Source organism: Phaeospirillum tilakii (assembly GCF_042683125.1).
GTDB lineage: Bacteria > Pseudomonadota > Alphaproteobacteria > Rhodospirillales > Magnetospirillaceae > Phaeospirillum > Phaeospirillum tilakii.
This window is the reverse complement of the sequence record NZ_JBHUIY010000008.1, coordinates 1-115,343: the sequence shown is the minus strand read 5'-3', so window position 1 is coordinate 115,343 and position 115,343 is coordinate 1. Positions and strand designations below refer to the sequence as shown.

Below are 115,343 nucleotides of genomic sequence, written 5' to 3'. Positions count from 1 at the left end.
GCCGCGCCGCGCGAACTGACCCGGCTCGAACATTGGGGCTGTCCGTGGAGCCGCGAGCCCGACGGCTCGGTCGCGGTGCGCGCCTTCGGCGGGATGAAGACCAAGCGGACCTGGTACGCCGCCGACAAAAGCGGCTTCCACCTGCTGCACACCCTGTTCCAGACCTCGCTGAAATACCCGCAGATCCAGCGTTACGACGAATATTACAGCACCGAGCTTTTGGTGGTGGACGGACGCTGTCGCGGCGTGGTGGCGATCGAGCTGCGCAGCGGCCGGATCGTCGCCTTCGAGGCCAAGGCGGTGATCCTCGCCACCGGCGGCGCCGGGCGGGTCTATCCCTTCACCACCAACGGCGCGATCAAGACCGGCGACGGCATGGCGATGGCCTACCGCGCCGGGGTGCCGCTGAAGGACATGGAATTCGTCCAGTACCACCCGACCGGCCTGCCCGGCACCGGGATCCTGATCACCGAGGGTTCGCGCGGCGAGGGCGGGCTGCTGCGCAACCGCGACGGCTATCGCTATCTCCAGGATTACGGCCTCGGCCCGCCCGATCCCTGGCCGCGCAACAAGGCGATGGAACTGGGGCCGCGCGACCGGCTCAGCCAGGCGTTCTGGCACGAGCAGAAGAAGGGCCGCACGGTCGAAACCCCGTTCGGCGACGCGGTGCTGCTCGACCTCACCCATCTCGGCGAGAAGAAGATCGACGAGCGCCTGCCGATGGTGCGCGAACTGGCGCTGACCTATGCCGGGGTCGATCCGGTCAACGCGCCGATCCCGGTGCGGCCGGTGGTGCATTACACCATGGGCGGGATCGACAGCGGGATCGACGCCGCCACCCCCCTGCCCGGCCTGTTCGCCGCCGGCGAATGCGCCTGCGTCTCGATCAACGGCGCCAACCGGCTCGGCTCGAACTCGCTGGCCGAGATCCTGGTGTTCGGCGCCCGCGCCGGCCAGGGCGCGATCGCCGCCGCGGCAAGCGCGCCCACCACCGACGGCCGCGCCGTCCGGACCCGGGCCGAGGCGGCCCAGGCCCGCATCCGCGACCTGTTCCTGTCCCAGGGCGAGGAATCCGCCCCGGTGCTGCGGCGCGAGCTGGGCGAGGTGATGGAAGGCTCGGTCGGCATCTACCGCGAGGCCGCCGGGCTCGACCATGCCTGCGAGCGGCTGGCCGAGCTGCGCCGGCGCTACAGCCGGATCCGGCTCGACGACCGCAGCAACGTGTTCAACACCGATCTGGTCCAGGTGCTGGAACTGGGGGCGATGCTCGACGTCGCCCAGGCGATGGCCGAGGCGGCCCGGCTGCGCACCGAATCGCGCGGCTCGCACCAACGGCTCGACCATCCCGGCCGCGACGACGCCAACTTCCTCGCCCACAGCCTCGCTTATTACCCCGGGCCGGGCGGCACCCGGCCGAAGATCGGCACCAAGCCGGTGACCATCACCCGCTCGCCGCCGGGCGAGCGCGTCTATGGCGGAGGCGGATCATGAGCGAAACCCTCACCCTGCGGGTGCTGCGCTACGATCCCGATCGCGACACCGAACCGCGCACCCAGGATTACACCGTGCCGCTGCGCGACGAGTGGGTGGTGCTCGACGCCCTGGCCTACGTCAAGGACGAGCTTGACCCCACCCTGGCCTATCGCGGCTCCTGCCACATGGCGCTGTGCGGCTCGTGCGGGATGATGATCGACCGCCAGCCCAAGCTGGCCTGCCACACCTTCCTGCGCGATTATCGCGGCAAGGTGCTGCTGATCGAGCCGCTCGACCATTTCCCGATCGAGCGCGACCTGATCGTCGATCAGGACGGCTTCCTCGAAAAGCTGGCCAGCCTCTATCCCTACCTGATCGCCGAGCATGAGCGCACGGTCGAGCAGGGCGAATACCGCCAGCTGCCGACCGAACTGGCGAAGTTCCGCCCGTTCGCCCAGTGCATCAACTGCCTGCTGTGCTACGCCGCCTGTCCGCAGATGGCGATCAATCCCGACTTCGCCGGCCCGGCCGCGCTGGCGCTGGCCCACCGCTACAATCAGGACTCGCGCGACGCCGGCGAACTGGCCCGCGCCGAGGTCACCGACAGCCCGCACGGGGTGTGGGACTGCACCTTCGTCGGCGCCTGCTCGACCGTCTGCCCCAAGCAGGTCGATCCGGCGGCGGCGATCCAGCAGACCAAGATCTCCGCCTCGTACCGCTGGCTGAAGGCCCGCCTGCTGCCGGGAGGCAAGCCATGACCCGCCGCCCCTATCACCGCCCGCTGCCGGCCGATTGGTGGCGGCGCGAACCCCGCCTGTTCCGCTACATCGTCCGCGAGGGCACCAGCGTGTTCGTCGGGCTCTACGCCGCGATCCTGATGGACGGAATGATCCGCCTCGCCCAGGGCCGCGCCGCCTGGGAAAGCTACCTCGCCGCGCTGTCGAGTTCGTGGGGCGTCACCGTCCAGCTGGTCTGCCTCGGCTTCGCCCTGTTCCATACCGTCACCTGGTTCGGAGTCACGCCGAAGGCGATGCCGCCGATCCTGGTCAAGGGCGAGCGGATCCCCGACCGCCTGATCGTGCGCGGCCATTTCGCGCTGTGGGCGGCGGTGTCGCTGCTGGTCCTGCTGATCCTGGGAGGCTGATGCCATGCCCCGCCGCTCCGACGAACCCTTCGCCTGGATGCCCTTCGCCGCCGGCGGCATGGTCGCCGCCCTGGTCACCCCGGTGCTGATCCTCGCCACCGGGGTGCTGCTGCCGCTCGGGATCCTCGATCTGTCCTACGACCACATCCACGCTTTGGCCTCGGGCTGGATCGGCAAGCTGGCGATCACCGCGATCATCTTCCTGACCGCATGGCACGCCGCCCACCGCATCCAGGCCACCGCCCACGATCTTGGTTGGGGCGGCGGGATGGGGCTGAAGCGGATCTGTTACGGGACGGCCACCTTCGTCGGCGCCGTCGCCCTGATCGCATTGGCGACGATCTGAGGCTGGCGCGCGAACACAGATAAAGTTAAATGTGGGCTCCGCCCACACCCGCCAAGGGCCGCAAGGCCCTTGGAACCCATGGATGGTCGGGCGCTGAGCGGCCTGTCAGCTTGAGCGCGGGCGATCCGTCGCGCAAGGCGCCGGCCAGGTCCAGCGGCGGCGGCGGCACGAGTACGCCGCGCTGCAACGGCAACTCCGGCAGAAAGATCGGGATCGCGTCGGGGCGTTCCAGATAGGATCGGCCATAATTGAAGACATGAAGGTCCCCGTCGCGAGCAAGACGGCCCGCGACGACAGGCTCCATGCTGCCGGGCAGCCAAATCCAGACATAGGCCTCGCGTGGCGGCACTCTTGTGCCCTGCCGGTCGCCTGCCTTGCGCTCAGAAGTCATCCTTGACCTCCGTGCGCGGGCGTCGGATCGATTGCGGCAGCAGCGCCAGCTTGTCCTCGACCCGGGCAATCTGGGCGGCCAGGGCTGATGGCTCACTGGCGAACAGGGGAACGCCAACCAGATGAGCGGCCTCGAACACCAGGCCGATTTCCGCCTTGGCGCTTCCCTTCTCGATCATCTGCAAGGTGCTGCGGGCAATACCGATGCGCTCGGCAAGTTCGGCTTCCGACATCTTGCGCTGCTTGCGGGCAAGCTTGATCTGCCCCCCCATGAGGACCAGCGCCTCCCGCGTGGCGCGCGAATAGGTTCGAAGAGGGGCCGCCATCGACAATGCCTTTTATACCGATCACGAATGATCTTCATGCCTGATATAAAAGTCATATGGCACAGAAAGCCGGATTCTTCAATGCAGGGGATCCAAGGGCCTTGCGGCCCTTGGCGGGTGTGGGCGGAGCCCACGAAAGGCGGTCAGATCGATTCGATGACGAACACGGTGAGGATGGAGATCAGGATCGCCCCGAAGCCGATCCGCCGCAGCACCCGGCCGACATTGAACGCCATATGCTCCATCGCATCCTCCTGCCACGGCCAAGGTCGATCGAACCGCCCGGCGGCATCGTCGGGACAGGGTCGCAGACCAACCTTTCAGCAAGCTGTCGCGGTCAGATCCAGCGCGGATCGGCGGTGAAATCGACCGTCAGCCAGTGGCCGGGACCGATTTCGCCGAGATCGTCGGCGATTTCCTGGCGGATCGCGTCGAGTTCGGCGAAGCTGCGGGTCATCGCCCCCGAGGGGGCGACCAGTCCGATCTCGATGAAATTGATCCGCCCCACCTTCAGGACGTGGCTTTCGAAGGTGGCGAAGCCGTGGCGTTCGGCCACCCGGCCGGCGACCTCGCGTACCGCCCGGTCGAGTTCGGGCGGGGCGATCTGGAGGATTTCGCGCACCGAGCGCCACACCGTCTGCAACGGCAGCGGCAGCAGGACCAGGGCGAACACGGTCAGGATCAGCGGATCGACGTAAGGGGCGAGATGATTGCGCTCGGCGGCGACCATCACCGCGCAGACCAGGAAGCTGAGGCTGACGCCGAGGCTGATGGTGCCGCCCAGCAGCCAGGCGCGGGCGTCGGTGCGCAGCAGGTCGGACTGGATCTTGCGCGACCGCCGATGGATGTAGCCGGCCATCACCAGACAGATCGCCCCATTGACGGCGGTGAACGCGGCGCCCGGGCCGAAATCGACGATCCGGCCGCCGGCCAGCAAGCCGTTGATCCCGTCGAGCGCGGCATAGACGCAGGCCAGCGCCAGCACCATGCCGTTGACCAGGGTCAGCATCGGTTCGAGATGCCAGTAGCCATACTGGAACAGCCGGTCGTCGCCGCGCCCGATCAGGCGGGACACCCCGAGCGCGGCGAGGGTCATCACCGAATCGGTCAGGGTGTAGATCGCATCGAAGATGATGGTGCGGGACTGGATCATCAGACCGAACACCACCCCGGCCAGGGCGGTGAGGACGGTGACGGCGATCGAGATGGCGAGAAGACGTTGTTCCTGCTGGGCGGTGGTCATGATTCGATCGATTGGGACAGGCAGCCGGGCGATTGCACCCGGACGGGTCCAAACCATCTCATTTCGGCGGCCAGTTGAAAATCAGGAAAAACCGCCCCGCCTCGGTCAATCCATCTGACACTGGATGAACATCGTCGCGCGTTTGACCTTTTCGCCGACATCGGCGACCGACAGGGACGGACCCTCGGCCGGGGAGGGATGGGCGGTGACGCCGGTGGCCTTGAGGAAGCGGTGGACCACTTCGTCCTTGATCGCGAAATTGATGTTCTGCGGCAGGTCGCCGGTCTGGTCGGCGACCTTGATCGCGTTGAGCTTGGCCGACACCACCCCGACCACCGCGCCATTGCGGTCGGCCAGCGGCCCGCCCGAATTGCCTTTCTGCACCGGAGCGGTGATCTGGTAGAAGCGTTGGTCGCCGCGCAGGCCGTTGAGGGCGCTGACCACCCCGGCGGTGACGTTGGCCTCGCGCGACAGCAGCGACGACAGCGGGAAGCCGATCACCACCACCTCGTCACCCGAACGCAGCGGCCGGCCGGCGCGGAAATGGACCGGCTCGCCCCGCCATGCCGTCTTCAGCAAAGCGAGGTCGTCCTTGTCGGTGCGGGCGGCCAGGGTGGCGGGCAGCGGCTGGCCGTCGGGCGGGGTGACGGTGATCGAGCGGCAGTTCTGCACGACATGGGCGTTGGTCAGCACCGCGCCCTCTTCCGACACGGCAAAGCCGGTACCGGTGGCCATCCGGCCGCGCACCGGGGCAGCGGGGGTGGCCACCGCCGGCGGCGGCAGCGGCGCGGCGGCGGGAATCGGGCCGGTGGCCGGCTGCCACGCGGCGAGGCGGGCGCGGACCCGGGCCAGATCCTCGGCCGGCAGGCGGGCGGCGACGGCGTCGCGCTCGCGGGTGTAGTTCGGCTTGAGCGGCGGCGGGGCGCGGTCGGCCCCCACCGCCAGCCAGAAATAGCCCTCGGCCAGATTGGGAATCAGGCCGTTGCCGGTGGTCAGCATCGCCCCCAGATTGTGGGCCGACTGGGCATGGCCGCGCTCGGCGGCGCGACGGAACCATTGCGCCGCCTCGGCCGGGTTCTTGGCGGCGCCGTCGCCGGTCAGCAGGGCGACGCCGAGGATGAACTGGGCGACGGTCCGGCCGGCCTCGGCGGCGCGGCGGGCATCGGCGACGGCGCGGGGACGATCGACCGCGACGCCGCGCCCGTTCCAGCGCAGCTCGGCCATCTTCTCCAGGCTGGCGGGATGGCCGAGTTCGGCGGCGCGGCGGAAATAATCGGCCGCCTTGGTCTCGTTGCGGGGCACCCCGCCGCCGTTGAAATAAAGCTCGCCCAGGGCATGCAGCGCCTCGGGGACGTCATGCTCGGCGGCGCGGCCGAGCCAGACCTGGGCGGTGCCGACATCCTTCGCCACCCCCCGGCCGAGCAGCCAGGCGACGCCGTACCAATATTGCCCGGTCGGCTCGCCCGCCTCGGCCGAGGCCTTGAACAGCCGCACCGCCTCGGCCTCGTCGGGCAGCACCCCGCCGAGCCCCTGGAACAGGATCTGCCCCAGCCGGGCCATCGCCAGCGGCTGACCCTCGGCCGCCAGCGGGCGGTATTCGCGCGCAGCGGCGGCGAAGTCACGGCGCTGCCACGCCGCCCCGGCCTCGTCGAGCCCGGCCAGCGCCGGGCCGGCGGCCAGCCCAAGGGTCAGGGCGACCGCCGCGCCCGCAAGGAAACGTCGGCTCATCTAGCTCTGCTGCTGGGACTCGGCCCGCATGTTGTTGGCAAGACGGCTCAGTTCCTCGACCGCCGTCCCCATCTCCGCCTCAAGGCTGCGGGTGATGCCGTCGATGCTTTCCGAGACGTGCTTGACCTCGCCCGCCACCACGGCGAAGCCCTTGCCGGCCTCGCCGGCCCGCGCCGCCTCGATCAGGGCGTTGAGGGCGAGAATCCGGGTGGTGCCGGTCACTTTCTTGATCTCCTCCAGCTTGCGCGAGACCACCTCGGCAAGGGTGGCGGTCAGTTCGATGATGCGATCCTGGTCGGACATGGCGATCTCCGCTCGCTTTATCCTTTTAGTCTATGTCCGCAACGCCCGGCGGGCAATTCCGGATTTCATCCCCGGACGAAACGGCGGCGGGGATCAGTTCGACCCAGGCCGGGGTGTGGTCGCTGGCGCGCTCGGCGCCGCGCGGGCCGCGATCGATGCCGGCGGCGGCGAGGCGGTCGGCCGCCTCGGGCGACAGCAGCAGGTGATCGATCCGCAGCCCGCGATCGCGCGGCCACGCCCCGCCCTGATAATCCCACCAGCTGTAGAGCCCGGGCCGGGGATCGAGCGCCCGCACCGCGTCGAGATAACCGAGATGGAGCAGGCGGCGGAAGGCGCGCCGGCTGTCGGGTAGGCACAGCGCGTCGTCGCGCCATGCCGCCGGCTCGCAGACGTCGATCTCCTCGGGGCAGACATTGTAATCGCCCCCCAGCACCACCGCCCCGCCCTCGGCCCGCAGCGCGGCGGCATGGCGGGCCAGCCGCGCCATCCAGGCCAGCTTGTACTCGTATTTGGGGCCGGGGGCGGGATTGCCGTTGGGCAGGTAGAGCGAGGCGACCCGCACCCCGTCGATCTCGGCCTCAAGGTAGCGCGCCTGGTCGTCGCCGTCGTCGCCGGGCAGCCCGACCCGCACCTGTCGCGCCGGCCGGCGCGACAGGATGGCGACGCCGTTGAAGGTCTTCTGACCGTGGGCCAGGGCGTGATAGCCGGCGGCGGCGATCTCGGCGTGGGGAAAGTCGCGGTCCTGACACTTGGTTTCCTGCAACAGCAGCACGTCGGGGGCGGCGGCGGCGAGCCAGTCGAGCAGCCCCGGCAGGCGGACACGGATCGAATTGACGTTCCAGCTCGCGATCTTCATCCCTGCTCCCTCGCGGCGGATGGCGTTCCGCCGATAAATTCGTTGTGTTCGCCGTTCGGCCGGACGATAGTCGGCACAAATCGTTTCACTGTGCGACAAAATCGTCGCGCCCGCATCAGGCGGGTTCGCCCTGAAAGGAAACCGGCGTGCGTCTCGGCCTGGTCGCTTGCGTCGTTGCGATCTGCATGGCCGTCTGCTCCGCCTTTCCCGCCCGGGCGGCGGACGCGGCTTCGGCGCCGACCCGGGTCACCCTTCACCTCAAATGGCATCACCAGTTCCAGTTCGCCGGCTATTACGCCGCGATCGCCAAGGGATTCTATGCCGCCGAGGGGATCGATCTGGTGCTGCGCGAGGGCCAGCCCGGCGAGGACTCCGCCACCCTGCTGTCCAACGGCGAAACCGATTTCGCGATCGGCTCGGCCAGCCTGCTGATCGCCCATGCCCGCGGCCTGCCGGTGGTGGCGGCGGCGGCGGTGTTCCAGCATTCGCCGCTGGTGCTGCTGGTGCGGCGCGACGGCTCCATCGACCACCCCCAGGCGCTGGGCGGCCGGCGGGTGATGCTGGGCGGGGAAGACGGCAGCGGCGATCCCGAGGTGCTGGCGATGCTGGCCAGCGAGGGGGTCACCAAGCATCCGGTGATCCTGCTGCGCCACAGCGGCAATCCGGCCGACCTGCTGGAGGGGCGGGTCGATGCGATGTCGGGCTATCTCACCAACGAGGCGATCCGGCTGCGCGGCGCGCCGGTGACGTTGATCCGGCCGCACCAGTACGGCATCGATTTCTATGCCGACGTGCTGGCGACCAACCGCCGGCTCGCCACCGACCGCCCCGAGCTGGTGCGGGCGATGCTGCGGGCGACCCGGCGCGGCTGGGACTACGCGATGGCCCATCCCGAGGAGATCGCCGACCTGATCCGGGCGCGCTACGCCCCCGACATGCCGCGCGCCTTCCTGCTTGATCAGGCGGCGGCGATGCGCGAGCTGATCCTGCCCGATCTGGTCGAGATCGGCCACATGAGCCGGGGCCGCTGGCGCCACATCGCCGAGACCTTCGCCTCGATCGGGCTGATCCCGCCCGACACCAGCCTCGACGGCTTCCTGTTCAGCGAGATCGAGGAAACAGCACGGGCCCGCACCGGGCGCTGGATCGAACTGACCGGGCTGATCGGGCTGGGCGGGCTGGTGGTGGCGGTGCTGCTCGGCGCCTTCGTCGCCCGGCTGCGCGCGCTGGTGCGCCAGCGCACCGCCGAACTGGCCGCCAGCGAGGAACGGTTCCGCAGCATCTTCGACAGCGTCAACGACGCCATCGTCCTGCTCGACCCCGAAAACGGGGCGATCCTCGCCGTCAACCGCCGCACCTGCGAGCTGTTCGGCTATCCGCGCGAGGAGATCACCCGGCTGGCCATCGCCGATCTCGGCCTGACCGGCGCCGGCGAGCCGCAGCATTACGACCCGGTCTGGTGGCGGGCCAAGGCCGGCAGCGGCCGGCCCCATCTGCTGGAATGGCGGGCGCGGGCCAAGGACGGCCACATCTTCTGGGTCGAGGCCAGCCTGCGTCAGGCCAGCATCGGCGGGGTGCCGCATTTCCTGGTGGTGGCGCGCGACATTTCCGCCCGGCGCGAGGTCGAGGAGCGGCTGCGCCGGACCATCGAGGATCTGGTCGCCTCCAACAGCGACCTCGAACGCTTCGCCTACATCTCGTCGCACGACCTCCAGACCCCGCTGCGCAACGTGGTCAGCTATGCCCAGCTGCTGGCGCGGCGCTATCGCGGCCGGCTTGACGCCGACGCCGACGAATTCATCGGCTTCATCGTCGACAACACCCGCCACATGTCCGAGCTGATCAACGACCTGCTCGACTACACCCGGGTCGGCCGCCCCTCGCTGCCGCTGGTGCCGGTCGAGGCCGGCCGGCCGCTGGCCCAGGCGCTGGCGGCGCTGCAACCCGAGATCGAGGCCTGCGGCGCCACCGTCACCGCCGGCCCGCTGCCCCGGGTGATGGCCGACGAGGCGCAGATGGTCAGCCTGTTCCAGAACCTGATCGGCAACGCCCTCAAATACCGCGCCCCCGGCCGTCCGCCCGAACTGGCGATCGCGGCCGAGCCGCATGACGGCACCCGCTGGTGCCTCAGCGTGCGCGACAACGGCATCGGCATCGAAAAGCAGTATTTCACCAAGATCTTCGAGATCTTCCAGCGCCTCCACCCCGATCACCGCTCGACCGGCACCGGCATCGGCCTCGCGCTGTGCCAGCGCATCGTCCACCGCTTCGGCGGCGAGATCTGGGTCGAATCCACCCCGGGGGCCGGCTCGACCTTCTTCTTCACCGTCGAAAGCGCCCCGGTCGCCGAGTGACGGCGTGATGTGGGCTCCGCCCACGCCCGCCAAGGGCCACAGGCCCTTGGAACCCACGCCTTGTCCGCCGTGCCCCGACCATCGAAGGGATCCAAGGGCCCCCGGCCCTTGGCGGGTGCGGGCAGAGCCCGCGTCCTTGGTTTGACCGGCCGGAGGGAATCGGCTAAACCCGCCGGCATGATCCTCTCCCCCCTCCGCGCCGCCGAATTCGACGGCGTCGCCGCCGCCTTCGCCGCCGGGCTGGCCGACGATCCGCTCGCCGCCGCCGTGTTCGCCGCGATCCTGCGGGTGCCGCCGCCGGGCGACCTCGCCACCCTCTCGACCGATCCGCGCCACCATGCCGAGGCGGTCGAGCTGTGCCGCTCGTTCGGTTTCGGCCTGCTCGACCTCGCCCCCCAGGACCATTTCACCTGGGACGGCGCGGCGGTGGCGATCCGGATCGAGCCGAGCGTGCTGATCCACGAAATCGGCCATTACCAGTTGGCCGCCCCGGCGCGGCGGGGGCTGTACGATTTCGGCCTGGGCGCCGGGCCGGAAACCGGGCGCAAGGCCGAGGCCGACGCGGTGCAGGCGCTGTTCCTGCCCGAACGCGACGTCGAGGAGGGGCTGTGCTCGCTGCTCGGCATCCTGTGGGAGGCGGACCTGGGGCAGCCGGCGGTGCTGGCGCTGCTCGAACAGAACTGGCTGGAAGGCGGCGCCAGCCCACGCAACCTAGCCCATTTCCGCAAGATCGTGCGCTGGCTGGCGGCGATGGGACTGATCGACCCCGCCACGGCGCGGCCGACCCGGGCGCTGCGCCAGGAAGATGACCGCGATTTCTTCGCCCGCTGGTACCGCGAGGGCTGAGGAGAGCGCCGGCTCAGTAGAGCAGGTTCATCACCTTGCCGGTCGAGACATTGGTGCCGGCGGTGACCTGGATCACCTTCTCGTAGAAATTGATCGCCCGCAGCACCTGATCGAGCAGGATGGTGCCGGTGGTGTTGCTGTCGTCGTTGGCGGCGGCCAGCAGCTGGACCTTGCCGTACTCGCTGCGCCAGGACGGGCCGTTGGCGCTGGGGCGCTTGCGCCGCTTGTCGTTGACGACCGGGGTGGCGTCGTCGCGATAGCGCAGGACGGTTTCGTCGCCCATCCCGGTCTGGTGGGCGAAATCGACCCGTTCGACGTCGTCGCGCGAGACCGAGGCGACGTTGCGACCGCCGCCGCCGACATAGGTCGCCGCCGCCGCCGCATTGGCGCCCGCCACCTCGCCGACCTGTTTGGACCCTAGCGCCATCGCCTCCCCTCGTCAGGCCGAAGATGGCCTGACCGGAGTCATAGTAAGGCACCCACCTGGGCAAAAGAAAGCGTCGGAACGGGCGGACGGTCGATTACCCCGCCCCGGTCACAAGTGATGGGCGTCGAGCCAGGTCAGGATGCGCTCCAGCGTCGGCTCGACCCAGGCCGGGTCGAGCATCAGGCCGTGCGGCGCCCCCTCCAGCACCGACAGTTCGGCGCGGTAATAGGCCGCGGTCTGGTGCAGCGCGCTGACCGGGATCAGCGGGTCGGCGCTGCCGCCCACCACCAGCACCGGAAAGCGCAGGCCGGGCCGGGGCGGCGGCGGCGGCGCGGCCAGATCGAAGGCGATCCGCAGCGATTCGCTCTGGAAGCGCGGCAGCAGCCGGGCCGCCTCGGCCGCCGGGGTGGTGTCGGCGAAGATCGCCCGGCGGATCAGCGCGTCGGACACCGCCGACGGCCCCAGACTCTGCAACAGGCCGAACTGCACCCACAGATCCGGGGTCGCCAGCATCAGATGCAGCGCCGCCCCGGCCAGCCCCGACGGCGGCACGCTCGACAGCAGCGCCAGCCCGGCCAGCCGGTGGCCCGGCCGCAGGCAATGCTGGGCGATCAGCCCGCCCATCGAATGGCCGACCAGCACGCAACGCCCGCCCAGCCGCGCGATCGCCGCCTCGACGTCGGCGATGTAATCGGCCAGCGAGGCGAAGGTGGCGTCGCCGCCGCTGCCGCCATGGCCGCGCAGCGACACCGCATAGGCGGGATAGCCGGCGCGGGCGATGGCGGGCAGGAACCGTTCCTCCCACACCCAGGCGCCGCAATAGGAGCCATGGACGAACAGCAGCGGCGGACGGTCCGTCGCCGCCGCCGGCAGGGCATGCAGCAATTCGAGTTGGTTCACCGCGCTGTCGGGCACGATCCGGGACTCCCTCGCCGTCCTCCGTCACCGCGCCGCCGCCGCCCGAGCGGGGCGACGCGGCGCGACACCATTCTGGATAGCACGAAGGCAGGGCCGGAACCGATTCCTTTCGTCGCGCGCAGGCGGCGAGCGGAGGGATTTCCTCCCGCAAGGGGAGCAGGCGCCGCGCTCAGAACAGCACGTCGTCTTCGAGATGGCTGGAGCGGATCTCCATCACGTCGGCGTTGCCGAGGCCGTAGCGGGCGAACACCCGCACGTCCGGCTCCTCGTCGGCGATCAGGGTCGCCAGTTCGATCAGATAGATCGCCTCGCCGGCCAGCAGCGGATTGAGCCGATGTGGGCTGGGCGCCACGGTGATGATCGCACTCATTTCTGGTTGGCCCCCTACCGTCCACACGTCTTAGCCTGTCGAGCAGCCTACCATCGAATTGTGAGGAAGGTTTGCTGTGGGCGTGAACGGGCGGTAAACGGGCGCCGACTTTCGCGGTTGACGTGCCGAACGCCCGAACCGCCGGCCCGCTCTGGCCGGCGGTCCGGGCGAGCGCGCTCAGGGACGGATCGGCTGGACCCGGCCGGCAACCTGCTTGGCGCGGGTGATCGCCTCGTCAACCGAGGCGCCGGTGGCCAGCGCCACCCCCATCCGCCGCTTGGGAAAGCTTTCCGGCTTGCCGAACAGACGCAGGTCGCTGCCCGGCACCTGCAACGCCTCGGCCAGCCCCTCGAAGGCGATGCCGGTGGCGTCGAGCCCGCCATAGATCACCGCCGAGGCGCCGGGGCTGGTCTGGGTCACCTCGACCGGCAGGCCGAGGATGGCGCGGGCATGCAGCTCGAACTCGGACAGGCGCTGCGAACACAGCGTCACCATCCCGGTGTCGTGCGGACGCGGGCTGACCTCGGAGAACCACACCTGATCGCCCCGGACGAACAGCTCGACCCCGAAGATGCCGCGCCCGCCCAGCGCGGCGGTGATCCGCCCGGCGATGTCGCGCGCCGCCTCGCGCGCCGCCGGGGTCATCGCCTGGGGCTGCCACGACAGCACGTAATCGCCCTCGACCTGGATGTGGCCGATCGGCTCGCAGAAATGGGTGACGACCTGGCCATCCGCCCCCAGCGCCCGCACGGTCAGCTGGGTGATCTCGTAATCGAAGCGGATGAAGCCCTCGACGATCACCCGCGGCAGGGCGACCCGGCCGGCCTTCATCGCATGGGCCCAGGCGGCGTCGATCCCGTCGGGACCGGTCACCACGCTCTGGCCCTTGCCCGAGGACGACATCACCGGCTTGATCACGCAGGGATAGCCGATGCCGCCGGTGATCGCCGCCTCGACCTGTTCGCGCGATTCGGCGAAGGCGTAGGGCGAGGTCGGCAGGCCGAGCGTCTCGGCGGCGAGGCGGCGGATGCCCTCGCGGTCCATCGTCAGCCGGGCGGCGCGGGCGGTGGGGATCACCTCGGCGATCTGTTCGCGCTCGATCTCAAGCAGGGTGTCGGTGGCGATCGCCTCGATCTCGGGCACCACCAGATGGGGGCGTTCCTGCTCGATCACCCGGCGCAGGGCGGCGCCGTCGGTCATCGGCAGGACGTGGCTGCGGTGGGCGACCTGCATCGCCGGGGCGTTGGCATAGCGATCGACCGCGATCACCTCGACACCGAGGCGCTGCAACGCGATCACCAGTTCCTTGCCCAGTTCGCCCGCGCCCAGCAGCATCACCCGGGTGGCGGACGTGCTGAGGGGGGTTCCGATACTCATGGCCGGGTCTCTCCGTGGGGGGATTCAATCAATCCTTCAGTCTAGAGCGGATCGAGGCCGGACGGAAAGATGAAATTCCCTTGAAATCAAGGGATTCCCGCGCGGCCTGTCCTCCGGCGCCCCCCCAGGCGACGGGCGGACAAACCGCAACGCGCTTCCCATATTCCAGACATCAAGCCAGCTCGCCGCGAGGAGCCGATGACCATCCAGAGCCGCGCTGCCATCCCCGTTGCCCCCCGCCCCGCCGCCGCGCCGCCGCCGGCCGTGCTGCTGATCCATGGCCTGGGCGGCACCCCGGCCGAGATGCATGCGATCGCCCGCGCCGCCGCCGCCGCCGGCCATCCGGTGGTGCCGGTGCGGCTGGCCGGCCATTGCGGCAGCGAGGCCGACCTGGCCGCCAGCACCTGGCGGCACTGGCTGGCCAGCGTCGAGGCCGCCCACGACGCCGCGATCGCCGCCCATGGCCGGGTGGTGGTGGCCGGACTCTGTCTCGGCGCCCTGCTGGCGCTGGCGCTGGCCGACCGCCATCCGGCGACGGTGCGCGGCCTTGCCCTTTATTCGCTGCCGCTGCGCTATGACGGCTGGGGGGTGCCGCCGCTGACCCCGCTGCTGCTGCCGCTGCTGCTGGCCACCCGCTGGGGGCGCGACCACCGCTTCGTCGCCCGCGACCCGTTCGGGGTCAAGGATCCCCGCCGCCGCGCCGTGCTGGCCGCCGGCAAGCGCCGGGGCGACAGCCTCGCCGCCGGCGCCGCCGCGATCACCGGCCGCTCGCTGGCCGAACTCGACGCCCTGCGCCGCCACCTGCTGCCGCGCCTGCCCGCCATCACCACCCCGGCGCTGATCGTCCACGCCGTCGAGGACGACATCGCCGGGCCGCGCAGCCCGCGCGCGCTGGCCGCCGCCCTGGGCGGGCCCAACCGGATCCTGTGGCTGCACGATTGCTACCACATGATCACCCTCGACCGGCAGCGCGACCGCGTCGCCCGCGAGACCGTCGCCTTCTTCGCCTCGCTGGCGGCATGAGACCCGGCGGGCGAGGCGCGCTACTCGACCAGCGGGCGGCAGCGGGCGCGGGTGACCCCGGTCAGCTTGCATTCGGTGACGTCGTCCCACACCCGCAGGATCAGCCAGGTGCCGTCCTTGCGGTAATCGAGCCGGATGTTCTCGAACGCCCCGCCCTGATAGACCGGCCGGCCCTTGAGGTCGCGGAACACCATCAGCGGGCAGGCCCGCACCCGGTCGCAGATCGCCACCGATTCGAAGCTGATCATCACCGTCGCCTCGGAGCGGGCGACCCGCAGGGTGACCGGGCGGCCGGCGGCGTCGGCGCGGGCGAACAGCTCCTTGCCGTAGCGGCGGGCGGCCTTCAACTCGTCGGCCGAGGGGGCGCGCCAGGTCTCGACATAGACCCGGGTGCCGACCGGCGTTTCCGCCGCCGCCGGCCCCGCCCCGGTCAGGCCGGCGGCCAGGGCCAGCAGCAGGGCGGCGACACGACCCCTCATCTTCGATTCACGCATGGCTTGGTCATCGCGGCGAAACAATTCGGCAACCGGGTTGGGATATCCTACCCCAGGGCGGTTTGCTATGGTGGCCCCGATTAGACAGGAAAGAGGTTGAAAAAACGTCGATGCGACGGAACCGCAATGCCAAGATCATCGCCACCCTCGGCCCGGCCAGTTCCTCGGCCGAACAGATCGAAAGCCTGTTCGTCGCCGGCGCGGACGTGTTCCGGCTGAATTTCAGCCATGGCAGCCACGCCGACCACGCCGCCCGGATCGAGGCGATCCGCGCCCTGGAGGCCAAGTTGCAGCGGCCGATCGCCATCCTGGCCGACCTCCAGGGGCCGAAGCTGCGGGTGGGCGATTTCGTCGGCGGCCGGGTGCGGATCGAACGCGGCGCCGAATTCCGCCTCGACATGGCCCCGGAGGACGGCACCGAGCGCCGCGCCCATCTGCCCCACCCCGAAGTGTTCCAGGCGCTGCATCCGGACAGCGAATTGCTGCTCGACGACGGCCGCATCCGGCTGCGGGTGGTCCAGTGCGGCGGCGATTTCGCCGAGACCCGGGTCGAGGTCGGCGGCGAACTGTCCAACCACAAGGGGGTCAACGTCCCCAACGTGATGCTGCCGCTGTCGCCGCTGACCGCCAAGGACCGCGCCGACCTCGAATTCGCGGTGGCCCACGGCGCCGACTGGATCGCACTCAGCTTCGTCCAGCGCCCGGGCGACGTGATCGAGGCGCGCCGGCTGATCTCGGCCCATGTCGGCTCGCGGGTGCGGATCCTGTCCAAGCTCGAAAAGCCCTCGGCGATCGATCATCTCGAGGAGATCATCGAGCTGTCCGACGCGGTGATGGTGGCGCGCGGCGATCTCGGGGTCGAATGCCCGCCCGAGACGGTGCCGATCCTGCAGAAGCGCATCCTCCACGCCTGCCGCCGCACCGGCCGCCCGGTGGTGGTGGCGACCCAGATGCTCGATTCGATGATCCACGCCCCGGCGCCGACCCGGGCCGAGGCCTCCGACGTCGCCACCGCGATCTATGACGGCGCCGACGCGGTGATGCTGTCGGCCGAAACCGCCGCCGGCGATTTCCCGACCGAAGCGGTGACGATGATGAACCGGATCATCACCCGGGTCGAACAGGATCCCCATTACGCGGTGATCGCCGCCGCCTCCCGCCTCGACCCCGATCCGACCACCCGCGACGCGATCAGCGCCGCCGCCCGTCAGGTCGCCCACACCATCAATGCCGCCGCGATCGTCGCCTTCACCTCGTCGGGCTCGACCACCCTGCGGGTGGCGCGCGAACGGCCCGACCAGCCGATCCTGTCGGTCACCGCCGATATCGAGGTGGCGCGTCAGCTCGCCTTGGTGTGGGGGGCGCACTCGATCATGGCCAAGGACGTGCGCAGCTTCAGCGAGATGGTGCAGAAGGCGGTCGCCGTCGCCCAGAGCGAGGGCTTCGCCAGTCCGGGCGACCGGGTGGTGATCGCCGCCGGCGTGCCGTTCGGCCTGTCCGGCACTACCAACATGCTGCGGGTGGCGGAAATCGATCCGCCGGCGCCGCTGACCTGAGAAAAAGGGGAAAAAGGAAGCGGGCGCTGCCCGCACCCGCCAAGGGCCGCAAGGCCCTTGGATCCCACTCCCTGTTCGGGCGTCAGCCGATCGTCCAGACCGGAACCATCACCCACACCGGCATCCAGGCCGGCACCGGCCGGGTCTGAACGGTGGCGGCGGGCGCCGGGGCGCGGCGGCGGCGGACCTCGTCCAGGTCGATGATGGTGGCGGTGGCAGGCATGGCGACGATCCTTCTGCTGAAGCCGGGCGACGCGGTGACGCCAAGGCTAGAACCGTCCCCGCTTGGCTGTCAATCTATAAAAATAGTAGACTTGTCTTGATTTTGGCGCGGACGAGCCGGCGCCACAACGGAGGGAAGTGCGGCCCAACCACGCCGGCCGGTTGTCCCCCACCGCCCCCGGGCGCAGGATTCTTCCCGTCGGGACTTCCGGGTGGATGCCCCCCGTCGAGGAGAGCCGAAATGATGACCGCGATGCCGATGCCGACGATGACCGGAACCATGCCGATGATGAACGGCATGACCATGATGCCGGGCATGGGCGGCACGATGCCGATGATGAACGGCATGACCATGATGCCGGGCATGGGCGGCACCATGCCGATGATGAACGGCATGACCATGATGCCGATGATGATGCCCACCCCGTGCTGCGCGATGACCTGCGAGATGACCGCCGACGGGATGACCTGCAAGATCACCCCCGCCCCCGGCATGACGATGGAGGCGATGAAGGCCATCTGCGACCGCATGACCGCGATGATGGCGATGGGCATGCCGATGATGATCACCTGCAATGGCATGCCGATGATGATGGCGATGACCGCCTGATGTCGTCGCCCCGGCGGACCGGGCGGCGCCGTGCCGCCCCGGCCCCGTCCGGTTGCCGTTTCCCTCCGTGTTCCCCGGCCGGTCAGGCGGCGAAACGCTTGACGTAGCGGCCGGCGATATCGGCGGCGTTGACCACCACCAGCACGTCGGTGGTGTTGAACTGGTGATCGATCACCGCCCCGGCGCCGATGGTGCCGCCCAGACGCAGATACCCCTTCAGCAGCGGCGGCAGCGAGGCCAGCACCCGCCGGGCGTCCCACGGCGCGGCGAGGCCGGCGAAATCGACGCTGTCGCGGCCGGCCAGGGCGCGGGCGCGCAGCTCGGGCGGGGCGAGGTGGTTGTCGCGCAGATAGGTCAGTTGCGGCGCCAGCGCCGCCGGATCGGTGCCGTGCAGGCTGCCGCAGCCGAACAGCAGGCGGATGTCGTGCTCGACCATGTAGGCGGCCAGCCCCTGCCACAGCATTTGCAGGGTGCCGCGATGGCGCCAGCGGGCATCGACGCAGGACCGGCCCAGTTCCAGCACCTCGCCCGGAATCGCCAGCAGCGGGCCGAGATCGAACTCGTCCTCGGAATAGAACCGGCCGACCCGGGCGGCGGCGGCGCGGCGGATCAGGCGGTAGGTGCCGACCACCTCGCCCTCGGCCAGCACCAGCAGATGATCGCACACCGCGTCATAGGCGTCGAAGTCGCGTTCGAGCGCCCGCATTTCCGCGGTGGGCTTGGCCCCCATTTCCTCGTAAAACACCCGGTAGCGAATCCGCTGCGCGGCGGCGACCTCGTCGGGATCGCGCGCCAGCCGCACCTCGATGGCACCGGCGGCGGCGGGCAGGAGGGCTTGGACGACCATGTCCTGGTGAGTCAAGGCACACCTCGGCAAATGAAGGATTGATGACGATCGGGACAAACGGAGCGCAACGAAGACAAGGCCGTGAAATCCCCCGATAAAATAACCGGGAGAGTCCCGGTCCGACCCTGGATCGACCAGATGCTTCCGTTCGATGTCCGACTGGTGACATATATCTTGAAGACTTGTTCAATCGTGATGAATTAATTATTACACGGAAAACGCCCAGGACGGCATCGCGCCGCCCCGGGTCGTCGTGCGGCAGGAGGGGAAACAGCGACAATGGCGGAGACGCGGATAGCCTTCGTCGAAGGATTCCAGTTCTCGTTCCATCCCGAGCCGGCGGCGACGCCGACCCGCCGGGTCGGCACCCGCTGGGAGGTGCGCAACTGGGATTGTCAGGTCGAATATGACGGCGAGTGGTGCCGCTTCACCCTGCACGAGTTCAATGACGGGGTGTTCGAGCCCTCGGCCCTGCTCGGGGTGTTCAGCGATTTCGCCGGCGCCGCCGCCACCGAGGTGACGCTGCGCTGGCTCCAGCGCCGGCTCGCCGAAAAGGATCAGCGCGCCCGCCGCCAGCGCGATCTGCTGCTCGGGGTGGTGGCGGTGGTGGCGGCGCTGGGGCTGGCGGCGGTGTCGCTGCGCTGACCCGATGTGTTTTGCCGGGGCTCGGGTCGTTGCACCGGCTCGGGCCCCCACCCCATATGCAGGGAGTTCCCGTCGCCCGGCCGCAAGGAGACCCCCGCCATGCCCAATCCGTTCGATCCCCGTCTCGCGGTCACCGCCGACACCGCCCTGCCCGGCCGGGCCGAGGCGATGGTGGTGCCCGAGCGCCACGCCGTGCTCGGCACCCCGCTGCTGCCGCCCTTCCCCGCCGGCATCGAGACCGCCCTGTTCGCCCTCGGCTGCTTCTGGGGCGCCGAGCGGCTGTTCTGGACCGAGCCCGGCATCCATTCGACCTCGGTCGGCTATTGCGGCGGCTTCACCGCCAATCCGACCTATGACGAGGTCTGCTCCGGCCGCACCGGCCACGCCGAAACCGTGCTGGTGGCGTTCGACCCGGCCCGGATCGGCTATGAGCGGCTGCTGCGGCGGTTCTGGGAAGGCCACGACCCGACCCAGGGGATGCGCCAGGGCGCCGATGTCGGCAGCCAGTACCGCTCGATGATCCTGACCGACGGCCCGGCCCAGCAGCAAGCGGCGCGGGCCTCGCTCCAGCGTTATCAGGCCGCGCTCGACCGCGCCGGGCGGGGGCGGATCACCACCGAGATCGTCCCGGCCGGCCCGTTCTACTGGGCCGAGGCCGACCATCAGCAATATCTCGCCCACAATCCCGGCGGTTATTGCGGCCTGGGCGGCACCGGGGTCCGGCTGGACTGAACCGGGCGCGGGCGCCTTCGACGGTTGCGTGACGGCCGCTTCCATGCTTTCGTTTGGGGGTGAAGGCCGGCCTCGGGCAGCTCCCGGCGGCTTCCGGCAGACCAGGCTCGCTCTCGTTCGGGGGGATCAGGGAAATGCGCTGGCCATGCTCCGCCGTCGGCCGCCCGGGGAAGACCCGGCGATGACCAAGCCCTATGTCGTGGCGGTCTTCAACCAGAAGGGCGGCATTTCCAAGACCACCACCAGCACCAATCTCGCGGTGTGCCTGGCCGCCTACGGCAAGTCGGTGGTGGTGATCGACCTCGATTCCCAGGCGGATTCGACCAAGAGCCTGGGGGTGGATTCCAAGCTCCGCCAGGGCGTGTTCGACCTGTTCATCAACCGCATCCCGGTCGGCGAGGTGATCCAGCCCACCCCGTTCGAGGGGGTGCGGGTGATCCCCTCGACCTACAATCTGGCCGGAATCGAGCTGAAGCTGTCGGAATTGCAGAATTCCCAGCGTACCCTCAGCGCGATCCTGGCCACCGCCGAACTCGATTGCGACTATGTGGTGATCGACTGCCCGCCGGCGCTGGGGATCCTGCCGCTCAACGCCCTGGCCGCCGCCAACGCGGTGATCATCCCGGTCACCGCCACCCCCTACGCCAATGACGGGCTGCTGCGCACCCTGCCCTCGATCAAGTACGTCCAGGAGGGGCTCAACAAGGGGCTGCTGCTGCAAGGGGTGCTGTTCACCATCCACGACCGCGACAAGACGGCGCGGCGGATCGCCGACCTGATCCGCGCCCGGCTCGGCGGCACGGTCTATCGCAGCCAGATCCCGCGCGACACCATGGTGATCGAGGCCGCCACCGCCGCGCTGCCGGTGTGCATCTACGCCCCGCGCTCGGCCGCCGGGCTGGCCCATCTCGATTTCACCGCCGAATTCCTCCACCGCCACGCCACCACCGCCGCCAAGAGCGCCGAGATGCTGTCGCTGCCGGCCAGCCGCGAGGCGGCGCTCGACCGCCTGCTGGCGTGGCGCGACAAGGTCGCCGCCGCCGCCGCCCCCGCCGCGGGGGTGCGCGACCGCAAGGACCGGCTCGACCGCCTGCTCTATGGCGACCGCTCGCGCCTCGAACGCTGGCACCTCGCCTTGATCCATTTTTTCATCGACAACCGGCTCGGCCTGGCCCTGCTGGTGCTGGCGATGCTGGCCAGCGCGGCGATCCTGGTCGGAGCCGGATTGCAGGGGCTGCGCCATCTGTGGGACGGCGCCTCGATCGGCGCGTTCTGACCGCCCGGCCGACGAAAGAGAGGCCGCGCGGCAACCCGCGCGGCCCGAGGTCAGGGAGGAAACGTCCAGGAAAGACAGCAGCACACCGGCGAAACCGGCAACGCTTGCTGCACTGCAAAACCATAAGCCCGTCCGCTGTGCGGCGCAACATAAAAGCTCGGAACCGGGGCGATCAGTCCGGCTCGGCCGGCCAGGGGCCGCTGGCGCCGACGAACAGATGGACCCGGCGCAGGGCGAGCGCCACCGCCGCGCCGCGTCCGAGGCCGAGCGGCTCGAACCCGTCGCGCTCCGCCTCGGCGTCGAGCAGGGTGCCATCGGGCAGGCGCAGCTCGCAGCGGACCAGCGGCCCGACCCGGGCGATCTGCCCCAGCACCGCCCCGGCAGGCCGCCCCGGCCCGGGCGGGGCGATCCGCACGTCGCGCGGCCGGACGAAGGCGGTGGCGTCCCCGTCCGGCGCCTCGACCCGCAGCGCCACCCCGGCCACCACCACCCGGCCGGCGGCGACGCGACAGGGCAGCGCGGTGACATGGCCGAGGAAGCCATAGACGAACGGGCTGGCCGGGGTATCGTAGATCGCCGTCGGGCTGCCGGCCTGTTCGATCCGGCCCTGGTTCATCACCACCACCTCGTCGGCGACTTCCAGCGCCTCTTCCTGGTCGTGGGTGACGAACACCCCGGTCAGGCCCAGTTCGTCATGCAGCCGCCGCAGCCAGCGCCGCAATTCCTTGCGCACCTGGGCGTCGAGCGCGCCGAACGGCTCGTCGAGCAGCAGGAAGCGCGGCTCGACCGCCAGCGCGCGGGCCAGCGCCACCCGCTGGCGCTGACCGCCCGACAATTGGCTGGGATAGCGCCCGGCCAGCCCCGACAATTGGACCAGCTCGAGCAGGTCGGCGACCCGGCGGGCGATCTCGGCCTTGGCCGGCCGGTCGCGGCCGCGCCGCACCGTCAGGCCGAAGGCGACGTTGTCGGCGACGCTCATGTGGCGGAACAGGGCGTAATGCTGGAACACGAAGCCGATCCCCCGCTGCCGCGTCGGCAGATGGGTGGCCTCGGCCCCGTCGAGCCAGACGCTGCCCGCGTCGGGCGCCTCGAGCCCGGCCAGGATCCGCAGCAGGGTGGTCTTGCCCGAACCGGACGGGCCGAGCAGCGCCACCAGCCGACCCGGCTCGACCCGCAGCGACACCGCATCGAGGGCGCGGAAGGCGCCGAACCATTTGCTGACCGCACGAAGCTCGATCACCGGCTGATGTCCCGATCACAAGGGCGGAAGCCCCCAGGCTGCCCCGTTTCGACCGCGAGGGAAAGCCCCGATGTGGGCGCCGCCCACCCCCGCCAAGGGCCGGGGGCCCTTGGATCCCCTCGATGCTCCTTCGCGCCCCAACCAAAGGGTTCCAAGGGCCCTCGGCCCTTGGCGGGTGCGGGCAGCGCCCGCGCCTGCGATCACTCCACCAACCCAGCGCATCGATGGGGTGACAGCCGGCGGCATCGGGGCTAGGCTGGGTCTTTCCCCGTCAGACGGAGCCAGAAATCATGTCCGGACGCATCGACGCCCGCCTTGCCGAGCTGGGGCTGGTCCTGCCCACCCCGGCGGTCGCGGTGGCCAATTACCTGCCGTTCGTGGTCAGCGGCCCGCTGCTGTTCGTCTCCGGCCAGTTGCCGTTCGCCGACGGCAAGGTGGCGGTGACGGGACGGCTGGGCGAGAGCGTGTCGATCGAGGACGGCCAGCGCGCGGCGCGGCTGTGCGCGATCAACCTGCTGGCCCAGGCCCGGATCGCCGCCGGCGGCGATCTCGACCGCGTCACCCGGCTGGTGCGGCTGGGCGGCTTCGTCGCCTCGACCCCCGATTTCACCGGCCAGCCGCAGGTGCTGAACGGCGCTTCCGACCTGTTCGTCGCGGTGCTGGGCGAGGCCGGGCGCCATGCCCGCGCCGCGGTCGGCGTCGCCGCCCTACCGCTCGGCGCGGCGGTCGAGATCGAGGCGGTGTTCGAACTGGATTGACCGCGATCCCGCCCCCGCCCCCCTCCCCGGAGGGGTTGGCGGCGGAGCAACCGGGCGATCGGGCGGAAATCCGGGCCAAATTACCTCAAGTACACTTGCAACGCCCCTTTTCGATCCTCTAGGATCCCGGCCTGTCATCGATCCGCCACCCGCCAGGGCGGGGGGGACCGGACAGCGTTGCATGATCGGGAAACGCTCGCGCGCGTGCAGGGGCATGCGCCGCCCGTTGCGGGCAGGACCCAGGCTCGAACCGCCGGGAGACGGGGGGTATGCCGCTCCCGGCAGGTCGGAGGGAGGAAGGGATGGATTACGAGCAGTATTTTGGCAAGCGGATCGCGGACCTGAAGGCGGACGGTCGCTATCGCGTCTTCGCCGACCTCGAGCGCATCTGCGGCCGGTTCCCGGTGGCGCTCAACCACCGCGACGGCAAGACCCGCGAAGTGGTGGTGTGGTGTTCCAACGATTATCTCGGCATGGGCCAGCGCGCCGAGGTGCTCGCCGCCGCCCATGAGGCGATCGACCGCTGCGGCGCCGGCGCTGGCGGCACCCGCAACATCTCGGGCACCAACCACTACCATGTGCTGCTCGAGCAGGAACTGGCCGCGTTCAACGCCAAGGAAGCGGCGCTGCTGTTCACCTCGGGCTACGTCGCCAACCAGACCACCCTGTCGACCCTGGGCGCCACCCTGCCCGGCTGCATCATCTTCTCCGACGCCCTCAACCACAATTCGATGATCGAGGGCATCCGGCACGGCCGGTCGCACAAGCACATCTTCAAGCACAACGACCCGGCCGACCTCGACCGCCTGCTGGCGGCGGCGCCGAAGGATGCCCCCAAGGTGGTGGCGTTCGAGTCGGTCTATTCGATGGACGGCGACATCGCCCCGATCGCCGAGCTGTGCGACGTGGCCGAGAAGCACAACGCGATGACCTATCTCGACGAAGTCCATGCCGTCGGCATGTACGGCGCCGAGGGCTCGGGCGTGGCCGAGCGCGACGGGGTGCGCGACCGCATCACCATCATCCAGGGCACCCTGGCCAAGGCGATCGGCGTGGTCGGCGGCTACATCGCCGCCAGCCAGGCCTGCGTCGATTACATCCGCAGCTTCGGCCCCGGCTTCATCTTCTCCTCGTCGATGCCGCCGGCCACCGCCGCCGCCTGCCTCGCCTCGATCCGCTACCTGCGCCACCACCCCGAACTGCGGGTCAAGCACCAGGAGCGGGCCGCGACCTGCAAGCGTCGCCTGTCCGAGCGCGGCATTCCGGTGCTGCCGTCGGTCAGCCACATCGTCCCGGTGATGGTCGGCAATGCCAGCCTGTGCAAGCAGGCCAGCGACATGCTGCTCGACGAGTACGACATCTACGTCCAGCCGATCAATTACCCGACCGTCCCGGTCGGCACCGAGCGGCTGCGCATCACCCCGACCCCGCTGCATGACGACGCCCAGATGGATCATCTGGTCGAGTCGTTCTGCGCGGTGTGGGACCGGCTCGGCATTCCGAAGGCCGGCGAGCAGGCCAAGGCCGCCGAATAAACCCGGCGGACCGCGACGGAACGACGGCGGGGGAGCGATCCCCCGCCGTTTTTTTTCAGGGTCATCACGGCGGCGGGGGAAAGAGCCCTCTCACCCTTGCCGTCATGCGCGGACTTGATCCACGCATCCATGGGAGCCGCATGATCGGACGATGCCGGGCGGTTGGGTCTACATCATGACGAACAGGCCGAATGGGACGCTGTACATCGGCGTCACCAGCGATCTGGCGCGCCGTGTGTGGGAACACCGGGAGGGCGTGACCGATGGCTTCACCAAACGCTACGGCTTGAAGCGGCTGGTCTACTTCGAGAGGCACGAGGACATCCGCCTCGCCCTGCAACGAGAGAAGACCCTCAAGCACTGGTCCAGGGCGTGGAAGGTTGCGCTGATCCTGGCAGACAACCCGACCTGGGATGATTTCTACCCGCTTCTGGCATAGCCGTGGATGGCCGGGTCAAGTCCGGCCATGACGGGGGGGAATGGACTTTTCGCCAGCCGTCGAGGCGCTTTCAACGAGGAGTCATGGCCGGGCTTGACCCGGCCATCCACGCTGTCGGTGCACCCCCGCCCGGCTACACCTTGTGGTACTGCGTGAACCACTCGATGAATTTCGGCACGCCGACGCTGATCGGGGTGGTGGGGGCAAAGCCGACGGCGCCCGGCTGGCATAGCCGTGGATGGCCGGGTCAAGCCCGGCCATGACGGGAGGGGGAATGGACTTTTCGCCAGCAGTCGAGGCGCCTTCAAGGAGGAGTCATGGCCGGGCTTGACCCGGCCATCCACGCTGTCGGCGCGCCCCCCGCCCGGCTACACCTTGTGGTACTGCTTGAACCACTCGATGAATTTCGGCACGCCGACGCTGATCGGGGTGGTGGGGGCGAAGCCGACGTCGCGGCTGATCGCGTCGATGTCGGCGAAGGTTTCCTTGACGTCGCCCGGCTGCATCGGCTCGAACAGGATGGTGGCCTTGCGCCCGAGCGATTGCTCGACCAGCCCGATGAAATCCATCAGCTTTTCCGAGCGGTGATTGCCGATGTTGTAGACCCGGCAAGGCGGCGACACCCCGTCATCGGCCGGCGGATGGTCGAGCACGCCGACCACGCCCGAGACGATGTCGTCGATGAAGGTGAAGTCGCGCCGCATCTCGCCGTTGTTGAACACCCGGATCGGCTGGCCGGCCAGGATCGCGGTGGCGAACAGGTAGGCGGCCATGTCCGGCCGGCCCCACGGGCCGTAGACGGTGAAGAAGCGCAGCCCGGTCGAGGGGATGCGGTAGAGATGGGAATAGGAATGGCTGATCAGCTCGCCGGCGCGCTTGGTGGCGGCATAGAGCGAGATCGGCTGATCGACCCGGTCATCGACCGAGAAGGGCAGCTTGGTATTGGCGCCATAGACCGAGGACGAGCTGGCATAGACGAAATGGCGGCAGGCCGGCAGGCGGCGCGCCAGTTCGAGCATCACCAGATGCCCCTCGATGTTGGCGTGGGTGTAATCGTGCGGCGCGGTCAGCGAGTGACGCACCCCGGCCTGGGCGGCGAGGTTGATGATGGCATCGATGCCGGGATGGGCCCGCTCGACCTCGGCGATCGCGGCGCGGTCGGCGATGTCGGCGCGGACGAACCGGAAATTGGCATGGGCGGTCAGCTGGGCCAGCCGCGCCTCCTTCAGCGCCACGTCGTAATAGGCGTTGAGATTGTCGAGCCCGAGCACTTCGTCGCCCCGCGCGAGCAGGCGCAAACAGGTGTGATAGCCGATGAAGCCGGCGGCTCCGGTGACGAGCACGGTCATGCGTCAATTCCTTTCGTCGAAGGCGACCTGATATAGCCCGAGTGGCGGCGGAAATCATCCCTCTTCGGGCGCGCGGCAGCCCCCGGCCGAAATGCGCCAACGACCATGCCCGGGTGTCAGGCCCGTGGCGAGGGGGACCGGGACCGCCGGCGAGAAAACCTCCGCCCGCCCCGGCTTTCCGCTTGATTCGCTCCCGGCGGCGCGGTTTGCTGATCGGAGCACCGGCGGCGGACGGCGGGCGACATGACGGACGAGACCGGCCCCGAAACGGGCACAGACACGGACGTGACGCTGGCCGAGGCGATCGGCACCGAGGCCGAGCGGGCCGAGTTGGCCTGCCGCGAGGGCGACGAGGCCGGCGCGCTCGACGCCCTGGCCCGACTGGCGCGGCTGGCCCCCGACCGGATCGGCGCGGCGCTGGCGGCGGCGCGGCTGCATCGCCGCGCCGGACGGCTGCGGCTGGCGCTGTCTTTGTGCCTCGACCTGCTCGCCCGCCATCCCGACGACATCGAAATCCGCCAGGAAGTGGCGGAATGCCTCGATCTGGCCGGCTGCGACGAGGCCGCCCGCGACCTGCACCGCCGCCTGCTGCGCGAACAGCCGGAAAAGGCGGCAAGCTGGTGCGGCCTCGGCCGGCTGCTGCTGCGCGAAGGCCATCTCGCCGCCGCCGAGGCCTGTCTGCGCCGGGCGCTGGCGCTTGATCCGGCCGATCTGCCGGCGCTGGAGGGGGTGGGCCGGCTGCTCGGCCGGCTGGGCGAAGCCCGGATGGCGGGCGACCTGCTGCGCGACGCGCTGTGCGTCGCCGCCCGCCCGGCGCCAATCCAGACCGCCCTGGCCGGGGTGCTGCTGGCCGAGGGGCGCGCCGCCGAGGCGCTGGCCTGGCTCGACCGCGCCCTGGCTCACGATCCGGCCGAGGCCGAGGCCCGTGCCCTGCGCGCCGAGCTGCACCAGCGGGCCGGACGGCGCGACGCCGCCTGGGAAGACGCCGCCTGGGCCCGCCGCCTCGCGCCCCCGCCCCCACCGCCGTTCGACGCGGTGGAACCATGGCAGGGCGAGCCGGTCGAGGGGCTGACCCTGTGGCTGTACCCCGAGGGGTCGCCGGCTCGGACCCTGCGGCTGCTGCGGGTGCTGCCGGTGCTGGCCGAACAGGGCATCGCGGCGGTGCTGCCGCTGCCGCCGCCCCTGCGGCCGCTGCTGGGCGAACCGCCGGCCGGGGTGCGGTTCGAGGCGGATCCGGCCGCGACCGCCCTGCCCCCGGGGGCACGGGTCGCCGCCCTGCCCGATCTACCCCGGCTGCTCGGCCTTGACCCGTTGCCGCCGCCATTGCCCCTGACCCCGCCGCCGCGTCCCCAGCCGCCGCTGGCGCGGCCGTTCGGCACCCGTCTGGCGGTCGGACTGGCCTGGGGCGGCGACGACCCCGCCGCCGCGCCGCCGCCCGAGGCCTGGCTCGACCTCGCCCTGGTGGCGGGGGTGGCCCTGTTCGGGCTGGAGCCGGCGGTGGCCGGCATCACCGACCCGACCCTGATCGGCGACCTCGCCCAGGATTGCGCCGACGCCGCCGACCTCGCCGCGCGGCTGGCCCAGCTCGATCTGGTGATCGGCCCGCCGTCGCTGGCGAGCGAACTGGCCGCCACTCTCGGCCGCCCGGTGTGGCAGATCGTGCCGGCCGGGGCCGACCCCTGCTGGGGCGAGACGGGCGAGACCACCCCGCTTTATCCATCGATGCGGCTGTTCCGCGCCGAACCGGGCCTGCCCCCGCCGCTGGAACGGATCGCCGCCGCCCTGGCCGAGGCCGCCGCCGGACCGGCGGCGGAGACGGTGGGGCCCTCCGACCCGTTCGACCCCGACGCCACCCTCGCCACCGGCCGGCTGCTGGCCCAGGCCGGACGGCGGGCGGCGGCGGCGATCTGCTTCCGCCGCGCCCTGACCCGGCGCGCCGACCCGGCGATCGCGGCCGAACTGGCCGACACCCTGCGCGCCCTGGGCCGGCCCGAGGCGGCGGCCACGGTGCTGGAACCCGCGCTGGCGGCCGCGCCCGAATCGGCCCCCTGCCGCCAAGCCCTGGCCCTGGTCCGGCGCGACCAGGGCCGGCTTGACGACGCGCTCGCCCTGCTGGACGGGCTGGCCACCGACACCCCCGGCCGCAACCAGACGCTGGCGGAAACATTGCTGGCCGCCGGCCGGGTCGAGGAAGGCCTCGCCCGGTTCGGCCGCGACCGCCCGCTTCCGCCCGAGCCGCGCTGGGACGGCGGCCCGCCCGAAGGGCGCGGGCTGGTGGTGGTGGCCGACGGCGACGCGATCGAGACGGTGCTGCTGGCCCGCTATTTGCCGCTGGCGGCGGCGCGCGGCGGGCTGGTCACCCTGGTGGCCCCGGCCGAACTGGCCGGGCTGCTCGACGGGCTGGCCGGGCTCGAAGCGGTGCGCCCGCCCGGCCCGGCCGGCGCGGACGAGGCCGGGGCGCTGCACGCCCGCCTCAGCGACCTGCCCCGGCTGCTGGGCGGCCCGGACGGGGTGCTGGCGCCGCCGACCCTGCCCTACCTGCCGCCACCGCCGGCGGCACGGCGGCGGGACGGACGGTTGCGGGTCGGGCTGGCCTGGGGCGGCGTGCCGCGCCGGGCCGCCTGCCCGCTCGAACCGCTGCTGTGTCTGGCCGCCGAGCCGGCGGTGACCCTGGTGGCGCTGGCCGGCAACGGCCCCGCCGCCGCCGAACTGGCCGCCGCCGGGGCGACCCTGCTGGTCGAGACCGCCGGCCCGGCCGGCACCGCCGGCCTCGCCGCCCGGCTGGCCGAGGTCGATCTGGTGATCGGCGGCGACCGGCTGGAAACCCACCTCGCCGCGGCGATGGGGTTGCCGGTGTGGCTGATCCCGCCGGCGACGCCGAACTGGCGCTGGCCGTGGCGGCACGAGGACAGCCCGTGGTACCCCTCGGCCCGGCTGTTCCCGCGCCGGCCGGACGAGGGCTGGCGCGAGACGGTCGCGCGGATCGGCGCCGCGCTGCGGGTGGTGGCGTCGTCCTCGGCGCAAACGACGCGGTTTCGTTTGACATCGTCGCGCGGCCCCTTATAGTTCCCGGCCTCTCTCCCGAGAAAGCGGGCGGGCGCCCTGTCTGGCGTGCCCACCCTCCCCCGGCCGGGCCGGATCATGGGCTATCGGGACAATGCGATCCGAGTGAATCGGAGCAAAGGAAGAGTATGAGCAAGCGTATCGAAGCGAAATTCAAGATCAACCGCCGCCTGGGCGCCAACCTGTGGGGCCGGGGCAAGAGCCCGCTGGCGCGCGGCAAGGAAAACCCGCCCGGCCAGCACGGTCAGCGCCGCAAGAAGCCGTCCGACTTCGGCACCCAGCTGATGGCGAAGCAGAAGCTGAAGGGCTACTACGGCAACATCGGCGAGAAGCAGTTCCGTCGTCTTTATGACGAGGCGGTGCGCCGTCGTGGCGACACCTCGGAGAACCTGATCGGTCTGCTCGAGAGCCGGCTGGACGCGGCGGTCTATCGCCTGAAGTTCGCCCCCTCGCCGTTCGCCGCCCGTCAGCTGGTCAACCATGGCCACATCCGGGTCAACGGCAAGCGCGTCAACATCCCGAGCTATCAGCTGCGCGAAGGCGACGAGATCTCGGTCAAGACCAAGTCGAAGGACATGGCGCTGATCGTCGAGGCCGCCCAGTCGCCGGAACGCGACGTGCCGGATTACATGGAAGTCGATCACAAGGACATGAAGGGCAAGTTCGTCCGCGTGCCGAAGCTGGCCGACGTGCCCTATCCGGTTCAGATGGAACCGAATCTGGTGGTCGAATTCTACTCGCGTTAATCTGAGTGCCGACACCGTTGCCCCGCCGGGGCGACGGTGCTTGCGCGGGAGCCGGTCTCCCGCCCGGTTGGGGCGTCGCCAAGTGGTAAGGCAGCGGTTTTTGGTACCGCCATGCGGAGGTTCGAATCCTCCCGCCCCAGCCAACCTTATGATGAAATAAGATCAGGCACTCCCAGGATCCAGACGCTCACAGCGTCGTTATGGGCGTACCAGAATTCCCACGGCGTTCTGAAGATTAAGCCCCTCTGGCAACCAGCTGGAGTTTTAAGACGGCGGCGCCGATCCCGCTTCACCTTGATGACGATGCCCCTCACCCGGCGCTCTCGCGGCCAGATCATGGACCGGGCGGTATGACATGGGGGGCGATCCTGTGGCTACTGCGTTAGAAAAAAACGCATCCGTGCCGGATGGGTCGTGCCGTGCTATCATTGACAGCACTGCCGTCACGGAGAAACGCCATGCCCCGCAGTCTCAGCGTCCGTAACCTTGACGAGGATCTGATCTTCCGTCTGAAGCGCCGGGCCGCCCGGCATGGGCGCTCGACCGAGGCCGAGCACAGAGAAATCCTGAGACTGGCGCTCGAAAGTGAGGCTGAACCCACGTTCGACGACCTGGCCGCCCAGTTCAGGGCGATGACCGCCGGGCGCAAAGCCACGCCCGCCGAGGTGCTCCTGCGGGAAGGCCGGGACGAACGGTGAGTGGCCTCGTCATCGACGCCAGCATCGCCGTCAAGTGGGTCGTGGACGAGGACGGCACCCAGGAGGCGCTGTCGGTACGCAAACATGCGCTCGTGGCTCCCGACCTTTTGATCCCTGAATGCGCCAACATTCTATGGAAGAAGGTGCGGTTGGGGGAATTGACGGTCGATGAGGCCGCGTTCGCCGCCCGCCTGTTGGCCCGTGCCGACGTTGATTTGGCTCCGATGCGCTCCTTGATGGAAGAAGCCACCCGCATCGCCGTGAGCCTCGACCATCCCGCTTACGACTGCCTCTATCTCGCCTTGGCCGAATCCCGTGGAATGCCGTTCGCCACCGCCGACGAACGGCTGTTACGCAAGGTTCGGCTTGATCAAACCGGGCGCTTCTCCGCCCGCGTTATCGGGTTGGCAGAAGCAGCCGCATTGCGGTGACGGCTTCCGGTACGCTCGCCGCTGCGGCGGGGCTGCCGCCCCGCACCCTGCCTGGAGGCTGGCGCCTCCAGACCTCTCCCTTTTTTTTCAAAAACAAAGGGGGTTTGGGGCATCGCCCCAAGCGGGTTCGGGCGGCAGCCCGACGACAGGCTATTCCGGCCGTTGCGACCGCAGCCGCTTGGTGGCGGCGTGTTTGCTCTTGCTGTCAAGGCGGCGGGTCTGACTTCCCTTGGTCGGCTTGGTCGGGCGCCGCACCGGGGGCGGCGGGGCGGCGGCCTCGCGCAGCAGCGCCACCAGCCGGTCGAGCGCCTCGGCGCGGTTGCGCTCCTGGGTGCGATGGGCCTGGGCCACCAGCACCAGCACGCCGTCGCGGGTCAGCCGGCCGCCGGCCACCGCCGCCATCCGCTCCTTGACCCGGTCGGGCAGCGAGGGAGAATGGCGAACGTCGAAGCGCAATTGCACCGCCGTCGAGACCTTGTTGACGTTCTGCCCGCCCGGCCCCGAGGCGCGGACGAAGGTCTCCTCGACTTCCTTCTCGTCGATGGCGATGCGGTGGGTGATCTGGATCATGCCGCGTTATAGCGGGGAACGCCCGCGCCGATCAAAACCTAAACCGCCGCCGCCGCCGGCAGGGTGAAGGTGAAGGTCGAGCCCATCCCGACGGTCGAGGCGACCCGGAGGGTGCCGCCCATCCGTTCGACGCTCTTCTTGCAGATCGCCAGCCCGATGCCGGTGCCGCCGCCGTACTCCTGGCGGCCGTGCAGGCGCTGGAACATCCGGAAGATCCGGTCGAACTGGCTGTCGGGGATGCCGATGCCGTTGTCGGCGACCGACACCGCGATCATCTCACCCTCCGAGCGACAGGAAATCGAGATTCCCGGCTGGCGGTCGGGCGGACAATATTTGATCGCGTTGGCGATCAGGTTCTGCAACACCCGCAGGCAATCCTCGCCATCGGCCTCGGCGATCAGGTCGCCGCCGGCGACGAACAGTTCGGCGCCGGATTCCTCGATCGCCACCTTGAGGTTGCCGGAAGCGCGGGCGATCACCTCGGCCAGGGCGAAGCGGCGGGTATGGGGCGCGCCGCGGCCGACCCGGGAATATTCCAGCAGGTCGAGGATCAGCGCGTCCATCCGCCGCGCCCCATCGACGGCGTAGCCGAGATATTCCTTGAGATCGGGGGTGACGGCCGGCCCCAGCTTGCGCTCGATCATGCCGAGATAGGACGCCACCATCCGGAGCGGCTCGCGCAGATCATGGCTGGCGACATAGGCGAACTGTTCCAGTTCGGCGTTGCTCTCCAGCAGGCGCTGCTCGGCCGCCTTGCGGCCCGACAGGTCGCTGAACACGCCGACGAGATGGCTCATCCGCCCGTCCTCGCCGCGCACCAGACTGATCGTCATCCACACCGGAAACGACTTGCCGCCCTTGCGCCGGCACCACACCTCGCCGCGCCACAGGCCGGTGTCGCGGGTGGACTCGATCAGGTCGCGATAGAACCCGCCGTCATGGCGCCCGGACAGCAGCACGCGCGGGCTGCGGCCGATCACCTCGGCGGCGGCAAAGCCGGTGAGTTCGCTGAAGGCACGGTTGACCGAGACGATCCGCTCGGCCTCGTCGGCGATGACGATGCTCTCGCCACTGTTCTCGAACACGCTGGCGGCGAGGCGCAGATCCTCCTCGCCGCGTTTGCGGTCGGTGATGTTGATGTGGCTGATCACCGCCCCGCCGATTCCGCCCTCGACCGGGGCGACATTCATCAGGAACCAGCGGAACTCGGTCGGGGAATGGCAGGGATATTCGCAGGTGAAAGATTCGCGTTCGCCGCGCAGCACCGCGCGCAGCCCGTCGGCGGCGGCGGCGGCCGACGCCCCGGCGGCGACGCAGGAATCGAGGTAATCGACCCCGGTGCCGGTGCGGTCGGGCCGGCCGCCATTGTCGGCGGCAAAGCGTTTCCAGGCGGCGTTGGTCAGGCGGATGATGCCGGCGTGATCGACCACCGCGACCTGATGCGGCAGCGAATTGATGTAGACCTGAAGCCGGCGTTCGGCGGCGGTCAGCCGGGTGACGTCGACGAAGGTGACCACCGCCCCGGCCAGGGCGCGGTCGGCGCGGCGATAGGGATGGATCCGCACCATCATCACCCGCCCGTCGGCGGCGATCGAGGCTTCCTGCTCGACCGGCAGGCCGCCGGCCAGCACCGCGTAGAGATCGTCGTCGAAGGTAGGATAATCGAGGCAGAGCTTGAGGTCGAACACCCGGCGGCCGATATCGGCCTCGGTCAGGGCGATCGAGCGGGCCACCGCCGGGGTGAAGCGACGGATCCGCCCGGACAAATCAAGAAACAGGGTGCCGATATCGGTGGCGGCGATCAGATTGTCGAGATCGTCGTTGAGGCGGGTCAGCTCCTCGACCTTGACGGTCAGTTCCTCGTTGAGGTTCTGAAGTTGCTCGTTGGCGCTCCGCAGTTCCTCATTCAGGTTTTCCGCCAGTTCCTCTCTGGAGCTTTTTCCCTTGGCCAAGGACGGCATCGTCGATTCTTCTCTTTTCGACACCGGAACGGGAACCAACCCCTCGCCGGATTCAGGTTTTAATCTACGCCCGCCAATCAGAGGATGAAATATCCAAAAGATCTGGGGCGAGGTCTGGGGTATCAACACGCAAAAAGAGAGCGGGGACAGGCCCCGCTCTCACAAAAACACGCCTCGCGACGGTCGTTTTACTTCAGGCTGGCACAGAAACGTTCGATCCGCTCGCACGCCTTGGTCAGCGCCTCGGTCGAGGTGGCGTAAGAGATGCGGAAATAGGGTTCGAGACCGAACGCCGCGCCCTGGACCACCGCGACGCCCTCGGCTTCGAGCAAAGCGGCGACGAAATCGCCGTCGCTGGCGATCAGCTTGCCGGCCGGGGTCTTCTTGCCGATCACGCCCTCGCAGCAGGGATAGACGTAGAAGGCGCCCTCGGGGGTGCGGCAGGTCAGGCCGGGGCAGCGGTTGAGCAGCCCGACCACCAGATCGCGCCGGGCCTTGAAGATCTCGGCGTTCTTCGGGATGAAGTCCTGGGTGCCGTTGAGCGCCTCGACCGCGGCGGCCTGGCTGATCGACGAGGTGTGGCTGACCGACTGCGACTGGATGGTGTTGATCGCCTTGATCAACGGCTGCGGCCCGCCGGCATAGCCGACGCGCCAGCCGGTCATCGCATAGGCCTTCGACACCCCGTTCATGGTCAGGGTGCGGTCGAACAGGCCGGGCTCGACCTGGGCGATGGTGGTGAATTCGAACCCGTCATAGACGAGGTGCTCGTACATGTCGTCCGACATCACCCAGACGTGGGGATGACGCAGCAGCACGTCGGCCAGCGCCTTCAGCTCGGCGCGGGTGTAGGCGGCGCCGGTCGGATTGGACGGCGAGTTCAGCACCAGCCACTTGGTCTTGGGGGTGATCGCCCGCTCGAGGTCTTCCGGCTGGAGCTTGAAGCCATGCTCGGCGGTACAGGCGACGAACACCGGCACGCCGCCGAACATCAGGGCGATGTCGGGATAGCTGACCCAGTACGGCGCGGGGACGATCACCTCGTCGCCGGGATTGAGGGTGGCCATGAAGGCGTTGAAGATCACGCCCTTGCCACCGACGCCGACGGTGATCTGATCCGGGGTGTAATCGAGCCCGTTCTCGCGCTTGAACTTGGCGACGATCGCCTGACGCAGCTCGAGGGTGCCGGCCGGCGGGGTGTACTTGGTCTTGCCGGCTTCCATCGCGCGGGCGGCGGCGGCCTTGATGTGGGCGGGGGTGTCGAAATCGGGTTCGCCCGCGCCCAGGCCGATCACGTCACGGCCGGCGGCCTTCAACTCGGCGGCCTTCTGGGTGACCGCGATGGTCGGAGACGGCTTGATGGCGGACAGCCGGTCAGCGATGAACGACATGGAACAGCCTCGGATGATCAGGGGAAATGCGGCCGACGAAATTACCCGCCTCCCCGCCCGCAAGCAAGGGCGGCATGCCTGTGCTTCGCCAGACGCGGGCTCCGCCCGCACCCGCCAGGAGCCAGCGGCTCCTGGACCAGCCTCAATGGTCGGGAGCCCGATCAGCCTTCAGCTTGGGCTCTGGCGCCGGCCGCACACGACAAACCGAAGCAGGTCCAGGAGCCGCTGGCTCCTGGCGGGTGCGGGCAGAGCCCGCCTTTTACCTCATAAATCCAGATCGGCCGGCGCCTTGCCGGCGCGGTGGCGCTGCCAGATCTCGGCATAGGCGCGTTCGAGATCGCGGGCGAAGCGGGCCGGATCGAACGGCACCGCCCCGGGCAGCAGCGCCAGCAGCCGCGCCCGCAGTTCGGCACGGCGGGCGGGATCGCGGCCGAGAGCGATGGCAAGATCGCGCAGCCCGTCCGGCCCATCGGCGACCAGCTCGGGCAGGCCGACGGCACTCAGCAGCGAGGCGGCAACCCGGCTGGCGAGGCGGGGGCCGGCGCAGGTGACCAGCGGCACCCCGGTGCGCAGGGCGTCGGCGGCGGTGGTGTGGGCGCCGCAGACCAGGGCGTCGAGGAACAGATCGGCGGCGGGCAGGCGGGCGAGATGCTCGGCGCGGGGCAGGCGCGGCGCCCAGATCAGGCGGTCGCGGGCGATGCCGGCGGCCTCGGCCACCGTTTCCAGCCGCGCGCGGGCCGGGGCCGGCGGGGCCAGTTGCCACAGCACCGCCCCGGGCAGCGCGGCAAGGATCTCCAGCCACAGCGCGAAGCTGGCGCGGTCGAGCTTGCGGTGACCATTGAACGACCCCAGCACCAGGGCGTCGTCGGGCAGGCCGAGGGCGGCGCGCGGCGGCGGCGGCACGGGCGGAGCCCAGGCCTGATTGATCTGGTAGCCGTGCGGCAGGCGGATCAGCGCCTCGGCGAAATGGTCGCGCTGGCCGGGCGGCACCAGCACCGGATCGACGATGGTGTAATCGATCCACGGTGCCGCCGGGCTGGCGGCGAGGCCGAGCCAGGCCAGTTGCAGCGGCGCCGGACGATGGGCGGCGATGCCGGGGCGGGCATGGCGGGTGAACACCGACAGATCGACCAGCAGATCGATCCCGGCCGCCACCAGCCGCTCGGCGGCGGCGCGGTCGCCGATGCCGCGCAGGTCGAGGAAGGCGTCGCTGTCGGCGGCGATCCGCTCGCGCCAACCCGAACCGTCGTCCGGCCCGACCGAGGCCACCACCACCCGCACCCGGGCGCGGTCATGGGCGCGGAACAGGTCGCCGGCCAGATGCATCGTCGCGTGCTCGCGGATGTCGGGCGACAGATAGGCCACCGTCAGCGGCGCCCCCGGCGGCGGGGCCGGGCGGGAGCGGTCGGTCAGCGGACGCGGCAAGGCGGGGACGCGGAAGGCGGCCTCGGCGGCGGCGATCCGCCGCATCTCCGCCCCCGAGAACGGGAAGAACAGCGCCTCCTGCACCGGCAGCACCAGCACGCCGGGGCGGGCCTGGGCGAGATCGCGCCGCAGCTCGGCCAGCACCGCCGCCTCGCCGTCCCAGTCGGCGCTTTCGCGGCAGGCGCGCAGCAGGTGGCCCCGGGCCTGGACCAGCCCGGGATCAAGCGCCAGGGCGGCGCGCAGCCGCTCGACCGCCTCGGCCTGACGCCCCAGCCGCAACAACGCCTGCCCGAGCAAGGCGTGCAGGTCGGCGCGGCGGGGATGGCGGGCGATCCCGGCGGTCAGCACCTCGGCCGCCGCCTCGGCGTCGCCGCCCAGCAGCAACTGGCCGAGATTGACCGGGCCGCCGGGATGGGCCGGCGCCACCCGGATCAGGGCGCGGTAGGCCTCGGCCGCCTCGGCGGCGCGGTCGAGCCCGCGCAGGGCGTTGCCGAGCGCCAGCAGCGCCTCGGGGTCGCCGCGCCCGGCCAGCGGTTGGAGCAGCGCCACCGCCTCCTCGGCGCGGTCGAGCAGCATCAGCCCGCGCGCCTTGCTGAAGCTGGCGGCGGGATGGCCGGGCGCGGCGGCGAGGATGCGGTCGAGATGGCGCAGCGCCGGAGCCGGCTGGCCGGCGGTCAGCAGCATCAAGGCGAGGTTGTAGCGGGGCGGGATCGCCTGGGGCAGCGCCGCCACCACCTTTTCCAGCGCCGCCAGCGCCGGCTTGACCTTGCCGGCCTGGGCCAGGGCGACGGCGCGGGCCATCTCGCGCTCGGGATCGATCATCCGCCCCTCCCCCAGATGTCGCCCTGCTTGCGGAAACGCTGCGGCCGGTGCGAGCGGAAGCGTTCGCCGCTCCATTCCCGCACCGTCACCTCGATCTGGCGGGATTCGAGCCGGATCAGGCAATAGCCGTTGGGCTCGCCCCGCTGCCGGGTCGAGCAGGCGGTGCCGGCCTGGACCAGCACCAGCGCCCCCGCCGCCCCGGCCCCGACCAGCTCGACCCGGGCGCGGTGGGCGTGGCCGGTCAGCACCAGATCGATGCCGTGGCCGAGCAGCACCTCGAACGGATGGCCGCCGCCGGCATCGGCGGGGGGATGATGCAGCACCACCAGCCGCGCCGCCTCGGCCGGCGCCCCGGCCAGCAGGGTTTCCAGCCGGTCGAGATGGGCGTCGGTCAGCGCCCCCGATTTCCAGCGCAGCGGCCGGGTGCTGTCGAGCCCGACCGCGACCAGATCCGCCCCCCGCCAGGCCGAGGGGAAATCGCGGTGCGGCAGCAGGCGGCGGAACTTGGCGCGCGGCCGCAGCAGCCGGTCGAACGGGCGGTAGAGCGGCGCGATGTCGTGATTGCCCGGCACCACCACCAGCGGCGCGGCGATGCGGTCGAGGAAGGCGCGGGCCTCGGCGAACTGGCGCGAGCGGGCGCGCTGGGTCAGGTCGCCCGAGATCGCCACCAGATCGGGCGCCTGCTGGGCGAGATCGGCCAGCAGCGCGGCGGCCAGCGCCGGATCGGCCCGGCCGAAATGCAGATCGGACAGATGGGCGATCAGACTCATCCCCGCCCGCCCCCGGCCGGATTGCGCCCGGCCGGCATCAGCACCCTGAGCGCGCGGGGGCGGACCCGCAGCCGCAACGGCGCCGCCAGCACCGCCACCTCGCCGTCGAGCGACACCAGCGCCCGCCGCGCCGGCGGATCGATCCGCAGCTCGCGGGCGGGAAAGCGGCGCAGACGCGGGCTGGTCCGCCAGCGCCCGCACAGGGTCTCGACCGCCAGGGCCAGCAGCGCCAGCCGGCCGGGGCAATCGGCCACCAGCACCTCAAGCCGGCCACCGGCGAGACTGTCGCGCGACAAGGGCGGGGTCTCCTCGCGCCAGGCATTGTTGCTGACCACCAGCAGCGGGGTGGCGACGGTGCGCGGCGCGGCGGCGTCGAGCCGCAGGGTCAGGGTCATCGGCGCCCAGCGCAGCAGCCCGCGCAGCAGCGCCAGCGCCATCGCCGGGGCCTTGCGCCAGCCCCGGCGCTGGAGATGGTCGCGCCGCCGCACCACCCAGGGATGGAGCCCGAGCGCGGCCCAGATCGCGAACGGCCGGCCGTTGAGTTCGGCCAGATCGATCTCCGCCGGCCGGGCGGTGGCCACCGCCGCCGCCGCCGCCACCGGGTCGAGCGGCAGACCGATGTCGCGGGCGAACAGGTTGAGGGTGCCGAGCGGCAGGATGCCGAGCGGCCGGTCGCGGCCGAGGCCGTGATCGACCGCCGCAAGGATGGTGCCGTCGCCGCCGCCGACCACCACCGCGTCGAGATCGGCGCGCCCGGCCTGGGCGGCGAGGCAGGAAGGCAGCTCGCGCCGGCCGACCACCCACAGATCGACCCGGTGCCCGGCCGCCTCGAACGCGGCGCGGATCGCCGCGACGGTGGCGGCGAGGCGATGGCGGCGGAACCCGCCGGCGGAACGGTTGATGACCAGGGCGATCTGCATCTCGGCAGACAGCATCCGGCCCGGGGCGCCGCTGTCAAGCCTCGTCGTCAAACCGCGCCCAAGCGCATCTTTAAATGACGCACCTCCGCTTCAGAAACACCTCCTCTGACACAGTCAACCTATCAAACATTTTTAAATATAGAAAGTGAAAGACATAAAATCAGCCGCCACCATGAACTAATGATAAGTGCTTCCAAAGCGACTTATGCACAGCCATTCTTTCAGAATCATTGATTTCTGTATTTCCTCTAAAAATCCACCGATTTCTAAACTGAAGAGGCTTTCCACTCTTATTTTTTTTCACGCAAAAATCATTCCCGACAACCCCAATTCGATAAAGATCAGACAAAATCTTTGATAACGGGTGAGAGCTAAACAGCTCCTGAATAGCAGGATCCTGACTATATCTAATCCTAATTCTCTCTAATAGATCTTCTTTGTAAAAGTGAGTGTTGAAACCCAAAAAAAATCGCTGCAATGCAGATATTTCAATTGAGCTATATATTGCTAAAAGCTCTTCAGTCACTTCAAGCCAAGTTTGTTTTGAATATTCAATCGAGGTTTTTTCAAAATGATCGCTTGTAAAGCTTAAATCTTCACTCCTAAATTCACGAGCAACTCGAAGCAGCCTCACGATATCTCTTGGTCTATAATAGGATGAATTGAGGATATATTTATAGTACGGCTGTCCGCTTATTTTATCTGGAAAAAATGTTTTCCAGACATCAACCTCTGAAACGCCGGAAGACGCTGATATTTTTTTTGCTATAAGCCTAAGGAGGGGGTGATTGGATGAATCAGTTCCATCTGACCAATCAATTCTAACACCATAATCATCAACATCGCGGCCTATTTCATGCCCAAGCTCAAGAATGGAGTGAAGAACCTCAGTTCTAAGCGATGAAACAATGAAGATTTTTCTTCCACTCTCAGAAGATTCTGCATTTATAAATGATGTCGCATAAACAAGGTCTCTTATTATCCTTCTATCTCTGTCAAATTGTTCCGATGTCTGGTGAAACAGCTCAAGCTCATCAAAAAATAAATATATATTTTTTGGCAAATCAATTTTATTTAGCAACTCTCCACAAGTTCTGTTCACATCAGAAATTAGTACATTGCGTCCGTCGCCAGATCCGGCAATATCAACACCAAGCTCACCAACTATTCCAGCTGCCTCAGCCGTAACTTTAATATGGCTCGACTTAATCCTTGACAGAAGAGATCCGATCGATGAAGAAACAGATCCTTCTTCCACTCCTGTTATTTTATAAAGTTTTTTTGATTCAATCGATTTATTCCCATCTTTTTTTAGAAGCGCCGATATACGCTGATAAATCATCCACTTCCATGCTTCTTTAAAATCTTGGATGAAAACTGGAGAATCTCCGGTGTGCACGACTTCAAAGCCTGAACTCTTGGATAGATTAATCCTATCTTCTTCGGATATGTGAGACTTAAAAAGAATAATTTCAGAAATACAACCCCTTCCTATGCACATATCATTTATATACCTAAGCAGAGCTGTTTTCCCAGTACCCTTCAATCCAAGAATTATATATTTTCTACCAGAAGTAATATCATCTACAGATATCCTTTCTGGTATCAAAAAGGTTTCAAAAAAAACCCTCTCTCCCGAACGATTTTGTTTTAAAATTTCGTTTTTTGCATCAACGTCGCCGAAATTAATATCCCTTAGCATACAAAACCCTCCATATTTTAGGGTCAAAAAGGATGAACAGCATTGCCGTTCTCGCATCAGATCGCACCCATTTAATGATAATCCACAGACGACATAGATGGGGAACGACACCCAATCATATTAGCACGCGATGAATTGTTACAGAAACAAAGATTGAAAAACCTGGGGACCGCCTGCAAGCTAAGGCACAAGGGGGGGGCGATGACAGCCGCCCAATGATCGAACGGGGGATGTCCGGAATGTCAAGCCGCAATCCTTATGACGCCGATCTCGCCAAAAATCCCGCCAATTACGTTCCTCTTTCCCCTCTGGGTTTTCTTGAGCGCGCCGCCTCGGTCCATCCCGACCGGGTCGGGGTGATCCACGGCGACCGCCGCATCACCTGGGCGGAAAGCTACCGGCGCTGCCGCCGGCTGGCCTCGGCGCTGGCCCGCCACGGGGTCGGGCCGGGCGACACGGTGGCGGTGATGGCCCCCAACATTCCGGCGGCGTTCGAGGCCACCTTCGGCGTGCCGATGGTCGGCGCGGTGCTGTGCGCCCTCAACATCCGGCTCGACGCCGAGGCGATCGCCTTCATGCTGGAGCATGGCGAGGCCAAGGTGCTGCTGTGCGACCGCGAATTTTCGCCGGTGATCGCCAAGGCGCTGGCCGGGCTGGCCCGGCGGCCGCTGGTGATCGACATCGACGACGGCGAGGCGCAGGGCGGCGGCCCGATCGGGACGATGGAATACGAGGATTTCCTCGCCCTCGGCGACCCCGATTACGTCTGGCGCTGGCCCGAGGACGAGTGGGAGGCGATCGCCCTCAACTACACCTCGGGCACCACCGGCAACCCCAAGGGGGTGGTCTATCACCATCGCGGCGCCTATCTCAACGCGATCGGCAACGCGGTGACCTGCGGCATCGCCGGCCATCCGGTCTATCTGTGGACCCTGCCGATGTTCCATTGCAACGGCTGGTGCTTCCCCTGGACCATCACCGCGCTGGCCGGCACCCATGTCTGCCTGCGCCGGGTCGAGGGACGGGCGATGTTCGCGGCGATCGCCGAACACGGCGTCACCCACATGTGCGGCGCGCCGATCGTGATGGGGCTGCTGATCAACACCCCCGAGGCCGACCGCCGCCCCCTGCCCCACCCGGTCAATTTCCTCACCGCCGCCGCGCCGCCGCCGGCGGCGGTGATCGAGCGGCTGGAGCGCCAGGGCTTCCGCATCACCCACGTCTACGGCCTGACCGAGGTCTATGGCCCGGTCACCGTCTGCGCCTGGCACGAGGAATGGGACGCGCTGCCGATCGAGGAGCGGGCCCGGCTGAAGGCGCGCCAGGGGGTGCGCTACCTGACCGAGGAGGCGGTGATGGTGGCCGACCCGCTCAGCCTCGAACCGGTGCCGAAGGACGGCGCCACCCTGGGCGAGGTGTTCTTCCGTGGCAACGTGGTGATGAAGGGCTACCTCAAGAACCCCGCCGCCACCGCCGAGGCCTTTGCCGGCGGCTGGTTCCATACCGGCGATCTCGGGGTGTGGCATCCCGACGGCTATCTCGAACTGCGCGACCGCTCGAAGGACATCATCATCTCGGGCGGCGAGAACATCTCGACCATCGAGGTCGAGGGGGTGCTGTACCAGCATCCGGCGGTGGCCGAGGCGGCGGTGGTCGCTCGCCCCGACGAGAAATGGGGCGAGACCCCCTGCGCCTTCATCGGCCTCAAGGACGGCGCCAACGCCACCGCCGAGGAGATCATGGCCTTCGCCCGCACCCGGCTGGCCCATTACAAATGCCCGCGCACCGTGGTGTTCACCCCCCTGCCGAAAACCTCGACCGGCAAGGTGCAGAAATACGTCCTGCGCGAGATGGCGCGCCGGCTCGGGGCCTGAACCGGCCCCGCTCCGCCCACGGGTTGAGGGGGCCTCGCCCCCTCTTCCCCTCCTGGGTGATCGGGCGCGCCGATCGCGGCAGGAGAGGGAATTCGGCTATTCTCTCGCGGGTGGGATCGGGTAAAGTCCGCAGGGTCGGCACCGCCACGGCGGGTGCGGTCCTCCCCTTTTGCGGCGATCGACAGATGAACGGCGTGGCGCCCGGCGTGGCAGAAGACGATATGACCCAGCACGGCCTCGCGGCGCAGGTTGCCGCGCTGCGGGCCGAGATCCGGGCCGATCACGACCTGTCCGGGCTCGACCGGATCTCGGTCGCGCTGTACGACCCGCGCACCGATCTGCTGAAGACCTTCATCCACGCCAGCGACCGGCCCAACCCGCTCGACCATGCCGCCGCCCCGCTGGCCTCGCTGCCCAGCCTGCGCGACCTGGCCGAAAGCGGGCAGAGCCGCACCGTCAACGACCTCGAATCGGTGGCCCAGGCCGGCCATGATTACGTCGCCCGGCTGGTGGCGTCGGGCTATCGCGCCAGCCACACCGTGCCGCTGCTGGGCCGGGACGGCCTGCACGGCTTTTTGTTCCTCAACGCCACCTGCCGCGATTTCTTCACCCCGGCGGCGCTCGACCGGCTTCGGCCCTATGCCGGGCTGATCGGCCAGATGGTGCTGCGCGAACTCGACGCGCTGCGGGCGATGCGCAGCATGGTGCGGGTGCTGTTGCAGATCGCGGCGGTGCGCGACGGCGAGACCGGGGCCCACCTCGCCCGGATGGCGCGCTATTCCCGCCTGATCGCGCTCCAGCTCGCCCGGCATCACGATCTCAGCGACGAATTCGTCGAATATCTGTTCCATTTCGCCCCGGTCCACGATGTCGGCAAGATCGCGGTGCCCGACCACATCCTGCTGAAGCCCGGCCCGCTCACCCCCGACGAATTCGCCCAGATGAAGCTGCATGTCGGCCGGGGGATCGAGATCGTCGATCTGGCGGTCGGCGAGCATGCCTTCGTTTCCGGGCTGCATCTGCGCATGCTGCGCAACATCGTCGCCTGCCATCACGAGAAGCTCGACGGCAGCGGCTATCCGCGCGGACTGAAGGGGGACGAGATCCCGCTCGAGGCCCGCATCGTCGCGGTGGCCGACATCTTCGACGCCCTGACCTCGCGCCGGCCCTACAAGGCGGCGTGGAGCAACGAACGGGCGCTGGCCGTCCTTGCCGCCGAGGCGGCGGCCGGCAAGCTCGACCCCGAATGCGTCGCCGCCCTCGCCGCCTGCCCGGCCGAAATCGCCGAGATCCAGGCCCGTTTCGTCGAGACCATGCTGGGATGATGATCCGCCGCGCCGCCCTGACCGTGGCGCTGCTGGCCGCCGCCGCGCCCGCCGCCGCCGACGGCAATGTCTGGTCGGCCCAGCGCCACCCCGCCCCCGGCCCGGCCGAGGCGATCGGCTCGGCCGCCGCCGGCTGTCTGGCCGGGGCGGCGCCGCTGCCGGCCGAGGGCCCGGGCTACCAGATCCTTCGCCCCGCCCGCAACCGCGCCTGGGGCCACCCCGCCACCGTCGCCTTCATCCACGACCTCGCCACCGCCGCCCATCGCGCCGGCCTGCCGCTGCTGCTGATCGGCGACATGGCCCAGCCGCGCGGCGGCCCGCTGCCGTTCGGCCATGCCAGCCACCAGAACGGACTCGATGTCGATATCTGGTTCCGCCTGACGCCGCGCCCGCTGTCGCGCCAGGAACTGGCCGAGCCGGACCCCCGCTCGATGGTGCAGGGCAACGCGGTCGATCCCGATTCCTGGAGCCCCGGTCAGGCCAAGCTGATCGAACTGGCCGCCACCCGCCCCGGGGTGGACCGGATGTTCGTCCACCCGGCGATCAAACGGGCGCTGTGCGACGCCCTGCCGCCCGACCGGCGCGGCTGGCTGGCCAAGGTGCGGCCATGGTGGGGCCATACCGAACATTTCCATGTCCGCCTCGCCTGCCCGGCGGATTCGCCCCGCTGCGAACCCCAGGCCCCGCCCCCGCCCGGCGATGGCTGCGGCGAGGAACTCGCGTCCTGGCTGGCCCGCCCGGTGCCGGTCCCCAAGGAACACGCCCACCGTCAGGCCAGGCCCCTGCCCGCCGCCTGCGGCCCGGTGCGCAAGGCGAAGTAGCGGGGCTGCCGCCCCAACATGGGAGCAGCGACGGCCGGAGAGGACCGGGTCAAGCCCGGCCGTCTCCAGCCTCTTTTCAAAAAAAGGAGGGGTTTGGGGAGCTTTGCTCCCCAAGCGGGCCGGCGGGCGGCAGCCCGCCTGACTGGCACCGCCCCGCGTCAGGCCGCCGGTTCGGGCTCGACGGGATGAGTGGGGATCACCTGGAGGCGGCGATCGTCCTTGCAGAAGCCGAGGCCGATCTGGCCGTTCTTCAGCCGCAGCGCGTCCTCGCCGAACAATTCCCGCCGCCAGCCGCGCAGGGCGGGGACGTCGGCCGCGTCGTCGGCGGCGATCGCGTCGAGGTCGGCGGCATTGGCGACCAGCCGGCTGGCGACGCCGTGCTCGTCGCACTTCATCTTCAGCAGCACCTTCAGCAGATCGACCACCGGGCCGAGGCCCTTGGGCAGATCGACCCGGTCGGGCGGCGCCGGGCACTGGCTTTCGGGCATGTCGAGCCCGCGCCGGACCGCCTCAAGGATCGCCTGCCCCATCCGGCCCTCGCCCAGGCCCTTGCCGATGCCGCGCATCCGGCCCAGCTCGGCGACATCGGTCGGGCGATGCACCGCGATCTCGGTCAGCGCCTCGTCGCGCAGCACCCGCTGGCGCGGCAGATCGCGGTCCTGCGCCTCGCGTTCGCGCCACGCCGCCAGTTCCTTCAGCACGGCGAGGAAGCGGGGCGAGGTCGAGCGCGGCTTGAGCCGGCGCCACGCCTGCTCGGGATCGACCTGATAGGTGGCGGGGTCGGACAGCAGCCCCATTTCCTCGGCCAGCCAGTCGAGCCGGCCGTTGCGTTCGAGCTTGCGCGCCAGCTTCTCATAGGCGATGCGCAGATGGGTGACGTCGGCCAGCGCGTACTGGACCTGCTTGTCCGACAGCGGCCGCGCCGCCCAGTCGGTGAAGCGCATCGATTTGTCGATCCGCGCCTTGGCCAGTTGCGACGCCAGCGTCTCGTAGCTGACCGCGTCGCCGAAGCCGCACACCATCGCCGCCACCTGGGTGTCGAACAGCGGGGTCGGCAGCGTGCCGGAGATGTGCAGGAAGATTTCGACGTCCTGGCGGGCGGCGTGGAACACCTTCAACACCGAGGTGTCGGCCATCAGCTCGAACAACGGTGAAAGATCGATCCCCGGGGCGAGGGGATCGACGGCGTGCGCCTCGTCCGGGCCACCCAGCTGCACCAGGCAAAGGATCGGCCAATACGTCTTTTCCCGCATGAATTCGGTATCGACGGTGACGAAGGACGCTGTTTTCAGACGCTGGCAGAACGCCGCCAGCGAGTCGGTATCGGAGATCATCGGCATAATCGGAAGTCATACACCCGCGACAAGCACAGCGGCAAGCGCGACGGCATGCCCCCGCGACGCCGGGCAGACATGATCACTGTATCATTTCCTGCGGCGAATCCTGGTCTTAGCCACCGTCGCCCCAACCGCCGGTAAGGGCGCGCGCGCCCGGCCGCGCCGCCGTTACCGCCGGGCGGGAGGGAATGGTAGCATGGCCAACCGCTCCGCCGCCGAGGTGCCATGTTCAAGCTGCCCACCACCGCCACCGCCCCGTTCTGCCCCTCCGAAGTCACCGGCAGCGTCCGCATCCCCGCCGGGGCGCCGTTGTGGCGGCGGGCGCTGGCCTTCGCCGGGCCGGGGCTGCTGGTTTCGGTCGGCTATGTCGATCCCGGCAACTGGGCGACCGACATCGAGGCCGGCTCGAAATTCGGCTTCGCCCTGCTGTGGGTGGTGGTGTCGGCCAGTCTGGCGGCGATCCTGCTCCAGACCCTCAGCCTGCGGGTCGGGCTGGTCACCGGCAAGGATCTGGCCCGGCTGTGCCACGACCATTACGGCCGCCGCACCAACATCTTCCTGTGGCTGATGGCCGAACTGTCGATCATCGCCTGCGACCTCGCCGAGGTGCTGGGGGCGGCGCTGGCGCTGCATCTGCTGTTTGACCTGCCGCTGCTGGCCGGGGCGGCGCTGACCGCGCTCGACACCCTGATCGTGCTCGGGCTGAAAAGCCACGGTTTCCGCCAGCTGGAGGCGATCGTGCTCGGGCTGATCCTGACCATCGCCACCTGCTTCGGCATCGAGCTGGCCCTGGTCGGGCCGGACTGGGGCGCGGTGGCGGCGGCGCTGACCCCCGGCCGGACGGTGATCGACCATCCCGAGGCGCTGTATCTGGCGATCGGCATCCTCGGCGCCACGGTGATGCCGCACAATCTCTACCTCCATTCCTCGATCGTGCAGACCCGCCGCATCGGCGCGGACGAGGCCAGCCAGCGCGAGGCGATCCGGCTGTCCACCCTCGACGCCGTGCTGTCGCTGCTGCTGGCGCTGCTGCTCAACGCCGCGATCCTGACCCTGGCGGCGTCGGCGTTCCACGCCAGCGGCCACCAGCAGGTCAGCGACATCGAGAACGCCCACCAATTGCTCGGCCCGGTGGTCGGCAGCGCGCTGGCCCCGGTGCTGTTCGCGGTGGCGCTGCTGGCGGCGGGGCAGAACTCGACCTTCACCGGCACCATTGCCGGCCAGATCCTGATGGAGGGCTTCGTCAACCTCAAGATCCCGTGCTGGCAGCGCCGCCTCGCCACCCGGACGCTGGCGCTGGTGCCGGCGCTGCTCGGCATCGCCCTGCTCGGCGACGGCGCGGTCGCCAAACTGCTGGTGGCGAGCCAGGTGGTGCTCAGCCTGCAACTGCCGTTCGCGCTGTGGCCGCTGCTGCGCTTCAGCAACGACCGCGCTTTGATGGGGCGCTTCGCCAACGGCCCGCTGCTGCGGCTGGGCGGCGGCGCGCTGTTCGTGCTGATCAGCGGCGCCAATCTGTGGCTGGTGACCGCCCTGCTCGGCTGATACCCCATACGTTTGGCTGTGGAATCCGATTGCAATGAAACCAGAGATAAAGGACATTAGCCCCAGGGTTGTCGTGGTGAGGGGCCGATGCCACTTCTCGTCAAGGTTTCCGGGACCGGGCAGGCCTTCACCGCCGGGCTGAACAAAACCAAGGCGTTGGCCGGGGTGAAGGTCGAAACGCTGCTGACCCTGCCGGGGCCGGCGGCGGCGGGCCCGGGCATCGCCGGGGCAACGGCGGCGACCTGGCTGCGGGTCGATCCCGGCGGCGGCGGCGGCAATCCCTGGGATCAGGCCCACGCCGCGCTCGACGGCGGCTCATCCTTCGCCCTCGCCGGCCTGCCCGGACTCGAGGCGATCGAGCCCGATCTGGCGCAGCACTGGGGCGAACCGCCGCCGGCGACCCCGCCGGCCCTGGCGGCGGCCGAACAGCCGAACTTCAAGCCGCAGACCGCCGAGGGCGGGCGCGAAATCGGCGGCAAGGACGCCGACAGCGTCGGCTGGCATCTCGACGACGCCTACAGCCAGTTGCGGCAGGCACGGGAAAAGGTCGGCGATCGCCAGAAGCAAATTCTGATCGCCCATCTCGACACCGGCTACGATCCCCACCACGTCACCCTGCCACGCGGGCTGGAAACGGATCTGGCCCGCAATTTCGTCGGTGACGGCTTCCCCCCGAACGACGCCACCGACCATGCCCCCGAACACGGGCTGCTGACCACGCGCGGCCATGGCACCGCCACCCTGGCCCTGCTGGCCGGCAAGGCGCTCGACGGCACCACCCCGGGCTGGAAGGGCTGGACCGAGGACCTCGGCGGGGCGCCGCTGGCCCGCATCCTGCCGATCCGCATCGCCGACGGGGTGGTGCGCTTCACCACCGGCACCATGGTCCAGGGTTTCGGCCATGCCTGCGCCCAGGGCGCCCATGTCCTGTCGATGAGCATGGGCGGGCTGGCCTCGCATGCCCTGGCCGACGCGGTCAACCTCGCCTACGAGCGCGGGCTGGTGCTGGTCACCGCCGCCGGCAACAATTTCGCCGGGGTGCCGACGCCGAAATCGATCGTGTTCCCGGCCCGCTTCCGCCGGGTGCTGGCCGCCTGCGGGGTGATGGCCCAGGGCAGTGCCTACGCCAACCTCGCCCCCCTGACGATGCAGGGCAATTTCGGCCCGGACAGCAAGATGGCCACCGCGCTCGGGGCCTACACCCCCAACCTGCCCTGGGCCCGGATCGACAGCGGCAGGCTGGTGGACATGGACGGGGCCGGCACCTCGTCGGCGACGCCGCAGATCGCCGCCGCCGCCGCGCTGTGGCTGGCCGCGCATTGGAAGGAGGTCTCCGCCTATCCCGAGCCGTGGATGCGGGTCGAGGCGGTGCGCCACGCCTTGTTCAGCGCGGCGACCAAGGCCACGGCGCGGATGAACCCGGCCGAAACCGCGCGGACCCTGGGCCAGGGGGTGCTGCGCGCCGCCGACGCCCTGGCGGTCGCCGCGCTGGGGGAAGCGGAGGTGAAACCGCTCTGGCTGCCCCCGGCCAAGGCGACCTTCGGCTGGCTGGAAGGGCTGTTCGGCGGCGGGGTCAGTCTGGCCGCCACCGGCCAGACGCGGCCGGCGATGCTGGCGCTGGAACTGACCCAGATGGCCCAGCGTCTGGCCGAACTCGATCTGGCGATCGACGATCCCGACCTGCCGGCGGAACAGATCAGCCCGGCGGCGCGGCGGCGCTATCTGGAGGCGGCGTTCGATCTCGGCCAGCCGTCGCGGCCTCTCGCGGCGTGGCTGCGCGAACGGCTGGGGCGCACCGTCCCCGCCGGCCCGGGCGGAGGAGGCCCCCCGCCCCCCGCCCCGCCGACAGCCGGAGGCCCCGCGCCGTCCCCACCCGCGCGCCCGGCGCCGACCCCGCCGGTGCCGGATCGGCGACTGCGGGTCTATGCCCTCGATCCCAGCCTGGGCAAATCGCTCGACGCGCTGGCGGTCAACCAGACGGTGCTGCGGGTGCCGTGGGATGACCACCCCCTGACCGGCGCGCCGCTGCGGCCGGGGCCGGTCGGCGAGTATCTCGAGGTGATCGACGTCGATCCGGCCTCGAACCGGGTCTATCCCCCGGTCGATCTCAACCAGCCGCTGCTGCTGGCCCAGGACGGCTGGGCGCCGTCCGAGGGCAACCCGCAATTCCATCAGCAGATGGTCTACGCGGTGGCGATGACCACCATCCGCCATTTCGAGCAGGCGCTGGGCCGCCGCGCCTTGTGGGCGCCCCGGCAGGTGACGCGGACCAACCCGGCCAACGGCCAACTCGACACCACCGCCGAGCCGGTCGAAAGGCTGCGGCTTTATCCCCACGCCTTCCGCGACCGCAACGCCTATTACAGCCCGGAGCGCAAGGCGGTGCTGTTCGGCTATTTCCCGGCGGATTCGCGCCAGGGCGATCTCACCCCCCCGGGCACGATGGTGTTCAGCTGCCTGTCGGGCGACATCATCGCCCACGAGATGTCGCACGCCCTGCTCGACGGCCTCAACCGCCGCTTTCAGGAGGCGTCGAACCCCGATCTGCCGGCCTTCCACGAGGCCTTCGCCGACATCGTCGCCCTGTTCCAGCATTTCACCCTGACCGATCTGGTGCGGTTCGAGATCGGCCGGGCCGGGGGCGACCTGACCGCCCTGTCGCTGCTGGGCGGGCTGGCCCGCCAGTTCGGCGAGGGCAGCGGCCGGCGCGGTCCGCTGCGCGATTACGCCACCCCGGCCGGCGCCGCCCTTACCTATCAGGACACGCTCGAGCCGCATGATCGCGGCTCGATCCTGGTGTTCGCGGTCTACGAGGCGTTCCTCGCCATCGTCGAACGGCGGAGCGCCGACCTGCTGCGGCTGGCCAAGGCCGGCGGCGGCGCGGCGCTGCCGGCCGATCTGGTCGAACGGCTGACGGGGGAAACCACCAAGGCGGCCGGCCATGTGCTGCGGATCTGCATCCGCGCCCTCGATTACCTGCCGCCGGTCGATGTCACCTTCGGCGACTACCTGCGCGCCCTGATCACCGCCGACCGCGATCTGGTCCCCGAGGATTCCTGGGGCTACCGCACCGCCTTCCTCCAGGCGTTCCGCCGGCGCGGCATCCTGCCGCTCGACCTGCGCACCATCGCCGAGGATTCGCTGGCCTGGAACGGCAGCGACGACCCCCGCCCGGCCTGGCTGGCCGGCGTGCTCGGCCAACTCACCCTCGACTGGGACCTCGACACCGACCGCACCACCCTGTTCGCGCGGAACCAAAGCAACCGCCTAGCCCTGAGGCTGGCGCTGGCGGCGCATTTCGCCGGCGCGCCCGCCGCCTGCCAGGCCTTCGGCCTGCGGCCCGGGGTGGCCCGCTACGACGCCGCCGGGCGGCAAACCGCCCCGGCCCGAGCTGCCCTGGGCGGCACCACCTTCGACGTCAGCGGGGTGCGCCCGGCACGGCGGGTGGCCCCCAACGGCGGCTTCCGCACCGACATCGTGGTCCAGATCACCCAACGCTACCCGGTCCCGCTCGATGGCCGCGACATCGCCAACGGCTTCGTCTGGTTCCGTGGCGGGGCGACCCTGATCCTCGACAGCCGCCCCGGCATGGCCGAGATCCGCTACGCCATCGTCAAGAACATCGACAGCGCCACCCGGCTCGACCGCCGGCTGCGCTACGCCCGGGGCGAGCCGGACGGGTCACTGCGCAGGCTGTATTTCGGCGCCGGCACCGGCGAGCCGTTCGCCATCCTGCATGCGCGCGAGGAGGAGTTCGACCATGTTCGGTAGACCGCCGCCGCCGCCGCCCCGGCGGCCCACCGTTCCCGGCCTGACCGTGCGGCATTACTGCCAGGGCCTGGGCGACTGCCACCTGCTGACCTTCGCCAAGGCCGACGGCGGCGCCTTTCACCTGCTGATCGATTGCGGCATCCACGGCTCGGTCCGTGGCGGCGCGGCGCTGATGGATGCGGTGGTGGCCGACATCGCCGATGTGACGCGGCACATCGATGTCCTGGTCGTCACCCATGAACATATCGATCATCTGTCCGCCTTCCTCAGCGCCGCCGACCGCTTCGCCCAGCTGACCGTCGGCGAGGTGTGGATGGGCTGGACCGAGAATCCCCGCGACGAACAGGCCCGCCGGCTCGACCGTTTCCGGACCGAGGCCGGCGCCGCCCTGGCCGAGGTGGGGCAGCGGCTGCATGCCGAGACGGCGCTCGCCCCCCACCTCGCCGGGGTGCGCGCCGGGATCGATGCGGTGCTGGGGTTCCAGTTCGGCGCGGCGGGCGAAAAGGTCCGCGCCGCCCGCGACGCCGCCGCCGCGCTGGCGACCCGGGGGGTGCGCTATCTCGAACCGTCGGGCGGGACACTGGCGCTCGACGGGGTGGCGGACTGGCGGGTCTACGTGCTCGGCCCGCCGCGCGACGAGAAGATGCTGCGGATCACCCAGCGGACCAGCGAGATGTACGGGCTGGCCGGCACCAATCCGGCGCTGGCCACCCTCCAGGGCGGGCTCGGCTTCGACCTCGGCGACGGCGTCCCTGGCGGCGACGCCGGGGCGCCGTTCGACGACGGCGTCGGCCTGCCGCTCGACCGGCTGCCGCCCCCGGGGCCGGACAACAGCGTCGCCGCCTTCCTCGCCGAGCATTACGAGGGCGAGGATCGCTCCTGGCGGCGGATCGACCATGACTGGCTGGCGCTGGGCGGGTCGCTGGCGCTGCAACTCGACGATTGCACCAACAACACCAGTCTGGTGCTGGCGTTCGAGGCGGTGGCGACCGGCCGGGTCTTCCTGTTCACCGGCGACGCCCAGATCGGCAGTTGGCTGAGCTGGCAGGATCTGGCCTGGACGGTCGGCTCGGCCCGGGTGACCGGTCCCGATCTGCTGGCCCGCACCGTGTTCTACAAGGTCGGCCATCACGGCAGCCACAACGCCACCGCCCGCGCCAAGGGGCTGGCGTTGATGACCAGCCCCGATCTGGCCGCCTTCGTCCCGACCAGCCAGGCCGACGCCGGCAAGGTCGGCTGGAAGGAGATGCCGTTCCAGCCGATCCTCGACGAACTCGGCCGCCGCACCCAGGGCCGCACCGTGCGGGCCGACGACCCGGCCGCCGCCGGATCGGAACCGCTGCCGGGCGCGCGGGGACCAACCGGCGCGATCCGCGCCGCGCGCGGCAAGCCGGGGCTGTGGGTCGAATTCGATCTGGCCTGAGGGAGAAAGGCTCTCCCGCTGCATGACGGAACGGCGCGGGCCACCTCGTCTCGCCTGCCTAGGCCTCCCGGGCGCAAGGCAGGGTCTTACCTCCCGAGGGCGGGTTTCGACGCCGGCATGCAGCGGGAGAACGGGGTGTGCGGGAGCGTCCAGGTCGCTCCCCCGCGATCTTGTAATCCACTATAAACCTTTATTTTCGATGGAAGTTTATTTTTCGCACCTTAGGCGCGGAATTCCGCCCGGATCGTCGGCCATGATGCCGCCACAATCGTTTTTTTCGATAGACGCATTCGAAGAAGCGATTTGAGTTCCCCCGGCGGAGGATCCGACCATGCGGATGGCGTTGCGCTTCGTGCTGCCGCTGCTGCTGTTGCTGGGGCTGCTGTCCTGGGCGGCGGCGCCGTTCGTCGGCGACCTGATCGAACGCTGGTTCCGCGCCGACGTCGAGATGCGCTCGCGTCTGGTATTCCATTCGATCCAGGAAACGGTGGTCGGTCTGGTCGAGGCCAAGGCCGACCGCAAGATCGTCCAGTTGTTCGAGCGGATCACCCTCGACGAGCGGGTGCTGGCGCTGGCGCTGTGCCTGCCCGACGGACGGCTGGCCGATGCGTCGAAATCCTGGCCGCGCGATTACCGCTGCCCGGGCGAGGACCGGCCGGGGCCAAGCTTCGGGGTCGAGCATCTGCCCTCCGGCTCGGTGCTGTCGGCGGTGTTCCCGCTGGTCTCGGCCGAGGGCGAAACCCTCGGCCGGCTGGTGGTCCTGCACGATTTGCGCTTCATCGAACGCCGCAGTTCCAGCGCCGAGGCCTATCTGGCCGGCTTTCTCGCCCTGCTGGCGCTGGGGGCGGCGGTGGTCACCGTGCTGGTGGCGCGGCTGACCCTGCGCGGCTGGGTGCGGGCGGTGCGGCGCGGCGTGATCGAGCCGGCGGGAACGCTCGACGGCACCGACCACCCGCCCGAGGTGGCACCGCTGATCCGCGAGATGCGGCAGATGCTGCGCGATCTCGAAACGCCCCGGGCGATCAGCGAGGCGACCCGCATCGCCTGGGGACCGGACAGCCTGCGCGGCCTCTTGCGCGACGAACTGCCGGGGGCCGAGGTGCTGGTGGTGTCGAACCGCGAGCCCTACATCCACAACCGCGACGGCGACGGCATCGTCCTGCAACGGCCGGCCAGCGGGCTGGTGACCGCGCTCGAACCGGTGATGCGGGCCTGCGGCGGCACCTGGATCGCCCATGGCAGCGGCTCGGCCGACCCCGACACGGTCGATCGCGACGACCATGTCGCGGTGCCGCCCGATGCCCCCTGCTACACCCTGCGCCGGGTGTGGCTGAGCGAGGAAGAGCAGAACGGCTATTATTACGGCTTCGCCAACGAGGGGATGTGGCCGCTCTGCCACATCGTGTTCGTCCGCCCGGTGTTCCGCGCCGAGGATTGGGACCAGTATGTCGCGGTCAACCGCAAGTTCGCCGACGCGGTGATCGCCGAGGCCCGCACCCCCGACCCGGTGGTGCTGGTGCAGGATTACCATTTCGCCCTGCTGCCGCGGATGGTGCGCGACCGCCTGCCCGAGGCGACCATCATCACCTTCTGGCACATCCCCTGGCCCAATCCCGAGGTGTTCGGCATCTGCCCCTGGCGCAAGCAGATCCTCGACGGGCTGCTGGGCAGCTCGATCCTCGGCTTCCACACCCAGTTCCACTGCCTCAACTTCCTCGATTCGGCCGACCGCTTCCTCGAAAGCCGGATCGACCGCGAACACAGCGCGGTGCGCAGCGGCGGCCACACCACCCTGGTGCGGCCCTACCCGATCTCGATCGAATGGCCGCCCGCCGCCCTGGCCGGGGTGGCGGCGGTGGAGGAATGCCGCGCCCAGACCTTCGCCCGCCACGGGCTGGCGCCCTCGGTCCGCCTCGCCGTCGGGGTCGAGCGGTTCGACTACACCAAGGGCATCGCCGACCGTTTCCGCGCGGTCGAAACCCTGCTCGACAGCCATCCCGACTGGATCGGCCGGCTGACCCTGCTCCAGGTCGCGGCGCCGACCCGGGGCCGCCTCGCCGCCTATCGCGACACCCAGGCCGAGGCCGAGGCGGCGGCGGAACGGGTCAATGCCCGCTTCGGCACCGCCGAGTGGCAGCCGATCCTGCTGGTCGCCCGCCATCACGAGCCGGAAGAGGTGCTGGCCCTGTTCCGCGCCGCCGACCTGTGCCTGGTCTCCAGCCTGCATGACGGGATGAATCTGGTCGCCAAGGAATTCGTCGCCGCCCGCGACGATGGCGACGGGGTGCTGATCCTGTCCACCTTCGCCGGAGCATCGCGCGAGCTGCGCGAGGCGCTGATCGTCAATCCCTACGACGTGGTGGCGATGGCCGAGGCGATCCACCGCGGCCTGTCGATGCCGGTCGAACAGCGCCGCGACCGCATGCGGTTGATGCGGGAAATGGTGGCGGAGAACACCATATATTTTTGGGCGGCGCGGATGCTGCTCGACGCCGCCCGGCTGCGCAAGCGCCGCGCCATCGAACGCAATTTCGCCGCCGTGTCGCAACGGCGCGCCCCCCGGAGCGAACCGCCTCGACGATGACCGGCCTGCCCCTCCCTCCGCCCCCACCGCCGCCCCGGCCCGTTGGCCCGCCGCCCGGCCCGGCCGAGGCCGACTGGGCGCTGTTCCTCGACATCGACGGCACCCTGCTCGACCTCGCCCCCCGGCCCGAGGCGGTGGTGGTGCCGCCCGGCTTGGCGCCGACCCTCGACAGCCTGAGCCGGCATCTGTCGGGGGCGCTGGCGCTGGTCAGCGGCCGCAGCCTCGCCGGGATCGACGACCTGTTCCCCGGCCGGCGCGACGCCGCCGGCAGCCATGGCGCGGAATGGCGCCACGCGTCCCGGGTGTGTACCCTGCCGGCGGACTGGCTGGCCGGGCTGCTGCCCCGGCTCGGCCGCGACATCGCCCTGCCGCCCGGGCTGCGGCTGGAGCCGAAGCCCTGCGCCCTGGCGCTGCATTACCCCCGCCACCCGGCGGCCGAGCCGCAGGCGCGCCGGCTGGCCGAACATCTCGCCGCGCTGTCGCCCGCGCGGCTGCGCCTGCTGGCCGGCAAGCAGGTGATCGAGCTGCTGCCCGACGGCATCGACAAGGGGCGGGCGATCGAACGCTTCCTGACGTTGCCGCCCTATGCCGGCCGCCGCCCGGTGTTCGTCGGCGACGACCGCACCGACGAGGACGGCTTCGCCGCCGTCAACCGGTGGGACGGGATCAGCGTCAAGGTCGGCCCCGAACCCACCACCGCCCGCCACCGGCTGGCCAGCCCGGCCGAGGTCCGCCACTGGCTGGCCGCCCTCGCCCCCTCTGTCGCAGGAGAATCCGCATGAGCACCCTGGCCCTCGGCGTGATCGGCAACTGCACCATCGCCGCCCTGATCGACCCCGCCGCCGCGCTGGTGTGGGGCTGCTTTCCCCGCCTCGACGGCGACGCTGTGTTCCCCGCTTTGCTCGATGGCGGCGGCGCGGACGCGCCCGCCCAGGCCGACGGCCGCTTCGCCCTGACCCTGATCGACCAGAGCCAGAGCGAGCAGAGCTACCTGCCCAACACCGCGATTCTGCGCACGGTGCTGCGCGACAGCCACGGCGGCGCGGTCGAGATCACCGATTTCTGCCCGCGCTTCGCCCTGTTCGAGCGGATCTACCGCCCGCCGACCATCGTGCGGCGGGTGCGGCCGCTGGCCGGGCGGCCCCGGCTGCGGATCCAGTTGCGGCCGCGCTTCGACCAGGGCCGGCTGGCGCCCGAGATCACCCGGGGCAGCAACCACATCCGTTATGTCGGGCCGGCCCAGACGCTGCGGCTGACCACCAACGCGCCGATTTCCTACGTGCTGGAGGAACGCCCGTTCCTGCTCGACCGCCCGGTCGATCTGCTGCTGGGCGACGACGAGAGCCTGGAGGCCGGGATCGAGCTGACCGCGCGCGACCTGTTCGAGCGCACCCACGACCATTGGCGCAACTGGGTCCGCTCGCTGTCGATCCCGTTCGAATGGCAGGAAGCGGTGATCCGCGCCGCGATCACCCTCAAGCTGTGCCAGTTCGAGGAGACCGGGGCGATCGTCGCCGCGCTGACCACCTCGATCCCCGAGGCGCCCGACACCGAGCGCACCTGGGATTACCGCTTCTGCTGGCTGCGCGACGCCTATTTCGTGATCCACGCCCTCAACCGGCTGGGCGGCACCCGGATGATGGAGGATTACCTGCGCTTCATCGGCGACGTGGTCGAGGACGCCGCCGACGGGTCGCTGCGCCCGGTCTACGGCATCACCCGCGAGGCGGCGCTTGACGAGAGCGTGGTGCCGCACCTCGCCGGCTATCGCGGCATGGGGCCGGTGCGGATCGGCAACCAGGCCCATCTCCAGATCCAGAACGATGTCTATGGCGCGGTGGTGCTGGCCTCGACCCATGCCTTCTTCGACCGGCGGATGACCCGGCCGGGCGATGGCGCGCTGTTCGAGCAGCTTGAACGGCTGGGGGCGCGGGCGGTGGCGCTGTTCGACCAGCCCGACGCCGGCCCGTGGGAACTGCGCGGCTCGGCGGCGGTGCATACCTTCCCGGCGGTGATGTGCTGGGCCGCCTGCGACCGCCTCGCCAAGATCGCCCGCCGGCTCGGCCGCGACGACCGCGCCGCCCACTGGCGCGGCGCCGCCGACCGCCTGCACGGCATCATCCGCGAGCGGGCCTGGAACCCCGAGATCGGCAGCTTCGTCTCGACCTTCGACGGCAGCGAGATGGACGCGACGCTGCTGCTGCTGCACGAGGTCGATTTCCTCGCCGCCGACGATCCCCGCTTCGCCGCCACCGTCGAGGCGGTGGCGAAGACCCTGCGCAACGGCGATTTCCTGTTCCGCTACGTCGCCGCCGACGATTTCGGCCGCCCGCGCACCGCCTTCGTGATCTGCGTGTTCTGGTACATCGACGCGCTGGCGGCGCTGGGCCGGCGCCAGGAGGCGCGCGATCTGTTCGAGACGGTGCTGGCCCACCGCACCCCGCTCGGCCTGCTGTCCGAGGACATCGACCCGCGCAGCGGCGAATTGTGGGGCAATTTCCCCCAGACCTATTCGATGGTCGGCCTGATCAATTGCGCGATGCGCCTGTCCCACCCCTGGGAGGAAGCGTTTTAAGCGGCCTCGCCCGCTCCGTTGTTGGGCTATCGCCCAAGCCCATTTGGGGCGATGCCCCAAACCCCCTTTGATTCTCTTCATGAAAAAAGGGGAGGTCCGGAGGCGCCGCCTCCGGGCGGGTCTGGGCGGCAGCCCAGGCGCAGCCTCACGACGCCAGCGCGTCGATGATCCGACATTCGGCCACCGACCCGGCATGACAATCGGTCAGCCCCCTCAGGGCGTCACGCAGCCGGCCCAGCTCGGCGATCTTGCGCTCGACCGCGTCGAGATGCTGGCGGGCCAGCCGGTCGGCCTCCTCGCAGGGCAGATCAGGCTGCTCGGCCAGCCGCAGCAGGGCGCGGATCGCCTCGATGTCGAAGCCGAGATCGCGCCCCCGGCGGATGAAGGCCAGCCGGCGCAGATGGGCCGGCCCGTACTGGCGGTAGCCGGCCGGGGTGCGATCCGGCGCGGGCAGCAAGCAGATCCGCTCGTAATAACGGATGGTTTCGATGTGGACCCCGGTGGCCTTGCCGAGGGCGCCGATGCTCATCGCCGTCATGACCCTGATTTCTCCGCTTGACCCCGTAGCGACTACAGGCCCCAGCCTACCCCGATCCCCATCGAGGAGAGCAAGAAATGTCTGGCTGCTGCCATGGATGCGCCCCCAAGGCCACGGAAGTCTCCCCCCGCTTCCGCAAGGCGCTGTGGATCGCGCTGGTGATCAATGCCGGGATGTTCGTCACCGAGATCGTCGCCGGCGTCGCGTCCGGCTCGTCGTCGCTCCAGGCCGACGCGCTCGACTTCTTCGGCGACGCCGCCAATTACGGGGTCAGCCTGTTCGTGCTGGGGATGAGCCTGCGCCGCCGGGCGCTGGCCTCGCTGGTCAAGGGGGCGACGATGGCCGCGTTCGGGATCTGGGTGCTGGCCAGCACCCTCTACCACCTCGCCGCCGGCACGGTGCCGGAAGCGGCGGTGATGGGGGCGATCGGCGTCGCCGCCCTGGTCGCCAATGTGGTGGTGGCGGCGCTGCTCTATGCCTACCGCGACGGCGACAGCAACATGCGCTCGGTGTGGATCTGCTCGCGCAACGACGCGATTGGCAACCTCGCGGTGCTGGGCGCCGCCAGCGGGGTGTTCGCCACCGCCGCCGGCTGGCCCGACCTGCTGGTCGCCACCGGAATGGCCGCCCTCGCCTTGTCCGGCGCCGCCCAGATCATCCGCCACGCCCGGGCAGAGCTGAGCGGCGACGCGGTGGGTGTCGGGGGCGAAGCGGCGGCCGGGCATCATCACTGAACCGGGGCGAAGGCCCGCCAAGGGGCGCGCCCCTTGGCAATCCCGCGGAGGGCCGCAGGCCCTCCACCCGCTGGGAAAAGGCGTGCTATCGTGAGAGGAGCCACGCCGGCCTATGCAAAGACCGGGGCGACACTAAGGTCACCTCCAAGGAGAGCTTGACGGCTATAACCTCACCACTCCGCTAGCCAACGTTCATCTACGCCTCTTCTTCGAATGAAAGCTCTTCAAGCTGAACATCGGCAGGGGTAATGCGGGCCTCAAAGCCGAAGCGACTAGCCGAAACAACCTCAGTTTTGAGGTGCTCAGGCTTGACCGACAGCTTGATTTTGGGCGGTTGAGGCCTAGGCACTCCAAAAAAAACACTAAGACGTCCCCTCCCACCGATAATCATTGCGTCGCCACCACTCTCCTGAACAGCACTCGCGGGCAGGTAATTCGCCATCGCCTCCAGGATATATTGCGCCAACTCACCCGCCTCGGAACCTAGATTAGTCGCGTGTTTGGCATAGAATGCCGTCACAGCGGCGTGCAGCTCGGGTGGAAGGAGAGACGGCAACTCGACCGACCGCACTGGCAAGGAACCGGCGTACACATCCTCCCCGAGTTCAGTGACAGCCCACACTTTCAAGCGCCCCGCAACCGGAAAATTGATATCGCTCAAGACAACCTTGGAAGCGACATCGGCAAACTGGACACCTTCCGCAAGATACTCGTCAACATTACTTCCAAATTGGGGAAGTATCCCACCTGTTGGAAAGTAAATTGGCTCGTCCGCACCAGGGTACTGAACCTTCACGCCTGCCAAAGCACGCGGATCACGAATATCTGAGCGTAACTTGGTGATAACTATCAACTTCATCATCCGCGCTGGCAATGATGGGAAGGTTATCTCAGGGTATACGCCAATAATAGTGGCCTTCCCGTCCGCTTCCAGCCTGTAATCGTCACAGACCTGAAAGGAGGCCCAGGTCATCTTAACACCATATGTGCTCGCTCGCCACCTAACGGGGTTCGAGCGAGATCACCCATCGTGAAATTATGTACCAACGCCTTCACCGGCTCAGCGTACTGCACTGTCCGAGTTGGCTCGTCCACCGCATTAACCACCGTCGTGGCGCATGTGTAGCGGAACTGTTGCCCATCCTTGCGCCAGAACGCCAAGCCGGCATGGTTTTCTTTTGGAATATCCGCGATCGCTTGTTGGAGCGCGGCATGCCCCGCCGCAGCCCGATCTGCGATAGCGGGCTTCACATCCTCCAGCAATACAACATCAGCTTGGAGGCGCGCCCCCATGGCCCTGGCGAGATCGCACAGGGTATCCATGGTCATATTGGCCTGCCCGTTGAGACGCTTAGAGATTAGGGATTCACTGACCCCGAGAATCTCGGCGATGGCCTTTTGTGTCAGGCCCCGCTCTACCGCCAACCTGCGGAACAGGGCGTCCAGCTTCTTATAGGTCTCATGCCTGAACCGCATGCGGTACAGTAGCTTCTCGTCATCAGACATGCGCTCCGGCTGCGAAAGGCTAACCTCGGCATTCATCGTTCGCTCCATCAATTCATATGCCCGTCGAACGTGTTGGCCACAAACGGCACCAGTTTCAGCTCTGCCCGCTTGGTCTCCGACTTGTCGACGATCTCAATCCACGCCGCCGAACCACCAGGCCCAAGCGTGCTGCGCAAAGACACGTGCGTACAGATGAACACGCGATGGGCGTGAAACCAGCCAACCAGGCGAACGGCAGGCTTCATGAACGCCCTCAACTCCCACATATTTCGTTTGACTGGCGCCAGCCAAGTCATCTGCCTCTTCTCAACCACCTCTTCTCCCGTCAAGAAGGCTTCCATCTGCACTCTGAGGTTTGCCAGAGCGGCTCCATTCAGGTCTCTATTCGTCGATCGGTTTATCGGGTGGCACTGTCCATAGAGGCTTTCGGTCATGAAGATCTGGCGGCTCAACACGAAATCGTTATCGGGGTTATGGGGCAGCCACTCGATTAAGCCAGGGAGCGGCGGCGGGAGCCTCACAAACCCATTCGCCACCGTCACTACAGTCTTTGCAATTGACATATATGTCAACCCAACTCGATTTTCCAGTGCCACTCTAGCACGCATCGCAAGGCTACGAGTTACACAACCGGAAGGCAACCCTATGCCTCAACGTCTAACAGCGTTAGACACTGACGGGCTAAGGAACGAGAACAGGAAAATGAAAAACCCCCGAAAGGCGTTACCTTTCAGGGGTTTACAATGGTGCCCAGGGGCGGAATCGAACCACCGACACTGCGATTTTCAGTCGCATGCTCTACCAACTGAGCTACCTGGGCACGGTAGCCCTCGCCGGGAGTTTGGTGACCCCCCGGACCCCGTCAGGGGTCAGGGGATCAATGGTGCCCAGGGGCGGAATCGAACCACCGACACTGCGATTTTCAGTCGCATGCTCTACCAACTGAGCTACCTGGGCAGGACGCTCTCGGCGAAGAGGAGGCGCTTATACAAAGAGTTCCGCCAGCGGTCAAGCCCCCGGCGCCGAAAAACCCTCCCCCTCCGCCAAATTGTCGCCCGTCTCCTCGGTTTCGACCCGGTAGACCCCGCCCAGCCAGCGGTGCAGATCGACATCGGCGCAACGGCGCGAACAGAACGGACGGAAGGTCTCCACCGCCGCCCCGCCGCAGATCGGACAGGCCTTGCCGGCCTCGGCTTTGCTCATCGCACACTCTCCTCGATCACCATCGTCTCCCGCGCCGCCCCCGGCAGCGACCGCAAGGCAAGGCCGGTCCCCAGCCGCGCCGCCGTCTCGTCCCAGGCGGCGCGGTGGCGCCCGGTCAGTTCCGCCGCCACCTCGGCCGCCACCGCCAGGATCAGCCCCCGCCCCGGCCGGTGCGGCGCCTCGGCCAGCAGCCGGCGCAGGGCGTCGAGCGCCACCGTCTCCGCCGTCGGCCGTGCCACGCTCTCGCCCAGCAACTCGGCCAAGGCGGCGCCGCGCCGCTCGCGGGTCAGTTCGACCAGCCCCAGCCGCGACACCCCGAACAGATGGGTCGGCACCGGATCGGCCGCCACCGCCGCCCGCAGCGCCTCGGCCAGCCGGTGCGGCGCCCCGCCCCGTTCCGACACGAAATCGATCACCACCTGCCCGCCGATATTGCGCAGGCGCAGTTGGCGGGCAATCGCCGCGACGGCGGCGCGGTTGGCCTGATCGGCGCGGCCGCCGCCGGAATCGACGTCGATCGCGGTCAGGGCGGCGGTGGTCTCGATCGTCAGCCGCCCGCCCCCCGCCAGCGCCACCGACGGGGCCAACAACGCCTCGATCTCCGCGTCGATGCCATGCCGTTCCAGCACCGGCCCGTCACGCCACAGCTCGGCCCGCTCCGGCGCGATCTGCCGGGCCAGCGCCAGCGCGGCCGGATCGTCGGTCCGCACCCAGCGCACCTCGGGCCACGCCGCCAGCAGCCGCTGCAACGGCTCCGGCCGGGCCAACAGTGCCGGTGCCGGCGGCAGCGTCCCCGCCGGCCGCTCGGCCGCCATCAACAGCGGCCCTTTGCCGGCACGCGCCTCGGCCCGCACCTCGACCGCGATGGCATCCCCCTCGCCCAGCCCAAGCTTGCCCGCCCCGGGCAGAAACCCCGGCCGCCCCCCGCCGCCAAGCTCGACGAACGCCCCATCCGCCCCGCGCGCCAGCCCGACCACCCGCCCGAGAAAGCGGCAGCCGCTCAACAGCGTGGCCCGATCGATCACCAACTCGACCAGCCGCCCCCGGGCGCAGAGAGCGAAACGGCTCTCGCCCGGCGACCGGCTCCACAGAATTTCATCGATGATCATGCCGGCACCGCCCCGAGGAGAGGTCACGGGATCCAAGGGCCTTGCGGCCCTTGGCGGGTGCGGGCGGAGCCCGCCTAGTTCCCTTGTCCGTCGAGCAGGGACGCCGTCTCGTAGAGCGGCAACCCGACGACATTGCTGTAGGACCCGGACAGCGCCCGGACGAAGCGCGCCGCCCGCCCCTGGATGGCGTAGCCGCCGGCCTTGCCGTGCCACTCGCCGCTGTCGAGATAGGCGGCGGTTTCCTCGGCCGTCAACCGCTTGAAGGTGACGGTGGTGGTGACCAGTCGCCGCCCGACCCGCCCATCGGGGCCGATCAGGCAGACGCCGCCCAGCACGCGGTGCCGCCGCCCCGACAGCAGATCGAGGCAGCGCCGCGCGGTGGCGACGTCCTCGGCCTTGGGCAAGGCGCGGCGGCCGCAGGCGACCACGGTATCGGCGGCAAGGACGAAGCACCCGGGGTGACGGCCGGCCACGGCGCGGGCCTTGGCCTCGGCGAGGCGTTCGGCCAGACGCGGCGGCAGTTCGTCGCGACCGGGGGTTTCGTCGATGTCGGCGGGGTCGATCGCCGCCGGTTCGAGGCCGATCTGCCGGAGCAGATCGATCCGCCGGGGCGAAGCCGAGGCCAGGACCAGCGGAACGCGTCCGCTCGGCTTGCTCATCACCGGCTTACTTGTAGCGGAAGGTGATACGGCCCTTGGTCAAGTCGTAGGGCGTCATTTCCACGTTGACCCGGTCACCGGCGAGAACGCGGATCCGGTTCTTGCGCATCTTGCCCGAGGTATGGGCAAGAATTTCATGGTCGTTGTCGAGCTTGACCCTGAACATGGCGTTGGGCAGAAGCTCCGTCACCGTGCCTGAAAACTCGATTACATCCTCTTTCGCCATCTGGCCTCCATCGGGGCTCCCTGCCGCGCGGGAAGATAAGTGAGCGTTCGCTTGGGTTTGGTCAAGCCTTTTCACACCGGGCGGAACGGCAGGCCGCCCGGCGCAAGGATCAGGCCTCGCCGGGATTGAGGCGGATCGCCACCGACAAGGCGTGGGCGCCGAGTCCCTCGGCCTCGGCCAGCCGCACCGCCGCCGGACCGATCCGCCGCAGCGACTGGGAATCGCAGCCGATCAGGGTGGTGCGCTTCATGAAATCGAGCACGCCGAGGCCGGAGGAGAACCGGGCCGAGCGCGCGGTGGGCAGGACGTGGTTGGGGCCGCCGACATAATCGCCGACCGCCTCGGGGGTGTAGCGGCCGAGGAAAATGGCGCCGGCATTGCGCACCCGCGCCGCCAGCGCCTCGGGCTCGGCCACCGCCAGTTCGAGATGCTCGGGGGCGATGCGATCGACCAGCGGCACCGCGTCGGCCAGGGTCGGCACCACGATCATCGCGCCGTGGCGGTCCCACGAGTCGCGGGCGATTGCCGCGCGCGGCAGGGTGGCGAGATGGGACTCGACCGCCCGGCCGACCTGCGCGGCGAAGGCGGCGTCATCGGTGATCAGGATGCTCTGGGCGGCGGTGTCGTGCTCGGCCTGGCTCAGCAGGTCGGCGGCGATCCAGCCGGGATCGTTGCCGCCATCGGCCACCACCAGGATCTCGGACGGGCCGGCGATCATGTCGATGCCGACGGTGCCGAACACCCGGCGCTTGGCCGCCGCGACCCAGGCATTGCCGGGGCCGACGATCTTGTCGACCGGGCGGATGGTTGCGGTGCCGTAGGCCAGCGCCGCCACCGCCTGGGCGCCGCCGACGCGGTAGATCTCGTCCACCCCGGCGATGCGGGCGGCGGCCAGCACCAGCGGGTTGAGCCGCCCATCGGGGGCCGGCACCACCATCACCAGACGCCCGACCCCGGCGGCCTTGGCCGGGATCGCGTTCATCAGCACCGAGGAGGGATAGGCGGCGGTGCCGCCCGGAACATAGAGCCCGGCGGCCTGGACCGGGGTCCAGCGCAGGCCGAGGCGCACCCCGGCCTCGTCAACGAAATGGTCGTCGCCCGGCACCTGCCGCTGGTGGAAGGCGCGGATGCGGGCGGCGGCGAGGTCGAGCGCGGCGAGCAGGGCCGGATCGCAGGCGGCGGCGGCGGCCTCGATCTCGGCCGGGGTGACCGCGAGGCCGGCGACGGCGAGGTCGAGCCGGTCGAACCGGGCGGTGTAGTCGAACAGGGCGGCATCGCCCCGGTCACGCACCTCGGCGATGATCGCGGCGACCTGGGCATCGACCTCGGCATCGGTCTCGCGCTTCATCGCCAGCAGGGCGGCGAAGTCGGCCTCGAAGCCAGGGGCGGCGGCGAACAGCAGGCGATCGGGTCTCATCGGGCGGCGCCCTCCCCCACCACGCGCCGGAACGCCTCGATCCAGCCGGTCAGTTCACCGGGACGGGTCTTCAGCGCGGGGCGGTTGACGATCAGACGGCTGGAAATCTGGGCCAGCACCTCGACCTCCTTGAGGCCGTTGGCGCGCAGCGTCGCCCCCGACGACACCAGATCGACGATGCGCGAACAGAGCCCGAGTGAGGGGGCCAGTTCCATCGCCCCGTTGAGCTTGACGCATTCGGCCTGGACGCCGCGCTGGGCGAAGTGACGCTTGGTCACCTCGGGATATTTGGTGGCGATGCGGACGTGGCTCCACTGGCCGGGATCGTCGGTGGCGGCGATGTCGTCCGGCTCGGCCACCGACAGCCGACAGCGGCCGATGCCGAGGTCGAGCGGCGCGTACAGCTCGGAATAATCGAATTCCATCAGCACATCGTTGCCGGCGATGCCGAGATGGGCGGCGCCGAAGGCGACGAAGGTGGCGACATCGAACGACCGCACCCGGATGATGTCGATCGAGGGATGGTTGGTGGCGAAGCGCAGCAGCCGGGTATGCGGGTCCTCGAACGCCGGCTCGGGCTCGATCCCGGCGGCGCGGACCAGGGGCAGGGCCTCGTCGAGAATCCGCCCCTTGGGCAGGGCGATCACCAATTTGTCTTGCGAGGGCACGTCGCGGTTCCAAAAATCGTTCCAGGCGGCTGGTGTTCTACAATTTTTCCCGCCCAGGTGCCACCCTTGTCACACACAGGGCTGGGTTCAGATGTTTAAGGCCCTCGGGGGAGACGCGGGCTCCGCCCGCACCCGCCAAGGGCCACAAGGCCCTTGGAACCCGTCGATGGTCGGGCACGGCGGCGCCAAGGGAATGGGATCCAAGGGCCCGTGGCCCTTGGCGGGCGTGGGCGGAGCCCACATCACCCCGGCTTGACCCGGTCGCGGGCGGGGCGGATGATTTTGCGGGACGGACGACACAAACGGGAGCACCGCGATGACCGCAACCGCGATGGGGCTGACGCTGCGTCCCGATTTCGTCTGGGGGGTTTCGACCTCGGCCTTCCAGATCGAGGGGGCGGTGGCCGAGGACGGGCGCGGGCCGTCGATCTGGGACACACGCTGTCGCGAGGCCGGCGGCATCGCCGACGGCAGCAACGCCGACATCGCCGCCGACCATTATCACCGCTGGCGCGAGGACATCGCCCTGATGCGCGAGATCGGGGTCGGCGCCTACCGCTTCTCGCTGGCCTGGCCGCGTCTGCTGCCGCGCGGGCGGGGCAAGGCCAATCCGGCCGGGCTCGATTTCTACGACCGGCTGATCGACGGGCTGCTCGAAGCCGGGATCGAGCCGTGGCTGTGTCTTTATCATTGGGACCTGCCGCAGGCGCTCGACGATCTCGGCGGCTGGACCAACCGCGACTGCGCCGGCTGGTACGCCGATTACGCCACCCTGGTGGCGCGGCGCTACGGCGACCGGGTCAGGCGCTTCGTCCCGTTCAACGAATATTCGGTGTTCACCCTGTTCGGCTACGCCATCCCGTGGGCGGCGCCGGGGGTGGCCGACCGCACCGCCCATCTGCGCGCGGTCCATCACGTCAATCTCGCCCATGGCGCCGGGGTCGATATCCTGCGCGACCACGTCAAGGGGGCGCTGATCGGCGGCATCCACAACCGGCAGGCGGTGCGGCCGGCCAGCGCCAGCGCCGAGGACCATGCCGCCGCCATCCGGCTCGACGCCCACTGGAACGGGGTGTTCTGCGATCCGCAGATCCTCGGCGCCTATCCCGAGGCGGTGGCCGAGGATTTCGAGCCCTATTGCCGGCCGGGCGATCTGGCCCGGATCTGCCGGCCGCAGGACTGGATCGGCCTCAATCATTACGGCCCGATCTTCGCCCGCGCCGATCCGACCCGGGTGTGGGGCTATGGCTGGGCCGACACCCCGCCCGCCCCGGTCGATCCGGCGATCGGCTGGCCGATCTTCCCCGAGGCCTTCACCGAGGAACTGCTGACCCTGCACCGGCGCTACCGCCTGCCGATCTACGTCACCGAGAACGGCTGCGGCGGCGGTGCCGGCTCGGAGCAACCCGACGCCGCCGGCGAAATCGCCGACACCCATCGCGTCGCCTATCTGCGCGCCTATCTCGCCGCCCTCGGCGCGGCGGTGGACCAGGGCGCCGACGTGCGCGGCTATTTCGTCTGGTCGCTGCTCGACGCCTTCGAATGGGGCTCGGGCTATGGGCCGCGCTTCGGGCTGGTCCATGTCGATTTCCCCACCGGCACCCGCCGCCTCAAGCAATCCGGCCGCTGGTACCGCGACCTGATCCAGCGATCGCCCAAGGGGTAACCGAGATCCGGCCGGACATCGCCTGAAACGCGGAAAGCCCGGGACGGCCTGAGGGCTCCTTGGTGAAAATTCCGTCCGTTTTCCCGCCGCGCCGAAAAAAATCAGTTTGTTCACAGGAAAATGATCCCGTCCGCGCCAAGCGCGGCGGGGTCATCCGTACCATCAGGCGAGGAAGGCCGTGCCCGCCCCCTCTCCCGGTCCGGCCGGCGCCCCCGCGCCAACCGAACCGGGGCCGTTCCGCAACGCCCCGCCCCGGGGGCGCCGCCTGGCAAGGAGTTCAGCCGTGGTCTCGTCGGTTTCTTCCTCGACCTATTCGAGCTACACCGCGTCCCAGATCGCCACCCTGTCCTCCACCCAGATCGCCGGGCTGACCTATGCCGACATCGCGGCGCTGACCTCGGCCCAGCTGGACGGGCTGACCACCGATCAGATCGCCGCGCTCAGCGCCACCCAATTGTCGTGGCTGTCGCTGACCCAGATGCGCGGGCTCGAAACCACCCAGATCGCCGCGCTGTCGGTCGGCCAGCTGAGCTTTTCCGCCACCCAGCTTTCGGTGCTCAACAACGCCCAGATCGAGGCGCTCGGCGCCGACGACATCGCCGCGCTGACCCCCACCCAACTGGCCGGGCTGACCCCGACCGAGATCGGCGCCCTGTCATCGACCCAGGCCGCCGCGCTGTCGGTCAGCCAGATCCGGGCGCTGTCCACCCTCCAGATCCGCGCCCTGTCGGCCGGCGCGGTGGCCGCGCTGTCCGCGACCCAGCTTGGCGCGCTCGGCGCGACCCAGATCGGCGCGATGCAGCCGGCCCAGGTGGCGGCGCTGACCCCCGACCAGATCGCGGTGCTGAGCCCGACCCAGATCGCCGCGCTGACCAGCACCACCATCGCCGCGCTGGGCGCGGCCCAGGTCGAGACGCTGTCGGCCGCGCAATTGTCGGCGCTGTCGGCCACCACCCTGCGCGGCATCACCCAGACCGAAATCGACAGCCTGAGCCAGACCCAGCTCGCCGCGCTGAGCGCCACCCAGCTCGCCGCCCTCACCGTCACCGCGATCGGCTCGCTCGACAGCACCCAGGTGACCGGGCTGACCAACAGCCAGATCGCCGGCCTCAGCCAGACCCAGATCGCCGCGCTCAGCACCGACGCGGTGTGCGCGCTGAGCCAGACCCAGGTCCAGGGGCTGACCCTGACCCAGCTGCTCGGCCTGACCGTCGCCGACATCGCCGCGCTGTCGGACAGCGACCTCGACGAACTGAGCCGGACCCAGCTGGCCGCCCTCACCGTCACCCAGATCCGGGGCCTGTCGGGCGAGCAGATCGCCAGCCTCGACGCCGACCAGTTCGCCGCGCTGTCCGCCACCGCCCTGGGCGGGCTGACCACCACCCAGGCCGCCCAATTGACCACCAGCCAGATCGCCCAGCTGAGCGCGACCCAGCTCGCCGGGCTGACCAGCACCCAGATCAAGGCGATGGGCACCGGCCAGATCACGATGCTGTCGGTCGATCAGCTGGCGGTGCTGACCACCACCCAGCTCAAGGGCATCACGGCGGACCAGCTCGGGGCGCTGACCACCACCCAGTTCGCCGCGCTGATCCCCTCGCAGCTGGCGGCGCTGACGGTGACCGCGATCGCCGGCCTGACCGAGACCGAGGTGGCGGCGCTGTCCCCGTCCCAGATCTGCGGCCTCGCCCCCACCCTGCTGGCGCGGCTGTCGACCACCACCCTCGGCGCGATGAGCCCCGAGCAGATCGCCGCGCTCGACGTCAACCAGATCCGCTCGCTGTCGATCGCCACCCTGTCGGGCCTCAACACCAGTTGGGTGGCGGCGCTGACCCCGACCCAGATCGGCTGGTTCACCACCACCCAGATCCAGGGCCTGACCGTCGATCAGTTGGCGGCGCTCGACACCACCCGCTTCGCCGCCCTGACCACGGCCGAGCTGTCCGGCCTGACCGCCGGCCAGATCCGCCAGTTCGACACCACCATGATCGCCCGGCTGTCCACGACCCAGATGCAGGGGCTGACCAGCACCGCCCTGGCGGCGCTGAACGAGGAGCAGATCGGCGCGTTGTCCACCGCCCAGCTGGCGGTGCTGTCCGCCACCCAGATGCGGGGACTGACCAGCACCGAGGTGGCGACGCTGTCGACCACCCAGCTGGCCGCGCTCAGCTCGACCCAAATTGCCGGCCTGACCGTCACCGCGATCGCCGGGCTCGACGCCACCGGCGCCGCGATCCTGTCGGTCACCCAGCTCGACGGCCTGAGCCCGAGCCAGATCGCCAGCCTGACCACCACCGCGCTCAACGCGCTCGGGGCCGAGCAGATCCACTCGCTCACCCCCACCCAGATCGCCGGCCTCAACAGCGGCCAGCTGGCCGGGCTGACCACGACGGAGGTCAACCTGCTGAGCACCAGCCAGCTCGCGGCGCTGACCTCGGTCGCGGTGCGCGGGCTGACCCCCGAGGCGTTCGCCGCGCTCGACCCGACCCTGCTGGCCGCCCTCACCCCGCTCCAGCTCTGCGGCATGACCCTGACCCAGGTCAGCGCGATCCCGCCCACCCAGTTCGCCCGGCTCAGCACCACCCAGCTGCGCGGCTTCAACTGGACCGAGATCTCGGCGCTGACCGTCTCGCAGCTGACCGCCCTGGCGCCGACCCAGATCGGCGCGCTGACCAACACCCAGCTTTACGGCCTGTCGAGCGACATGTTCGGCGCGCTGAGCGCCACCCAGATCGCCGGGCTGACCAACACCCAGATCGCCAGCCTGACCGCCACCGCGCTGGCCGGGCTGACCGAAAGCCAGGTGGCGGCGCTGTCGACCTCCCAGCTCGCCGCCCTGTCCGCCGGCCAGATGGGCCTGCTGAGCGGCACCGCCGTGGCGGCGCTGAGCGCGACCCAGGTCGCCAGCCTGACCACCACCCAGATCAAGGGCCTGACCAGCAGCGTGCTCGGCGGCCTGTCGAGCACCGACCTGTCCGAACTGATCGCCACCCAGCTCGCCAACCTGACCACCACCCAGATCCGGGGCCTCAGCGGAGAGCAGCTCGCCGGCCTCAGCGTCACCGAACTGGCCACCCTGACCAGCACCGAACTGGGGGCGCTGACCGCGGCCCAGATCGGCGCCCTCACCACCACCCAGCTCGGCCTGCTGACCCCGCTCCAGGTGCGCGGACTGAGCGGCGGCCAGATCTCCGCCCTGTCGGCCGAGCAGCTCGCCGTGCTGACCGCGACCCAGGTCGCCAGCCTGACCCCGACCCAGATCGGCGGGCTGTCCAGCACCACCCTGGCGGCGCTGACCGAGACCCAGCTCGCGGCGCTGTCCAGCACCCAGGTCGGCGCGCTCACCCCCACCGCGATCGCCGGGCTGACCGCGACCCAGGCCAGCGGGCTGACCACCACCCAGCTGAAGGGCCTGACCCCGGCCGGGCTCGGCGCGCTCAGCCCGACCAGCTTCGCCGCCCTCGGCGACAGCCAGATCGCCGGCCTCACCACCACCCAGATCCGCGGCCTGACCGCCGCCGACATCGCCGCGCTGTCGGCGTCCTCGCTGGCCGAGCTGACCGCGACCCAGTTCGGCGCGCTGACCGCGACCCAGATCCAGGGCCTGACCGGCGAGCAGCTCGCCGGCCTGACCCCGGACCAGCTCGCCACCCTGGCCGGCACCCAGCTGGCGGCGCTGACCGCCGCCCAGATCGGGTCGCTGACCCCGACCCAACTGGCCCAGCTGACCACCACCCAGATCCGCGGCTTCGCCACCACCCAGCTCGCCGCCCTGGGCCAGAGCCAGGTGCGGGGGCTGACCACCAGCCAGATCGCCGGCCTGACCACCACCCAGATCCGGCTGCTGACCGCCACCGGGGTGGGGGCGCTGACCGCCGACCAGCTCGCCGCCCTGTCGACCTATCAGATCGCCGCCCTCACCCCGACCGGGCTCGGCGGCCTCGATTCGACCCAGAGCGGGGCGCTGACCGCCACCCAGCTGAAGGCGCTGGCCAGCAGCCAGCTCGCCGCCCTCACCACCACCGCGTTCGACGCCCTCGACGCCGATCAGATCGCCGCGCTGTCAACCTATCAGATCCGGGGCCTGACCAGCGCCCAGATCGCCGGCCTGACCATCGACGACCTCGCCGAACTGAGCACCACCCAGCTGGCGGCGCTGACCGCCACCCAGATCCGCGGCCTGACCAGCGAGCAGATCGGCGCGCTCGATTCCACCCAGCTGGCGGCGCTGACCACCACCGAGCTGTCCGGCCTGACCACCAGCCAGATCGGGGCGTTGTCCACCAGCCAGCTCGGCCTGCTGACCACCACCCAGATTCGCGGCCTGACCAGCACCTGCCTCGCCGCGCTGTCGGCCGACCAGTTGGGCGCGCTGTCGACCGATCAGATCGCCGGCCTGTCCACCACCCAGGTGCGGGGGCTGACCGGCACCAGCCTCGCCACCCTGACCCCCGACCAGATCGCCGCGCTGACCACCACCCAGATCGCCAACCTGACCGTCACCGCGCTCGCCGGCCTGACCGAGACCGGGGTGGGCGCGCTGTCCACCACCCAGATCCGGGCGCTGGCCAGCAGCCAGATCGGGGCGCTGACCTCGACCGCGTTCGACGCGCTCAACGCCAGCCAGATCGCGGTGCTGACCACCACCCAGATCATGGGCCTGACCAGCACCGCGCTGTCCGGCCTGTCGAGCGCCGATCTGGCCGAGTTCAACACCACCCAGCTGGCCGCGCTGTCGGCGGCCGGCACCGCCGGGCTCGGCGGCGACGAGATCGCCGCCCTCACCCCCACCCAGCTGGCCGCGCTCAGTTCGACCAGCATCGCCGGACTGACCACCACCCAGCTCGCCGCGCTGTCCCCCAGCCAGATCGCCGCCCTGACCGCCACCCAGATCAAAGGCCTGAGCGCCGGCCAGATCGCCAGCCTGTCGCCCGAGCAGGTCGCCGCCTGGTCGAGCAGCCAGGTCGCCAGCCTGACCACCACCCAGCTCCAGGGCCTGACCGCGACCCAGCTCGCCGCGTTCTCCACCGGCGAACTGGCCGGCCTGTCGACCACCGCCCTGGCCGGGCTGACCCCCGCCCAGCTCGCGGCGCTGTCCGGCCCGATGCTGGCGGCGCTGAGCGAAAGCCAGCTCGCCGCCCTGTCGAGCACCCAGATCGGCGCCCTCGCCCCCAGCGCGCTGGCGGCGCTGCCGGCGACCCGGCTCGGCCAATTGTCGACCACCCAGATCAAGGGGGTGACCGCCACCGAACTGGCCGCGCTGTCGGTCACCGGGCTGGCCGCGCTGTCGACCAGCCAGCTGGCCGCCCTCTCCGCCACCGCGCTGAAGGGGCTGGAGAGCGAGCAGATCGAGGCGCTGAGCGCCACCCAGCTGGCCGCGCTGACCAGCAGCCAGCTGGCGGCGCTGACCAGCACCGGCCTCGCCGAACTGTCGGCCACCCAATTGGCCCGGCTCACCACCACCCAGATCCGGGGGCTGAGCGCGACCCAGCTCGGCGGGCTCGGCGCCGACCAGCTCGCCGCCCTGACCCAGACCCAGATGGCGGCGCTGACCGCCACCCAGCTGGCCGGCCTCACCGGCACCGAGGTGGCGGCGCTGCGCGCGACCCAGCTCGCCGCCCTGTCCGGCACCGCCCTGGCCGGGCTGACCACCGGGGCGATCGCCGGCCTGACCGCGACCCAGGCCGCCGGCCTGACCCCCACCCAGCTGGCCGGGCTGACCCCGGCCCAGCTGTCGGCGCTGGGCGCGGACAGCTTCAGCGCCCTCAACGCCACCCAGATGGCGGCGCTGTCCACCACCCAGATCCGGGGGCTCGGCACCACCGACCTTGCCGACCTGACCGTCACCGACCTCGCCGAATTGACCACCACCCAGCTCGGGGTGCTGACCGCCACCCAGCTGGCCGGCCTCGGCCTCGACCAGATCACCGCCCTGTCGGCGACGGCGCTGGCGGCGCTCAGCTCGACCGCGCTGCGCGGGCTGACCTCCGACCAGATCCAGGCGCTGACCACCACCCAGCTCGGCCTGTTGAACGCGACCCAGCTGAAGGGGCTGTCCAGCACCGAGATCGGCGCGCTGACCACCACCCAGCTCGCCAGCCTGACCCCCTCCCAGCTGGCCAGCCTGACCAGCACCGCGATCGCCGGCCTGACCGAAAGCCAGACCGCCGGCCTCAGCCCGGCCCAGGTGGCGGCGCTGTCCACCAGCCAGCTGCGCGCGGTGCCGGCCGCCGCGCTGGCGGCCCTGTCCACCACCCAGTTGGCCGGGCTGTCCTCCGGCCAGCTCGCCGCCCTGACTGCCGCGCAGATGGCGGCGCTCGGCACCGACCAGATCCGGACCCTGTCGACCACCCAGATCGCCGCGCTCGCCACCACCGAGATCGCCGCCCTGACCGCGACCCAGGCCCACGCCTTGACCACCACCCAGCTCGCCGCGTTCTCCACCAGCCAGCTGGCGGCGCTGTCGAGCGGGGCGATCGGCGGCCTTGACGACACCCAGGTCGCGGCGCTGTCGGCCGGCGGCCTCGCCAGCCTGACCGCGACCCAGATCGCCGCCCTCGCCACCACCGCGATCGCCGCGCTGTCGGCCACCCAGCTGGCCGCGCTGACCACCACCCAGATGCGGGCGCTGACCGCGGCCGAGGCCGGCGCGCTGACCGCGACCCAGCTGACCGCGCTGACCACCCGCCAGCTTGGCGCGCTGTCGGCCACCGCCGCCGCCGGGCTGGGCAGCAGCCAGATCGCCGCGCTGGCCACCAGCCAGATCGCCGCGCTCGCCACCACCCAGATCGCCGCGCTGTCCCCGGCCGCGCTGGCCGGCCTGTCCGGCACCGCCATCGCCGCGCTCGGCACCAGCCAGGTCGCCGCGCTGACCGCGACCCAGGTCGGCGCCCTGTCCACCACCCAGCTGGCGGCGTTGTCCCCCGCCCAACTGGCCGCGCTCGACAGCGGCGACCTCAACCGCCTGACCGCCACCCAGCTGGCGGCGATGACCCCGAGCCAGATCGCCACCCTGTCGACCGGCCAGATCGCCGGCATCCCCACCACCGCGCTGGCGGCGCTGTCCGCCGCCCAGCTCGCCGCGCTGACCACCAGCCAGATCGCCGCGCTGTCCCCGACCCAGCTTGCCAGTCTGACCGCCACCGCGGCGGCGGCGCTCGCCGCCACCCAGATCGCCCGCCTGACCACCACCCAGCTGGCCGCCCTGTCCACCAGCGCGATCGCCGCCCTGTCGCCCGACCAGCTCGCCGGCCTGTCGCGGACCCAGCTGGCCAACCTCGCCACCAGCCAGATCGCCGCGCTGACCACCAGCCAGATCGCCGGCCTGTCCACCACCCAGATCGCCAGCCTGACCCCCACCGAGATCGGCGGGCTGGTCGATACCCAGGTCGCCACCCTGTCCACCACCCAGCTGGCCGCCCTGACCGCGACCCAGTTGGCCGCGCTCGGCACCGGCGGGATCGGCGGGCTGTCCACCAGCCAGATCGCCGCGCTCGCCACCACCCAGCTGGCCGGGCTGACCCCCACCCAGCTGAACGCCCTCGGCTACCGTCAGATCGCCGCCCTGACCGTCACCGAGATCGCCGGCCTGACCACCACCCAGATCAAGGGGCTGTCGAGCGGCGCGCTCGCCAACCTGACCACCACCCAGATCGCCGCCTTCTCCCCCACCCAGATCGGCGCCCTGTCCACCGCCGCGCTGGCCGGGCTGACCTCGGCCCAGGCGGCGGCGCTGACGCCGACCCAGCTCGCCAGCCTGGGCACGACCCAGATCGCCGCCCTCTCCACCACCGCGATCAGCGGCCTCTCCACCACCGAGATCGCCGCCCTGTCGACCCGGCAGGTGGCGGCGCTGGCCGCAACCCAACTGGCGGTGCTGACCGCCCGCCAGCTCGGCGCCCTGACCCCGTCCCAATTTGACGCGCTGACCCCGACCGCGCTCGCCGGCCTCGGCGACACCCAGGTCGCCGCGCTGTCCGCCAGCCAGCTGGCCGAACTGACGCCGAGCCAGATCGCCGCCCTGTCCGCCACCGCGATCCGCGGCCTGACCGGCGGCGCGATCGCCGGCCTGTCCACCACCCAGCTGGCGGCGTTGACCACGACCCAGCTCGGCGCGCTTGATGACGGTCAGGTGGCGGCGCTGTCCACCACCGCCCTGGCCGCGCTGGCCCCGACCCAGGTCGCCGCGCTGGCCCCCGGCGCGATCGACGCGCTGGCCCCGACCCAGATCGCCAGCCTGGCGATCACCCAGCTCGACGCGCTGACCACCAACCAGATCGCCGCCCTGACCCAGACCCAGCTGGCGGCGCTGACCACCAGCCAGCTGGTGTCGCTGTCCACCACCCAGATCGCCGCGCTGGCCGCGACCCAGGTCGATGCCCTGACCAGCGGCCAGCTGGCGGCGCTGACGCCCGACCAGCTCGCCGCCCTGTCGTCCGCCGGCGGCGGCGGCCTGTCCACCACCGACATCGCCGGGCTCAGCCTGACCCAGATCGCCGCGCTCAGCACCACCACCCTGGCCGCGCTCGGCACCACCCAGCTCGCCGCGCTGAACGCCACCGGGATCGCCGCGCTGTCCACCACCCAGCTGCGCGCCCTGACCCCGACCCAGCTCGCGGCGCTGTCGTCCGGCCAGATCGCCGCCCTGTCCACCACCCAGGTCGCCAGCCTGACCGCGACCGGACTGGCCGGGCTGACCAGCACCCAGCTGGCCGGGCTGTCGAGCGACCAGCTGGCCGCGCTGGCCCCCGCCCAGATCGCCGCGCTGTCGACCGGCGCGGTCACCGGCCTGACCCCGGCCGAATTCGCCCTGCTGTCGACCCAGCAGCTGGCGGCGCTGACCAGCGGCCAGATCGCCGCCCTCTCCACCACCCAGGTGGCGGCGCTGACGGCGGGCGAACTGGCGGCGCTGAGCGCCACCGGGATCAGCGGCCTGACCGAGACCCAGATCGCCGCGCTCAGCACCACCCAGCTGGCCGCCTTCAACACCACCCAGATCGCCGCGCTCGGCCCCACCGCCGTCGGCGGCCTGACCGCGACCCAGATCGCCAGCCTGACCACCACCCAGCTCAACCAGCTGACCGCGACCGAACTGGCGGCGTTCTCGACCACCCAACTGGCGGCGCTCTCCTCCACCCAGTTGGCCGGGCTGACCACCACCGCGATCGCCGGGCTGACCGCGACCGAACTGGGGGCGCTGACCACCGCCCAGCTCGCCGCCCTGTCCACCCGCCAGATCGCCGCGCTGGGCCAGACCCAGATGCGCGGCCTGACCAGCACCGGGCTGGCCAGCCTGTCGGCCAGCCAGCTGGCGGCGCTGTCCACCAGCCAACTGGCCGGGCTGACCGCCACCGCGATCGTCGGCCTGTCGGCGGCCCAGCTCGACGCCCTGACCACCACCCAATTGGCGGCGCTGACCCCGACCCAGGCCGGCGCGCTGACGGCCAGCCAGCTGGCCAGCCTTGATTCGACCCAGATCGGCGCGCTGTCGGCCGCCGCGATCGCCGGCCTGACCTCGACCGAGGTCGCCGGGCTGGCCACCACCCAGCTGGCGGCGCTGTCCACCACCCAGATCGCCGCGCTGTCGGCCACCGCGATCCGGGGGCTCGACCCGACCCAGTTCGACTCGCTCGCCGCCAGCCAGCTTGCCGCGCTGACCGCGACCGAGCTGGCGGCGCTGTCCACCACCCAGATCGCCGCGCTGTCCACCACCCTGCTGGCGGCGCTGGCGCCGACCCAGATCGCCGCCCTGACCGCGACCGGGCTGGGGGCGCTGTCCACCACCCAGATGGCGGCGCTGTCGACCACCCAGATCGCCGCGCTGTCGATCGACGCGATCGGCGGACTGACCGCCGACCAGCTGGCCGGGCTGACCGGGGCGCAATTGGCCACCCTGTCCACCCGCCAGATCGCCGCGCTGTCGACCAGCGCGATCAAGGGGCTCGCCCCCAGCCAGCTCGACGCGCTGTCGACCCGGCAGCTGGCCGCCCTGACCGCGACCGAGCTGGGCGCGCTCTCCACCACCCAGATCGGCCAGTTGTCCACCACCCTGCTGGCGGCGCTGGCGCCGGCCCAGATCGCCGGTTTGACCGACACCCAGGTGGCGATGCTGTCGTCCAGCCAGCTGGCCGCGCTGACCACCAGCCAGATCGCCACCCTGTCGCCCACCGGGGTCGCCGGCCTGACCGCGACCCAGATCGCCCAGCTTTCGACCACCCAGCTCCAGGCGCTGACCGCGACCGGGATCGCCGCCCTGTCGAACGCGGCGGTGGCCGGCCTGTCGGCCGACGAACTGGCGGCACTGACCACCACCCAGTTGCAGAGCCTGACCCGGACCCAGATCGGCAGCCTGACCACCGGCCAGCTCGGGCTGTTGACCACCACCCAGCTCGGCCTGCTGACCACCACCGAACTGTCGGGCCTGACCGCCACCCAGGTGGCGGCGCTGTCCAATGCCCAGCTGGCCGCGCTCGGCACCAGCCAGGTGTCCAGCCTGTCGCCCGCCGGGGTGTCGGGCCTGACCGCCGCCCAGGTCGCCGCGCTGGCCACCTCGCAACTGGGGGCGATGAGCGCGACCCAGATCGCCGCCTTGTCCACCACCGGCATCTCCGGCCTGACCCCCGGCCAGTTCGCCGCGCTGACCACCACCCAGTTCAGCAGCCTGTCGGCCACCGGCATCACCGGGCTGACCACCAGCCAGATCGCCGGCCTGACCACCACCCAGATCGGCCTGCTGACCACCACCGAACTGTCGGGCCTGACCGCGACCCAGATCGCCGCCCTGTCCACCACCCAGGTCGGCGACCTGACCCCGAGCCAGATCGCGGCGCTCGCCACCACCGCGATCGGCGGCCTGTCGGCCAGTCAGATCGGCGCGCTCAGCTCGACCCTGCTGACCAGCCTGACCGCGAGCCAGATCGGCGCGCTGTCGACCACCCAGATCGGCCAGCTCGGCGCCGACCAGATCGGCCTTTTGACCACCGGCCAGATCGGCGGGCTGCAACGGATGCAGATCCGCGCGCTGGCCGCCACCCAGCTTGCCGCGCTGACCACCGGGCAGATCCAGGCGCTGTCGCCCGGGCAGGTCGGGTCGTTCTCCTCGACCGAGCTGCGGCAATTGGCCCCCACCCAGATCGCCACCCTGACCTCGACCCAGGTCGCCGGCCTCAGCGCCCCCGGGCTGGCGGTGGTGATCGACCAATTGTCGGCCACCCAGTTCGGCGCCATCACCACCACCACGATGGCGACGCTGACCACCACGGCGATCGCGGCGCTGACCACCACCGAGATCGATTATTTCAACGGCACCCAATTGGGCGCCCTCACCCCCACCCAACTCGCGGCGATGACTGAGGAACAGCGCGCCGCGGTTGCCGAGGCGATGGCCTGATCCCTATCCAGCCGTCCCCACCCCCCGCCGAACGCGGGGGGCGGCGGGACGGCGCCCGGAGAGCCCACCCCAGATGACCCGTGATGTCCTGACCCCCACGCTGTTGCAGTCGATGGCGCGGACCCTCAGCCTGATGGACCTGATCAAGAGCGCGGAAACCCTCAAGGCCACCGGCCAGACCGACTCGATCGTCACCCTTTACGCCACCTGGGTCGAACACAATGCCGACCATCCGCTGCTCTATGCCGCGCTGTTCAATTACGCGGTGATCCTGACCGAGCTCGGCCGGATCGACACCGCGCGGGACTGCCTGGAACGGGCGGTCGCCCTCAATCCCGATTTCCTGCCGGCCGCGATCAATCTCGGCCGGGTCTACGAGATCCAGGGCGCCACCGCGGTGGCGGTGGTGCAATGGTCGTCGGTGCTGCAGAAGCTGGCCCTGCTCAACGGCGGCGCGGTCACCCACAAGATCACCGCCCTCAACCAGATCGCCCGCACCCTGGAAACCGCCGCCCAGGACGACAGCGCCGAGGAGATGCTGCGCCAGAGCCTGGAGATCGATCCCTCCCAGCGCGAGGTGGCCCAGCATTACATCGCGCTGCGCCAGCGCCAGTGCGAATGGCCGGTGATGGTGCCGTGGGAGCGGGTCGGCCACGACACCCTGATGCGCGGCCTGTCGCCGCTGTCGGCGGCGGCGCTGGCCGATGATCCGCTGCTGCATCTCGCCGTCGCCGCCCATTACAACAAGGTCGATGTCGGCGACCCCCAGGCACCGATCACCGCCTGGCCGCGCGCCGCCGCCCATCAGGGCCCGCTCAGGATCGGCTATCTCTCCTCCGACCTGCGCGAACACGCGGTCGGGCAGCTGATGGCCGAGGTGCCGGTGCTGCACGACCGCGCCCGGGTCGAATTGTTCGCCTATTATTGCGGGCCGCACAGCAGCGACCCGATGCATGACGCCTTCAAGACCGCGTTCGACCACTGGCTCGACATCAACGCGCTCGACGACGCCACGGTGGCGCGGCGGATGGTCGAGGACGGGATCCAGATCCTGGTCGATCTCAACGGCTACACCCGCGAGGCCCGCCACCGCCTGCTGGCGCTGCGGCCGGCGCCGGTGATCGTCAACTGGCTGGGCTATCCCGGCACCCTGGCCAGCCCCTATCACCATTACCTGATCGCCGACGCGTGGATCATCCCGCCCGAGGACGAGATCCATTATTCGGAAAAGGTGGTGCGGCTGCCCTGCTACCAGCCCAACAACCGCCAGCGCCGCGCCGCGCCCCATCGCCCCGGCCGGGCCGAACTCGGCCTGCCCGAGCAGGGGCTGGTCTATTGCTGCTTCAACGGCAGCCACAAGATCACCCGCTTCATGTTCGAACGCTGGCTGCTGATCCTGTCGCAGGTGCCGGACAGCGTGCTGTGGCTGCTGGGCGGCTCCGAGGGGGCGCAGCAGCGGCTGCGCGACCACGCCGCCGCCCACGGCATCGACCCGGCCCGGCTGGTGTTCGCCGACAAGCGGGTCAATGCCGAGCATCTCGCCCGCTATCCCGCCGCCGACCTGTTCCTCGACACCTCGCCCTACGGCGCCCACACCACCGCCTCGGACGCGCTGTGGATGGGGGTGCCGGTGCTGACCCTGGCCGGGCGGTCGTTCGCGGCGCGGGTGTGCGGCAGTCTGGTGCGCGCCGCCGGCCTGCCCGAACTGGTGTGCGACGACGCCACCGCCTATGTCGAGCAGGCGATCGCGCTCGGCCGCGACCGCGCCCGGCTCCAGGCGCTGCGCGACCGTCTCGTCGCCGGGCGGGATCAGTGCGTGCTGTTCGACACCCCCGCTTTGGTGGCGGCGCTCGAGGCGCGCTATCACGAGATGTGGGCCGATTGCCAGGCCGGCCGCCTGCCCCGGCCCGATCTCGCCAATCTCGACGTCTATCTCGAAATCGGCGCCGCCACCCATTACGACGAAACCGACCTGCAAACGGTCGAGGATTATCACGGCTGGTGGCGCGACCGGCTGCGCCGGCGCCACCGGGTGCGGCCGATCGCGGCCGATGCCCGCCTGTTCCCGCCCAGCCTCGCCGCCGAAGCCTGAAGGATTCCTGGATGATGCGCCCCGCCCTGTTGCCGTCGCTGTTGCTGCTGTTCCTGCTGGCCGCCGCCCCGCCGGCCGCGGCCGGCCCCGGCCCGGCCGAAACCGGGGTGCGGGTCGAGAAGCCGGCCGGGGACGGGGTGCATTTCTCCCAGGGCTCGGGGGTCTATCTCGGCGGCGGGCTGGTGCTGACCGCCGCCCATGTCGTCAAGGTCGATCCCGGCTCGCCCCGGGTCACCGTGCTGCTCGACGGCCGCCGCCTCGACGCCACCCTGGTCCGCGACGGCCAGCAGGACGGAATCGATCTCGCCCTGCTGCGCCTGCCCGCCACCAGCCTCGACCCGGCGCGGCAGGCCCAGGCGGCGGTGACGCTGTGCCCCGACAATCCCGAACCGAGCCGCCCGGTCCAGGTCGCCGCGCTGGGCAGCGTCCGCAACGCCTTCACCATCCCCACCCCGCTCGACAGCGAGGGACCGCGCGACACCGGGGCCTGGACCAACATCCTGGCCACCGGCTTCAAACCGGGCAGCTCGGGCGGCGGGGTGTTCGACCCGCGCCGCTCCTGCCTATGGGGGATCCTGGCGGTCGAGATGAGCGGCCCGTCGAAGACCACCGGCCGCCAGCTCGACCTGACCGCCTTCGTCCCGGCCAGCCGGATCGAACCCTTCCTCGGCTCGCCGACGGCGGAATAACGGCGGGCCACCCCCCTTTTCGGTGATGTGGGCTCCGCCCACCCCCGCCAAGGGCCGCAAGGCCCTTGGAACCCCTTGATGGTCGGGCCCGGAAAGGCCTTTCCGCTTGGGCGCGGGCGCTGGTCGCGCGAAGGACAGGGAAAGGGATCCAAGGGCCTTCGGCCCTTGGCGGGTGCGGGCAGAGCCCGCGTGACACCGGCGGCCGGCTCTATGGCGATCGCCCGGTTATCCAATTCCTTATGGCGCCCCGCCCTTATGCCTATTAAACAGGCTCTTCTCGTTTTGCCTGTTTTATGAACGGAGGGGTGCGGTGAGTGAGGAAGGCGCGGACGGCCGCAACCGGCCGGAACGGATCATCGCGCTGTCGAAGGCGGTCCACGACGTCGCCACCAGCAAGATCGGCGAGATCAAGGCGGTCACCAGCGCCACCCGGATCCTGTCGCTCAACGCCCTGATCGAGGCCGCCCGCGCCGGCGAGGCCGGGCGCGGCTTCGCCGTGGTCGCGACCGAGGTCAAACGGGTATCGGAAACGATCAGCGCCATCACCCAGGCGCTGGAAGGCGAGCTGGCCGGCACCGTGCATGATCTGATGACCCTGGGCGAAACCATCATCCAGCAGATGCGCGGCTCGCGGCTGGCCGACCTCGCCCTCAACGCGATCGAGATCATCGACCGCAATCTGTATGAGCGCTCGTGCGACGTGCGCTGGTGGGCGACGGATTCGGCGGTGGTGGCCTGCGCCAGCGATCCCGGCCCGCGCCCGGCCGCCCACGCCGCCGAGCGGCTGGGGGTGATCCTTGATTCCTATACCGTCTATCTCGATCTGTGGATCATCGACCGCGCCGGCCGGGTGATCGCCAACGGCCGGCCGCGCCGCTATCCGCGCGCGGTCGGCACCGACGTCTCGGCCGAGGCATGGTTCCGCGAGGCGCTGGCCACCCGTGACGGCACCGCCTACGCCGTCGCCGACATCGCCACCACCCCCGCCCTCGACGGCGCGGCGGTGGCCACCTACGCCGCCGCGATCCGCGAGGGCGGCCGCACCGACGGCAGCCCGATCGGCGTGCTCGGCGTCTTCTTCGACTGGCAGCCCCAGGCCCAGGCGGTGGTCAAGGGCATCCGCCTCAGCGACGAGGAAAAGAAGCTGACCCGATGTCTGCTGGTCGATCAGGGCGGACGGGTGATCGCCGCCTCGGACGATCGCGGCCTGCTGACCGAGCGGGTCACCCTGCGCCACGGCGGCGCGACGATGGGCAGCTATCATTATGACGACGGCCGCACCGTCGGCTTCGCCCTCACCCCCGGCTACGAGACCTATCGCGGCCTCGGCTGGTACGGGGTGATCGTCCAGCAGCGCCCCGCCGAGGGCTGATCCCCCCGACGGAGCGCCGGCCCGGTCAGTGCGTCAGCAGCGCCGCCGCCCGATGCAGATCAAGACGCTGCCACGCCACCCCCTCGGCCTCGGCCGCGCCGAGCGGGAAGCCGGCCGGCAGCGCGGTGCTGCGCAGGATCTCGGCCAGATCGGCGACCGGCAAATCGGGCCGCAGCGGCGCCAGCAGCACCGCCGCCGCGAGCGGAGCCGGCAGCGGCCGATCGGTGGACTCGAGCCGGGCCAGACCGTAGGTCAGGGTGTAGGCGTGGAACGTCGCCGCCGCCGGCGCGGCCCACGGATCGGATTGCGGCCCGGCCGGACGGGCGCACACCACCAGCGCGACGCCGCATTCCTGCTCCAGCGCGGCGCGCAACTGGTCGCGGGCGGTGGCGAACAGCACCTGATAGGCCGGATCGGCCAGGAAACGGGACAGGGTGCGCTCGACGATCATCCGCGCGCCGATCAGGTCGAGCGGGTAATGCACCCCGAGCACCAGCCGCGAATAGCCGTAACCGGCGCCCCGGGCAACCAGGGCGGCATAGCGTTCCGGCAGCATCGCCGCCAGCAGCAGGGCGTCGGAGATGCCGGCATTGGTATGGCCGCTGGGGAAGGACCCGCCGGCCGCCTTGTAGGGCGCGCCGGTGGCGACGAAAATCGAGTCCGGCACCAGTTGGATCCGGTTGCCCGCCACCTCGAACGGCCGGCGGTAATCGAACGCCCGCTTGGCCGGGCCGGTCGAAATCGCGCTGGCCTTGATCAGCGCCGCCGCCTTGCCGATCCCGCCTTTTTCATAGGCGCGCAGGAAGGCCTCGCCCAGGCGCGGCCCCAGCGCCTCGGCCAGGAAGAACAGATGATTGATCCCGTAGGCGTCGTACAGCGCCTGCTCGCGTTCGGCCGGGCTGGCGGCGACGTTGATCGCCTCGACCCGATGCAGGTTGGCGTCGAGCGTCTCGCGCGGCAGAGCGCGGAACGGCGCCAGCAGGGCGATCCCGGCCTCCTGGGCCTCGGCCGTCGCCGCCTTGAAATCATAGCCGGTGGCGGCGAGCCAGGCCTGATCGGCCAGCGGCGCATCCTGGCGCGCGGCGTTGAGGCGCTCGTCGGTCAGCGGACCCTCGCCGACCACGCGGCGCAGCGCCGCCATCAGTCCGGCGCGTTCATGATCGCGCAGGGCGCGGAAGGCGGGATCGGTGCTGGCGGCGGTGACCCGGGCGAACGCCACCGGGTCGGCGGCGGGTCGGACCGGATCGGCGGCGAGCGGCGCCGCCCTCAGCAGCAGGAACGGCAGCAGCAGCAAGGTCAGGCGGACGGGCGTCATCAATGGCTCTCCCCCAGGGGCTTGATCGGAGGAAAGATCGAACCATGTCCGCCCCGTCGCGCCAAGCGCGGCGGCGTGATGTTGCCGTGACATCGCCCCGCCCGGGCCGCCACCGGACAGGGAAAAGCCCCGCGCCAGGGTGGGAAGCGCGGGGCTTTTGACTGATTCAGAGGCCCGATCGCCGGACGGGGAGTTCAAGCTCGCCCTTGGATCGGAAGGTACTGTCTGTCGAGTCGTGAACATCATGCCCACCCCCGCATTACGCCCGGATGGCGGGGGGATGATTTTTTTGTAATGCGTCAAAACCGCGACCGGCCGCCGCCGTGACAACTTTGCACTGGCCTTCGCGGGCCGCCGGGGCTACAAACAGCCCAACCGATTTGGACCTGACCCGGAAGGGGCGCCGCACCCGGGCCGCTTCCGCCTGGATGGATTCCCGATCTCACTTCCCTGGTGGATGCTTCATGGACGTCTTTCCGATCATTCTGGTGGTTCACATCCTCCTCGCCTTGTCCCTGGTCGGGGTGATTCTCCTCCAGCGCAGCGAAGGCGGCGCCCTGGGGATCGGCGGGGGTGGCAGCGGGCTGATGACCGGCCGGTCGGCCGGCAACCTGCTGACCCGGATCACCTCGATCATCGTCGCCCTGTTCTTCGCCACCAGCCTGGCCCTGGCGATGATCGCCAGCCATCGTTCGACCGGCACCTCGCCGTTCGATCGCCTGCAGGATGCGGCCGGCGCCCCGGCGTCGCAGCCGGCCCCGGCCGCTCCGGCGGAACCGGCGGCTCCCGCCGCGCCGCTGGCGCGCTGATCCGGGAAGTGTGCCGCCCGGCGCGCGTGCCCCGCGTGCTCGGGCGGAGGGTTCGTTGTGTGCCGTTGCCCCAGTCGAGTCGGATCCGGCGTCCCTTCAGGACCGCCCGGGCCGTCCGGCCGTGAGGGCGCGGTTGTCTGACTTTGGGCAAGGCGAGGTACAAAAAAGCCGATGACCCGTTTCATCTTCATCACCGGCGGCGTGGTCTCCTCGCTTGGCAAGGGACTGGCCTCGGCGGCGCTCGGCGCCCTGTTGCAGGCGCGCGGATTCAAGGTCCGGCTGCGCAAGCTCGACCCCTATCTCAACGTCGATCCGGGCACGATGAGCCCGTATCAGCATGGCGAGGTCTACGTCACCGATGACGGCGCCGAGACCGATCTCGATCTCGGCCATTACGAGCGGTTCACCGGGGTGGCGTCGCGTAAAAGCGACAATATCACCACCGGCCGCATCTATTCCAACGTCATCGCGCGCGAGCGCCATGGCGATTATCTCGGCGCCACCATCCAGGTGATCCCGCACGTCACCGACGCCATCAAGGAATTCATCCGCGGCGACCTGACCGACGAGGATTTCTGCCTGTGCGAGATCGGCGGCACGGTCGGCGACATCGAAAGCCTGCCGTTCCTTGAGGCGATCCGCCAGATCGGCAACGAGCTGGGCCGCGCCCAGGTGATGTTCGTCCACCTGACCCTGGTGCCGTACATCCCCTCGGCCGGCGAGCTGAAGACCAAGCCGACCCAGCATTCGGTCAAGGAACTGCTCAGCGTCGGCATCCAGCCCGACATGCTGATGTGCCGCTGCGACCGCGAGATCCCCGAGAGCGAGCGGCGCAAGATCGCCCTGTTCTGCAACGTCCCCGCCGACGCGGTGATCGCGGCGCTCGACGTCGGTTCGATCTATCAGGTGCCGATCAGCTACCACGAACAGGGGATGGACGACGTCGTCTGTCGCCATTTCGGCCTGCTCGAGGCGCCGCCGCCCAACCTCAAGCGCTGGACCACCATCCTCGACCGCATCCGCCAGCCGGAGGGCGAGGTCACCATCGCGGTGGTCGGCAAGTACACCAGCCTGCTCGACAGCTACAAATCGCTGGCCGAGGCGCTGCATCACGGCGGCATCGCCAACAATGTCCGCGTCCGCCTCAACTGGATCGACAGCCAGATCTTCGAGAGCGAGGACGTGGTCAGCCATCTCGAACCCTGTCACGGCATCCTGGTGCCGGGCGGGTTCGGCGAGCGCGGCAGCGAGGGCAAGGTCGAGGCGGTCCGCTTCGCCCGTGAACGCCGCGTCCCCTATTTCGGCATCTGTTTCGGCATGCAGATGGCGGTGATCGAGGTCGCCCGCCACCTCGCCGGCCTGCCCGACGCCAGCTCGACCGAGTTCGGCCCGTGCGACTGCGCGGTGGTCGGGCTGATGACCGAATGGATGCGCGGCAACCGGGTCGAAAAGCGCGCCGCCGACGGCGATCTCGGCGGCTCGATGCGGCTCGGCGCCTATGAATGCATGCTCCAGCCCGGCACCCAGGTGCGCGAGATCTACGGCGCCGAGCGGATCTTCGAACGCCACCGCCACCGCTTCGAGGTCAATCTCGATTACCGCGAGGCGCTGGAGAAGGCCGGTCTCTGTTTCAGCGGCCTGTCGCCCGACGGGGTGCTGCCCGAGATCGTCGAACTGCCGGGCCATCCCTGGTTCGTCGGCGTTCAGTTCCATCCCGAACTGAAATCGAAGCCGTTCGACCCGCACCCGCTGTTCACCAGCTTCATCGCCGCCGCGGTGCGGCAGTCGCGTCTGGTCTAGCCTGACAAGGAGCGGAGTGATGACCTGCCACCACGTCGCCGTCACCCCCTCCCTGATCCTCGGCAACGATCTGCCGCTGGTCCTGATCGCGGGGCCGTGCCAGATCGAAAGCCGGGACCATGCCCTTGAGTGCGCCGAGGCACTCAAGGCCATGGCGGCGGCGGCCGGGATCGGCCTGATCTACAAATCCTCGTTCGACAAGGCCAACCGCACCAGCCTGGCCGGCCGGCGCGGCATCGGCCTCGACAAGGCGCTGCCGATCTTCGCCGAGATCCGCGGCCGGCTCGGCCTGCCGGTACTGACCGACATCCACACCGAGGAACAGGTCCACGCCGTCGCCGGCGCGGTCGATGTGATCCAGATCCCCGCCTTCCTCTGCCGCCAGACCGACCTGCTGATCGCCGCCGGGCGTTCGGGCGCGGTGGTCAACGTCAAGAAGGGCCAGTTCCTGGCGCCGTGGGACATGGTCAACGTCGCCGCCAAGATCGAAAGCACCGGCAACAGCCGGATCCTGCTGACCGAGCGCGGCGCCTCGTTCGGCTACAACACCCTGGTCACCGACATGCGCGCCCTGCCGATCATGGCCGCCACCGGCTGGCCGGTGATCATGGACGCCACCCACGCGGTCCAGGCCCCCGGCGGCCAGGGCGGCGCCTCGGGCGGCGACCGGCGCTTCGCCCCGGTGCTGGCCCGCGCCGCCGTCGCGGTCGGCGTGGCCGGCCTGTTCATCGAAACCCATCCCGATCCCGACCAGGCGCCGTCGGACGGGCCCAACATGATTCCGCTGGCGGCGATGCCGGCCCTGATCGAGCAGGTCAAGGCGCTCGACGCCATCGCCAAACGCCATCCACTGTCAATCGCTTGATCCGTCCGAAGGGGGAAAGGTCAGATGACCAGCATTGTCGATATTCATGCCCGTGAGATCCTCGATTCGCGCGGCAACCCGACCGTCGAGGTCGATGTCGTGCTCGAATCCGGCGTGTTCGGCCGGGCCGCGGTGCCGTCGGGCGCCTCGACCGGCGTCCACGAGGCGGTCGAACTGCGCGACGGCGACAAGGCCCGCTATCTCGGCAAGGGCGTGCTGAAGGCGGTCGAATCGGTCAACGGCGAGATCTATGACGCCCTGTCCGGGATGGATGCCGAGGAGCAGCTGCTGCTCGACAAGACCATGATCGATCTCGACGGCACCCCCAACAAGGGCCGGCTCGGCGCCAACGCCATCCTCGGCGTGTCGCTGGCCTGCGCCCGCGCCGCCGCCGAGGAAGCCGGCCTGCCGCTCTACCGCTATGTCGGCGGCGCCTTCGCCTCGACCCTGCCGGTGCCGATGATGAACATCATCAATGGCGGCGCCCATGCCGACAATCCGATCGACATCCAGGAATTCATGATCATGCCGGTCGGCGCGGCCAGCATCGCCGAGGCGATCCGCACCGGCGCCGAGGTGTTCCACGCCCTCAAGAAGACCCTGAAGCAGGCCGGTCACAACACCAATGTCGGTGACGAAGGCGGCTTCGCCCCCAACCTCAAGAGCGCCGAGCAGGCGCTCGACTTCATCATGAGCGCGATCGAGGCCGCCGGCTTCAAGCCGGGCGAGGACGTCGCCCTGGCCCTCGACGCCGCCTCGTCCGAGTTCTACAAGGACGGCAGCTACGTGATGGAAGGGGCCAAGAAGACCTTCGACCGCAAGGGGCTGGTCAAGTTCTACGGCAAGCTGGTCAATGCCTACCCGATCCTGTCGATCGAGGACGGCTGCGCCGAGGACGATTTCGAGGGCTGGAGCCTGCTGACCGAGGCGCTCGGTTCGAAGGTCCAGCTGGTCGGCGACGATCTGTTCGTCACCAACCCGGAACGCCTCTCCGCCGGCATCGACCAGGGCATCGCCAACTCGATCCTGATCAAGGTCAACCAGATCGGCACCCTGTCCGAGACCCTGGAAGCGGTCGATATGGCCCACAAGGCCGGCTACACCGCGGTGATGAGCCATCGCTCGGGCGAGACCGAGGATTCGACCATCGCCGACCTCGCCGTCGCCACCAATTGCGGCCAGATCAAGACCGGCTCGATGTCGCGCTCCGATCGCATCGCCAAGTACAACCAGCTGATCCGCATCGAGGAAGAGCTGGGCACCGCCGGCCGCTATGCCGGCAGCCTGCTGCGGCGGCGCTAAGGTAGAAGGAGGCGCGCCCCTCGCGGGGCGCGCCTTTTCGTGGGCTCCGCCCACACCCGCCAGGGGCCGAGGGCCCCTGGACCCCATTGGGGAGGTCCAGGAACCTCAGGGTCCTGGCGGGTGCGGGCAGAGCCCGCTTTTTTTTGCTAGGCGCGCGGCACCAGCACGCCGAAGCAGGAGCCCCGGCCGGGGACCGAATGGACTTCGAGCCGGTGGTCGAGCAAGGCCGCCATCCGCCGCACCACGCCGAGGCCGAGGCCGAGGCCGCGCTGGTCGCGCGGGCGCCCCGGCTGCTCGATCCGGGTGAAATCGTCGAAGATGCGGGCGACCTGATCGGGGGCGATGCCGATGCCGGTGTCCCACACCTGGATCGCCACCCGGTCGCCGCGATAGCGGCAGCCGATCCGCACCCCGCCGGTCTCGGTATAGCGCACCGCGTTGATCAGCAGGTTGCGCAGGATCCGTTCCAGCAGCACCGGATCGCTGACCACCGCGCAATCGGTCGGCACCGCGCCGATCGACAGGCCGCGCGCGGTGGCCTCGGGCTCGATCTGATCGACCAGCGCCGCCAACAGCGGCATCAGCCGGAAGGGAGAGATGTTGGGGGTGATCTTGCCCGCCTCCAGCGCCGAGACGTCGAGCAGGGTGCCGAGCAGCGAATTGGTCGCCTCGATGCTGCGCCGCAGCTTGGTGACGACGTCGGCCAGCGGCGAATCCTCGACCCGGGCCGCCAGCACCTCGGCGAACATCCCCGCCGCCTGCAACGGCTGGCGCAGATCGTGGCTGGCGGCGGCGAGGAAGCGGGTCTTGCTCTCGTTGGCGAGGCGGGCCTCCTCGGCCCGGCGCTCGGCTTCCTCGGTGCGGTCGCGCACCCGCTGCTCCAGCCCGGCCAGGATCGCCTGCTCGCGGCTGACGCCCCGGAAGGCCAGCGCCGACAGCCCGGCCACCACCGAGCCGGCCAGGGCCAGCGCGATCGCCAGCCCGCCGACGGTGTTCCACCACGGCCGCAGCACCTCGTCCTGCGACATCCCGGCAATCACCACGATGCCGTATTCCGGCAGCAGCCGGTAGGAGAAGATCCGCTCGACCCCGTCGAGCCGCGACGGGCCGAGCATGGTGCCGGCCGGCTTTTCCTGGAGCAGCCGATCGACCGGCTCGCGCGGGATCGGCCGGCCGGCATACAATTCGGGATTGGGCTGGCGCAGCAGCAAGCCATCGCGGGTCGCCGCCGCGATCACCCCGCCATGGCCCAGCACCAGGGTATGGTAGAAATCGGTGAAATAGGCGGAATGGATCCCGCACGACACCACGCCGAGGAAGCGGCCGGTTTCATCGCTGACCCGGCGGCTGACCACGAACACCAGCGAATTGTCGAAGCGCGACGTCACCATCGGGCTGATGCTCCGCTCCACCCCCTCGGCATGGGCGCGGAACCACGGCCGATCGGCGGCGTTGATCCCGGGACCGCCCGGAGTGGGGCGCTGCTCGAACACCGCGTTGCCCTCGGCGTCGAACACCACCAGCCCGCCGCGCTCGGGCAGGCTGGCCTGCATCGCCTTCAGTTCGGCCTGCAGCTTTTCCGCCGGGATGGCGCCCTTGAGATAGGCCCGGTCGAGCCCGGCCAGCCGTTGCAGGATCACGTCGGTGGTGGTGAGGGTGCGGCTCAGCGTCGCTTCGAGCAGCCGGGCCACCCCGGCGGTGTTGGCGGCGGCATCGTCGAGCGTCGCCGCGCGCAGATGGACCAGGAAGCCGACCGCGCCCAGCACCATCAGCGCCATCACCAAACCGATCAGCAATCCCAGAACCCGGCGCAGGTCGCCGCTTGGTTGTGCTGACGGCCGGGCCGCAGCGGTCGGCAGAACCTTGGTCAACGTTCGCCCCCACTGAAAGTCTACGCCGAACGATGCTATACCTTAGGCAAGGTTAGGAAAAGCGCTATCCGGTCTGGGCCCGAGCCAAGGCAGGGGAGCGGCGTTCAGCCCCCCTGGGCCGCCTCCCAGGCCTCCTGGGCCTCGAACCACGCCGCCTCGGCCTGCTCCAGCTGCCTGGTGATCTCGGCATCGCGCCGCTGCAACTCGGTCAGCCGCGCCGCCGGCCCCTGATACAGCGCCGGATCGGCCAGTTGCGCCGCCAGCGCCGCCTTGTCGCGGGCAAGCGTCTCGACCGCGCGCTCGGCCGCCTGCACCGCCTTGCGCAGCGGGGCCAACTGGGCGCGGTTCTGCGCGGCGGCGCGGCGGTCGGCCTTGCGGTCGGGGGCGGCGCCGTCGCGCTCGGGCCGGGCCTCGCGCCGGGCCTCGCGCGCCCGCTCCAGCAGCAGGCGGCGATAGGCGTCGAGATCGCCGTCGAACGCCGCCACCTTGCCGCCATCGACCAGCCACAGCCGGTCGGCCGCCAGCTCGATCAGGCGGGGATCGTGGCTGATCAGCACCACCGCGCCGTCATAGGCGTTGAGCGCCGCCACCAGCGCCTCGCGCGCGTCGAGGTCGAGATGGTTGGTCGGTTCGTCGAGGATCATCAGATGCGGCGCGTCGCGGCTCATCAGCGCGAACAACAGGCGCGATTTCTCGCCGCCGGAGAGGTTGGCCACCGGCACGTCGGCCCGCTCCTGCTCGAACCCGAAGCGGCCGAGCTGGGCCCGCACCTTGGCCTCGGGGGCGTCGGCCATCAGCGCCGCCATATGGTGGTAGGGGGTGCGCTCGGGGCGCAGTTCCTCGGTCTGGTGCTGGGCGAAATAGCCGATCCTGAGCTTGGGCGGCCGGCGCAGGCTGCCGGACATCAGGTCGAGCCGGCCGGACAGGATCTTGGCCAGGGTCGATTTGCCGTTGCCGTTGGCGCCGAGCAACGCGATGCGGTCGTCGCCGTCGATCCGCAGGTCGAGGCCGCGCAGCACCGCCCTGCCGTCATAGCCGGCGGTTCCGCCCTCGATCGCCAGGATCGGCGGGCTCAGCGATTCGGGATCGGGGAAATCGAAGCTGACCGGGCGGTCTTCGACCACCGGCATCACCGTCTCCATCCGCTCCAGCATCTTGATCCGGCTCTGGGCCTGGCTGGCCTTGGTCGCCTTGGCGCGGAAGCGGTCGATGAAGGACTGGATCTTGCGCCGCTGCTCCATCTGCTTGGTGAAGGCCTTGGCCTGCAATTCCATCCGGGCGCGGCGGGTGGCCTCGAACTGGTCGTAATTGCCGCCATAGGCCACCAGCCGGGCGCCGTCGAGATGGACGATGCGGTTGGCGACCTCGTTCAGCAGCTCGCGATCGTGGCTGATCACCAGCAGGGTGCCCGGCCAGGCGGCGAGATGGCTTTGCAGCCACAGCGTCGCCTCGAGATCGAGATGGTTGGTCGGCTCGTCGAGCAGCAGCAGATCGGGATTGGAGAACAAGGCGGCGGCCAGGGCGACGCGCATCCGCCAGCCGCCGGAGAAATCCGACACCGGGCGGGTCTGCGCCTCGGCCGAGAAGCCCAGGCCGGACAGGATCGAGGCGGCCCGCGCCGGGGCGGAATGGGCGTCGATCGCGGCGAGGCGCTCGTGGATCTCGGCGATGCGGTGGCCGTCGGTGGCGGTGTCGGCCTCGGCCAGCAGCGCGGCGCGCTCGGTGTCGGCGGCCAGCACGCATTCGATCAGGCTGGCGGGGCCGTCGGGGGCCTCCTGCGCCAGCCGGCCCAGCCGCGCCCGGGGCCGCAGCAGGATCTCGCCGCCATCGGCGTGGAGATCGCCGGCGATCAGCTTGAACAGGGTCGATTTGCCGGTGCCGTTGCGCCCGACCAGCCCGACCCGCTGGCCGGGGGCGATGTGCAGTTCGGCCTGCTCGAACAAGGCGCGGCCGCCGTAGCGGAAGGTCAGATCGGTGATGTGCAGCATGGGCGGCTGCTTAGCATGGATCGGGCCAAGGCGGCTAGCGGGACGGGGGGATTTCGCGGACGCGCGCGGGCCGCCGCCCGCCCCCGCCCGGGGCGCGGGCGCCCCGGCCCCCTGCTTTTTCCGGCGTCATCGAACCGTCTTGGCCGGGGGGCGATGCGACCGTTGCTCCCGGGGTCGGGTTGGCGTTATAACCCGGCCGCCCTCCCGCGCCTGGCGCGGGGCTTCGCGGGACCGCCTGTGCGTGTCCCGCAGGGAAGACGCCCGAGCGCGGGGCAAGCAACCGCCATCAAGGATTCACCATTCATGGCTACCGAACGTACCCTGTCGATCATCAAGCCGGACGCGACCCGGCGCAACCTGACCGGCAAGATCAACGCCCGCTTCGAAGAGGCCGGCCTGCGCATCGTCGCCCAGAAGCGCGTGCAGCTGACCAAGGCCCAGGCCGAGCAGTTCTACTCGGTCCATTCCGAGCGTTCGTTCTTCAACGACCTCGTCGCCTTCATGATCTCCGGCCCGGTGGTGGTCCAGGTGCTCGAAGGCGAAGGCGCCGTCGCCCGCAACCGCGAGATCATGGGCGCCACCAACCCGGCCAACGCCGCCCCCGGCACCATCCGTGCCGATTTCGCGGAATCGGTCGAGGCCAACTCGGTTCACGGCTCGGACTCGCTCGAGAACGCCGCGATCGAGATCGCCTACTTCTTCGCCGGGACCGAACTGGTCGGCTGATCCGCCGGCGGTTTCCCGTTGCGGGCAGGGGCGGCGACGCCCCTGGATCCCCGCCTGCGCCCGCCGGCCGGCGGCTCCCCGGCCCGGCAGGCGCTCCGCCGTCCCCGCCCCTTCCGGACGGCCCAGCAAGACAAGCGACACTGTTGAAACCGGCCGCCAAGGATTGAGCGGTCGCCCGCCTCTATTGTCGGCGAGGCCCCACCGACCGGGACGATCAAACCCTGGGCTTCCCGTGGTTTTCCCCTATCGGTGTGCCAAAGCTTACCCGTTTTTCATTCATCGCCCTGTTTTGACCCCGGCGCTGCCGCGATGTTGCCATCATCATCGGCTTTGATGCCTCCCAAGCGCGATCCCCCGCCCAGACGCGCCAAACCCACAAGGGAGGCAGGGTTGATTTCAATCATCGCGTTAAGCATAATGAAGCAAATGGCTCCAGCGGGGGTCCAGACGGAACCGGCTGGAGGCGGACGCTGCCATTGTGGCGGGTCCACGGTCATGTTGCTCGTTCGGAGGATATGACGATGTCGAGCGTTGCTCTCCCTGTCGTCGATGGCGACGACGGTCTCGCCAAGTATCTGCGTGACATCCGCGCCTTCCCGCTCCTCGAGGCCGAGGAGGAATTCATGCTGGCCCGGCGCCTGATCGATTACGGCGACACCGAGGCGGCGCAGCGGCTGGTCACCAGCCATCTCCGCCTCGTCGCCAAGATCGCCATCGGCTATCGCCATTACGGCCTGCCGGTCGCCGATCTGATCTCGGAAGGCAATATCGGCCTGATGCGCGCGGTCAAGAAGTTCGACCCCGATCGCGGCTTCCGCCTCGCCACCTATGCGATGTGGTGGATCAAGGCCTCGCTCAACGAATTCGTGCTGAATTCCTGGTCGCTGGTCAAGATCGGCACCCTGGCGGCGCAGAAGAAGCTGTTCTTCAACCTGCGCCGGATCAAGTCGCGCCTGCGCCTGCTCGAAGCCGGCGATCTCGCCCCCGAGCATGTCAAGGCGATCGCCCAGGAACTGTCGGTCGAGGAAAGCGACGTGGTGGCGATGAACCGCCGCATGGCCGCCCGCGACGGCTCGCTCAACCTTCAGGTCGGCGAGAACGGCACCGAGATCCAGGATTTGCTGGCCGACGAGGCCGACAACCAGGAAACCCGCTACGGCCACCAGGAGGAACTGAGCAAGGGCCGCGCCCTGATCCATCAGGCCCTCGACCGCCTGACCGAGCGCGAGCGCGAGATCTTCGTCGAGCGCCGCCTGCGCGACGACCCGGCCACGCTGGAGGAACTCGGCGTCCGCTATGGCGTGTCGCGCGAACGGATCCGCCAGATCGAGGTCAAGGCGTTCGAGAAGGTGCGTGGTCTGGTCCAGGCCGGCTTCGCTCCGACCGCCGCCGCCACGGCGTAACCCCGCAGGGTTAGGCGCCAAGCGGCTCCCATGGATGCGCGGATCAAGTCCGCGCATGACGGAAGAGGACGAACGCCGTCCTCCCCGTCAATCCATGATGAACCAAAAAATCAAAGGGGGTCCGGGGCATCGCCCCGGCCGGGCCCGCGGGCGGGAGCCCGCGTAACCCGTTGTTGGCCGGAGCCCCTCCCCCTCTGTTCGCCGTCAGCCGGCGCGACCGCCGCGCGCGGCGCCGTTGCCGTTGCGGGCGGCGGCGGGCTTGCCGGCCGGCTTGCCCTGCTTGGCCTGGGCCGGCTGGGCGGAACGACCGGCGGGGCGGCCACCGGGACGCCGCCCGGTCGGAGCCGGACGCCCACCGCCACGCGCGGTGCGCTGGGCGATGTGCGGGGCGTGGAAGGCGTGGGTGTCATCGACCGGCACGCTCTGCTGGATCGTCTTCTCGATCGCGCGCAGGTAGGCGACCTCGTCGGCGTCGCACAGCGACAGGGCAATGCCGCTGGCGCCGGCGCGGGCGGTGCGGCCGATGCGGTGGACGTAGCTTTCCGGCTCGTTGGGCAGCTCGTAATTGAAGACGTGGGTGACGCCGTCAACGTCGATGCCGCGGGCGGCGATGTCGGTGGCGACCAGAACGCGGATGCGGCCGTCACGGAAATCGTTGAGCGCCTTCTGCCGCGCCCCCTGCGACTTGTTGCCATGGATGGCGTCGGCGGGGATGCCGGCCTTGTCGAGCAGTTCGGCGACGCGGTTGGCGCCGTGCTTGGTGCGGGTGAACACCAGGGCGCGCTCGACATTGCGCTCGGACAGCAGGTTGGTCAGCAGCGACCGCTTGTTCTCACGATCGACGAACAGCACCCGCTGCTCGATCTTCTCGGCGGTGGAGGAGACCGGCGCCACCTCGACCCGGACCGGGCAATGCAGCACGCTTTCGGCCAGGCCGAGGATGCTGTCGGGCATGGTGGCCGAGAACAGCACGGTCTGACGCGCCTTGGGCAGCGCGGCGACGATGCGGCGGATCGGCTGGATGAAGCCCATGTCGAGCATGCGGTCGGCCTCGTCGAGCACCAGCGCCTCGACCGAATCCAGCCGGATCGCGTTCTGGCCCATCAGGTCGAGCAGGCGGCCGGGAGTGGCGACCAGGATATCGACGCCGCCGGCCATCGTCTTGATCTGCGGCACCATGCCGACGCCGCCGAACACCTGGGCGTAACGCAGACGGTAACGGCTGCCATAGGAGCGGAAGTTCTGCGCCACCTGCACCGCCAGTTCGCGGGTGGGGGTCAGCACCAGCACCCGGGTGCTCTTCGGCATCGCGCGCTTCTTCTCGATGTCGAGACGATGCAGCAGCGGCAGGGCGAAGGCGGCGGTCTTGCCGGTGCCGGTCTGGGCGAGGCCCAGCACGTCCTTGCCGGCGAGCAGATAAGGAATCGACTGTTCCTGAATCGGGGTGGGATGGGCGTAGCCTTCGGCCGCGAGCGCCTGCAACAAGGGTTCGGCGAGGCCGAGATCGGCAAACAAGGTCATGAATTCTCTTTCATGGCATCCCCGCCGGCCCGCGCCCGGGATCGACCCGGCGCGATATGCTACGGCAGGACAAACCGCCACCGGTCGCGGTGGGGCCTGAAGGAAACCACCCGGACGCGCGACCGGAGGTCAAAGGGAAGGAATTCGGAGGCTCGGGACAAGGGGCGGGCCGGACAGGGCCTTCGCCGCTGCGCGTGGTCGCGAGCGGCCCGCGCCGGAGCGGCACGAGCGGGGCGACCCTGCGCCATTCCCCCCCCGATGTCAAGCCCGCCGGTCGGGATCAGCCCGGCGGCGGCGGAAAATCGAGCACGAACAGCGCGCCGCCGCCCGGGGCCGCCTCGACATGGGCGCTGCCGCCATGCAGTTCCATCGCCCGGCGCACCATGGCGAGGCCAAGGCCGGCGCCGCCGCCCTGGCGACGGTCGCGCCGCCAGAAGCGCTGGAACACCAGTTCGCGCTCGTCGGGGGCGACGCCGGGGCCGTGGTCGCGCACCCGCACCTGGGGGTGGGCGCCGCCGCGCACCTCGACCTCGACCGCGCTGCCGGGCGGGGTGTGGCTGAGGGCGTTCTCGACCAGATTGTTGATCGCCTGCCCGATCGTCTCGGCCGAGCCGGTCACCCGGGCCGGACCGTCGGCGCCGACCCGGATGGTCCGCCCGGCCCGGGTCGCGGCCGGCACCAGATAGGAGGCGACGGTGGCGGCGACCCGTTCGAGATCGACCGGCCCCTGGTCGTGGCCGGCCAGCCCCTCGATCTCGGCGGCCCGCAGCAACTGGGTCACCAGCCGCGACAGCACCGCGATGTCGGTCTCCAACTCGCGTCGCATCGCGGCATCCTCCAGCATCTCGACCCGGGCCCGCAGCACCGACAGCGGAGTCCGCAATTCGTGGGCGGCGTTTTCGAGGAATTCCTTCTGGGCGCGGAAGGTCGATTCGATCCGGTCGAACGCGCCGTTGACCGCGCCGACCAGCGGCAGGACCTCGCGCGGGACTCCCTCGGCGCGGACGCGCTGATGGCCGATCTCCGGCCCGATCGCCCCGGCCGAGGCCGAGGCCGCCACCAGCGGCCGGATCCGCCGCCGCGTCCGCAGCAGCACGGCGACGATCTGCCCCGCCGACAGCAGCAGGATCAGCCAACCACCCTGGTCGAGGAAGCGGGCGGCCACCTCGTCGATCACCGCGTCGCGATGGTTCATGTCCTCGGCGACCTGGATCCACACCGGGATGTCCCCGATCCGCGCCGGCACCGTCACCCCCCACAGCAGTGCCGCGCGGTGGACGACGCGGAAGCGCGCCCCCTCGGCCGGGGCGGCCGGATCGAGCGGGGCCAGCGCCCGGGGCGGATCGATCGACGCCACCAGCACCTTGCCGTCGCGGTCGAGCACGCTGAAGCGATAGCGGCCATAATCCGGCGAGAAATGGGCCTGGGTGGCGGAATCGAGGGTGGCGGCGGACAGACCGTGGCTGGTCAGCCGCTCGGCCAGCGCCAGCGCGTCGCGGTGCATGTCCTCGGCCTCAAGGTCGTCGATCACCGCGTCGAGCCGGTCGAACACCACCAGCAGCAGCACGGCGAGGCCGATCAGATGCAGCAGCAGCAGATCCTTGGCCAGCCCGCGCAGCAACGAGGGCGGCTCAGGATTCGCCCGGCCGAACGTCCAGAACATAGCCAACGCCCTTTTCGGTTCGGATCAGCACCGACGCCCCGGCCTGGGCGAGACGGCGGCGCAGACGGTGAATGTACACTTCGAGCGCGTTGGCGCCGACCGCGCTGTCGAAGCCGAACACCGCGTTCTCCAGCGCCGAGCGCGGCACCAGCCGGCCGGTCTGGCGCAGCAGCAGCCGCAGCACCCCGCGTTCACGCCGGGGCAGATCGAGCCGGTCGCCGCCGACGGTGACCTCCTGGGTAACCTCGTCGATCGCGAGGTTGCCGGCCTCGAAGCGGGTCGGAGCCAGTTGCGGCGGCCGCCGCAGCAACGCCCGCAGCCGCGCCACCAGCTCGGCCAGCGCGAACGGCTTGGCGAGGTAATCGTCGGCGCCGGCATTGAGCCCGGCGAGGCGGTCCTCCAGCCGCTCGCGCGCGCTGATGATCAGCACCGGCACCGGATTGGCCCGCCGGCGCAGGTCGCGCAGCAGGGTCAGCCCGTCGCCGTCGGCAAGACCGAGATCGAGGATCACCGCGTCATAGGCGGCGGTGGCCAGCGCGGCCAACGCCTCCTCCATCCCGGCGACGCCGTCGGCGGTCTCGCCCTCGCGTTCCAGCGCGGCCAGCACCAGCGTCGCCAGCCGCTCGTTGTCCTCGACCAGCAGCACCCGCAAGCCGTCATCCTCCTCGCGCCATCCGGGCCGGAGCGGCCGCTCCAGTATCCTCGCCCAGCCAATGCTCGACAAGGCGCAGATCGGCGGCGGCGGTGACCGGATCGCCCCGGTCGCAGGCGGCGCGGCCGGCGCGCAGCCGGCGCAGCATCGCCTCGTAATCGCTCAAGGCGTGGCGATGGCCGAAATGGTCGCTGACCATCGCGTGGCCCGGCTTGACCGCCGGCCAGGTCGGCCACGCCGCCCGCCAGTCGGCCACCGCCGCCGCCGCCTCGGCCTGACACCCGCTTTCCGCCGCGCCGGCCGGCAGCGCCACCAGCAGCACCATCAGCGCCGCCCCCACTCCGCTTGCGTATCTCATTCTGGCCTCCCCTGGTTTGCGTTCCACCTTGAAATAGCCCGGCAAGCTTTCACCTGGATTTCATGGAAAGCGGGCTCCGCCCGCCCCCGCCAAGGGCCGAGGGCCCTTGGAACCCTTTCCTGCTCCTTCGCGCCCTCACCCCCAGCCGCCGCCGAGGGCCTGGAGCATCCGGGCGGTATCGGCCAGCCGGTTGGCCTCGGCCTGGATCCGTGCCGCGCGGGCCTGCAACGCGGTCTGTTCGGCGGTCAGCAGCGCCAGCGGCGCCACCGCGCCGAGATCGAGCTGGCGGCGGGCGATCGTCAGGCTGTCGGTGGCCGCCGCCTCGGCCCGCCGCGCCGCGCGCAGGGTATCGGCATCGGCTTGCAGCGCCTGGAGGGCGTCGGCGACCGATTGCAGCGCCGCCAGCACGGTGGCGCGGTAGAGCGCCGCCGCCTGTTCGGCCTCGGCCTCGGCCTGATCCTGGCGGCGGGCCAGGGTGAAGCCGTCGAACAAAGGCTGCGACAGCCCCGCCCCCAGCCCCCAGAACCCGGTGCCGGGGGTGAACAAGGCGGTCTTGGCCGGGGCATAGCCGTGATCCTTGCCGGTCAGCAGCGAGGCGGCGCTGCCGGCATCGATCGTCAGGTTGAGCAGCGGCAGCCGGTCGGCGATCGCCACCCCGATCGCGGCGGTGGCGGCGTGCAGCGCCGCCTCGGCCTGACGGATGTCGGGACGGCGTTCGACCAGCCGGGCCGGCAGGCTGACCGGCACCGTCTCGGGCAGATGCAGCCCGGCCAGGGTGAAGGTTTCGGCCGGCGGCTGGTCGGGGGTCGCGCCGGTCAGGGCGGCCAGGGCGTCGCGCTGCACCGCGAGTTGCTGGCGCAGCGGCGGCAGCGCCGCCTCGGCCTGGGCCAAAGCGGCGTCCTGCATCACCGCGTCGGCCTCGGCGCTCTGGCCGAGCCCGGCCATCCGGCGCTGGATCGCCAGCACGTCGCGCTCGATCGCGACGATCTCCTCCTGGGCGGCGATCTGGTCGCGCAGCATCGCCTCGTTGACCGCCGCCAGCACCACGTCGGCGGCCAGGGTCAGCCGCACCGCCGCCAGCTGGAAACGCTGCCCCTCCTCCGCCGCCTCCTGCCCCTCGACCTGGCGCCACACCCCTCCCCACACGTCGGGGGCATAGGACAGGCTCAGTTGGGCGGTGTGCAGGCTGGCCACCGGCGCGGTCGAGGTGGTGTTGGCCGACACCGCCTGCGCGGTCTTGGTCCGGGTCGAGGTGAACGAGCCGGTCAGGGTCGGCCACCAGCCGCCGCGCTGGGCCTCGGTCGCGGCCTGGGCCGCCTTCAGCGCCGCCTCGCCCGCCGCCACCGTCGGGTTGGCGTCGAGCGCCCGGGTCACCAGCCGGTCGAGGTCGGCCGAGCCGAACAGCCGCCACCACTCCGCCGGCACCTCGGCCCCGGCCAGCAGCCGCTGGGCGCCGCCGCCGCCGGCCTCGGCGGCGGCGGTCCGCTCCGGCGGCGGGCCGGGCTGGTAGGCGGTGGCGGCGGGCGGCTCGGGCCGGACGAAATCGGGGCCGACGCAGCCGGCCAGGGCCAAGGCGAGCAGCAGCGCCCGCGCGGGCGGCAGGGGCAGACGGGTCATGGCGTGGGCTCCGGGGCGGGATGACGCGAGAACAGGTCGATCAGCACCGGCAGGATCACCAGGATCAGCGCCGGGGCCAGCAGGATCCCGCCGACCACCACCAGGGCCAGCGGCTTTTGCACCTGCGAGCCGATCCCGCTCGACAGCGCCGCCGGCAGCAGGCCGACGCAGGCGGCGATGCAGGTCATCATCACCGGGCGCAGCCGGGTGCGGCAGGCGCGCAGCAGCGCGGCGCGACGTTCCAGCCCGTCATCGAGCAACTGGTTGAAGAAGGAGACGACGATGATCCCCTCCATCACCGAGATGCCGAACAGGCCGATGAAGCCGATCGCCGCCGAGACGCTGAACGGGGTCCCGGTCGCCGCCAGCGAGAACAGCCCGCCGATCAGCGCCATCGGCATCACGCTGGCGGCCAGCAGGGTGTCGGAGACGGTCGCGAAATTGAGGTAGAGCAGGATCAGGATCAGCAGCAGGGCCAGCGGCACCACCACGGCGAGGCGGGCCATCGCCTCCTGCAATTCGCCGAACTCGCCGACCCAGTCGAGATGGTAGCCGGGCGGCAGGGTGACCTGCTCGGCCACCCGCCGCTGCGCCTCCAGCACCGCGCCGCCGAGATCGCGGCCGCGCACGCTGAACTTGATCGGGATGTAGCGTTCCTGGTTTTCGCGATAGATGAACGAGGCGCCCGACACCAGCCGGATCCGCGCCAGTTCGGCCAGCGGCACCTGGATCGTGGTGCCGTCGGGACCGGGGGCGCCGATGGCAAGGCGGCGGATCGCGTCGAGGCTCGACCGCTCGGCCGGGGCGAGGCGGACAATGATCGGGAAATTGCGGTCGCTGCCGTCCTCGTAGAGATTGCCGGCGCTCTGGCCGCCGATCGCCGCCTGGAGGGTGGTGGTGACGTCGCCGGTATTGAGGCCGTAGCGGGCGGCGGCGGCGCGATCGACCTCGATCTGGAGGGTCGGCTGGCCGAGCGCCTCCAGGATCGACAGGTCCTCGATCCCGGCCACCCCGCGCATCGCCTCGCGGATCTGGCGGGCGGTGCGCTCCAGCACGGCGAGATCGGGGCCGTACAGCTTGACCGAGTTCTGCCCCTTCACCCCCGAGGCGGCCTCGGCGACGTTGTCCTCGATATATTGCGAGAAGCTGAACTCGACCCCGGGGAAGCGTTCGGCCAGCCGGGCGCCCAGCTCGCGGGTCAGCCGCTCCTTGTCATAGCCCGGCCGCCACGCCTCGGCCGGCTTCAGCGGGACGAAGAATTCGGCGTTGAAGAAGCCGGTGGCGTCGGTGCCGTCGTCGGGACGGCCGTTCTGCGACACCACCGTCTGCACCTCGGGGAAGCTCTTGATCTCGCGCCGCATCGCGTTGACCTGGGGATTGGCGGCCTCCAGCGAGACCGACAGCGGCAGGGTGGCGCGGATCCACAGATTGCCCTCCTCGAGATGGGGCAGGAATTCCAGCCCCAGCCCGCGCACGCAGATCACCGTCGCCACCAGCAGCAGGCCGAGCCCGGCCAGGGTCGAGCGGCGATGGTCGAGCGCCCAAGCCAGCAGCGGGTCGTAGAGCCGGTGCAGCCCGCGCACCAGCGGGGTGTCGCGCTCTTCCATCTCGTCGGGGAACAGCAGGGCGCTAAGGGCCGGGGCGATCAGGAAGGTGGCGATCAGCCCGCCGGCGATGGCGTAGGCGTAGGTCTTGGCCATCGGCCCGAAGATGTGGCCCTCGACCCCCGACAGGGTGAACAGCGGCAGGAAGCCGGCGATGATGATCGCCGCCGAGAAGAAGATCGAGCGGTTGACCTCGGTGGCGGAATGGATGATCACCCCGAGCTTGCCGGGAAAGCCGGGCCGGGTCCGCAGTCGGTGCAGCCGTGAGCCGTCGCCCCAGCGCTGGGCCCGGCTTTCGGCCAGATGGCGGAAGATGTTCTCGACCATGATCACCGTCGCATCGACGATCAGGCCGAAATCGATCGCGCCGACCGACAGCAGGTTGGCGGATTCGCCCCGCGCCGTCATGATCAGCACCGCGAAGAACAGGGCGAAGGGAATGGTGGCGGCGACGATCAGGGCGCTCCGCAGATTGCCGAGAAAGGCCCACTGCACCAGGAACACCAGCAGGATCCCCATCACCATGTTCTCGACCACGGTGCGGGTGGTGAGGGCGATCAGGTCGCTGCGGTCGTAGATCCGCTCGATCCGCACCCCGGGCGGCAGCAGGCCGGAGGCGTTGATCCGCTCGACCTCGGCCTCGACCGCCTGGATGGTCGGCTTGCTGCGCTCGCCGCGATGCATCAGCACGATGCCCTCGACGATGTCGTCGTCGTCGTCGATCCCGGCGATGCCGAGGCGGGGCAGATGGCCGACGGTGATCGTCGCCACGTCGCCCAGCCGCACCGGGGCGCCGTTATTGGCCGACAGCACCACCCCGGCGATGTCGGCGACCGAGCGGATCAGGCCGACGCCGCGCACCACCGCCGCCTGCTCGGCGATGGTGATGGTCTGGCCGCCGACATTGGTGTTGGCGGCCCCCAGCGCGGTCAGCACCTGCGGCAGGGTCAGCCCATGGGCGGCGAGGCGGTCCTGATCGACCGCGACCTCATAGGTCTTGCTCTTGCCGCCCCAGCTGTTGACATCGACCACCCCCGGCACCGCCTTGAAGCGGCGTTCCAGCATCCAGGTGGCGATGGTGCGCAGATCGGTGACCCCCATCCCGGGCGGACCGACCAGCCGGTAGCGGAAGATCTCGCCGATCGGGCTTTCCGGCGACAGGGCCGGCTGGGCCCCGCCCGGCAGCGCCGGCAACTGGCTGAGGCGGTTGATCACCCACTGCTCGGCCTGCTGATAGGTGAAATCGTAGGTGAACTGGACCTTGACGTCGGACAGGCCGAACAGCGAGATGGTGCGGATCGCCTGGACATGGGGGATCCCGGCCATCTGGATCTCGATCGGGATGGTGATGGTGCGCTCGATCTCCTCGGCCGACATCCCCGAGGATTGGGTGACGATATCGACCAGCGGCGGCACCGGATCGGGATAGGCCTCGATGTTGAGGCGGAAGAAGGCGGCCACCCCGGCGCCGATCAGCGCCAGCAGCAGCAGGACCATCAGCACCCGCTGCCGCAGCGAGAAGGCGACGAGGAGGTTGACCAGCGCATTCATCCCGCAACTCCGCTCCAGCAAGTCTCATTCGGGCCGGAAAGCCATTCCCAACCGGGGCGAGGCCCCCAGAATTCGCGGGCTCCGCCCGCACCCGCCAAGGGCCGAAGGCCCTTGGATCCCTTTCCTTGCCCTTCGCGCGGCAGACACCCGCGCCCAAGCTGACAGGCAGGTCCGCGCCCGACCACCAAGGGGATCCAAGGGCCTTGCGGCCCTTGGCGGGGGTGGGCGGAGCCCACGAAATGAGCCTTTTTCAAGGTTCCGCTTCGCTCAGTCGGCGCTGGCGGCGCGGTCGATGAACAGCGCGCCGCTGACCACCACCGTCTCGCCCACGGCGAGGCCGGAGCGGATCTCGACCCGCCCGTCCTGATCGAGCCCGGTGGTGACCGGGCGCAGCGCCAGGGTCCGATTGGCGGGATCGGCCACCCACACCCGGGCGGTCTCGCCTTCGCGCACCACCGCCGCCGCCGGCACCGCCACCGCCTCGACCGGCTGGGCGGTGTCGATGCGGAAACGGGCGAACATCTCGGGCTTCAGCGCCCCGTCCGGGTTAGCGATCTCGGCCCGCACCGGCAGGCGGTGGGTGGCCGGATCGAACGCGGTGGCGACATAGCTGAGCCGGGCCTGGAACACCCGGCCGGGATAGGCCGGCACCCGCACCGCCACCGGCAGCCCGACCCGCATCGCCCCGGCCTCGGCCTCGCGCACGTTGGCGACCAGCCACACCGTGGCCGGGTCGCCGATGGTGAACACCGGACTCGAACCGCCGCTGGCGCCGCTGACGATGTACTGGCCGACCCCGACCTGACGGCTGAGCACGGTGCCGCCGATCGGGGCGCGCACCACCGATTCCGCCGGCATCGCCGCCCCGCCATGCTCCAGCCGGGCGATCTCGGCCGCGCTCTTGCCGAGGATGCGCAGCCGGTTGCGCACCGCCGCCAGGGCGATGCGGGCGGTGCGTTCGCCGCCGCGCGCGCTGGCGAGGTCGAGCTGGGCCTGCTGCCAGTCCTTCAGCGCCCCGCCCCGCGCCTCGACCAGGGCATGGGCGCGCTGCTCGGCGCTCTCGGCCAGCCGGGTCTGGGCCTCGGCGGTGGCCAGCCCCGCCGCCGCCGCGATCAGGTCGTTCTGGGCCTGGACGAACTCGCTGGCCTCGATCGCGAACAGCGGGTCGCCCGGCCGCACCACCGCCCCGGCGCTGGCGAACACCCGGGTCACCCGGCCGGAATAGGGCGAGAACACCGGGGTGGTGGTGTCGTCGTTGGCGGCGATGCGGCCGTCGGCCTGCTCGGCCGGCTGGAACCGCGCCGCCGTCGCCGGGGCCAGCGCCAGCCCGGCCCATTGCCCCGGGGTCGGGCGGAACCAGCCCGGCCTGACCACCGGCTCGGCCAGGGCCGCCGGGGCCGGCGCGGGGCGCTGGATCACCACCAGCCCGAGGCAGGAGCCGACCAGCAGCAGCAGGAACAGGCCGGCGCGGCGGCGGACCCGCGACCGCCAGCAGCGGCCGAGGGCGGCGGCGACGGCGGCGGCCACCGGCCAACGGAGCAGCTTCGACATGGTGGGGACTCCCCTCCGGTTCGGCGTCAGCGCGGCCGGGCGCCGCGCCGGCGGGATCTTCCCCGCCCCACCTTACATCCGACTTTCACGAGCAGGGCGCGGGGGGTCAGAATTCGGCGTGCAGGCGGCCGCCGAACACCTGGGCCGGGCCGCGATCCTGGTTGTAGCCGGGGTTGTCGATCAGCTGGTAATCGCCGGTCAGGGTCAGGAACGGCAGCAGCCGGGCGGCGTAATAGGCTTCGAGATCGACCTCGTGGCCATAGCTGAGCCCGCCGTCGCCGAGCAGAATCGTGCTGCCGCCGGCGGCGAGGAAGGCGCGGTGGGCCGCGGTGATGGTGTTGACCGCCGCGCCGAGCCCGACGGTGTCGTCGGGCCGGCCCCAGCGCCCGCCCTTGAGGCTGGCCCCGCCGGCCAGACTGGCATCGGCATCGGTGAAGCCCCATTCCTCGTTGCGGCCGTCGTTCCACGACAATCGGGCGAACAGGCCGAGTTCGTCGGCGATCTCCTGCTCGGCGGTGGCGGCAAAGCCGAATTTCTCATGACCGGGCTGGCGGGTGCGCTGGAGCGCGGCGGCGGCGTCGGCCCCCTGGGCGACCAGCCGCAGCGCCGCGCGGTAATCGCCCATCGCCGCCCGGGTGTAGAACCCCATCAGCTTGAGCTTGCCCGGCCGGCCGGCGAGGCTGCCCCGCCCCTCGATCTCGACCGCCTGGCTGAGGGTGCGGTCGCCGCCAAAGGTGACGTCGGAGGCGTTGAGGCTGTTGGGCACGGCGAAGGCGCCGTAGCGCAGCGCCCAATCGGCCTGATTGAGTTCGGCGTACAGGCCCCGGGTGTAGCCCTTCTGATTGCCCGGCACGTCCCAGGCGGCGGATTCCCACAGCGCCCAATTGGTGAAATTGGCGCGCGGATCGTTGGCGTAGCTGTTGGTCTGGAAGAAATCCGAGGCGGCGAAGCCGCCGCCGACCAGGGTCAGCCGCGACACGTCCTGATACCCGGCCAGCTGGTTGGCCCCGCCCTCGATCCATTCCTGCTCGCCGCCCAGGCCGATCACCTGCTTGAGGTAATAGCGCGCCGGATAATATTTCGGCCACAGCGAGCCGCCCTTCTGCGCCTCGCCGTTGCTGAAGCCGGCCAGCCCGTAGGTGTGGCTGAGGCCGTAGCCTTCCGACAGTTCGGGATCGACATAGGCCTCGGCCCCCCGCCACAGCCGGGCGCCGAGGAACAGGGTGACGGTGTTGCTGTCGCGCGCCTGGAACTTGTGGTCGAGGCTGTTGCCGGACTGATAGGCCGAGGGAAAGTCGGGCTTGACCTGATAGGTGCTGGTAGCCTGACCGTGCAGCGAGAAATCCTCGCTGACCCGCGCCTCGTCCGCCGCCGGCGCCGCCTCGCCCTCCTCGGCCCGGACCGGCCCCGCCGCCACCGCCAGCAGCCCGAGACCGAGCCAGACCGCTCCCCAAGACCGGATGTTGCCGCCCATCGCGCCCTGCCCTTTCGTCCGCACACACCAGGAGCGGGAGGGCTTACGGACGGATGCTTACGTCAACCTTTCGCCACCGCCGCCGCGTCGCCGAAGCGGGCGGCGAGATCGGCGCCGAGCGCGGCCAGCACCGCGCCCCAATCGCCGCGCAGGCCGTCGGCGACACTCTGGCGATAGAGCCGCAGCGAGGGATACCAGGGCGAATCCGGCCGCTCCAGCAGCCAGCGCCAGTCGGCATTGAACGGCAGCGCCACCCAGGTCGGCCGCCCCAGCGCGGCGGCGAGGTGGGCGACGCTGGTATCGACGCTGATCACCAGATCGCACAGCGCGCACAGGGCGGCAGTGTCGGCGAAATCCTCGATGTCGTCGCAGAACAGCCGCAGGCCGGGGGTGTCGGCCGCCTGGGCCGCGTCGGCGTCGCGGATCTCCTGGTGCAGGCAGAGGAACTCGAACCGGGGCGAGATCAGCGCGGCGAAGGCGGCCAGCGGCAGCGACCGGCAGGCATCGTTGCGGTGGCTGGCGCTGCCGCTCCACACCACGCCGATGCGCGGCCCGGTGGCGGGGCCGAGGCGGTGGCGCCAGCGTTCGACCAGGGCCGGATCGGCGGCGAGATAGGATGGCGCGGCCGGGATGGTGTCGAGGGTGGTGCCGAACGCCAGCGGCAGGCTGAGCAGCGGGCAATGCAGGTCGAACGCCGGCAGCGCCTCGCCCCGCCCCACCAGTTGCGCGACGCCGTCGAGCCCGCTCAGCAGCCGGACCAGCGGGCGGTCGGCCTCCAGCACCACCCGGGCGCCGCGCGCCGCCGCCAGCCGGGCATAGCGGCAGAACTGGATCGCGTCGCCCAGCCCCTGCTCGCCATGCAGCAGCAGGGTGCGCCCGGCCAGATCCTCCCCGCCCCGCCACGGCGGCTGCGGCAGCGGCAGCGGCTGCGCCGACAGGCAGAGATTGGGATTGCGCCAGCGCCATTCATAGCCGGACCAGCCCTCGGCGAAGCGGCCGAGTTGCAGCTGGCTGAGCGCGCGGTTGAAATGGGCCTCGGCGTAATCGGGCCGGAGCGCGATGGCGCGGTCGTAATTGTGGATCGCCTCCTCGGTCTGCTGGAGGTCGGCCCGCACCACGCCCCGGTTGTTGTAGGCCTCGGCGTAATCGGGCTTCAGCGCGATCGCCCGCTCGAAGCTTTGCAGCGCCTCCTCCAGCCGCCGCATCTCCTTCAGCGCGTTGCCCCGGTTGTTGTGGGCCTCGGGATAGGACGGGCGCAGCGCCAGCGCGGTGTCGTAATCGCGCAGCGCCATCTCGTACTTGGCCAGCGATTTGAAGGTGATGCCCCGGTTGTTGTAGGCCTCGGGGTAATCCTTGCGCAGCGTCAGCGCCTGGCAGAAGCTCAGCATCGCCTCGCGATAGGCGCCCAGACCGTTGAGCACCACGCCGCGATTGTTGTGGGCCTCGGTGAAATCGGGCCGCAGCGCCAGGGCGCGGTCATAATCGGCCAGCGCCGCCTCGGGGCGGCCCAGCTCGACCAGCAGGTTGGCGCGGCTGGCCAGCGTCTCGACATGGTCGGGCTCGACCGCCAGCGCGGCGCCGAAGGCGGCCAGCGCCGCGTCGAACCGCCCCAGCCCCTTCAGCGACAAGGCGCGGCAGCGGTGGGTTTCGGCCGAGGCGGGATCGAGCGCCAGCGCGGCGTCGAAGCGGGCCACCGCCTCCTGGTGGCGGCCGGCCATCTTGAGGATGTTGCCATGACTGCGCAGCAGCACCGGGTCGTCCGGCCGCAGCCGCACCGCCGCGGCGAGGCAGGCCTCGGCCGGGGCGAATTCATGGCGCTGGGCATGACACAGCCCGAGCAGATAATGCCCCTCGCAACTGTCGGGGCGGCGGTCGAGATAGGCGCGATACAGCGCCACCGCCTCGGCCAGCGCCCCGGCGCGATGACGGTCGAACGCTGCGCGCAGCGGGTCCGCCGGCCCGGCGGAATCGGTATGGGTCAACGCGGTGCCTCGCCTCTGTCCGGCGCCGGCACGGCGCCGCCGCGATCATAGCGCGAAACGCCGCCGGACCGGAAACCGCGTCGGCGAGGCTCATACCGCCCGGCCAATGAAATGACCCAAGGGGTCATTTCATGCCGAGACGGTGACGCGCAAACGCCGCGCGGGCTTACCGGCCGCCGAGCGGATCATTTCAAAGGGCGGCCGGGATCAGGCCAGCCGGCGGCGGACCTCGGCGATCAGGCCGCACAGCGAGTCGAGGGCGACCCCGTCGCGGGCCATCAGCCCGCGCACGATCGGATCATTGACCAGTTCGTCGAGCGGAGGTTCGGCATTGCCGGCATAGGCCCCCGGCCGGCGCGCCCCGGTCGTCCGGCACCGCGCACCCTGGCGGGAATCGGCAAGATGAAACGCGATCTTGCTGGCCTGACCCTGCATTGCGGCCTCCTGCTCTTCGGTCGTTGCGCCTCGGGGCACCATAAGGCGGGGGAGGCGCGGATCAAAATTAATTTAGATTCACCTCCGTTGCGACGCCCCAACCTGGGGTGTTCGCCCGAGGGTGGCCGAGTCCCGCCGAGGGCGAAAGGCGGCCGCCCCTGATGTGAGGGCCGGGAGCGGTCCCGGCAACCCCTGCCATCAGAACAGGTTGACCTTCAGCCAATGCGGCAGGAAGCCGGCCTCGGTCTTGAGATTTTCCCGTTCCTCGACATTGACCGAACAGGTCATCCCGGCGGCGAGATGGATCTCGCCCGGCACCTCGTCGAGCACCACCCGCACCGGCAGGCGCTGGGCGAGACGGACCCAGGTGAACACCGGGTTGACGTTGGCCAGCCCGCCCGCCCCGGCCTCGCTGTTCTGGTCGGCGATGCCCCAGGCCAGACTCTCGACATGGCCCCGGGCCGGGTGGTCGTAGCCCATCATCTGCACCTGGACCGGCACCCCCGGCCGGACCATGCCGAGCTTGGTTTCCTCGAAATAGGCGGCGACCCAGAAGCTTTCCTTGTCCACCACCACCAGCGCGGTCTTGCCCGGGGTGACGTAATCGCCCGCCCGCAGCTTGAGGTTGGTGACGTAGCCGTTGACCGGCGAGCGCAGCACCGTCTTGGCCAGCGCCAGCCGGGCATCGGCCAGTTCGGCCTCGGCCTCGCGGACATTGGCCTCGGCCATCGCCGCCGCCGAGGCGTATTGCTGCTTCTCCTCGACCGAGCCGGCCAGATCGCTGAGGCGGGCGCGGCGCTCGGCCTTGGCCGCCGCCAGCGCCGCCTCGGCCCGCCGGCTCTCGACCACCGCCGCCGCCTTGTCGGCGGCGATGCGGAAGCGGTCGGCATCGATGGTGAACAGCACGTCGCCCTTGTGGACGGTCTGGTTGTCGCGCACCCGCAGCTCGGCCACCACCCCGGCGACCTCGGGGGCGATCTCGACCGTCTCGACCCGCACCCGCCCGTCGCGGGTCCAGGGCGCGATCATGTAATGGTGCCACAGCGCGGCGACCAGATCGCAGGCGATCAGGGTCAGCAGGGCGGTGATGGCGACGCGCACAACCATACGGAACCAGGACATGACAGCACCCTTCAGCGCAGCGACACCACCAAGGCGAGAATGATCCCGAACAGGGCGATCTCGAACAAGGCGGGGTGCCAGACGAACGACAGGAACCCGATCCGCGACAGCAGCAGCCGCACGGCGAGGAAGATCGGGATCGAAATCAGCATGTAGAGGATGATCGGGCCGACATAGATCCCGGTCAGGTCGATTTCCTTCAGCATGGCAGCCCCCGCGCCAGACCGCGCCCGCCCGACTGGAAGAAGCGGCGGTTGCGGCCGACCAGCATCGCCACCTCCAGCAGCGAGGCGGCGATCGCCCCCAGTTCGGCGGCGCGCTCGGGCTGCTCGTGCGCCGCGACGGTCAGGAGGCCGTTGGCCGACAGCCGGAGCGCCCGCACCGTCGCGCGCGGCGCCCGGTCGATCCGGGCCAGGGCATGGCGCGACGGCTCGATCAGCCGATCGACCAGCCCGCCGGGGGGAAAGCCGGCGTGCAGCCGGCGGGCGCGGATCACCTCGCGGCCGATGCGCAGGGCGGCGAAGCCGCCGCGGATCAGCTCGGCATGGTTCATCTCGGCGGCGCGCATCCGCCCGATCAGACGGATCATCCGGTCATGCATGCGGGTCTCCCAGTCGCTCGGGGCGACATCGCGGTTGAGCAGGTCAAGAATGTCGCGCCGCATCGCCCGGACGATGGCGCGGACATGGCCGCGCAAATCGTTGGGCAGCACCACCCGGAACACCACCATCGTCAGCGCCGCCCCGCCCACCGTCGGCAGGGCGCTGTTGAGGAACAGCGACGCGTTGTAGACCATCGGGTTCGAGGGGGTCAGCAGGGTGAGGTAGAACACCGAGACGCCGACGCCGATGAAGGCGGTGGCCGGATTGACCGACAGCAGCACGGCCAGGAACAGGATCGGGCCGATCACCAGACACAGCCCGGCGAAGCTGTCGAACAGCGGCAGCAGATAGGCCAGCGACACCCAGCCGAGCAAGGCGGCGAGCAGGCAGCCCTTGGTCAGTTCGACCGCGTCGCGCTCGGGATGGTCGCGCATCGCCAGCAGGCCGGCATTGGGCACCACCATCGCCACCATCATCCAGCCATAGGGCCAGGCGGTCAGGATCCACACCGCCCCGGCGACCCAGGTCGCCAGGGTGGCGCGGACGCCGTTGATCGCGGCGCCGCGCCAGTCGAGATGGAAGCCGAACCGCCCGGCGCGGCGGCGGTCCTCCTCCGCCCCGGGCAGCGGAACGGCGCGGCCCGGCCCGGCCGGGGGCGCGGCCAGGGCGATCGGCCCGCCCAGGGTGGCGCGCAGTTCGTCGAGCAGTTCGGCCAGCCGGTCGCGCGCCACCAGATCGGGCAGCCGGGTCGGGTCGATCCCGGCCTCGATCCGCTGCGCCAGCGCCAGCAGACGCTGGCGCAGCGCGGCCAGTTCGCCGGCGCGGGCGGGCGAATCGGGATGGCCGAGGGCGATGGCGAGTTCGCCGAGCAGGCCGAGGCAGTCGGTGACGGCGCGGGCCAGCCCGGGATCGGCGAGATGGCCGCCCTCGGTCCGGGGCAGCCGCCGCAGCGCCTCCTCGGCCGAGGCCCCGGCCGCCAGCACCCCCAGCATCGCCGCCAACCCGATCCGCAGCGTGTCGCGCAGCGGCGCGATCGCGGCGGATTCGGCGGCGGCGAATTCGGCCAGACTGTCGAGGGCGACGATCTCGGCGGCGAGACGGCGGCGGATCGCCTCGGCGCTGCGGCCGTCCGCCTGGGGATCGCGCAGCGCCCGCCCGGCGTAATCGACCAGATCGAGCATGCCGCCGCGCAGCTTGTGGCGCAGCCCGCGTTCGGCCGAGCGCGAGGTGAACAGCGCCGCCACCAGCCCGGAACAGACGATGCCGATGGTGACGTCGGACACCCGGTTGGCGACCAGATGGAACATGGTGTCGGGGGCCTCGACCCCCGGCATCGCGATCAGCACCACGGTGTAGCCGGCCAGCACGGTGCCGTAGGAGCGGAAATTGCGCAACAGGGTCGAGGCGAAGGTACAGGCGCCCATCCACAGGCTGAGGCCGAGCATGAACATCTCGGGGGTCTGGGCGAACGCCCCCATCAGCACCACCGACACCAGCGCCCCGGCCAGGGTGCCGAGGAAGCGGTTGATGCTTTTCGACAGCACCATCCCGTGCACCGGGTGGGCGACCAGCATCACCGTCACCGCCGCCGAGAACGGCATGTCGAGTTCGAGGGCGTAGGCGATCCCGAGCGCCGACAGCGCGGCGGCGACGGTGCGGGCGGCATGCTTCCAGTGGGCGGACAACAGCCCGACCAGCGGACGCGGCCAGGACCGCAGCCGTTGCCAGAGCGGATCGAGGGCGGCGAAACGGGTCATCGGCGGCGTCACCCCCGTCCGGTCCGGCCCCGCTCCGCCTCGTCGGCGGCGATGTTGCGGGTGATCCGCGCCAGCACCGACATCACCACCGCCAACTCGGCGTCGCTGACATCGTGCAGCAGACGGCTGGCGACCAGCCCGTTGACCTGGACGGTGCGGCGGTGGATCTCCTGCCCGGCCGGGGTCAGCACCACCTGCTTGCAGCGATGGTCGTCCGGGTCGGCGCGACGCTCGACCAGCCCGGTCGCCTCGAGGCGGTCGAGCAATTGGGTCAGCGACGGCCGCTCCATCTCCAGCGCCTCGGACAGTTCGGACGGCCGCAGACAGCCCTGACGCTCGCCGAGATGGAACAGCGCCCGCCACCCGGCCGAGGTCACGCCGAAATCGCGCAGATGGGCATCGACCGCGTTGCGCCAGCGGCGGGCCAGCAACAGCATCCGCAGGCCGAAATCGCGCCGTTCCGGAGGACAGGGCGCGACCGGTTCGGGGGGGGGGAACCCGATTGGTCATGGTTAGGAACCTAATTGTCTGAACCGAGAGATACGCCCAAAGCCCCGGCCGGCGCAAGAGGATTGCGGGCGCCGGATGGAAGTGGGGACGCGGGCGGTATCATCCGCGGCGATCTCGGCCAGCAGCGGCTCGACATGCGCGAGCCCCTTGGCGGGGGCGGGCACAGCCCGCGAATGGTCTTCCCCTCAGGAACCCGACACCAGCCTCACTCCGCCGCGTCGGCGAGGCGGCGGAACTGGGCGGTCAGGCGCTCGATCTCGGCCAGATAAGCGGCGGGGTCGTGATCGCCGCAGCGTTCGCCCGGGGCGAGGCGGAAGCCCCGGCGGACGAAGGCCCCGGCCGGGCCGGGGCCGCACAGATGCAGCAGGGCGGCCAGATCGCGCCGCTGCCGCGCCGACACCGCGCCGGGATGGCTGGCCAGCAGCCGGCCGGCACCGCGATCGAGATAGACCGCCGTCAGTTCGATCGCATGGGACGGCAGGATCCGCAGCGGTTCGTCCTCGACCGGGCAGCGCGGATCGCCGCGCGGCACCACCACATGGTCGCGGACACAGCCGCGCCGGGCGTCGGCATAGGCCGGGCTGGTCATCTGGAACATCCCGACCGAACTCGACGCCGGGCGGTAGAGGCCGAACAGGTCGTCGGCGCCGGGGCTCCAGCGCCAGTAGGTCTGCGCCGCCGGATTGCCGGCGCTCTCGATCTGGGCCAGCGCCGCCAGCAGCTCGGCCGGCACCCGGGCGGTGGCATAGGCGCGGAACCATTTGCCGTAGGCGGCCCAGGTCTCGGCCGGGCTCTTGACCATCAGATCGCTGACCGGGGCCAGCAATTCGCTCGGCTTGCGGATCACCCAATGGGCCAGATTGACCAGGAACAGACCGCCCGCCACCACCGCCACCAGCCCGAGGGTCAGCAGCGGCGACGGCACCCGGTTGAGCCCGCGCCACAGCCGGCCGAGCCGGTGGCGCCAGCCATCCGCCCGGCCCCGCCGCCGCCGCCGGGTCGGCGGACGCGCGGGCGGC

92 protein-coding genes and 3 tRNA genes (1 of these 95 running past the window's edge) are annotated in these 115,343 nt (G+C 70.2%); 41 read left to right on the top strand and 54 right to left on the bottom strand.

Features of this window, described 5'->3' with window-relative positions:
* The 4 genes in view from frdA to frdD are tightly spaced (at most 4 nt apart) and all read left to right on the top strand, a layout consistent with a single transcriptional unit that may run on beyond the window.
* Positions 1 to 1,491, top strand: partial view of a fumarate reductase (quinol) flavoprotein subunit gene (gene frdA, locus ACFSNB_RS06205; RefSeq protein ID WP_377315167.1) — the 3' portion only. The gene continues 264 nt to the left of window position 1, outside the view; the window shows 1,491 of its 1,755 coding nt (coding positions 265-1,755); the start codon falls outside the window, past its left edge; its stop codon occupies positions 1,489 to 1,491.
* The gene (locus ACFSNB_RS06200) at positions 1,488 to 2,231 is read left to right on the top strand and encodes a succinate dehydrogenase/fumarate reductase iron-sulfur subunit (RefSeq protein WP_377315166.1); all 744 of its coding nucleotides are present in this window, start codon (positions 1,488 to 1,490) and stop codon (positions 2,229 to 2,231) included. The genes frdA and ACFSNB_RS06200 overlap by 4 nt, the downstream gene beginning before the upstream one ends.
* On the top strand, positions 2,228 to 2,617 hold the full coding sequence (locus ACFSNB_RS06195; RefSeq protein ID WP_377315165.1) for a fumarate reductase subunit C: 390 nt from the start codon (positions 2,228 to 2,230) through the stop codon (positions 2,615 to 2,617). Before ACFSNB_RS06200 ends, ACFSNB_RS06195 begins: the two co-directional genes overlap by 4 nt.
* 4 nt (positions 2,618 to 2,621) lie before the next feature.
* Positions 2,622 to 2,963: a fumarate reductase subunit FrdD gene (frdD, locus tag ACFSNB_RS06190; protein WP_377315164.1), complete on the top strand. Its 342-nt coding sequence runs from the start codon at positions 2,622 to 2,624 to the stop codon at positions 2,961 to 2,963.
* Positions 2,964 to 2,988: 25 nt separating this feature from the next.
* On the opposite strand, the gene ACFSNB_RS06185 is transcribed toward frdD, so the two are convergent.
* From ACFSNB_RS06185 to xth, 6 genes are all read right to left on the bottom strand, one after another.
* Entirely contained in the window at positions 2,989 to 3,354 is a 366-nt protein-coding gene (locus tag ACFSNB_RS06185; protein WP_377315163.1) for a hypothetical protein, read from the bottom strand.
* Positions 3,344 to 3,679 carry a helix-turn-helix transcriptional regulator gene (locus ACFSNB_RS06180; RefSeq protein WP_377315162.1) on the bottom strand — a complete coding sequence of 112 codons (336 nt, stop codon included), beginning with the start codon at positions 3,677 to 3,679 and terminating at the stop codon, positions 3,344 to 3,346. Before ACFSNB_RS06180 ends, ACFSNB_RS06185 begins: the two co-directional genes overlap by 11 nt.
* Positions 3,680 to 4,016: 337 nt before the next feature.
* Entirely contained in the window at positions 4,017 to 4,922 is a 906-nt protein-coding gene (locus ACFSNB_RS06175) for a cation diffusion facilitator family transporter (RefSeq protein ID WP_377315161.1), read from the bottom strand.
* A 105-nt stretch (positions 4,923 to 5,027) separates the two neighbouring features.
* Positions 5,028 to 6,650, bottom strand: a complete 1,623-nt coding sequence (locus tag ACFSNB_RS06170) for a trypsin-like peptidase domain-containing protein (protein WP_377315160.1) — start codon at positions 6,648 to 6,650, stop codon at positions 5,028 to 5,030.
* Positions 6,651 to 6,953: a methyl-accepting chemotaxis protein gene (locus ACFSNB_RS06165; protein WP_377315159.1), complete on the bottom strand. Its 303-nt coding sequence runs from the start codon at positions 6,951 to 6,953 to the stop codon at positions 6,651 to 6,653.
* Between the two features lie 25 nt (positions 6,954 to 6,978).
* Positions 6,979 to 7,809 carry an exodeoxyribonuclease III gene (gene xth / locus ACFSNB_RS06160; protein ID WP_377315158.1) on the bottom strand — a complete coding sequence of 277 codons (831 nt, stop codon included), beginning with the start codon at positions 7,807 to 7,809 and terminating at the stop codon, positions 6,979 to 6,981.
* 146 nt (positions 7,810 to 7,955) lie between these two features.
* Here xth and ACFSNB_RS06155 point away from each other — a divergent pair, with 146 nt between their 5' ends.
* Positions 7,956 to 10,163 (top strand): ABC transporter substrate-binding protein, encoded by a 2,208-nt coding sequence (locus ACFSNB_RS06155; RefSeq protein WP_377315157.1) that lies wholly within the window; start codon positions 7,956 to 7,958, stop codon positions 10,161 to 10,163.
* A gap of 177 nt (positions 10,164 to 10,340) precedes the next feature.
* A complete protein-coding gene (locus ACFSNB_RS06150) occupies positions 10,341 to 11,009 on the top strand; it encodes a hypothetical protein (protein ID WP_377315156.1) in 669 nt (222 codons plus the stop codon).
* A gap of 13 nt (positions 11,010 to 11,022) precedes the next feature.
* On the opposite strand, the gene ACFSNB_RS06145 is transcribed toward ACFSNB_RS06150, so the two are convergent.
* From ACFSNB_RS06145 to purT, 4 genes are all read right to left on the bottom strand, one after another.
* Positions 11,023 to 11,436 (bottom strand): hypothetical protein, encoded by a 414-nt coding sequence (locus ACFSNB_RS06145; RefSeq protein WP_377315155.1) that lies wholly within the window; start codon positions 11,434 to 11,436, stop codon positions 11,023 to 11,025.
* Between the two features lie 108 nt (positions 11,437 to 11,544).
* Positions 11,545 to 12,351, bottom strand: coding sequence for an alpha/beta hydrolase (locus ACFSNB_RS06140; RefSeq protein ID WP_377315154.1), 807 nt, complete (start codon positions 12,349 to 12,351; stop codon positions 11,545 to 11,547).
* A gap of 172 nt (positions 12,352 to 12,523) precedes the next feature.
* Positions 12,524 to 12,724, bottom strand: coding sequence for a hypothetical protein (locus tag ACFSNB_RS06135; protein ID WP_377315153.1), 201 nt, complete (start codon positions 12,722 to 12,724; stop codon positions 12,524 to 12,526).
* 177 nt (positions 12,725 to 12,901) lie between these two features.
* Positions 12,902 to 14,101, bottom strand: coding sequence for a formate-dependent phosphoribosylglycinamide formyltransferase (purT, locus tag ACFSNB_RS06130; RefSeq protein ID WP_377315152.1), 1,200 nt, complete (start codon positions 14,099 to 14,101; stop codon positions 12,902 to 12,904).
* Between the two features lie 198 nt (positions 14,102 to 14,299).
* Here purT and ACFSNB_RS06125 point away from each other — a divergent pair, with 198 nt between their 5' ends.
* Entirely contained in the window at positions 14,300 to 15,124 is an 825-nt protein-coding gene (locus tag ACFSNB_RS06125; RefSeq protein WP_377315151.1) for an alpha/beta hydrolase, read from the top strand.
* A 20-nt stretch (positions 15,125 to 15,144) separates the two neighbouring features.
* Here ACFSNB_RS06125 and ACFSNB_RS06120 read toward each other — a convergent pair whose 3' ends face one another.
* Positions 15,145 to 15,603 carry a hypothetical protein gene (locus ACFSNB_RS06120; protein ID WP_377315150.1) on the bottom strand — a complete coding sequence of 153 codons (459 nt, stop codon included), beginning with the start codon at positions 15,601 to 15,603 and terminating at the stop codon, positions 15,145 to 15,147.
* A gap of 125 nt (positions 15,604 to 15,728) precedes the next feature.
* Between ACFSNB_RS06120 and pyk the strand changes: the two genes are divergently transcribed.
* Positions 15,729 to 17,174: a pyruvate kinase gene (gene pyk / locus ACFSNB_RS06115; RefSeq protein ID WP_377315149.1), complete on the top strand. Its 1,446-nt coding sequence runs from the start codon at positions 15,729 to 15,731 to the stop codon at positions 17,172 to 17,174.
* Between the two features lie 82 nt (positions 17,175 to 17,256).
* On the opposite strand, the gene ACFSNB_RS06110 is transcribed toward pyk, so the two are convergent.
* Positions 17,257 to 17,397, bottom strand: a complete 141-nt coding sequence (locus ACFSNB_RS06110) for a hypothetical protein (RefSeq protein ID WP_377315148.1) — start codon at positions 17,395 to 17,397, stop codon at positions 17,257 to 17,259.
* Positions 17,398 to 17,637: 240 nt separating this feature from the next.
* On the opposite strand from ACFSNB_RS06110, the gene ACFSNB_RS06105 reads away from it, so the two are divergent.
* Positions 17,638 to 18,006, top strand: a complete 369-nt coding sequence (locus ACFSNB_RS06105; RefSeq protein ID WP_377315147.1) for a hypothetical protein — start codon at positions 17,638 to 17,640, stop codon at positions 18,004 to 18,006.
* A gap of 82 nt (positions 18,007 to 18,088) precedes the next feature.
* Here ACFSNB_RS06105 and ACFSNB_RS06100 read toward each other — a convergent pair whose 3' ends face one another.
* A complete protein-coding gene (locus ACFSNB_RS06100; protein WP_377315146.1) occupies positions 18,089 to 18,853 on the bottom strand; it encodes a GNAT family N-acetyltransferase in 765 nt (254 codons plus the stop codon).
* Positions 18,854 to 19,132: 279 nt separating this feature from the next.
* Between ACFSNB_RS06100 and ACFSNB_RS06095 the strand changes: the two genes are divergently transcribed.
* From ACFSNB_RS06095 to ACFSNB_RS06085, 3 genes are all read left to right on the top strand, one after another.
* Positions 19,133 to 19,498, top strand: a complete 366-nt coding sequence (locus ACFSNB_RS06095) for a hypothetical protein (RefSeq protein WP_377315145.1) — start codon at positions 19,133 to 19,135, stop codon at positions 19,496 to 19,498.
* Positions 19,499 to 19,597: 99 nt separating this feature from the next.
* On the top strand, positions 19,598 to 20,230 hold the full coding sequence (gene msrA, locus ACFSNB_RS06090; RefSeq protein ID WP_377315144.1) for a peptide-methionine (S)-S-oxide reductase MsrA: 633 nt from the start codon (positions 19,598 to 19,600) through the stop codon (positions 20,228 to 20,230).
* A 181-nt stretch (positions 20,231 to 20,411) separates the two neighbouring features.
* Positions 20,412 to 21,506 (top strand): ParA family protein, encoded by a 1,095-nt coding sequence (locus ACFSNB_RS06085; RefSeq protein ID WP_377315143.1) that lies wholly within the window; start codon positions 20,412 to 20,414, stop codon positions 21,504 to 21,506.
* 172 nt (positions 21,507 to 21,678) lie between these two features.
* Here the strand turns inward: ACFSNB_RS06085 and ACFSNB_RS06080 are convergent, their stop codons facing one another.
* Positions 21,679 to 22,746, bottom strand: a complete 1,068-nt coding sequence (locus ACFSNB_RS06080; RefSeq protein ID WP_377315142.1) for a sulfate/molybdate ABC transporter ATP-binding protein — start codon at positions 22,744 to 22,746, stop codon at positions 21,679 to 21,681.
* A 290-nt stretch (positions 22,747 to 23,036) separates the two neighbouring features.
* On the opposite strand from ACFSNB_RS06080, the gene ACFSNB_RS06075 reads away from it, so the two are divergent.
* From ACFSNB_RS06075 to ACFSNB_RS06065, 3 genes are all read left to right on the top strand, one after another.
* Positions 23,037 to 23,504 (top strand): RidA family protein, encoded by a 468-nt coding sequence (locus ACFSNB_RS06075; RefSeq protein ID WP_377315141.1) that lies wholly within the window; start codon positions 23,037 to 23,039, stop codon positions 23,502 to 23,504.
* A 302-nt stretch (positions 23,505 to 23,806) separates the two neighbouring features.
* On the top strand, positions 23,807 to 25,039 hold the full coding sequence (hemA, locus tag ACFSNB_RS06070) for a 5-aminolevulinate synthase (RefSeq protein WP_377315140.1): 1,233 nt from the start codon (positions 23,807 to 23,809) through the stop codon (positions 25,037 to 25,039).
* Between the two features lie 151 nt (positions 25,040 to 25,190).
* A complete protein-coding gene (locus tag ACFSNB_RS06065) occupies positions 25,191 to 25,478 on the top strand; it encodes a GIY-YIG nuclease family protein (protein ID WP_377315139.1) in 288 nt (95 codons plus the stop codon).
* A gap of 368 nt (positions 25,479 to 25,846) precedes the next feature.
* Here ACFSNB_RS06065 and ACFSNB_RS06060 read toward each other — a convergent pair whose 3' ends face one another.
* Positions 25,847 to 26,827 (bottom strand): SDR family NAD(P)-dependent oxidoreductase, encoded by a 981-nt coding sequence (locus tag ACFSNB_RS06060; protein WP_377315138.1) that lies wholly within the window; start codon positions 26,825 to 26,827, stop codon positions 25,847 to 25,849.
* A 243-nt stretch (positions 26,828 to 27,070) separates the two neighbouring features.
* Between ACFSNB_RS06060 and ACFSNB_RS06055 the strand changes: the two genes are divergently transcribed.
* The 5 genes from ACFSNB_RS06055 to ACFSNB_RS06035 all read left to right on the top strand — a co-directional run bounded on the left by ACFSNB_RS06055 (position 27,071) and on the right by ACFSNB_RS06035 (position 31,765).
* On the top strand, positions 27,071 to 29,893 hold the full coding sequence (locus ACFSNB_RS06055) for a tetratricopeptide repeat protein (protein WP_377315137.1): 2,823 nt from the start codon (positions 27,071 to 27,073) through the stop codon (positions 29,891 to 29,893).
* Between the two features lie 125 nt (positions 29,894 to 30,018).
* Positions 30,019 to 30,636 (top strand): 30S ribosomal protein S4, encoded by a 618-nt coding sequence (rpsD, locus tag ACFSNB_RS06050; RefSeq protein WP_377315136.1) that lies wholly within the window; start codon positions 30,019 to 30,021, stop codon positions 30,634 to 30,636.
* Between the two features lie 68 nt (positions 30,637 to 30,704).
* Positions 30,705 to 30,779, top strand: a tRNA-Gln gene (locus ACFSNB_RS06045).
* Positions 30,780 to 31,094: 315 nt separating this feature from the next.
* Positions 31,095 to 31,334, top strand: a complete 240-nt coding sequence (locus ACFSNB_RS06040; protein ID WP_377315135.1) for a FitA-like ribbon-helix-helix domain-containing protein — start codon at positions 31,095 to 31,097, stop codon at positions 31,332 to 31,334.
* Positions 31,331 to 31,765: a type II toxin-antitoxin system VapC family toxin gene (locus ACFSNB_RS06035; RefSeq protein ID WP_377315134.1), complete on the top strand. Its 435-nt coding sequence runs from the start codon at positions 31,331 to 31,333 to the stop codon at positions 31,763 to 31,765. Before ACFSNB_RS06040 ends, ACFSNB_RS06035 begins: the two co-directional genes overlap by 4 nt.
* A 150-nt stretch (positions 31,766 to 31,915) precedes the next feature.
* Here ACFSNB_RS06035 and arfB read toward each other — a convergent pair whose 3' ends face one another.
* The 7 genes from arfB to ACFSNB_RS06000 form a co-directional block, all read right to left on the bottom strand.
* A complete protein-coding gene (gene arfB / locus ACFSNB_RS06030; RefSeq protein ID WP_377315133.1) occupies positions 31,916 to 32,335 on the bottom strand; it encodes an alternative ribosome rescue aminoacyl-tRNA hydrolase ArfB in 420 nt (139 codons plus the stop codon).
* Between the two features lie 38 nt (positions 32,336 to 32,373).
* Positions 32,374 to 34,296, bottom strand: a complete 1,923-nt coding sequence (locus tag ACFSNB_RS06025; RefSeq protein WP_377315132.1) for a PAS domain S-box protein — start codon at positions 34,294 to 34,296, stop codon at positions 32,374 to 32,376.
* A gap of 188 nt (positions 34,297 to 34,484) precedes the next feature.
* On the bottom strand, positions 34,485 to 35,687 hold the full coding sequence (locus ACFSNB_RS06020) for a pyridoxal phosphate-dependent aminotransferase (RefSeq protein WP_377315131.1): 1,203 nt from the start codon (positions 35,685 to 35,687) through the stop codon (positions 34,485 to 34,487).
* A 264-nt stretch (positions 35,688 to 35,951) separates the two neighbouring features.
* A complete protein-coding gene (locus ACFSNB_RS06015; RefSeq protein ID WP_377315130.1) occupies positions 35,952 to 37,934 on the bottom strand; it encodes an O-linked N-acetylglucosamine transferase, SPINDLY family protein in 1,983 nt (660 codons plus the stop codon).
* Positions 37,931 to 38,704, bottom strand: a complete 774-nt coding sequence (locus ACFSNB_RS06010) for a metallophosphoesterase family protein (RefSeq protein WP_377315129.1) — start codon at positions 38,702 to 38,704, stop codon at positions 37,931 to 37,933. Before ACFSNB_RS06010 ends, ACFSNB_RS06015 begins: the two co-directional genes overlap by 4 nt.
* A complete protein-coding gene (gene mamU / locus ACFSNB_RS06005; protein ID WP_377315128.1) occupies positions 38,701 to 39,639 on the bottom strand; it encodes a lipid kinase MamU in 939 nt (312 codons plus the stop codon). The genes ACFSNB_RS06010 and mamU overlap by 4 nt, the downstream gene beginning before the upstream one ends.
* A 145-nt stretch (positions 39,640 to 39,784) precedes the next feature.
* Positions 39,785 to 41,326, bottom strand: coding sequence for a P-loop ATPase, Sll1717 family (locus tag ACFSNB_RS06000; RefSeq protein WP_377315127.1), 1,542 nt, complete (start codon positions 41,324 to 41,326; stop codon positions 39,785 to 39,787).
* Positions 41,327 to 41,565: 239 nt separating this feature from the next.
* On the opposite strand from ACFSNB_RS06000, the gene ACFSNB_RS05995 reads away from it, so the two are divergent.
* From ACFSNB_RS05995 to mepA, 3 genes are all read left to right on the top strand, one after another.
* Positions 41,566 to 43,200 (top strand): acyl-CoA synthetase, encoded by a 1,635-nt coding sequence (locus ACFSNB_RS05995; RefSeq protein WP_377315126.1) that lies wholly within the window; start codon positions 41,566 to 41,568, stop codon positions 43,198 to 43,200.
* A gap of 206 nt (positions 43,201 to 43,406) precedes the next feature.
* Positions 43,407 to 44,525 carry an HD-GYP domain-containing protein gene (locus ACFSNB_RS05990; protein WP_377315125.1) on the top strand — a complete coding sequence of 373 codons (1,119 nt, stop codon included), beginning with the start codon at positions 43,407 to 43,409 and terminating at the stop codon, positions 44,523 to 44,525.
* Positions 44,522 to 45,346 (top strand): penicillin-insensitive murein endopeptidase, encoded by an 825-nt coding sequence (gene mepA, locus ACFSNB_RS05985; RefSeq protein WP_377315124.1) that lies wholly within the window; start codon positions 44,522 to 44,524, stop codon positions 45,344 to 45,346. Before ACFSNB_RS05990 ends, mepA begins: the two co-directional genes overlap by 4 nt.
* A 158-nt stretch (positions 45,347 to 45,504) precedes the next feature.
* Here the strand turns inward: mepA and rnd are convergent, their stop codons facing one another.
* Entirely contained in the window at positions 45,505 to 46,686 is a 1,182-nt protein-coding gene (gene rnd / locus ACFSNB_RS05980) for a ribonuclease D (protein ID WP_377315123.1), read from the bottom strand.
* Between the two features lie 222 nt (positions 46,687 to 46,908).
* Between rnd and ACFSNB_RS05975 the strand changes: the two genes are divergently transcribed.
* The 6 genes from ACFSNB_RS05975 to ACFSNB_RS05950 all read left to right on the top strand — a co-directional run bounded on the left by ACFSNB_RS05975 (position 46,909) and on the right by ACFSNB_RS05950 (position 58,578).
* Positions 46,909 to 48,225: an Nramp family divalent metal transporter gene (locus ACFSNB_RS05975; RefSeq protein ID WP_377315122.1), complete on the top strand. Its 1,317-nt coding sequence runs from the start codon at positions 46,909 to 46,911 to the stop codon at positions 48,223 to 48,225.
* Between the two features lie 87 nt (positions 48,226 to 48,312).
* Positions 48,313 to 51,996: a S8 family serine peptidase gene (locus ACFSNB_RS05970; protein WP_377315121.1), complete on the top strand. Its 3,684-nt coding sequence runs from the start codon at positions 48,313 to 48,315 to the stop codon at positions 51,994 to 51,996.
* The gene (locus tag ACFSNB_RS05965) at positions 51,986 to 53,419 is read left to right on the top strand and encodes a ComEC/Rec2 family competence protein (protein ID WP_377315120.1); all 1,434 of its coding nucleotides are present in this window, start codon (positions 51,986 to 51,988) and stop codon (positions 53,417 to 53,419) included. Before ACFSNB_RS05970 ends, ACFSNB_RS05965 begins: the two co-directional genes overlap by 11 nt.
* A gap of 331 nt (positions 53,420 to 53,750) precedes the next feature.
* A complete protein-coding gene (locus ACFSNB_RS05960) occupies positions 53,751 to 56,003 on the top strand; it encodes a trehalose-6-phosphate synthase (protein WP_377315119.1) in 2,253 nt (750 codons plus the stop codon).
* On the top strand, positions 56,000 to 56,785 hold the full coding sequence (gene otsB, locus ACFSNB_RS05955; protein WP_377315118.1) for a trehalose-phosphatase: 786 nt from the start codon (positions 56,000 to 56,002) through the stop codon (positions 56,783 to 56,785). Before ACFSNB_RS05960 ends, otsB begins: the two co-directional genes overlap by 4 nt.
* Positions 56,782 to 58,578 carry a glycoside hydrolase family 15 protein gene (locus tag ACFSNB_RS05950; RefSeq protein WP_377315117.1) on the top strand — a complete coding sequence of 599 codons (1,797 nt, stop codon included), beginning with the start codon at positions 56,782 to 56,784 and terminating at the stop codon, positions 58,576 to 58,578. The genes otsB and ACFSNB_RS05950 overlap by 4 nt, the downstream gene beginning before the upstream one ends.
* A 145-nt stretch (positions 58,579 to 58,723) precedes the next feature.
* On the opposite strand, the gene ACFSNB_RS05945 is transcribed toward ACFSNB_RS05950, so the two are convergent.
* Positions 58,724 to 59,116 carry a MerR family transcriptional regulator gene (locus ACFSNB_RS05945; protein WP_377315116.1) on the bottom strand — a complete coding sequence of 131 codons (393 nt, stop codon included), beginning with the start codon at positions 59,114 to 59,116 and terminating at the stop codon, positions 58,724 to 58,726.
* Positions 59,117 to 59,193: 77 nt separating this feature from the next.
* Here ACFSNB_RS05945 and ACFSNB_RS05940 point away from each other — a divergent pair, with 77 nt between their 5' ends.
* The gene (locus ACFSNB_RS05940) at positions 59,194 to 59,850 is read left to right on the top strand and encodes a cation efflux transmembrane domain-containing protein (RefSeq protein WP_377315115.1); all 657 of its coding nucleotides are present in this window, start codon (positions 59,194 to 59,196) and stop codon (positions 59,848 to 59,850) included.
* A 196-nt stretch (positions 59,851 to 60,046) separates the two neighbouring features.
* Here the strand turns inward: ACFSNB_RS05940 and ACFSNB_RS05935 are convergent, their stop codons facing one another.
* The 11 genes from ACFSNB_RS05935 to hisG form a co-directional block, all read right to left on the bottom strand.
* Entirely contained in the window at positions 60,047 to 60,823 is a 777-nt protein-coding gene (locus ACFSNB_RS05935; RefSeq protein WP_377315114.1) for a hypothetical protein, read from the bottom strand.
* Entirely contained in the window at positions 60,820 to 61,392 is a 573-nt protein-coding gene (locus ACFSNB_RS05930; RefSeq protein WP_377315113.1) for a helix-turn-helix domain-containing protein, read from the bottom strand. Before ACFSNB_RS05930 ends, ACFSNB_RS05935 begins: the two co-directional genes overlap by 4 nt.
* Positions 61,393 to 61,403: 11 nt before the next feature.
* Positions 61,404 to 61,808: a hypothetical protein gene (locus tag ACFSNB_RS05925; protein WP_377315112.1), complete on the bottom strand. Its 405-nt coding sequence runs from the start codon at positions 61,806 to 61,808 to the stop codon at positions 61,404 to 61,406.
* 292 nt (positions 61,809 to 62,100) lie between these two features.
* Positions 62,101 to 62,176: transfer RNA gene (locus ACFSNB_RS05920), tRNA-Phe, on the bottom strand.
* Between the two features lie 61 nt (positions 62,177 to 62,237).
* Positions 62,238 to 62,313, bottom strand: a tRNA-Phe gene (locus ACFSNB_RS05915).
* A gap of 51 nt (positions 62,314 to 62,364) precedes the next feature.
* Positions 62,365 to 62,559: a DNA gyrase inhibitor YacG gene (locus tag ACFSNB_RS05910; protein ID WP_377315111.1), complete on the bottom strand. Its 195-nt coding sequence runs from the start codon at positions 62,557 to 62,559 to the stop codon at positions 62,365 to 62,367.
* Positions 62,556 to 63,668 carry a ribonuclease E/G gene (locus tag ACFSNB_RS05905; protein ID WP_377315110.1) on the bottom strand — a complete coding sequence of 371 codons (1,113 nt, stop codon included), beginning with the start codon at positions 63,666 to 63,668 and terminating at the stop codon, positions 62,556 to 62,558. Before ACFSNB_RS05905 ends, ACFSNB_RS05910 begins: the two co-directional genes overlap by 4 nt.
* Positions 63,669 to 63,742: 74 nt before the next feature.
* Positions 63,743 to 64,327 (bottom strand): Maf family protein, encoded by a 585-nt coding sequence (locus ACFSNB_RS05900; protein ID WP_377315109.1) that lies wholly within the window; start codon positions 64,325 to 64,327, stop codon positions 63,743 to 63,745.
* 7 nt (positions 64,328 to 64,334) lie between these two features.
* Complete coding sequence (gene infA / locus ACFSNB_RS05895; RefSeq protein WP_008617671.1) at positions 64,335 to 64,553, bottom strand: translation initiation factor IF-1; 219 nt, start codon at positions 64,551 to 64,553, stop codon at positions 64,335 to 64,337.
* A 109-nt stretch (positions 64,554 to 64,662) separates the two neighbouring features.
* On the bottom strand, positions 64,663 to 65,970 hold the full coding sequence (gene hisD / locus ACFSNB_RS05890; RefSeq protein ID WP_377315108.1) for a histidinol dehydrogenase: 1,308 nt from the start codon (positions 65,968 to 65,970) through the stop codon (positions 64,663 to 64,665).
* Positions 65,967 to 66,638 (bottom strand): ATP phosphoribosyltransferase, encoded by a 672-nt coding sequence (gene hisG / locus ACFSNB_RS05885; protein ID WP_377315107.1) that lies wholly within the window; start codon positions 66,636 to 66,638, stop codon positions 65,967 to 65,969. The genes hisD and hisG overlap by 4 nt, the downstream gene beginning before the upstream one ends.
* 316 nt (positions 66,639 to 66,954) lie before the next feature.
* Between hisG and ACFSNB_RS05880 the strand changes: the two genes are divergently transcribed.
* The 5 genes from ACFSNB_RS05880 to ACFSNB_RS05860 all read left to right on the top strand — a co-directional run bounded on the left by ACFSNB_RS05880 (position 66,955) and on the right by ACFSNB_RS05860 (position 83,846).
* Positions 66,955 to 68,304, top strand: a complete 1,350-nt coding sequence (locus ACFSNB_RS05880; protein WP_377315106.1) for a GH1 family beta-glucosidase — start codon at positions 66,955 to 66,957, stop codon at positions 68,302 to 68,304.
* A gap of 283 nt (positions 68,305 to 68,587) precedes the next feature.
* The gene (locus tag ACFSNB_RS05875; RefSeq protein WP_377315105.1) at positions 68,588 to 79,693 is read left to right on the top strand and encodes a beta strand repeat-containing protein; all 11,106 of its coding nucleotides are present in this window, start codon (positions 68,588 to 68,590) and stop codon (positions 79,691 to 79,693) included.
* Between the two features lie 73 nt (positions 79,694 to 79,766).
* Complete coding sequence (locus tag ACFSNB_RS05870) at positions 79,767 to 81,785, top strand: O-linked N-acetylglucosamine transferase, SPINDLY family protein (RefSeq protein ID WP_377315104.1); 2,019 nt, start codon at positions 79,767 to 79,769, stop codon at positions 81,783 to 81,785.
* An 11-nt stretch (positions 81,786 to 81,796) separates the two neighbouring features.
* Complete coding sequence (locus ACFSNB_RS05865) at positions 81,797 to 82,474, top strand: S1 family peptidase (RefSeq protein ID WP_377315103.1); 678 nt, start codon at positions 81,797 to 81,799, stop codon at positions 82,472 to 82,474.
* Positions 82,475 to 82,784: 310 nt separating this feature from the next.
* Positions 82,785 to 83,846, top strand: a complete 1,062-nt coding sequence (locus ACFSNB_RS05860; RefSeq protein ID WP_377315102.1) for a cache domain-containing protein — start codon at positions 82,785 to 82,787, stop codon at positions 83,844 to 83,846.
* Between the two features lie 25 nt (positions 83,847 to 83,871).
* On the opposite strand, the gene ACFSNB_RS05855 is transcribed toward ACFSNB_RS05860, so the two are convergent.
* Positions 83,872 to 85,161 carry an acid phosphatase gene (locus ACFSNB_RS05855; protein WP_377315101.1) on the bottom strand — a complete coding sequence of 430 codons (1,290 nt, stop codon included), beginning with the start codon at positions 85,159 to 85,161 and terminating at the stop codon, positions 83,872 to 83,874.
* 464 nt (positions 85,162 to 85,625) lie between these two features.
* Between ACFSNB_RS05855 and secG the strand changes: the two genes are divergently transcribed.
* The 4 genes from secG to eno all read left to right on the top strand — a co-directional run bounded on the left by secG (position 85,626) and on the right by eno (position 89,937).
* Complete coding sequence (secG, locus tag ACFSNB_RS05850; protein ID WP_377315100.1) at positions 85,626 to 85,970, top strand: preprotein translocase subunit SecG; 345 nt, start codon at positions 85,626 to 85,628, stop codon at positions 85,968 to 85,970.
* 171 nt (positions 85,971 to 86,141) lie between these two features.
* Positions 86,142 to 87,770, top strand: a complete 1,629-nt coding sequence (locus ACFSNB_RS05845) for a CTP synthase (protein WP_377315099.1) — start codon at positions 86,142 to 86,144, stop codon at positions 87,768 to 87,770.
* A gap of 19 nt (positions 87,771 to 87,789) precedes the next feature.
* Positions 87,790 to 88,635 carry a 3-deoxy-8-phosphooctulonate synthase gene (kdsA, locus tag ACFSNB_RS05840; RefSeq protein ID WP_377315098.1) on the top strand — a complete coding sequence of 282 codons (846 nt, stop codon included), beginning with the start codon at positions 87,790 to 87,792 and terminating at the stop codon, positions 88,633 to 88,635.
* Between the two features lie 24 nt (positions 88,636 to 88,659).
* The gene (gene eno / locus ACFSNB_RS05835) at positions 88,660 to 89,937 is read left to right on the top strand and encodes a phosphopyruvate hydratase (protein WP_377315097.1); all 1,278 of its coding nucleotides are present in this window, start codon (positions 88,660 to 88,662) and stop codon (positions 89,935 to 89,937) included.
* Positions 89,938 to 90,083: 146 nt separating this feature from the next.
* Here the strand turns inward: eno and ACFSNB_RS05830 are convergent, their stop codons facing one another.
* Together ACFSNB_RS05830 and ACFSNB_RS05825 are read right to left on the bottom strand one after the other, a co-directional pair.
* Positions 90,084 to 91,808: a cache domain-containing sensor histidine kinase gene (locus tag ACFSNB_RS05830; protein WP_377315096.1), complete on the bottom strand. Its 1,725-nt coding sequence runs from the start codon at positions 91,806 to 91,808 to the stop codon at positions 90,084 to 90,086.
* A 104-nt stretch (positions 91,809 to 91,912) separates the two neighbouring features.
* Positions 91,913 to 93,796: an ABC-F family ATP-binding cassette domain-containing protein gene (locus tag ACFSNB_RS05825; protein ID WP_377315095.1), complete on the bottom strand. Its 1,884-nt coding sequence runs from the start codon at positions 93,794 to 93,796 to the stop codon at positions 91,913 to 91,915.
* Positions 93,797 to 94,099: 303 nt separating this feature from the next.
* Between ACFSNB_RS05825 and ndk the strand changes: the two genes are divergently transcribed.
* Positions 94,100 to 94,522 (top strand): nucleoside-diphosphate kinase, encoded by a 423-nt coding sequence (ndk, locus tag ACFSNB_RS05820; protein ID WP_377315094.1) that lies wholly within the window; start codon positions 94,100 to 94,102, stop codon positions 94,520 to 94,522.
* A gap of 272 nt (positions 94,523 to 94,794) precedes the next feature.
* Here the strand turns inward: ndk and ACFSNB_RS05815 are convergent, their stop codons facing one another.
* Positions 94,795 to 95,019 carry a hypothetical protein gene (locus ACFSNB_RS05815; protein ID WP_377315093.1) on the bottom strand — a complete coding sequence of 75 codons (225 nt, stop codon included), beginning with the start codon at positions 95,017 to 95,019 and terminating at the stop codon, positions 94,795 to 94,797.
* Between the two features lie 24 nt (positions 95,020 to 95,043).
* Between ACFSNB_RS05815 and rpoH the strand changes: the two genes are divergently transcribed.
* Entirely contained in the window at positions 95,044 to 95,925 is an 882-nt protein-coding gene (gene rpoH / locus ACFSNB_RS05810) for an RNA polymerase sigma factor RpoH (RefSeq protein ID WP_377315092.1), read from the top strand.
* 204 nt (positions 95,926 to 96,129) lie between these two features.
* Here the strand turns inward: rpoH and ACFSNB_RS05805 are convergent, their stop codons facing one another.
* The 15 genes from ACFSNB_RS05805 to ACFSNB_RS05735 form a co-directional block, all read right to left on the bottom strand.
* Positions 96,130 to 97,446: a DEAD/DEAH box helicase gene (locus ACFSNB_RS05805; protein WP_377315091.1), complete on the bottom strand. Its 1,317-nt coding sequence runs from the start codon at positions 97,444 to 97,446 to the stop codon at positions 96,130 to 96,132.
* A 280-nt stretch (positions 97,447 to 97,726) separates the two neighbouring features.
* Positions 97,727 to 99,109 (bottom strand): sensor histidine kinase, encoded by a 1,383-nt coding sequence (locus ACFSNB_RS05800; protein WP_377315090.1) that lies wholly within the window; start codon positions 99,107 to 99,109, stop codon positions 97,727 to 97,729.
* The gene (locus tag ACFSNB_RS05795) at positions 99,078 to 99,755 is read right to left on the bottom strand and encodes a response regulator (RefSeq protein ID WP_377315175.1); all 678 of its coding nucleotides are present in this window, start codon (positions 99,753 to 99,755) and stop codon (positions 99,078 to 99,080) included. The genes ACFSNB_RS05800 and ACFSNB_RS05795 overlap by 32 nt, the downstream gene beginning before the upstream one ends.
* A 10-nt stretch (positions 99,756 to 99,765) precedes the next feature.
* A complete protein-coding gene (locus ACFSNB_RS05790; protein WP_377315089.1) occupies positions 99,766 to 100,119 on the bottom strand; it encodes a hypothetical protein in 354 nt (117 codons plus the stop codon).
* A gap of 135 nt (positions 100,120 to 100,254) precedes the next feature.
* Complete coding sequence (locus tag ACFSNB_RS05785; protein WP_377315088.1) at positions 100,255 to 101,736, bottom strand: efflux transporter outer membrane subunit; 1,482 nt, start codon at positions 101,734 to 101,736, stop codon at positions 100,255 to 100,257.
* Complete coding sequence (locus ACFSNB_RS05780) at positions 101,733 to 104,891, bottom strand: efflux RND transporter permease subunit (protein ID WP_377315087.1); 3,159 nt, start codon at positions 104,889 to 104,891, stop codon at positions 101,733 to 101,735. The genes ACFSNB_RS05785 and ACFSNB_RS05780 overlap by 4 nt, the downstream gene beginning before the upstream one ends.
* A gap of 267 nt (positions 104,892 to 105,158) precedes the next feature.
* The gene (locus ACFSNB_RS05775; protein WP_377315086.1) at positions 105,159 to 106,442 is read right to left on the bottom strand and encodes an efflux RND transporter periplasmic adaptor subunit; all 1,284 of its coding nucleotides are present in this window, start codon (positions 106,440 to 106,442) and stop codon (positions 105,159 to 105,161) included.
* Between the two features lie 106 nt (positions 106,443 to 106,548).
* The gene (locus ACFSNB_RS05770; protein WP_377315085.1) at positions 106,549 to 107,916 is read right to left on the bottom strand and encodes a carbohydrate porin; all 1,368 of its coding nucleotides are present in this window, start codon (positions 107,914 to 107,916) and stop codon (positions 106,549 to 106,551) included.
* 62 nt (positions 107,917 to 107,978) lie between these two features.
* Entirely contained in the window at positions 107,979 to 109,898 is a 1,920-nt protein-coding gene (locus tag ACFSNB_RS05765; RefSeq protein WP_377315084.1) for a tetratricopeptide repeat protein, read from the bottom strand.
* 207 nt (positions 109,899 to 110,105) lie between these two features.
* Entirely contained in the window at positions 110,106 to 110,333 is a 228-nt protein-coding gene (locus ACFSNB_RS05760; protein WP_377315083.1) for a hypothetical protein, read from the bottom strand.
* A gap of 198 nt (positions 110,334 to 110,531) precedes the next feature.
* Positions 110,532 to 111,455, bottom strand: coding sequence for an efflux RND transporter periplasmic adaptor subunit (locus tag ACFSNB_RS05755; RefSeq protein ID WP_377315082.1), 924 nt, complete (start codon positions 111,453 to 111,455; stop codon positions 110,532 to 110,534).
* An 11-nt stretch (positions 111,456 to 111,466) separates the two neighbouring features.
* Entirely contained in the window at positions 111,467 to 111,661 is a 195-nt protein-coding gene (locus ACFSNB_RS05750) for a DUF1656 domain-containing protein (protein ID WP_377315081.1), read from the bottom strand.
* Entirely contained in the window at positions 111,655 to 113,814 is a 2,160-nt protein-coding gene (locus tag ACFSNB_RS05745) for an FUSC family protein (protein ID WP_377315080.1), read from the bottom strand. Before ACFSNB_RS05745 ends, ACFSNB_RS05750 begins: the two co-directional genes overlap by 7 nt.
* Positions 113,815 to 113,822: 8 nt before the next feature.
* Complete coding sequence (locus ACFSNB_RS05740; protein WP_377315079.1) at positions 113,823 to 114,251, bottom strand: MarR family winged helix-turn-helix transcriptional regulator; 429 nt, start codon at positions 114,249 to 114,251, stop codon at positions 113,823 to 113,825.
* 278 nt (positions 114,252 to 114,529) lie between these two features.
* On the bottom strand, positions 114,530 to 115,343 hold an 814-nt coding region (locus ACFSNB_RS05735; protein WP_377315078.1), incomplete at its 5' end, for a hypothetical protein.

Coding starts and splice junctions, on each gene's coding strand:
- ACFSNB_RS06200 (WP_377315166.1), top strand. CDS start 1,488: ATGAGCGAAACCCTCACCCTGCGGGTGCTGCGCTACGATCCCGATCGC.
- ACFSNB_RS06195 (WP_377315165.1), top strand. CDS start 2,228: ATGACCCGCCGCCCCTATCACCGCCCGCTGCCGGCCGATTGGTGGCGG.
- frdD (WP_377315164.1), top strand. CDS start 2,622: ATGCCCCGCCGCTCCGACGAACCCTTCGCCTGGATGCCCTTCGCCGCC.
- ACFSNB_RS06185 (WP_377315163.1), bottom strand. CDS start 3,354: ATGACTTCTGAGCGCAAGGCAGGCGACCGGCAGGGCACAAGAGTGCCG.
- ACFSNB_RS06180 (WP_377315162.1), bottom strand. CDS start 3,679: ATGGCGGCCCCTCTTCGAACCTATTCGCGCGCCACGCGGGAGGCGCTG.
- ACFSNB_RS06175 (WP_377315161.1), bottom strand. CDS start 4,922: ATGACCACCGCCCAGCAGGAACAACGTCTTCTCGCCATCTCGATCGCC.
- ACFSNB_RS06170 (WP_377315160.1), bottom strand. CDS start 6,650: ATGAGCCGACGTTTCCTTGCGGGCGCGGCGGTCGCCCTGACCCTTGGG.
- ACFSNB_RS06165 (WP_377315159.1), bottom strand. CDS start 6,953: ATGTCCGACCAGGATCGCATCATCGAACTGACCGCCACCCTTGCCGAG.
- xth (WP_377315158.1), bottom strand. CDS start 7,809: ATGAAGATCGCGAGCTGGAACGTCAATTCGATCCGTGTCCGCCTGCCG.
- ACFSNB_RS06150 (WP_377315156.1), top strand. CDS start 10,341: ATGATCCTCTCCCCCCTCCGCGCCGCCGAATTCGACGGCGTCGCCGCC.
- ACFSNB_RS06145 (WP_377315155.1), bottom strand. CDS start 11,436: ATGGCGCTAGGGTCCAAACAGGTCGGCGAGGTGGCGGGCGCCAATGCG.
- ACFSNB_RS06135 (WP_377315153.1), bottom strand. CDS start 12,724: ATGAGTGCGATCATCACCGTGGCGCCCAGCCCACATCGGCTCAATCCG.
- purT (WP_377315152.1), bottom strand. CDS start 14,101: ATGAGTATCGGAACCCCCCTCAGCACGTCCGCCACCCGGGTGATGCTG.
- ACFSNB_RS06125 (WP_377315151.1), top strand. CDS start 14,300: ATGACCATCCAGAGCCGCGCTGCCATCCCCGTTGCCCCCCGCCCCGCC.
- ACFSNB_RS06120 (WP_377315150.1), bottom strand. CDS start 15,603: ATGAGGGGTCGTGTCGCCGCCCTGCTGCTGGCCCTGGCCGCCGGCCTG.
- pyk (WP_377315149.1), top strand. CDS start 15,729: ATGCGACGGAACCGCAATGCCAAGATCATCGCCACCCTCGGCCCGGCC.
- ACFSNB_RS06110 (WP_377315148.1), bottom strand. CDS start 17,397: ATGCCTGCCACCGCCACCATCATCGACCTGGACGAGGTCCGCCGCCGC.
- ACFSNB_RS06105 (WP_377315147.1), top strand. CDS start 17,638: ATGATGACCGCGATGCCGATGCCGACGATGACCGGAACCATGCCGATG.
- ACFSNB_RS06100 (WP_377315146.1), bottom strand. CDS start 18,853: ATGGTCGTCCAAGCCCTCCTGCCCGCCGCCGCCGGTGCCATCGAGGTG.
- ACFSNB_RS06095 (WP_377315145.1), top strand. CDS start 19,133: ATGGCGGAGACGCGGATAGCCTTCGTCGAAGGATTCCAGTTCTCGTTC.
- msrA (WP_377315144.1), top strand. CDS start 19,598: ATGCCCAATCCGTTCGATCCCCGTCTCGCGGTCACCGCCGACACCGCC.
- ACFSNB_RS06085 (WP_377315143.1), top strand. CDS start 20,412: ATGACCAAGCCCTATGTCGTGGCGGTCTTCAACCAGAAGGGCGGCATT.
- ACFSNB_RS06075 (WP_377315141.1), top strand. CDS start 23,037: ATGTCCGGACGCATCGACGCCCGCCTTGCCGAGCTGGGGCTGGTCCTG.
- hemA (WP_377315140.1), top strand. CDS start 23,807: ATGGATTACGAGCAGTATTTTGGCAAGCGGATCGCGGACCTGAAGGCG.
- ACFSNB_RS06065 (WP_377315139.1), top strand. CDS start 25,191: ATGCCGGGCGGTTGGGTCTACATCATGACGAACAGGCCGAATGGGACG.
- ACFSNB_RS06060 (WP_377315138.1), bottom strand. CDS start 26,827: ATGACCGTGCTCGTCACCGGAGCCGCCGGCTTCATCGGCTATCACACC.
- ACFSNB_RS06055 (WP_377315137.1), top strand. CDS start 27,071: ATGACGGACGAGACCGGCCCCGAAACGGGCACAGACACGGACGTGACG.
- rpsD (WP_377315136.1), top strand. CDS start 30,019: ATGAGCAAGCGTATCGAAGCGAAATTCAAGATCAACCGCCGCCTGGGC.
- ACFSNB_RS06040 (WP_377315135.1), top strand. CDS start 31,095: ATGCCCCGCAGTCTCAGCGTCCGTAACCTTGACGAGGATCTGATCTTC.
- arfB (WP_377315133.1), bottom strand. CDS start 32,335: ATGATCCAGATCACCCACCGCATCGCCATCGACGAGAAGGAAGTCGAG.
- ACFSNB_RS06025 (WP_377315132.1), bottom strand. CDS start 34,296: ATGCCGTCCTTGGCCAAGGGAAAAAGCTCCAGAGAGGAACTGGCGGAA.
- ACFSNB_RS06020 (WP_377315131.1), bottom strand. CDS start 35,687: ATGTCGTTCATCGCTGACCGGCTGTCCGCCATCAAGCCGTCTCCGACC.
- ACFSNB_RS06015 (WP_377315130.1), bottom strand. CDS start 37,934: ATGATCGATCCCGAGCGCGAGATGGCCCGCGCCGTCGCCCTGGCCCAG.
- ACFSNB_RS06010 (WP_377315129.1), bottom strand. CDS start 38,704: ATGAGTCTGATCGCCCATCTGTCCGATCTGCATTTCGGCCGGGCCGAT.
- mamU (WP_377315128.1), bottom strand. CDS start 39,639: ATGCTGTCTGCCGAGATGCAGATCGCCCTGGTCATCAACCGTTCCGCC.
- ACFSNB_RS06000 (WP_377315127.1), bottom strand. CDS start 41,326: ATGCTAAGGGATATTAATTTCGGCGACGTTGATGCAAAAAACGAAATT.
- ACFSNB_RS05995 (WP_377315126.1), top strand. CDS start 41,566: ATGTCAAGCCGCAATCCTTATGACGCCGATCTCGCCAAAAATCCCGCC.
- mepA (WP_377315124.1), top strand. CDS start 44,522: ATGATGATCCGCCGCGCCGCCCTGACCGTGGCGCTGCTGGCCGCCGCC.
- rnd (WP_377315123.1), bottom strand. CDS start 46,686: ATGCCGATGATCTCCGATACCGACTCGCTGGCGGCGTTCTGCCAGCGT.
- ACFSNB_RS05975 (WP_377315122.1), top strand. CDS start 46,909: ATGTTCAAGCTGCCCACCACCGCCACCGCCCCGTTCTGCCCCTCCGAA.
- ACFSNB_RS05970 (WP_377315121.1), top strand. CDS start 48,313: ATGCCACTTCTCGTCAAGGTTTCCGGGACCGGGCAGGCCTTCACCGCC.
- ACFSNB_RS05965 (WP_377315120.1), top strand. CDS start 51,986: ATGTTCGGTAGACCGCCGCCGCCGCCGCCCCGGCGGCCCACCGTTCCC.
- ACFSNB_RS05960 (WP_377315119.1), top strand. CDS start 53,751: ATGCGGATGGCGTTGCGCTTCGTGCTGCCGCTGCTGCTGTTGCTGGGG.
- otsB (WP_377315118.1), top strand. CDS start 56,000: ATGACCGGCCTGCCCCTCCCTCCGCCCCCACCGCCGCCCCGGCCCGTT.
- ACFSNB_RS05950 (WP_377315117.1), top strand. CDS start 56,782: ATGAGCACCCTGGCCCTCGGCGTGATCGGCAACTGCACCATCGCCGCC.
- ACFSNB_RS05945 (WP_377315116.1), bottom strand. CDS start 59,116: ATGACGGCGATGAGCATCGGCGCCCTCGGCAAGGCCACCGGGGTCCAC.
- ACFSNB_RS05940 (WP_377315115.1), top strand. CDS start 59,194: ATGTCTGGCTGCTGCCATGGATGCGCCCCCAAGGCCACGGAAGTCTCC.
- ACFSNB_RS05935 (WP_377315114.1), bottom strand. CDS start 60,823: ATGACCTGGGCCTCCTTTCAGGTCTGTGACGATTACAGGCTGGAAGCG.
- ACFSNB_RS05930 (WP_377315113.1), bottom strand. CDS start 61,392: ATGAATGCCGAGGTTAGCCTTTCGCAGCCGGAGCGCATGTCTGATGAC.
- ACFSNB_RS05910 (WP_377315111.1), bottom strand. CDS start 62,559: ATGAGCAAAGCCGAGGCCGGCAAGGCCTGTCCGATCTGCGGCGGGGCG.
- ACFSNB_RS05905 (WP_377315110.1), bottom strand. CDS start 63,668: ATGATCATCGATGAAATTCTGTGGAGCCGGTCGCCGGGCGAGAGCCGT.
- ACFSNB_RS05900 (WP_377315109.1), bottom strand. CDS start 64,327: ATGAGCAAGCCGAGCGGACGCGTTCCGCTGGTCCTGGCCTCGGCTTCG.
- infA (WP_008617671.1), bottom strand. CDS start 64,553: ATGGCGAAAGAGGATGTAATCGAGTTTTCAGGCACGGTGACGGAGCTT.
- hisD (WP_377315108.1), bottom strand. CDS start 65,970: ATGAGACCCGATCGCCTGCTGTTCGCCGCCGCCCCTGGCTTCGAGGCC.
- ACFSNB_RS05880 (WP_377315106.1), top strand. CDS start 66,955: ATGACCGCAACCGCGATGGGGCTGACGCTGCGTCCCGATTTCGTCTGG.
- ACFSNB_RS05870 (WP_377315104.1), top strand. CDS start 79,767: ATGACCCGTGATGTCCTGACCCCCACGCTGTTGCAGTCGATGGCGCGG.
- ACFSNB_RS05865 (WP_377315103.1), top strand. CDS start 81,797: ATGATGCGCCCCGCCCTGTTGCCGTCGCTGTTGCTGCTGTTCCTGCTG.
- ACFSNB_RS05855 (WP_377315101.1), bottom strand. CDS start 85,161: ATGACGCCCGTCCGCCTGACCTTGCTGCTGCTGCCGTTCCTGCTGCTG.
- secG (WP_377315100.1), top strand. CDS start 85,626: ATGGACGTCTTTCCGATCATTCTGGTGGTTCACATCCTCCTCGCCTTG.
- ACFSNB_RS05845 (WP_377315099.1), top strand. CDS start 86,142: ATGACCCGTTTCATCTTCATCACCGGCGGCGTGGTCTCCTCGCTTGGC.
- kdsA (WP_377315098.1), top strand. CDS start 87,790: ATGACCTGCCACCACGTCGCCGTCACCCCCTCCCTGATCCTCGGCAAC.
- eno (WP_377315097.1), top strand. CDS start 88,660: ATGACCAGCATTGTCGATATTCATGCCCGTGAGATCCTCGATTCGCGC.
- ACFSNB_RS05825 (WP_377315095.1), bottom strand. CDS start 93,796: ATGCTGCACATCACCGATCTGACCTTCCGCTACGGCGGCCGCGCCTTG.
- ndk (WP_377315094.1), top strand. CDS start 94,100: ATGGCTACCGAACGTACCCTGTCGATCATCAAGCCGGACGCGACCCGG.
- ACFSNB_RS05815 (WP_377315093.1), bottom strand. CDS start 95,019: ATGACCGTGGACCCGCCACAATGGCAGCGTCCGCCTCCAGCCGGTTCC.
- rpoH (WP_377315092.1), top strand. CDS start 95,044: ATGTCGAGCGTTGCTCTCCCTGTCGTCGATGGCGACGACGGTCTCGCC.
- ACFSNB_RS05805 (WP_377315091.1), bottom strand. CDS start 97,446: ATGACCTTGTTTGCCGATCTCGGCCTCGCCGAACCCTTGTTGCAGGCG.
- ACFSNB_RS05800 (WP_377315090.1), bottom strand. CDS start 99,109: ATGTTCTGGACGTTCGGCCGGGCGAATCCTGAGCCGCCCTCGTTGCTG.
- ACFSNB_RS05790 (WP_377315089.1), bottom strand. CDS start 100,119: ATGAGATACGCAAGCGGAGTGGGGGCGGCGCTGATGGTGCTGCTGGTG.
- ACFSNB_RS05785 (WP_377315088.1), bottom strand. CDS start 101,736: ATGACCCGTCTGCCCCTGCCGCCCGCGCGGGCGCTGCTGCTCGCCTTG.
- ACFSNB_RS05780 (WP_377315087.1), bottom strand. CDS start 104,891: ATGAATGCGCTGGTCAACCTCCTCGTCGCCTTCTCGCTGCGGCAGCGG.
- ACFSNB_RS05775 (WP_377315086.1), bottom strand. CDS start 106,442: ATGTCGAAGCTGCTCCGTTGGCCGGTGGCCGCCGCCGTCGCCGCCGCC.
- ACFSNB_RS05770 (WP_377315085.1), bottom strand. CDS start 107,916: ATGGGCGGCAACATCCGGTCTTGGGGAGCGGTCTGGCTCGGTCTCGGG.
- ACFSNB_RS05760 (WP_377315083.1), bottom strand. CDS start 110,333: ATGCAGGGTCAGGCCAGCAAGATCGCGTTTCATCTTGCCGATTCCCGC.
- ACFSNB_RS05755 (WP_377315082.1), bottom strand. CDS start 111,455: ATGTCCTGGTTCCGTATGGTTGTGCGCGTCGCCATCACCGCCCTGCTG.
- ACFSNB_RS05750 (WP_377315081.1), bottom strand. CDS start 111,661: ATGCTGAAGGAAATCGACCTGACCGGGATCTATGTCGGCCCGATCATC.
- ACFSNB_RS05745 (WP_377315080.1), bottom strand. CDS start 113,814: ATGACCCGTTTCGCCGCCCTCGATCCGCTCTGGCAACGGCTGCGGTCC.
- ACFSNB_RS05740 (WP_377315079.1), bottom strand. CDS start 114,251: ATGCTGTTGCTGGCCCGCCGCTGGCGCAACGCGGTCGATGCCCATCTG.